Source organism: Halomonas sp. CnH100-B (genome assembly GCF_024124605.1).
Taxonomy (GTDB): domain Bacteria; phylum Pseudomonadota; class Gammaproteobacteria; order Pseudomonadales; family Halomonadaceae; genus Vreelandella.
This window is the reverse complement of sequence record NZ_JAMXRX010000001.1, coordinates 576,716-688,604: the sequence shown is the minus strand read 5'-3', so window position 1 is coordinate 688,604 and position 111,889 is coordinate 576,716. Positions and strand designations below refer to the sequence as shown.

General features: G+C 56.7%; 111 protein-coding genes and 5 tRNA genes (2 of these 116 cut by a window edge). 42 read left to right on the top strand and 74 right to left on the bottom strand.

Features of this window, described 5'->3' with window-relative positions; all coding sequences use genetic code 11:
* Window positions 1–1,210, bottom strand: partial view of an ABC transporter permease gene (locus tag NH398_RS03115; protein WP_253016408.1) — the start only. It extends 1,268 nt beyond the left edge of the window; 1,210 of the gene's 2,478 nt are visible here — the first part of the coding sequence; its start codon is at window positions 1,208–1,210; its stop codon lies off the left edge, out of view.
* The gene (locus NH398_RS03110) at window positions 1,207–1,872 is read right to left on the bottom strand and encodes an ABC transporter ATP-binding protein (protein ID WP_253016406.1); all 666 of its coding nucleotides are present in this window, start codon (window positions 1,870–1,872) and stop codon (window positions 1,207–1,209) included. The genes NH398_RS03115 and NH398_RS03110 overlap by 4 nt, the downstream gene beginning before the upstream one ends.
* 129 nt (window positions 1,873–2,001) lie before the next feature.
* Between NH398_RS03110 and NH398_RS03105 the strand changes: the two genes are divergently transcribed.
* The 4 genes from NH398_RS03105 to NH398_RS03090 all read left to right on the top strand — a co-directional run bounded on the left by NH398_RS03105 (window position 2,002) and on the right by NH398_RS03090 (window position 4,599).
* Window positions 2,002–2,187: a hypothetical protein gene (locus tag NH398_RS03105; protein WP_159342161.1), complete on the top strand. Its 186-nt coding sequence runs from the start codon at window positions 2,002–2,004 to the stop codon at window positions 2,185–2,187.
* A gap of 81 nt (window positions 2,188–2,268) precedes the next feature.
* Window positions 2,269–3,303 (top strand): hydrolase, encoded by a 1,035-nt coding sequence (locus NH398_RS03100; protein WP_253016404.1) that lies wholly within the window; start codon window positions 2,269–2,271, stop codon window positions 3,301–3,303.
* A gap of 20 nt (window positions 3,304–3,323) precedes the next feature.
* Window positions 3,324–4,325: an aldo/keto reductase gene (locus NH398_RS03095; RefSeq protein ID WP_253016402.1), complete on the top strand. Its 1,002-nt coding sequence runs from the start codon at window positions 3,324–3,326 to the stop codon at window positions 4,323–4,325.
* 103 nt (window positions 4,326–4,428) lie between these two features.
* Window positions 4,429–4,599: a hypothetical protein gene (locus NH398_RS03090; protein WP_167520877.1), complete on the top strand. Its 171-nt coding sequence runs from the start codon at window positions 4,429–4,431 to the stop codon at window positions 4,597–4,599.
* A gap of 90 nt (window positions 4,600–4,689) precedes the next feature.
* Here the strand turns inward: NH398_RS03090 and NH398_RS03085 are convergent, their stop codons facing one another.
* On the bottom strand, window positions 4,690–5,466 hold the full coding sequence (locus tag NH398_RS03085) for a dienelactone hydrolase family protein (protein ID WP_159342166.1): 777 nt from the start codon (window positions 5,464–5,466) through the stop codon (window positions 4,690–4,692).
* 159 nt (window positions 5,467–5,625) lie between these two features.
* Between NH398_RS03085 and NH398_RS03080 the strand changes: the two genes are divergently transcribed.
* From NH398_RS03080 to NH398_RS03060, 5 genes are all read left to right on the top strand, one after another.
* A complete protein-coding gene (locus NH398_RS03080) occupies window positions 5,626–6,306 on the top strand; it encodes a Bax inhibitor-1/YccA family protein (RefSeq protein WP_159342168.1) in 681 nt (226 codons plus the stop codon).
* Window positions 6,307–6,402: 96 nt separating this feature from the next.
* Window positions 6,403–6,792, top strand: coding sequence for a sulfurtransferase complex subunit TusD (gene tusD / locus NH398_RS03075; RefSeq protein WP_159342170.1), 390 nt, complete (start codon window positions 6,403–6,405; stop codon window positions 6,790–6,792).
* A gap of 12 nt (window positions 6,793–6,804) precedes the next feature.
* A complete protein-coding gene (locus tag NH398_RS03070; protein WP_253016401.1) occupies window positions 6,805–7,170 on the top strand; it encodes a DsrE family protein in 366 nt (121 codons plus the stop codon).
* A 12-nt stretch (window positions 7,171–7,182) separates the two neighbouring features.
* Window positions 7,183–7,473, top strand: a complete 291-nt coding sequence (gene tusB / locus NH398_RS03065; protein WP_159342172.1) for a sulfurtransferase complex subunit TusB — start codon at window positions 7,183–7,185, stop codon at window positions 7,471–7,473.
* Between the two features lie 3 nt (window positions 7,474–7,476).
* Window positions 7,477–7,827 (top strand): TusE/DsrC/DsvC family sulfur relay protein, encoded by a 351-nt coding sequence (locus NH398_RS03060; protein ID WP_253016399.1) that lies wholly within the window; start codon window positions 7,477–7,479, stop codon window positions 7,825–7,827.
* A gap of 15 nt (window positions 7,828–7,842) precedes the next feature.
* Here the strand turns inward: NH398_RS03060 and NH398_RS03055 are convergent, their stop codons facing one another.
* The gene (locus tag NH398_RS03055; protein ID WP_016913860.1) at window positions 7,843–8,475 is read right to left on the bottom strand and encodes an XRE family transcriptional regulator; all 633 of its coding nucleotides are present in this window, start codon (window positions 8,473–8,475) and stop codon (window positions 7,843–7,845) included.
* Between the two features lie 69 nt (window positions 8,476–8,544).
* Window positions 8,545–9,486 (bottom strand): histone deacetylase family protein, encoded by a 942-nt coding sequence (locus NH398_RS03050; protein WP_253016397.1) that lies wholly within the window; start codon window positions 9,484–9,486, stop codon window positions 8,545–8,547.
* 106 nt (window positions 9,487–9,592) lie between these two features.
* Here NH398_RS03050 and NH398_RS03045 point away from each other — a divergent pair, with 106 nt between their 5' ends.
* Window positions 9,593–12,340, top strand: coding sequence for a bifunctional acetate--CoA ligase family protein/GNAT family N-acetyltransferase (locus NH398_RS03045; protein WP_253016395.1), 2,748 nt, complete (start codon window positions 9,593–9,595; stop codon window positions 12,338–12,340).
* Between the two features lie 84 nt (window positions 12,341–12,424).
* Here NH398_RS03045 and pdxH read toward each other — a convergent pair whose 3' ends face one another.
* Window positions 12,425–13,069 (bottom strand): pyridoxamine 5'-phosphate oxidase, encoded by a 645-nt coding sequence (gene pdxH, locus NH398_RS03040; RefSeq protein ID WP_159342177.1) that lies wholly within the window; start codon window positions 13,067–13,069, stop codon window positions 12,425–12,427.
* Between the two features lie 196 nt (window positions 13,070–13,265).
* Between pdxH and NH398_RS03035 the strand changes: the two genes are divergently transcribed.
* Window positions 13,266–13,952 carry a cytochrome b/b6 domain-containing protein gene (locus NH398_RS03035; protein WP_159342178.1) on the top strand — a complete coding sequence of 229 codons (687 nt, stop codon included), beginning with the start codon at window positions 13,266–13,268 and terminating at the stop codon, window positions 13,950–13,952.
* 5 nt (window positions 13,953–13,957) lie between these two features.
* Here the strand turns inward: NH398_RS03035 and NH398_RS03030 are convergent, their stop codons facing one another.
* Genes NH398_RS03030 through NH398_RS03020 form a run of 3 tightly spaced genes read right to left on the bottom strand, consistent with a single transcriptional unit; the run spans window position 13,958 to window position 15,503 of the window.
* Window positions 13,958–14,353 carry a DUF2069 domain-containing protein gene (locus NH398_RS03030; RefSeq protein ID WP_159342179.1) on the bottom strand — a complete coding sequence of 132 codons (396 nt, stop codon included), beginning with the start codon at window positions 14,351–14,353 and terminating at the stop codon, window positions 13,958–13,960.
* Window positions 14,350–14,976, bottom strand: a complete 627-nt coding sequence (gene wrbA / locus NH398_RS03025) for an NAD(P)H:quinone oxidoreductase (RefSeq protein ID WP_159342180.1) — start codon at window positions 14,974–14,976, stop codon at window positions 14,350–14,352. The genes NH398_RS03030 and wrbA overlap by 4 nt, the downstream gene beginning before the upstream one ends.
* An 8-nt stretch (window positions 14,977–14,984) precedes the next feature.
* A complete protein-coding gene (locus tag NH398_RS03020; RefSeq protein ID WP_253016393.1) occupies window positions 14,985–15,503 on the bottom strand; it encodes a gamma-glutamylcyclotransferase family protein in 519 nt (172 codons plus the stop codon).
* A 135-nt stretch (window positions 15,504–15,638) separates the two neighbouring features.
* Here NH398_RS03020 and smrA point away from each other — a divergent pair, with 135 nt between their 5' ends.
* A complete protein-coding gene (gene smrA, locus NH398_RS03015; protein WP_253016391.1) occupies window positions 15,639–16,229 on the top strand; it encodes a DNA endonuclease SmrA in 591 nt (196 codons plus the stop codon).
* A 58-nt stretch (window positions 16,230–16,287) separates the two neighbouring features.
* On the opposite strand, the gene NH398_RS03010 is transcribed toward smrA, so the two are convergent.
* From NH398_RS03010 to metH, 4 genes are all read right to left on the bottom strand, one after another.
* On the bottom strand, window positions 16,288–16,830 hold the full coding sequence (locus tag NH398_RS03010) for a DUF934 domain-containing protein (RefSeq protein WP_253016389.1): 543 nt from the start codon (window positions 16,828–16,830) through the stop codon (window positions 16,288–16,290).
* Window positions 16,817–18,475: a nitrite/sulfite reductase gene (locus NH398_RS03005; RefSeq protein ID WP_159342184.1), complete on the bottom strand. Its 1,659-nt coding sequence runs from the start codon at window positions 18,473–18,475 to the stop codon at window positions 16,817–16,819. The genes NH398_RS03010 and NH398_RS03005 overlap by 14 nt, the downstream gene beginning before the upstream one ends.
* Before the next feature lie 133 nt (window positions 18,476–18,608).
* Complete coding sequence (locus NH398_RS03000) at window positions 18,609–19,931, bottom strand: MATE family efflux transporter (RefSeq protein ID WP_253016387.1); 1,323 nt, start codon at window positions 19,929–19,931, stop codon at window positions 18,609–18,611.
* 13 nt (window positions 19,932–19,944) lie between these two features.
* Window positions 19,945–23,640 carry a methionine synthase gene (gene metH / locus NH398_RS02995; protein ID WP_253016385.1) on the bottom strand — a complete coding sequence of 1,232 codons (3,696 nt, stop codon included), beginning with the start codon at window positions 23,638–23,640 and terminating at the stop codon, window positions 19,945–19,947.
* A gap of 272 nt (window positions 23,641–23,912) precedes the next feature.
* On the opposite strand from metH, the gene nfuA reads away from it, so the two are divergent.
* Together nfuA and NH398_RS02985 are read left to right on the top strand one after the other, a co-directional pair.
* Window positions 23,913–24,518 (top strand): Fe-S biogenesis protein NfuA, encoded by a 606-nt coding sequence (nfuA, locus tag NH398_RS02990; protein WP_159342187.1) that lies wholly within the window; start codon window positions 23,913–23,915, stop codon window positions 24,516–24,518.
* A gap of 242 nt (window positions 24,519–24,760) precedes the next feature.
* The gene (locus NH398_RS02985; protein WP_253016383.1) at window positions 24,761–26,395 is read left to right on the top strand and encodes a BCCT family transporter; all 1,635 of its coding nucleotides are present in this window, start codon (window positions 24,761–24,763) and stop codon (window positions 26,393–26,395) included.
* 54 nt (window positions 26,396–26,449) lie between these two features.
* Here NH398_RS02985 and NH398_RS02980 read toward each other — a convergent pair whose 3' ends face one another.
* The gene (locus NH398_RS02980; RefSeq protein WP_253016381.1) at window positions 26,450–27,493 is read right to left on the bottom strand and encodes a DNA-binding protein; all 1,044 of its coding nucleotides are present in this window, start codon (window positions 27,491–27,493) and stop codon (window positions 26,450–26,452) included.
* Window positions 27,494–27,700: 207 nt separating this feature from the next.
* Between NH398_RS02980 and NH398_RS02975 the strand changes: the two genes are divergently transcribed.
* Both NH398_RS02975 and NH398_RS02970 read left to right on the top strand, forming a co-directional pair.
* Window positions 27,701–28,897, top strand: coding sequence for a site-specific integrase (locus NH398_RS02975; RefSeq protein WP_253016379.1), 1,197 nt, complete (start codon window positions 27,701–27,703; stop codon window positions 28,895–28,897).
* A 38-nt stretch (window positions 28,898–28,935) separates the two neighbouring features.
* A complete protein-coding gene (locus tag NH398_RS02970) occupies window positions 28,936–29,352 on the top strand; it encodes a SufE family protein (protein ID WP_159342189.1) in 417 nt (138 codons plus the stop codon).
* A gap of 3 nt (window positions 29,353–29,355) precedes the next feature.
* On the opposite strand, the gene yidD is transcribed toward NH398_RS02970, so the two are convergent.
* The 6 genes from yidD to NH398_RS02940 are packed head-to-tail and all read right to left on the bottom strand — an operon-like array spanning window position 29,356 to window position 34,032.
* Complete coding sequence (yidD, locus tag NH398_RS02965) at window positions 29,356–29,631, bottom strand: membrane protein insertion efficiency factor YidD (protein WP_253016568.1); 276 nt, start codon at window positions 29,629–29,631, stop codon at window positions 29,356–29,358.
* A gap of 53 nt (window positions 29,632–29,684) precedes the next feature.
* On the bottom strand, window positions 29,685–30,158 hold the full coding sequence (gene hisI, locus NH398_RS02960) for a phosphoribosyl-AMP cyclohydrolase (protein WP_253016377.1): 474 nt from the start codon (window positions 30,156–30,158) through the stop codon (window positions 29,685–29,687).
* A complete protein-coding gene (locus NH398_RS02955) occupies window positions 30,158–30,607 on the bottom strand; it encodes a transcriptional repressor (RefSeq protein WP_159342192.1) in 450 nt (149 codons plus the stop codon). The genes hisI and NH398_RS02955 overlap by 1 nt, the downstream gene beginning before the upstream one ends.
* A gap of 31 nt (window positions 30,608–30,638) precedes the next feature.
* The gene (locus NH398_RS02950) at window positions 30,639–31,637 is read right to left on the bottom strand and encodes an alpha-L-glutamate ligase-like protein (protein WP_253016375.1); all 999 of its coding nucleotides are present in this window, start codon (window positions 31,635–31,637) and stop codon (window positions 30,639–30,641) included.
* Entirely contained in the window at window positions 31,634–33,157 is a 1,524-nt protein-coding gene (locus NH398_RS02945; RefSeq protein ID WP_159342194.1) for an inactive transglutaminase family protein, read from the bottom strand. The genes NH398_RS02950 and NH398_RS02945 overlap by 4 nt, the downstream gene beginning before the upstream one ends.
* Window positions 33,158–33,195: 38 nt before the next feature.
* On the bottom strand, window positions 33,196–34,032 hold the full coding sequence (locus tag NH398_RS02940; RefSeq protein WP_159342195.1) for an ATP-dependent zinc protease: 837 nt from the start codon (window positions 34,030–34,032) through the stop codon (window positions 33,196–33,198).
* Window positions 34,033–34,254: 222 nt separating this feature from the next.
* Between NH398_RS02940 and NH398_RS02935 the strand changes: the two genes are divergently transcribed.
* Window positions 34,255–34,803, top strand: coding sequence for a DUF3833 domain-containing protein (locus NH398_RS02935; protein ID WP_253016373.1), 549 nt, complete (start codon window positions 34,255–34,257; stop codon window positions 34,801–34,803).
* A 79-nt stretch (window positions 34,804–34,882) separates the two neighbouring features.
* Here the strand turns inward: NH398_RS02935 and NH398_RS02930 are convergent, their stop codons facing one another.
* The 4 genes from NH398_RS02930 to gorA form a co-directional block, all read right to left on the bottom strand.
* A complete protein-coding gene (locus NH398_RS02930; RefSeq protein ID WP_139527592.1) occupies window positions 34,883–35,275 on the bottom strand; it encodes an ectoine synthase in 393 nt (130 codons plus the stop codon).
* A gap of 90 nt (window positions 35,276–35,365) precedes the next feature.
* Window positions 35,366–36,634, bottom strand: a complete 1,269-nt coding sequence (gene ectB / locus NH398_RS02925) for a diaminobutyrate--2-oxoglutarate transaminase (protein WP_159342197.1) — start codon at window positions 36,632–36,634, stop codon at window positions 35,366–35,368.
* 87 nt (window positions 36,635–36,721) lie between these two features.
* Window positions 36,722–37,300 (bottom strand): diaminobutyrate acetyltransferase, encoded by a 579-nt coding sequence (gene ectA / locus NH398_RS02920; RefSeq protein WP_253016371.1) that lies wholly within the window; start codon window positions 37,298–37,300, stop codon window positions 36,722–36,724.
* A gap of 243 nt (window positions 37,301–37,543) precedes the next feature.
* On the bottom strand, window positions 37,544–38,926 hold the full coding sequence (gene gorA / locus NH398_RS02915) for a glutathione-disulfide reductase (protein ID WP_253016369.1): 1,383 nt from the start codon (window positions 38,924–38,926) through the stop codon (window positions 37,544–37,546).
* A 154-nt stretch (window positions 38,927–39,080) separates the two neighbouring features.
* On the opposite strand from gorA, the gene can reads away from it, so the two are divergent.
* The gene (can, locus tag NH398_RS02910) at window positions 39,081–39,728 is read left to right on the top strand and encodes a carbonate dehydratase (RefSeq protein ID WP_159342200.1); all 648 of its coding nucleotides are present in this window, start codon (window positions 39,081–39,083) and stop codon (window positions 39,726–39,728) included.
* A gap of 25 nt (window positions 39,729–39,753) precedes the next feature.
* On the opposite strand, the gene NH398_RS02905 is transcribed toward can, so the two are convergent.
* The 6 genes from NH398_RS02905 to NH398_RS02880 all read right to left on the bottom strand — a co-directional run bounded on the left by NH398_RS02905 (window position 39,754) and on the right by NH398_RS02880 (window position 49,092).
* Window positions 39,754–40,275, bottom strand: coding sequence for a cytochrome c (locus tag NH398_RS02905; protein ID WP_253016367.1), 522 nt, complete (start codon window positions 40,273–40,275; stop codon window positions 39,754–39,756).
* Window positions 40,276–40,287: 12 nt separating this feature from the next.
* Window positions 40,288–40,905, bottom strand: a complete 618-nt coding sequence (gene msrA / locus NH398_RS02900) for a peptide-methionine (S)-S-oxide reductase MsrA (RefSeq protein WP_159342202.1) — start codon at window positions 40,903–40,905, stop codon at window positions 40,288–40,290.
* 10 nt (window positions 40,906–40,915) lie between these two features.
* Window positions 40,916–45,028, bottom strand: a complete 4,113-nt coding sequence (locus NH398_RS02895; RefSeq protein ID WP_253016365.1) for a translocation/assembly module TamB domain-containing protein — start codon at window positions 45,026–45,028, stop codon at window positions 40,916–40,918.
* A gap of 9 nt (window positions 45,029–45,037) precedes the next feature.
* Window positions 45,038–46,891 carry an autotransporter assembly complex family protein gene (locus NH398_RS02890; protein ID WP_253016363.1) on the bottom strand — a complete coding sequence of 618 codons (1,854 nt, stop codon included), beginning with the start codon at window positions 46,889–46,891 and terminating at the stop codon, window positions 45,038–45,040.
* A gap of 65 nt (window positions 46,892–46,956) precedes the next feature.
* Window positions 46,957–47,790 (bottom strand): hypothetical protein, encoded by an 834-nt coding sequence (locus tag NH398_RS02885; RefSeq protein ID WP_253016362.1) that lies wholly within the window; start codon window positions 47,788–47,790, stop codon window positions 46,957–46,959.
* Window positions 47,791–47,799: 9 nt separating this feature from the next.
* Window positions 47,800–49,092, bottom strand: a complete 1,293-nt coding sequence (locus NH398_RS02880; RefSeq protein WP_159342206.1) for a nucleotide sugar dehydrogenase — start codon at window positions 49,090–49,092, stop codon at window positions 47,800–47,802.
* A gap of 196 nt (window positions 49,093–49,288) precedes the next feature.
* Here NH398_RS02880 and ubiG point away from each other — a divergent pair, with 196 nt between their 5' ends.
* Complete coding sequence (gene ubiG / locus NH398_RS02875) at window positions 49,289–50,032, top strand: bifunctional 2-polyprenyl-6-hydroxyphenol methylase/3-demethylubiquinol 3-O-methyltransferase UbiG (RefSeq protein WP_159342207.1); 744 nt, start codon at window positions 49,289–49,291, stop codon at window positions 50,030–50,032.
* Complete coding sequence (locus tag NH398_RS02870) at window positions 50,032–50,703, top strand: HAD-IA family hydrolase (protein ID WP_159342208.1); 672 nt, start codon at window positions 50,032–50,034, stop codon at window positions 50,701–50,703. The genes ubiG and NH398_RS02870 overlap by 1 nt, the downstream gene beginning before the upstream one ends.
* Before the next feature lie 22 nt (window positions 50,704–50,725).
* On the opposite strand, the gene NH398_RS02865 is transcribed toward NH398_RS02870, so the two are convergent.
* The 13 genes from NH398_RS02865 to NH398_RS02805 all read right to left on the bottom strand — a co-directional run bounded on the left by NH398_RS02865 (window position 50,726) and on the right by NH398_RS02805 (window position 61,536).
* A complete protein-coding gene (locus NH398_RS02865; protein WP_159342209.1) occupies window positions 50,726–51,487 on the bottom strand; it encodes a YciK family oxidoreductase in 762 nt (253 codons plus the stop codon).
* Window positions 51,488–51,520: 33 nt separating this feature from the next.
* Entirely contained in the window at window positions 51,521–52,330 is an 810-nt protein-coding gene (ybgF, locus tag NH398_RS02860; protein ID WP_159342210.1) for a tol-pal system protein YbgF, read from the bottom strand.
* A 47-nt stretch (window positions 52,331–52,377) separates the two neighbouring features.
* The gene (pal, locus tag NH398_RS02855; protein ID WP_253016360.1) at window positions 52,378–52,917 is read right to left on the bottom strand and encodes a peptidoglycan-associated lipoprotein Pal; all 540 of its coding nucleotides are present in this window, start codon (window positions 52,915–52,917) and stop codon (window positions 52,378–52,380) included.
* A 45-nt stretch (window positions 52,918–52,962) separates the two neighbouring features.
* On the bottom strand, window positions 52,963–54,249 hold the full coding sequence (gene tolB, locus NH398_RS02850; protein ID WP_159342212.1) for a Tol-Pal system beta propeller repeat protein TolB: 1,287 nt from the start codon (window positions 54,247–54,249) through the stop codon (window positions 52,963–52,965).
* Window positions 54,249–55,433: a cell envelope integrity protein TolA gene (tolA, locus tag NH398_RS02845; protein ID WP_253016358.1), complete on the bottom strand. Its 1,185-nt coding sequence runs from the start codon at window positions 55,431–55,433 to the stop codon at window positions 54,249–54,251. The genes tolB and tolA overlap by 1 nt, the downstream gene beginning before the upstream one ends.
* A gap of 13 nt (window positions 55,434–55,446) precedes the next feature.
* Window positions 55,447–55,884 carry a protein TolR gene (tolR, locus tag NH398_RS02840; protein ID WP_253016356.1) on the bottom strand — a complete coding sequence of 146 codons (438 nt, stop codon included), beginning with the start codon at window positions 55,882–55,884 and terminating at the stop codon, window positions 55,447–55,449.
* An 11-nt stretch (window positions 55,885–55,895) separates the two neighbouring features.
* Entirely contained in the window at window positions 55,896–56,591 is a 696-nt protein-coding gene (tolQ, locus tag NH398_RS02835) for a protein TolQ (RefSeq protein ID WP_159342214.1), read from the bottom strand.
* An 11-nt stretch (window positions 56,592–56,602) separates the two neighbouring features.
* Window positions 56,603–57,019, bottom strand: a complete 417-nt coding sequence (ybgC, locus tag NH398_RS02830) for a tol-pal system-associated acyl-CoA thioesterase (protein ID WP_159342215.1) — start codon at window positions 57,017–57,019, stop codon at window positions 56,603–56,605.
* Window positions 57,016–58,053: a Holliday junction branch migration DNA helicase RuvB gene (ruvB, locus tag NH398_RS02825; protein ID WP_159342216.1), complete on the bottom strand. Its 1,038-nt coding sequence runs from the start codon at window positions 58,051–58,053 to the stop codon at window positions 57,016–57,018. The genes ybgC and ruvB overlap by 4 nt, the downstream gene beginning before the upstream one ends.
* A gap of 51 nt (window positions 58,054–58,104) precedes the next feature.
* Window positions 58,105–58,713: a Holliday junction branch migration protein RuvA gene (ruvA, locus tag NH398_RS02820; protein WP_159342217.1), complete on the bottom strand. Its 609-nt coding sequence runs from the start codon at window positions 58,711–58,713 to the stop codon at window positions 58,105–58,107.
* A 68-nt stretch (window positions 58,714–58,781) separates the two neighbouring features.
* Complete coding sequence (gene ruvC / locus NH398_RS02815; RefSeq protein ID WP_253016354.1) at window positions 58,782–59,333, bottom strand: crossover junction endodeoxyribonuclease RuvC; 552 nt, start codon at window positions 59,331–59,333, stop codon at window positions 58,782–58,784.
* A gap of 82 nt (window positions 59,334–59,415) precedes the next feature.
* Entirely contained in the window at window positions 59,416–61,197 is a 1,782-nt protein-coding gene (aspS, locus tag NH398_RS02810) for an aspartate--tRNA ligase (RefSeq protein ID WP_253016352.1), read from the bottom strand.
* Between the two features lie 63 nt (window positions 61,198–61,260).
* Complete coding sequence (locus tag NH398_RS02805) at window positions 61,261–61,536, bottom strand: zinc ribbon domain-containing protein (RefSeq protein WP_159342220.1); 276 nt, start codon at window positions 61,534–61,536, stop codon at window positions 61,261–61,263.
* Window positions 61,537–61,736: 200 nt separating this feature from the next.
* On the opposite strand from NH398_RS02805, the gene NH398_RS02800 reads away from it, so the two are divergent.
* The gene (locus tag NH398_RS02800; protein WP_253016350.1) at window positions 61,737–62,687 is read left to right on the top strand and encodes a D-2-hydroxyacid dehydrogenase; all 951 of its coding nucleotides are present in this window, start codon (window positions 61,737–61,739) and stop codon (window positions 62,685–62,687) included.
* 29 nt (window positions 62,688–62,716) lie between these two features.
* On the opposite strand, the gene NH398_RS02795 is transcribed toward NH398_RS02800, so the two are convergent.
* Both NH398_RS02795 and NH398_RS02790 read right to left on the bottom strand, forming a co-directional pair.
* Window positions 62,717–62,992, bottom strand: a complete 276-nt coding sequence (locus NH398_RS02795) for an acylphosphatase (RefSeq protein ID WP_159342221.1) — start codon at window positions 62,990–62,992, stop codon at window positions 62,717–62,719.
* Window positions 62,993–63,009: 17 nt separating this feature from the next.
* Entirely contained in the window at window positions 63,010–63,909 is a 900-nt protein-coding gene (locus NH398_RS02790) for a YihY/virulence factor BrkB family protein (RefSeq protein ID WP_253016348.1), read from the bottom strand.
* Window positions 63,910–64,084: 175 nt separating this feature from the next.
* On the opposite strand from NH398_RS02790, the gene NH398_RS02785 reads away from it, so the two are divergent.
* Complete coding sequence (locus NH398_RS02785) at window positions 64,085–65,179, top strand: bifunctional nicotinamide-nucleotide adenylyltransferase/Nudix hydroxylase (RefSeq protein WP_253016346.1); 1,095 nt, start codon at window positions 64,085–64,087, stop codon at window positions 65,177–65,179.
* A gap of 8 nt (window positions 65,180–65,187) precedes the next feature.
* Here NH398_RS02785 and NH398_RS02780 read toward each other — a convergent pair whose 3' ends face one another.
* The 7 genes from NH398_RS02780 to NH398_RS02750 all read right to left on the bottom strand — a co-directional run bounded on the left by NH398_RS02780 (window position 65,188) and on the right by NH398_RS02750 (window position 72,857).
* The gene (locus NH398_RS02780; protein WP_159342224.1) at window positions 65,188–66,105 is read right to left on the bottom strand and encodes a LysR substrate-binding domain-containing protein; all 918 of its coding nucleotides are present in this window, start codon (window positions 66,103–66,105) and stop codon (window positions 65,188–65,190) included.
* 56 nt (window positions 66,106–66,161) lie between these two features.
* Window positions 66,162–67,580 carry a cardiolipin synthase gene (gene cls, locus NH398_RS02775; RefSeq protein ID WP_253016344.1) on the bottom strand — a complete coding sequence of 473 codons (1,419 nt, stop codon included), beginning with the start codon at window positions 67,578–67,580 and terminating at the stop codon, window positions 66,162–66,164.
* A 106-nt stretch (window positions 67,581–67,686) separates the two neighbouring features.
* Window positions 67,687–69,192, bottom strand: coding sequence for a fumarate hydratase (locus NH398_RS02770; protein WP_253016342.1), 1,506 nt, complete (start codon window positions 69,190–69,192; stop codon window positions 67,687–67,689).
* Between the two features lie 176 nt (window positions 69,193–69,368).
* Window positions 69,369–70,199, bottom strand: a complete 831-nt coding sequence (gene nei / locus NH398_RS02765; RefSeq protein WP_253016340.1) for an endonuclease VIII — start codon at window positions 70,197–70,199, stop codon at window positions 69,369–69,371.
* Window positions 70,200–70,202: 3 nt separating this feature from the next.
* Complete coding sequence (uvrB, locus tag NH398_RS02760) at window positions 70,203–72,227, bottom strand: excinuclease ABC subunit UvrB (RefSeq protein ID WP_253016338.1); 2,025 nt, start codon at window positions 72,225–72,227, stop codon at window positions 70,203–70,205.
* A gap of 24 nt (window positions 72,228–72,251) precedes the next feature.
* Window positions 72,252–72,659 carry an OsmC family protein gene (locus tag NH398_RS02755; protein ID WP_253016336.1) on the bottom strand — a complete coding sequence of 136 codons (408 nt, stop codon included), beginning with the start codon at window positions 72,657–72,659 and terminating at the stop codon, window positions 72,252–72,254.
* The gene (locus NH398_RS02750; RefSeq protein ID WP_159342230.1) at window positions 72,660–72,857 is read right to left on the bottom strand and encodes a hypothetical protein; all 198 of its coding nucleotides are present in this window, start codon (window positions 72,855–72,857) and stop codon (window positions 72,660–72,662) included.
* 230 nt (window positions 72,858–73,087) lie between these two features.
* On the opposite strand from NH398_RS02750, the gene NH398_RS02745 reads away from it, so the two are divergent.
* Window positions 73,088–74,044: a folate-binding protein gene (locus tag NH398_RS02745; protein WP_253016334.1), complete on the top strand. Its 957-nt coding sequence runs from the start codon at window positions 73,088–73,090 to the stop codon at window positions 74,042–74,044.
* Here NH398_RS02745 and NH398_RS02740 read toward each other — a convergent pair.
* From NH398_RS02740 to NH398_RS02725, 4 genes are all read right to left on the bottom strand, one after another.
* On the bottom strand, window positions 74,035–74,823 hold the full coding sequence (locus tag NH398_RS02740) for a TatD family hydrolase (RefSeq protein WP_253016332.1): 789 nt from the start codon (window positions 74,821–74,823) through the stop codon (window positions 74,035–74,037). The two genes, NH398_RS02745 and NH398_RS02740, sit on opposite strands and share 10 nt — an antisense overlap.
* A 19-nt stretch (window positions 74,824–74,842) precedes the next feature.
* Window positions 74,843–76,432, bottom strand: a complete 1,590-nt coding sequence (locus NH398_RS02735; RefSeq protein ID WP_159342233.1) for a peptide chain release factor 3 — start codon at window positions 76,430–76,432, stop codon at window positions 74,843–74,845.
* A gap of 226 nt (window positions 76,433–76,658) precedes the next feature.
* Window positions 76,659–76,868 carry a putative motility protein gene (locus NH398_RS02730; protein WP_159342234.1) on the bottom strand — a complete coding sequence of 70 codons (210 nt, stop codon included), beginning with the start codon at window positions 76,866–76,868 and terminating at the stop codon, window positions 76,659–76,661.
* Window positions 76,869–76,970: 102 nt separating this feature from the next.
* Window positions 76,971–78,212, bottom strand: a complete 1,242-nt coding sequence (locus NH398_RS02725) for an FAD-dependent oxidoreductase (protein ID WP_159342235.1) — start codon at window positions 78,210–78,212, stop codon at window positions 76,971–76,973.
* Window positions 78,213–78,547: 335 nt separating this feature from the next.
* Here NH398_RS02725 and amt point away from each other — a divergent pair, with 335 nt between their 5' ends.
* Window positions 78,548–81,925 (top strand): ammonium transporter, encoded by a 3,378-nt coding sequence (amt, locus tag NH398_RS02720; protein WP_253016330.1) that lies wholly within the window; start codon window positions 78,548–78,550, stop codon window positions 81,923–81,925.
* Window positions 81,926–82,009: 84 nt separating this feature from the next.
* Here the strand turns inward: amt and NH398_RS02715 are convergent.
* The 4 genes from NH398_RS02715 to NH398_RS02700 all read right to left on the bottom strand — a co-directional run bounded on the left by NH398_RS02715 (window position 82,010) and on the right by NH398_RS02700 (window position 82,490).
* Window positions 82,010–82,084: transfer RNA gene (locus tag NH398_RS02715), tRNA-His, on the bottom strand.
* A gap of 31 nt (window positions 82,085–82,115) precedes the next feature.
* Window positions 82,116–82,190 (bottom strand) — tRNA-His (locus NH398_RS02710).
* 60 nt (window positions 82,191–82,250) lie between these two features.
* Window positions 82,251–82,327, bottom strand: a tRNA-Arg gene (locus tag NH398_RS02705).
* A gap of 86 nt (window positions 82,328–82,413) precedes the next feature.
* Window positions 82,414–82,490: transfer RNA gene (locus NH398_RS02700), tRNA-Pro, on the bottom strand.
* A gap of 209 nt (window positions 82,491–82,699) precedes the next feature.
* Between NH398_RS02700 and folD the strand changes: the two genes are divergently transcribed.
* Together folD and mtnN are read left to right on the top strand one after the other, a co-directional pair.
* Window positions 82,700–83,560 carry a bifunctional methylenetetrahydrofolate dehydrogenase/methenyltetrahydrofolate cyclohydrolase FolD gene (folD, locus tag NH398_RS02695; protein WP_253016328.1) on the top strand — a complete coding sequence of 287 codons (861 nt, stop codon included), beginning with the start codon at window positions 82,700–82,702 and terminating at the stop codon, window positions 83,558–83,560.
* Between the two features lie 47 nt (window positions 83,561–83,607).
* Window positions 83,608–84,315, top strand: coding sequence for a 5'-methylthioadenosine/S-adenosylhomocysteine nucleosidase (gene mtnN / locus NH398_RS02690; RefSeq protein WP_253016326.1), 708 nt, complete (start codon window positions 83,608–83,610; stop codon window positions 84,313–84,315).
* A gap of 88 nt (window positions 84,316–84,403) precedes the next feature.
* Here the strand turns inward: mtnN and pyrC are convergent, their stop codons facing one another.
* On the bottom strand, window positions 84,404–85,441 hold the full coding sequence (pyrC, locus tag NH398_RS02685; protein WP_253016324.1) for a dihydroorotase: 1,038 nt from the start codon (window positions 85,439–85,441) through the stop codon (window positions 84,404–84,406).
* A 150-nt stretch (window positions 85,442–85,591) separates the two neighbouring features.
* On the opposite strand from pyrC, the gene NH398_RS02680 reads away from it, so the two are divergent.
* Genes NH398_RS02680 through NH398_RS02670 form a run of 3 tightly spaced genes read left to right on the top strand, consistent with a single transcriptional unit; the run spans window position 85,592 to window position 87,864 of the window.
* On the top strand, window positions 85,592–86,008 hold the full coding sequence (locus NH398_RS02680; protein ID WP_159342240.1) for a hypothetical protein: 417 nt from the start codon (window positions 85,592–85,594) through the stop codon (window positions 86,006–86,008).
* Window positions 86,009–86,016: 8 nt separating this feature from the next.
* Window positions 86,017–87,288, top strand: coding sequence for an ATP-binding protein (locus tag NH398_RS02675; protein WP_159342241.1), 1,272 nt, complete (start codon window positions 86,017–86,019; stop codon window positions 87,286–87,288).
* Window positions 87,289–87,324: 36 nt separating this feature from the next.
* Window positions 87,325–87,864, top strand: coding sequence for a response regulator transcription factor (locus NH398_RS02670; RefSeq protein WP_159342242.1), 540 nt, complete (start codon window positions 87,325–87,327; stop codon window positions 87,862–87,864).
* A gap of 43 nt (window positions 87,865–87,907) precedes the next feature.
* Here the strand turns inward: NH398_RS02670 and NH398_RS02665 are convergent, their stop codons facing one another.
* Both NH398_RS02665 and hybE read right to left on the bottom strand, forming a co-directional pair.
* Window positions 87,908–88,681: a 3-hydroxybutyrate dehydrogenase gene (locus NH398_RS02665; RefSeq protein WP_253016322.1), complete on the bottom strand. Its 774-nt coding sequence runs from the start codon at window positions 88,679–88,681 to the stop codon at window positions 87,908–87,910.
* A 77-nt stretch (window positions 88,682–88,758) separates the two neighbouring features.
* A complete protein-coding gene (gene hybE / locus NH398_RS02660) occupies window positions 88,759–89,205 on the bottom strand; it encodes a [NiFe]-hydrogenase assembly chaperone HybE (RefSeq protein ID WP_159342244.1) in 447 nt (148 codons plus the stop codon).
* 145 nt (window positions 89,206–89,350) lie between these two features.
* On the opposite strand from hybE, the gene NH398_RS02655 reads away from it, so the two are divergent.
* Both NH398_RS02655 and NH398_RS02650 read left to right on the top strand, forming a co-directional pair.
* A complete protein-coding gene (locus NH398_RS02655) occupies window positions 89,351–89,614 on the top strand; it encodes a GrxA family glutaredoxin (protein WP_159342245.1) in 264 nt (87 codons plus the stop codon).
* A gap of 114 nt (window positions 89,615–89,728) precedes the next feature.
* A complete protein-coding gene (locus NH398_RS02650) occupies window positions 89,729–90,496 on the top strand; it encodes a DUF1338 family protein (protein WP_159342246.1) in 768 nt (255 codons plus the stop codon).
* Between the two features lie 35 nt (window positions 90,497–90,531).
* Here NH398_RS02650 and NH398_RS02645 read toward each other — a convergent pair whose 3' ends face one another.
* On the bottom strand, window positions 90,532–91,194 hold the full coding sequence (locus NH398_RS02645) for a CoA transferase subunit B (RefSeq protein WP_253016320.1): 663 nt from the start codon (window positions 91,192–91,194) through the stop codon (window positions 90,532–90,534).
* Between the two features lie 49 nt (window positions 91,195–91,243).
* Window positions 91,244–91,942, bottom strand: coding sequence for a CoA transferase subunit A (locus tag NH398_RS02640; RefSeq protein ID WP_159342248.1), 699 nt, complete (start codon window positions 91,940–91,942; stop codon window positions 91,244–91,246).
* Window positions 91,943–92,111: 169 nt separating this feature from the next.
* Here NH398_RS02640 and NH398_RS02635 point away from each other — a divergent pair, with 169 nt between their 5' ends.
* Both NH398_RS02635 and NH398_RS02630 read left to right on the top strand, forming a co-directional pair.
* On the top strand, window positions 92,112–93,011 hold the full coding sequence (locus tag NH398_RS02635; RefSeq protein WP_253016319.1) for a LysR family transcriptional regulator: 900 nt from the start codon (window positions 92,112–92,114) through the stop codon (window positions 93,009–93,011).
* A gap of 111 nt (window positions 93,012–93,122) precedes the next feature.
* The gene (locus tag NH398_RS02630) at window positions 93,123–94,004 is read left to right on the top strand and encodes an acyltransferase (RefSeq protein ID WP_159342249.1); all 882 of its coding nucleotides are present in this window, start codon (window positions 93,123–93,125) and stop codon (window positions 94,002–94,004) included.
* Here the strand turns inward: NH398_RS02630 and NH398_RS16790 are convergent.
* A complete protein-coding gene (locus NH398_RS16790) occupies window positions 93,988–94,110 on the bottom strand; it encodes a hypothetical protein (protein ID WP_305947541.1) in 123 nt (40 codons plus the stop codon). The two genes, NH398_RS02630 and NH398_RS16790, sit on opposite strands and share 17 nt — an antisense overlap.
* On the opposite strand from NH398_RS16790, the gene NH398_RS02625 reads away from it, so the two are divergent.
* Window positions 94,082–94,918 carry a LysM peptidoglycan-binding domain-containing protein gene (locus tag NH398_RS02625; protein ID WP_253016557.1) on the top strand — a complete coding sequence of 279 codons (837 nt, stop codon included), beginning with the start codon at window positions 94,082–94,084 and terminating at the stop codon, window positions 94,916–94,918. The genes NH398_RS16790 and NH398_RS02625 overlap by 29 nt on opposite strands.
* A gap of 88 nt (window positions 94,919–95,006) precedes the next feature.
* On the opposite strand, the gene NH398_RS02620 is transcribed toward NH398_RS02625, so the two are convergent.
* Window positions 95,007–95,576, bottom strand: coding sequence for a POTRA domain-containing protein (locus NH398_RS02620; RefSeq protein WP_253016318.1), 570 nt, complete (start codon window positions 95,574–95,576; stop codon window positions 95,007–95,009).
* 252 nt (window positions 95,577–95,828) lie between these two features.
* On the opposite strand from NH398_RS02620, the gene NH398_RS02615 reads away from it, so the two are divergent.
* Window positions 95,829–96,851: an AraC family transcriptional regulator gene (locus tag NH398_RS02615; RefSeq protein WP_253016317.1), complete on the top strand. Its 1,023-nt coding sequence runs from the start codon at window positions 95,829–95,831 to the stop codon at window positions 96,849–96,851.
* A gap of 63 nt (window positions 96,852–96,914) precedes the next feature.
* Here NH398_RS02615 and gcvT read toward each other — a convergent pair whose 3' ends face one another.
* On the bottom strand, window positions 96,915–98,027 hold the full coding sequence (gcvT, locus tag NH398_RS02610) for a glycine cleavage system aminomethyltransferase GcvT (RefSeq protein ID WP_253016316.1): 1,113 nt from the start codon (window positions 98,025–98,027) through the stop codon (window positions 96,915–96,917).
* Window positions 98,028–98,117: 90 nt separating this feature from the next.
* Window positions 98,118–99,521, bottom strand: a complete 1,404-nt coding sequence (locus NH398_RS02605; protein ID WP_159342254.1) for a sodium:alanine symporter family protein — start codon at window positions 99,519–99,521, stop codon at window positions 98,118–98,120.
* Between the two features lie 404 nt (window positions 99,522–99,925).
* On the opposite strand from NH398_RS02605, the gene gcvH reads away from it, so the two are divergent.
* Complete coding sequence (gcvH, locus tag NH398_RS02600; protein WP_159342256.1) at window positions 99,926–100,315, top strand: glycine cleavage system protein GcvH; 390 nt, start codon at window positions 99,926–99,928, stop codon at window positions 100,313–100,315.
* Between the two features lie 85 nt (window positions 100,316–100,400).
* Window positions 100,401–103,295, top strand: coding sequence for an aminomethyl-transferring glycine dehydrogenase (gene gcvP, locus NH398_RS02595; RefSeq protein ID WP_253016315.1), 2,895 nt, complete (start codon window positions 100,401–100,403; stop codon window positions 103,293–103,295).
* Window positions 103,296–103,335: 40 nt separating this feature from the next.
* Here the strand turns inward: gcvP and NH398_RS02590 are convergent, their stop codons facing one another.
* Entirely contained in the window at window positions 103,336–104,238 is a 903-nt protein-coding gene (locus tag NH398_RS02590) for a LysR family transcriptional regulator (protein ID WP_253016314.1), read from the bottom strand.
* Window positions 104,239–104,451: 213 nt separating this feature from the next.
* On the opposite strand from NH398_RS02590, the gene ppnN reads away from it, so the two are divergent.
* From ppnN to NH398_RS02575, 3 genes are all read left to right on the top strand, one after another.
* Entirely contained in the window at window positions 104,452–105,834 is a 1,383-nt protein-coding gene (ppnN, locus tag NH398_RS02585) for a nucleotide 5'-monophosphate nucleosidase PpnN (RefSeq protein WP_290441368.1), read from the top strand.
* A 48-nt stretch (window positions 105,835–105,882) separates the two neighbouring features.
* A complete protein-coding gene (locus NH398_RS02580) occupies window positions 105,883–106,611 on the top strand; it encodes a sulfite exporter TauE/SafE family protein (protein ID WP_253016313.1) in 729 nt (242 codons plus the stop codon).
* Window positions 106,612–106,730: 119 nt separating this feature from the next.
* Window positions 106,731–106,931, top strand: coding sequence for a hypothetical protein (locus NH398_RS02575; RefSeq protein ID WP_159342261.1), 201 nt, complete (start codon window positions 106,731–106,733; stop codon window positions 106,929–106,931).
* A gap of 368 nt (window positions 106,932–107,299) precedes the next feature.
* Here NH398_RS02575 and NH398_RS02570 read toward each other — a convergent pair.
* The 4 genes from NH398_RS02570 to NH398_RS16705 form a co-directional block, all read right to left on the bottom strand.
* A tRNA-Pro gene (locus NH398_RS02570) sits at window positions 107,300–107,376 on the bottom strand.
* A gap of 114 nt (window positions 107,377–107,490) precedes the next feature.
* The gene (locus tag NH398_RS02565; RefSeq protein ID WP_253016312.1) at window positions 107,491–108,303 is read right to left on the bottom strand and encodes an inositol monophosphatase family protein; all 813 of its coding nucleotides are present in this window, start codon (window positions 108,301–108,303) and stop codon (window positions 107,491–107,493) included.
* 65 nt (window positions 108,304–108,368) lie between these two features.
* Complete coding sequence (locus NH398_RS02560) at window positions 108,369–108,821, bottom strand: anti-virulence regulator CigR family protein (RefSeq protein WP_253016311.1); 453 nt, start codon at window positions 108,819–108,821, stop codon at window positions 108,369–108,371.
* Between the two features lie 196 nt (window positions 108,822–109,017).
* Window positions 109,018–109,419 (bottom strand): prepilin-type N-terminal cleavage/methylation domain-containing protein, encoded by a 402-nt coding sequence (locus NH398_RS16705; RefSeq protein ID WP_290441367.1) that lies wholly within the window; start codon window positions 109,417–109,419, stop codon window positions 109,018–109,020.
* A gap of 232 nt (window positions 109,420–109,651) precedes the next feature.
* Between NH398_RS16705 and pilB the strand changes: the two genes are divergently transcribed.
* Both pilB and NH398_RS02545 read left to right on the top strand, forming a co-directional pair.
* Complete coding sequence (gene pilB / locus NH398_RS02550; protein ID WP_253016310.1) at window positions 109,652–111,409, top strand: type IV-A pilus assembly ATPase PilB; 1,758 nt, start codon at window positions 109,652–109,654, stop codon at window positions 111,407–111,409.
* Window positions 111,410–111,417: 8 nt separating this feature from the next.
* Window positions 111,418–111,889 carry the start of a type II secretion system F family protein gene (locus NH398_RS02545; RefSeq protein ID WP_253016309.1) on the top strand. It continues 758 nt past the right edge of the window, so the window shows 472 of its 1,230 coding nt (coding positions 1–472); it begins with the start codon at window positions 111,418–111,420; the stop codon falls past the right edge of the window.

The following is a 111,889-nucleotide window of genomic DNA, read 5'->3' as shown; positions in this document are numbered from 1 at the left end:
TCAGCATCAAACCACTGCCGGTGGGGAGCCTGCTAAGCCACAGTGCCAACCCAAGCGTCGATAGCGCCGCTACCCCGCCCGCGATTCGCATGCCACGTAGCTGGCGCTGATAGGCACTGCGCCAGGCATGGGCATGCCCTAACGCGAGGACGTCGAGAGTTGCGGCGCGCCATAGCGTGCCACTCGCGGCCAGCAATAACCCTCCTAACGTTATGGCAACGCTCCCCAGCCAGTAGTGCCACGGTAAGCTCAGCGCGTGTTGTACCTCGGCGCGATAGAGCGAACTGAGCGTGCTGGCAACGTCTGGTAGGAATTTGCTCGCCAGCCACAGCCCACTGACCACGCCGGCGGCAGCCCCTAAGCCACCCAATATCAATAGCTCTATCAACATGGCCAGGGTGAGGCTGGTGGCCGGTACGCCCAGGGCACGAAGCGTGCGCATGGTCGACAATCGCTGCTCCATGGCCAAGCCCAGGGCGGCCTGCACGATGAACAAGCCTACGACCAGCGAGAGAAACGCCAGTGCGGTGAGATTGAGGTGGAAACTGTCGGTCAACTGCTCGGGGGATGCCACACTGGCGGCCCGGGTCATCCGATAGCCGTTGGGCGGTCGCTCGATGGCATCGGGTTCGGTCACCAAGCGTAGCGTCGTTTGTTCCCCCATGAGCGCAGAGAGGGCGGCAATATCCATCACAAGCGTATCGGGCGGCAAGTCACTGCGCAGTTGAATCGGCGGCAGGGTGTAATCGCCAAGGGTGGGCCTCGTACCAGGGCCATCACCACGATTCAGCCCGAGGGAGGGCAACGTATCCGGGGCGAGCTGTGTTCGCCAAGGGGGTGTGATGAAGTCGATGAGCGAGCCGCTGCCTTCACCCGTGGGCAGCGTGAGGGGGTCGATACCCAGCAGCGTCAGCGATACTCCTTCATGGGATATCGTGGCTTCCAACAGTGGGGAGACGGGTAGCCCAGCCCGGCGCAGAGCCAGGTAGTCATCCATGCGTAGCGGCTGACCATCCAAGCGGTCGAGCTGGTCGGTATCGGCGCTGAAGAGAGCGTTAGCGCGGGCATAACTTTCCTTTGCCGTGGCGTTAATCGCTTGAACGCTGCTCCATAGGGCGCTGGCGACCCACAGCCCCACCAGCAGCATCGCCAGTTGCGCAGGGTGGCGCGTGTAGTGGCTGAGTAGCGTGAGGAGGGCGCGTCCGATCATGAATGGGGATCCTGTAACTGCCCCCGGTGCAGGCGTAAAGTACGGTCAAGCGGAGCGGCAACGCGGGCGCTGTGCGTCACCATGAGCAGCGCACAGCGGGTTTCTTTGACCAGAGAGAGCAGCAACGTCAGGACGCCATCGGCGGTTTGCTCGTCTAAATTTCCGGTCGGTTCATCCGCCAGCAGTAACGCTGGGCGAACGGCGAGGGCCCGTCCGATCGACAGCCGCTGCTGCTGGCCGCCGGAGAGCTGTTCGGGGAAGTGCGCTTCCCTACCGGTTAGCCCTAATCTATCGATCAGATGGTGGCTCCACGCGGGGTCCTCCCTGCCCGCCAGCCGTGCTTGCAGGCGTAGGTTATCGGCCACATTCAGGCTAGGCACCAGATGAAACTGCTGAAAGACTAATCCTAACTGCTGTCGCCGCACCCGGGCGCGCTCGGCTTCGTTGAGCTGGGAGAGAGGTTGGTCGTTGATGATGACTTGACCGGTATCCGGGGTATCCAATCCGGCGGCTAAATGCAGCAAGGTCGATTTGCCGCTACCGGATTCGCCCATCAATGCCAGGCTGCTGCCAGGAGTGAGAGTGACGCTCACGCCATCGAGTACCTGAAGTTTGCCCTGTGGCGTGTGAAAGGCTTTGCTAAGCTGGTGCAGGGCAAGCATTGGCGTCTCCTGAGCGTGGCTAGGCCTCACTATAGCAAAATCAACCAGCAGAGAGGCATCCCCACGCCTGACGGGGGCGATAACAGATGTGTTAACAACCTCCACCAAGCGGGCCAACGAGGAAAGCACATGGAAAGGATTTACGCGTGGGATCATCGACACGAGCAGGTGGTGTATCGCATTCCTGGGCATACTCACAAGGATGGTCGAGAAGATAGTGATCTCTCACCGGTCTGGTTGCCGGCATCGCCCGACGAGTTACCTGAGGGCGTAGCCATCGACGATTTGCGCAAGGTCGATGTGAAAGAGGAGTGAGAGGTGCAAGCGCCTCAGGCACTGCGTTTCGTTAAAAGTTTGCTAAGCTAGCCTGCGATTTTCTTGGCGGGTACTCTTGGCATGCGCTTTTCAGACGTCCCTTTTCGACCGACGCGTTGGTTGCCCGGTGGGCACTTGCAAACGCTCTTTAGCCCACTGTTTCGTGCGAAGCCCTCCCTTGAGCGTCAACGTGAGCGGCTGACGCTAGACGATGGCGACTTCATCGATGTGGATTGGTACGGCCCCAAGGGGGACACGACGCGTTGCGCCGTTTTACTGCATGGCCTGACGGGCAGTTCTAATTCACTCTACATCCTTGGCCAACAGCGGGCGCTGGCGGCGCAGGGGTGGCAGAGCGTGGCGGTCAACTGGCGGGGGTGTTCCGGCGAACCCAATCATCGGGCGCGGGGCTATCATTCCGGCGCCAGTGAAGACCTTGCAGATATTCTCAAGCAGCTTGCCTCGCGCTACCCGCACAAGCCCCTGGTGGCCGTGGGTTACTCCTTGGGTGGTAACGTACTGCTGAAATATCTCGGGGAGACGGGGCAACACAGCCCGCTGCAGGCAGCGGTCGCGGTGTCGGTGCCGTTTCGTTTGGATCACTGCGCCGACCGTATTAGTCAGGGGTTCTCGAAGGTGTATCAGGCGCGTTTTCTGCGTGACTTGCGCCACTATGTCGAATCCAAACAGCGCGCCTTTCAAGCACAGGGCCGTGCTGACGAGCTTGCGCGGCTGACGTCGCTGGAAACACTGGACGGTATGAAGTCGTTCTGGGATTTCGATGGGCGTGTCACGGCCCCTTTGCACGGCTTTGCCAATGCCGACGAGTATTACCAGCGCAGCAGTAGTGCTTTCTTCGTGCCCGCCATTCAGGTGCCAACGCTCATCGTCCATGCCAAGGACGACCCTTTTATTTACCCCCACAGCGTGCCAACAGCCGATGCGTTACCGGACTGCGTGACGCTGGAGCTTTGGGAAAGCGGCGGGCATGTCGGGTTTATCGAAGGCGCTCCCTGGCGGCCCCGCTATTATCTCGAGCATCGTTTGCCCGCTTGGCTGGGCGAGCAGGTGACCCCGACGGCGTTGGCGCACCCCGCGCAGGCGATAGCGTCGTAATCATGGTTGAGAGGTGTTGTATGTCAGGGTTCTATGAACGTTTGAAGGAAGTCGACTCGCCGCGTATCGGTCTCGGCTGTATGAATTTATCCCATGGCTACGGACACGTCGTGCCCGAAGATGCGGGTATACGCGCGCTAAACGATGCCTTCGAGATGGGCTATCGCCATTTCGATACGGCCACGCTGTACGGAGGGACGGCGAATGAACGCTTGCTGGGCAAGGCGCTCGCTTCCAAGCGCCAGGCATTTTTACTGGCCAGTAAGTGCGGCATGGCCATGGACCCAGAGAGCGGCAAACGCGTGATCGACGGGCGCCCTGAGACCCTCAAGCGCCAGTGCGAAGAGAGTCTTACGCGCCTGAAGACCGATCATCTGGATCTTTACTACCTGCACCGCATGGACCGTCAAGTTCCTATCCAGGAGAGCGTGGGAGCACTTGGGCGGCTGGTAGAGGAGGGCAAGGTGCGTGCCGTGGGCCTATCAGAAATTTCGGCCGATACCCTGCGTCAGGCGCATGCCGAGTACCCGATTGCGGCTGTGCAGTCGGAATACTCGCTATGGACGCGCAATCCCGAAATTGCCCTTAGTCAAGCATGCCAAGCGTTAGGAACGGCACTGGTCGCGTTTAGCCCGCTCGGGCGCGGCTTTCTGTCCGGTGCGATTCATGCCGCTACTGCGTTTGCAGAGGGGGACATGCGAGCGGGAATGCCGCGCTTCCAGAGTGAAAACCTTCGCCATAACCTGACGCTGCTGGCGCAGTTCCGGTCGGTGGCGCAGCGTTTGGAGATCACGCCAGCCCAACTGGCGCTGGCGTGGGTAAAGGCGCAGGGCAGCCATGTGATTCCGATTCCCGGGACACGCTCCGCCGCGCATATGCGTGAAAATCTCCAGGCCGAGCAGGTCGTACTGAGCGCGCCGGACGTAGCCCTGCTGAACGATATGATGCGTCCCCATGAGGTGGCCGGTGCCCGCTACAATGAGGCCCAGCAGGCGGATATCGACACTGAGGAGTTCGTCTAGCAGGACAGGCCGTTTATTTTGAGCGCTGCGTTGCTTTCTGGTAGCCCTGCGCTACTATTCGAGACATTCAGGCGAGCGTTTCGCCTGTCAAAGGAACGTGATCATGTTAAAAGGTTTAATCATCTGTTTTGCGGTGCTGTTTGCTCAGTTGACCGTGCTGAACATCATCGATGCCCGGCTCTACAATGCTCAGGATGCTCGCCAAGTCACCTCGACGGTCGCCACCCCGCACAAAGATGAGGATGAGGACGACACCGAAGCCCCGCCACTGTAAGCGCTACGTGTCATAAAGGATGTGCCTGTGGGCAACGAAAAAGGGTAGCGTCGGCTACCCTTTTCGATACAGGCTCCGTCTGCCGTGTGGTTACAACATCTCTTCGAGCCACTGATTGAAAGTGGCCCAGGATTGCTCATCGGCACGCTGGTGGTAACGGTCGCTGCCAAAGACACTGAACGCGTGCGGCGCACCCGAATAGATGCCGACTTCATAAGTCACTCCCGCCGCTTCCAGCTCTTCTGCCAACGTCGCCACAGCGTCTAGGCTGACGGCCTCATCGGCACCGCCGTGAGCAATGAAGATGGGAGGTGTATCGCTGGAGTAGGACTGGCCTTCGGGTGTGTCCAGCCCGCCATGGAAGCTCGTATAGGCGGCAACGTCGCTGGCTTCCCCAGAACGAGCGATCTCTAACGCGACCGTCCCGCCAAAACAGTAGCCCATGATGACCGTCTCGGTAGCGGCTCCCGATGCTCGGGCTTGCTCCAGCCCAGCCAGCGTGAGCGTACGCATGCGGTCGCGGTCCTGGTAAAGCGCTTGCGTAGCGGCTTGCTTGTCTTCGACGGCTTGTGGGCGATTGCCTGCACCAAACAGGTCGACAGCAAACGCATCGTACCCTTGCTCTGCCAGCATATCGGCGCGCTGGCGCTCGTAGTCATCCACGCCGTCCCAATCGTGGACGATGATGACGCTGCCTTTGGCATTGTCGCCCCCGGAGACGAAGTAACCCTCGAAGCGCTCGCCGTTCACTTCGTAGGAAATATCGTCACCGCTGGGTGTGAAACCGTAAGCCGCCGTTGAAAGGGCTAGTGTAGAGAAGGTAAAAATACTCACACGAGAGAGTAAGGTAGGGATCTTATGATGCATGGCTCTGTCCAAGTCGTTGTGGAAGTTAAAGCATAGTCAACTTGTCTGTAGGAGGAGCACAAACGCATCTGGGGAACGTGGAAGACTAACACTTGCGTCTGGAACTAGGTAACGGCATGCTTGTCCGTTGATAGTATGACCACTAGGGAGCATAGATACATGGCTTTTAACGATTCGAATACGGCTAGAACGCAAGCTCACAGTACGGTGAGCGGTGTCAGTGCCAACAAAGTGTTACGTAATACTTACGCACTACTGGCCATGACGCTGCTATTTTCTGCCGTCACGGCTGGTGCGTCCGTGGCCATGGGTATCCAACAGATGAACATCTTCGTGTTCTTCATTGGGGCCTACGGTTTGATGTTCCTGGTCCACAAAACCGCTAACTCTGCTGCGGGCCTATTGGCCACGTTTGCCTTCACGGGCTTCATGGGATTCACCTTAGGCCCGATCATCTCGGCTTACCTGACGCTGCCTAACGGCGGGGCGCTGATTATGAACGCGCTGGCCATGACGGGTCTGACGTTCATCGGTCTGTCCGCAGTCGCGTTGACCACCAAGAAAGATTTCAGCTTCTTGAGCAACTTCTTGATGGCCGGTGCCATCGTACTGATTCTGGCTATGGTGGCGGGCATCTTCTTCAATATTCCCGCGCTGTCGCTGATGGTGTCGGCAGGCTTCGTGCTGTTTGCGTCTGCTGCGATTCTCTATCAAACGAGCGAAATCGTGCACCGTGCTGGCGAGACCAACTATATTCTTGCAACGGTGACGCTGTACGTTTCCATCTACAACCTGTTCGTCAGCCTGCTGTCTATCCTGGGCATCATGAGCAACGACTGATCGACATAAATCAGGTGGTCACTTGACGTGACATCCATGACAGACCCTACTTGGTAGGGTCTGTTTTTTTTCGCGGATTCAGCACGAGACGACGCTATGGAGTACGGCTTATTGGTGATGGGCGCACCTTATGCAAGTGCGGCCCCACACTCTGCGCTTCGTTTTGCCAAAGCGGTCATTAGCAGCGGCCACCAAGTGGCGGGGGTCTTCTTTTATCGAGAGGGCATCCATAATGCCTCTCAGTTAATGACGCCTCCTCAAGACGAGCTCAACATGCGAGAGGCCTGGGTCGCTCTGCACCAAGAGCATGGTGTGGCGCTGGATGTGTGCATTGCCGCGGCGCTGCGCCGTGGCGTGATGAGCGAGACCGAGGCCAAGCGCCATGGTCAAACGCACTTCAACCTGCAAGCGCCCTTCGAATTGACCGGCTTGGGGCAACTGCTGACACTTCAGCAGCGGTGCGACCGTTTGATCACGTTTGCTTAGGGAGCAATGCAGATGAGTCATGAACACGAGCGGCTGGTGATCATTCGTCATGCGCCGTATAGCTCCAATGCACTGCGAGAAGGGCTAGACGTTGCCCTGGTGGCTGCCGCGTTTGGCCAAGCGGTCAGTCTACTGTTTCTTGGTCAGGGCGTGCTGGCGCTGGTCAAAGAGCAAGCCGTTGGAGCGCCAGGGCAGAAAGCAACGCTACCGACCATCGATATGCTGGACATGTATGACATCGACCAGTTGCTAGTGCCGCAAAGTGCGCTGGAGACGTTGCATTTGCAGTTAGACCAGCTAGTGGATGGGGTAACGGTGATGGCCGACGAACGATTGCCCGAACTGATCCAACGCCACTCTTATGTCATGAATTTTTAAACGGGCAGCGACATGTTACATATTCTGAACAAGCCCCCACACAGCGAAGCGGCTGCGCAAATGCTCTCTACGGTAACGGAGGGCGATAGCATTCTGCTGATTGAAGATGGCGTTCAGGCGTTATTGTACGTCGATTGGCCAGGCTGGAATGCTAAGGCTGATGTGAACGTATGTGTGCTAAAAGAGGATGCCGTGGCGCGCGGCCTGAGCGAGGTGGTCTTCCGTCATCACGCAACGCTGGTGGATATGAAAGGCTTTGTCGAACTGACCGAGCAGCATACTAAGATCCTGTCGTGGTACTGATCAATGAGTGATGAAAGTTTATACCGTTATCTTGATTATGATGAAAAAATTAAACTCGATCCCGAAGGCTATCTAGTAAAGCAGGAGGACTGGAACAAGCACGTAGCCGATTTGTTAGCTAAGGATGAGGAGCTAACACTGACAGAGGAGCATTGGGAACTCATTCGCGTGGTGCGTGATTTTTATGCGCGTTATGAAATGGCACCCGCGATGCGGCCGCTCGTCAAAGCCACCAAACAGGCACTGGGCGAGGAAAAAGGGCGATCGGTCTACTTGATGCGCCTTTTCCCCGGCAGCCCGCCGAAGCGTTTAGCGAGGATTGCCGGGTTACCGAAACCGACGAACTGTTTATAGTCGGCCTCCGTCGCGTTAAACCAAATCCCCTCGGGTACACACCGAAAGCACGACAGCATCGTCTTGGCTGGTAGAGACTAGGGCGTGACCCATGTCACTATCGAAGTAGATGCTGTCGCCTTCGGCCAGTACCAGCGGCGCATAGAACTCTGTATAGAGCATGATGTCGCCGTGCAGCACCATCAAAAACTCTTCGCCATCGTGACGCACCCACTGATGATACTCATCAAAACTGCGTGCCCGCACGATGGTTTTGAACGGGATCATGCGTTTTTGAGCGAGCTGATGGCCCAGTAGCTCGTGTTCGTAGGTAGGGGTCGGGTGTAGCTGGCCTTTTCCTTTACGCGTGAGATCGCGGCGACCCATGGTGTAGCGTTCACGTTTGGGGGGTGTAAAGAGCTGGGGGAGGTCGATGTTGAGCCCGCTGATCAGTTTTTGCACCACGCTAAACGTCGGCGATACCTGGTCGTTCTCGATTTTAGAAAGCGTTGAGCGAGCAATGCCAGTACGCTGGCTGACATCTTCCAGCGTCCATTGGTTAGCCAAGCGAATTTGTTTGAGCCGCTCGCCCAAGCGTAACGGTTCGACAAAGGGTTTACGCCCTGACGCGATGCGCAGCGCTGCGTGCTCTTCAGAAGTAGCGGTCATAACGGTCACGTAAAATGGAGGGCAACATGGTGGCTGAATAGTACCACAGCTCCCTCCCTACCAGGGCCGCTAAGGCGCATTGGTGAAGGGCAGCCCCAAGAGGGCTTTCAGATGGGCCTCGGCACTGCTAGCCAGTGACGTTGGGTTGTAACCGCCTTCTAACACCGACACGACGCGGTTATCGGCGTAGAGTGCCGCAATTTCCATGGCAAGATGCGTCACCCAGTAGAAGTCTTCGTCTTCCAGGCAAATATCACCCATCGGATCGTCTTTGTGGGCGTCAAAGCCTGCTGACAGCATCACGAGATCAGGCTTGAAGGCGTGTAGCGCTGGCAGCCAGTGGCGCTCGATGATGCGTCGATACTCTTCACTGCCGGTACCGACCTCCAGCGGTGTATTCACTACGTTTTGCCACTCGCTGCGTAAGTACCGCCAGGGGTAAAACGGGTATTGAAAACTGGTGCAAATCAGCACGTCTGGATCGTTTTTGAAAATGTCGATGGTGCCATTGCATTGATGAACGTCGAAATCGAGAATGGCGATGCGCTTAGCGCCATATGTGGCTCTGGCGTGGGCGGCCCCCACGGCAATGTTGTTGTAAAAGCAGAAGCCCATGGCATCGGATGCTTCGGCATGATGGCCAGGGGGGCGCACTGCACAGAAAACATTGTCTGCCTGACGTTTGAATACCTGATCCACACCGCGAACGACGGCACCGGCAGCCACGCGGGCAGCCTTTAGGCTGTCGGGGTTCATCATGGTGTCGCTGTCTAGCGTTACGATCCCTTCGCTGGGTAAGCACTTTTCCAGTGCGTGGAGATGGCGCAGCGGATGGACTCTTGCCAGCGCTTCATCACACGCCTCTTTGGCATCCCCCTGCATGGTTTGTTGCAACAGCCCAGACAGTGACAGCCGCGCGCGAATGGCCTCCAGGCGCAGAGGGCTTTCGGGGTGCTCTGGCCCCATGTGGTGCAATGCGCAGTCGGGGTGGGTAAGGTAGGCAGTGATCATTCAAGCGCTCCGGTAACGTTAGAGCCACCTTAATCGCCCCGGGGGCTTGCGCGACAGTGTCAATAAGTCGTACACAGTAGTCATTCATGTCAGGGGAGACGCATCCGTGAGCACACGTTTTTTGCATCATTTTTTCGAACCTCGCTCGGTTGCAGTGTTCGGTGCCTCTGAAAAACCGGCGTCTCTAGGTGGCTTGGTCTTGAGCAATCTCCAAGAAGGCGGCTTTCGAGGCAAACTCTGGGCCGTGAACTTGAAGGGATACGTATCGGTATTCGGTGTGGACTGCGTGCGCACCGTAGACGAATTACCCGACATACCCGATCTCGCGGTGGTGTGTTCACCCATCGAAGGCGTCCCCAAGCTCATCAAAAAGCTCGGTAGGTATGGTGTGAAGGCCGCCTTGGTGCTCTCCGGAGGTGCCTACCTGGACCGAGAGGAGGGTAACAAAGGGTCGATTCGTCAGCGTATGCTCCAGGCCGCTCGTGAATCGGGGATTCGCGTGCTTGGGCCGGAGTGTATGGGGCTGATCGTGCCGGGTAAAAAGCTCAATGCCTCGTATGCGAGTCAGCCGGTCAAGGCGGGTCGCGTCGCGTATTTAGGCCAGTCGGGGATGCTGGCCAACGCGATGATCGACTGGGCTGCAGGCCGAGATGTGGGCTTCTCCCATTTGATTACCGTCGGGGACAGTGTGGATGTGCTGCTCCCTGATTTGATCGACTACGTGAATCAGTTTTCCCCTGCCCAAGCCATCTTGTTGCACTTAGAGCGAGTCACGGACGCCCAGCACTTCATGACGTCCGTACGGGATGCCTCCCGCAATCGCTTGGTCGTAGCGATCAAAAGCGGCCGCACGCCGCAGTCGGATATCTCCGGCATGCCCCCAACGCCAGGCATCGCTAACCGCGATGTCGTTTTCGATGCGGCCTTCGCCCGGGCGGGTGTCGTGCGGGTCAACGATTCAGATGAAATGCTCGATGCGCTGGAAACGCTATCCCGCATGAAGCCGCTGCGCGGCGACCGCTTGGCGATCGTTTCCAACGGCCTTGGGCCTGCCATGCTGGCTATCGATAAGTTGGTGAGCGCAGGAGGCAAACTAGCGGAATTTAGCCCGGAGACCCAGGCGGCGCTGCATAAAAGTCAGGTGGATATGAGTAAGCCGGGTGAGAACCCTGTGGACTTAGGCGGAAACGCAACGCCAGAGCGCTTTGTAGAGGCGCTGCAAATCGTCACCGCCGATCCTAACGTCGATGCCGTACTGGTCGTGCACGCCCCCACACGACTGGCGCCTTCCCAAGTCACGGCTCAGGCACTCATCGATCACCGCAAAACCTTCAAACGCAATTTACTCACCAGCTGGATGGGGTTGAAAGAGGCGCTCAATGCCCGCCATGTCTGCAACTTGGCCGGGATTCCCACCTACACCTCGCCCGAAAAAGCAGTGAAGGCGTTTATGCACATGGTGGATTACCAGCGCGTTCAGGCGCTGCTACACGAAATTCCGCCCAGCCTGCCGTTTTCTACCAGCCCGGACATTCGCGCTGAGTGTCGCGCGCTGATCAAACAGGCAAAAGAGCAGGGCAGGCAGACGCTGACGCACTCTGAAACGGCCCGAGTGCTGGAGGCCTACGGTATTCCCACTGCCACCAGTGCCTACGTGCACTCGCCCGAAGAAGCCTTGGTGGTCGCCGAACGCTTTCCTGGGCCAAAGGCGCTGAAAGTCGTTCACGAGGGAAACTGCCGGCCGTATCGCTACCGCAAGCATCCGCATAAGATTTCCGCTGGGCTGCTGCAAGACTTGGAAACACCGGAGCAAGTCGCTGAGGGCGTTCGGCGGTTGGGCGATAAAGTGCAGGAGAAGTTTCCCGAACATGCCATTCGTGAGTACTGCCTCCAGCCCATGCAGCGTGGCAAACACTCGATGCAAATTTGTGCAGGCATCACACGGGACCCCGTGTTTGGGCCGCTGATCGTGTTCGGTATTGGGGGCTACAAGGTCAACGTACTGGCAGACCGCCAGGTGGCGCTGCCGCCACTCAACATGAGCCTCGCCTCGGATGTGGTAGGCCGCACCCACGCGGCGTCGTTGATCCGCGAGCACTCGGCCGACCCCGAACGTGATATCCAGCATCTGTGCCAGTTATTGGTCAAACTTTCCCAGATGGCCTCGGATTTAACCGACCTTCGCGGCCTGGAGCTCAATCCCTTGCTGCTAAATCGCGATGGCATGTTGGCCGTGGATTTTGCCATGGACTTAGGACACCCCGCGCGTTTTGCGATCATGCCGTACCCAGAAGAGCTTCGACAGTGGGTGACGTTGAAAAATGGCTGGCAGGTAGAAGTGCGGCCCATTCGCGCAGAGGATGCGCCACTGATCACGACCTTTCACCGGCAGCTCTCAGAGGAGAGCATTCGGTTTCGCTACTTCCATAACAAGTCGAACCTTACCCAGCGCGACCTATCGATTCTGTCGCACATCAACTATGACCGTCAGATGGCCTTTATTGCCGAGCATCAGCACGATGATGGCAGTAAGGAAATGCTTGGCGTCGTGCGGGTGTGGAATGACCCTGACAATATCCGTACCGAGTTCTCGATCATCATTCGCGATGATTTGCAGGGCCTGGGGATCGGTAGCCTGCTGATGAAGAAGATGATCGATTACTGCACCAGCATCGGCACGCTCGAAATGATCGGCAAAATCATGGTGGATAACCACCCGATGCGGGCACTGATGAAGCATCTTGGCTTCCGATGCCGTTACAACATGGAAGAGCAGGTGATTGATGCCGTGCTACGGCTAAACGAACCCGACAGCGAGTGGCAGCGGCACCGCTTGGAGAGTCAGCCGGATTAACCCTGTTCAACACCATGTCCAATAAAATGGCCTGCTGGTCAACACCGGCAGGCCACTTGCTAGGTGCCGTCTTGCGCGGGATGATTAAGGCGCTAAACGGAAGCGGCTCCACTCACCGCCATCACGTCGCTCATAGCGCAAGCGGTCGTGCAAGCGGCTGGGTTGCCCTTGCCAAAACTCGATCATTTCTGGATGGACACGGTAGCCGCCCCAATGGATGGGGCGCGGAATATCCTGACCCTCATAGGCTTGTTCAAAACGTTTTTGACGCTCTTCGATCCAGTTGCGGTCAGGAATCACCACGCTCTGGGTCGCAATCCAAGCCCCCAGTTGGCTACCACGCGGGCGGCTGGCAAAGTACTCGTCCGACTCCTCGGCAGATACTTGCTCCACCGCGCCTTCGATACGTACTTGGCGGGATAGGGAGGGCCACCAGAACGTGAGGGCGGCGAAGGGGACGTTGTTCAGTTCGCTGCCTTTATGGCTGTGGTAGTTGGTGAAAAATACCATGCCGCGCTCATCGAACCCTTTGAGCAGCACCACGCGGGCATGGGGACGGCCTTGGCTATCCACGGTGGCAAGTGTCATGGCATTGCCATCTTTACCTTCGCTTTCGAGCGCCAGGCTGAACCACTCATCGAACATCACGAACGGATCGTCAGGAGTGTGCGTTTCATCCAAACGCCCACCCTCGTAGTCACGCCTGACGTCGGCAATATTACGTGTCATCGGTGAAGCTCCCTTGCGGTGATAAGTTGCATTAGTGTCATGTTCGCTGGTCTACCGATAAAGCTCAAGTGTTGTTCGGTGGATGACCCAAAACGGTTGGTGCAGTGACACAGCGTTGGTGAGTGGGTGGAATCCTCCTAGGAGAACCCGTCAATAAATGAGAAACTCTACCAGTACGAGGATTGAGGATCGTCAGATGCAGAGCCGCACGACACGCATAGCCGTATGGGATACGTTCATTCGTTTGTTTCATTGGTCCCTGTTGGCAGCCGTGGTGATTTCGTTCTACACCACCAAAACGTCGGGCCAGCCGTTTCTATTTCCGCTGGAAGTGCATGCCCAGTCGGGCTATTTGATCATTGGGTTATTGGTGTTTCGCGTGATCTGGGGCCTGGTGGGCACGCCGTATGCCCGCTTTGGCACGTTCTTGTACGGGCCAACTGTCACCGCACGTTATACCAAAGCGCTGATGACACGACGCGCACCACACTACGCTAGCCATAATCCGCTTGGCGGCTGGATGGTCGTATTGCTACTGGCGTCGTTGGGGTTTCAAGCGCTCAGTGGCTTGTTCTTGAGCGATGATATTTTCTTTCAAGCGCCGCTGTATGGGCTGTTAGGGGCAGGGGTAGGCGATTTATTGGGCCAACTGCATGCACTGAATAGCGACCTACTGTTGGTATTGATCGGTGTGCACGTTCTGGGGCTGATGTGGCATGCGCTTCAAGGCGAGCGCTTAGTCACTGCCATGCTTACGGGCGTCAAAAAATTTGACCGCCCCCCCGCGGATGCCACTCCTGCCGCGTCTCGTGCGCAAACCCACTATGCCATAGGTGCACTGCTGATCGCGGCAGGTGTGAGTGGCTGGTTGTGGTTCTACTGATACACTCAGCCTTTGAGGCGCTGTTGGCGGCTGCGAAAACGGGCATACCCCATGCAGCCTGTAAATAGCGCCAGCGATACCAGCGCTTCCAACACTCCGCGCATGCCCTGGCCGGGCAGCGTCGCCAGCATGACGCCTTGTGTGAAGTAGAGCAAGCTGACGAAGGCAAGCCATGCGTGCCCACGGGCACGTTGGCCAATGATCGATGGCAAGAACAGCACCAGGGGTAGGACGAACGCGACGACGGGGCGCCAATTGAACGTCTCGCCTTGCACGAAGAATCCACGATAAATTACCAACAGCAGCAGCACGCCAAAGCTAACGAGCACCAGCAGGCGTGCTTGTCGCGTCAACGTATCGAGCCCGTGTTTCTCTTCCAGCGTCTCTAACCACTGTCTCATGAAGACACCTCCTGGCGCATTTTATGTAATGCCAGCGCGAGTTTGGCGAGCCGCCTGCCTTGTGCTTTGCATAACGCTCGTTCGTGCTCGTCCACCGGGCGGTCGCTGCGCGCGCCAGCCACGTGGCTGGCCCCGTAAGGCGTGCCGCCATGCTGCGTGCTCAATAACGCGGGCTCGCTGTAGGGGATGCCCGCATAGACCATACCGTGATGCAGCAAGGGCACTAGCATGGTCAATAAGGTGCTCTCTTGGCCGCCATGCAAGCTAGAGGTCGAGGTGAACGCGCAAGCGGGCTTATCGATGAGCGCGCCATTCATCCAAAGGCTGCTGGTCGTGTCGAGAAAATACTTGAGCGGCGCAGCCATATTGCCAAAGCGCGTTGGGCTACCCAACGCCAGCCCGCTGCAGTGACGCAAATCGTCCAGATTGGCGTACACCGCTCCTTCGGCGGGAATCTCGGGGTCGACGGCTTCACAGGTGGGGGAGACCGCAGGCACCGTGCGCAGTCGCGCTTCGATACCGGGAAGGCTCTCGACACCCGCTGCTAATTGGCGGGCCATGTCTGCCGTGGCTCCTGAGCGGGAGTAGTACAGTATCAAGACAAAGGGCGTGGCTTCACTCATGGCGTATCCTAAGTGGTGGGCAGGGCGACCAAGCGTTGAGCGGTCACTGGCAACGTGTCATATGGTACCAGAGCTATCCCCTGGGCAGGAGCGCTATCGAGCAGGCTGACCTCTGGAAGCCGAACGTAGACCCAGGCAGTGCTGCCATCGGCCAGCGTCTGCGTCACGCGCTCATAGCGAACGCCAAGCCGTTCATAACGATCGAGGCGCGCCAGCGCACGGGGCGAAACGGTTAGCAGGAGCCCATCGACGTGGCTATCCGCACGGGCCACAAGATCCAACCCCTGACGCTCGAATCCTTCTAGTCGCGCAGGCTCAGGGGAACCTGACGTCCCCATGACGATCCAGCGGATAGGCCAGTAGCGCAGCGTGCCGTACACGAACACTTGGTGGGTGCGCTGTTCGATGTCGGGTAGTTCTTCGGGGCGCTCATAGAACCAAGGGCTGAGCATGGTCAGCCAGAGCCAAGCGGCAACGCCCATCAATCCAGCCAACAGTGACCATACCAATCGCTTTGCCCAAATCATGCGTCATTCCTAGGTAACGTGTGGCTGTGTAGAGTGAAGAACGTCATGCCACAAGACAAGTCTTAAGCAGTGTCGGTGATTTTGCTACGATACGTAGCGTTGTCTAGGCCTTAGACCCTATCGGAGGAGCCTGTTATGAGCCAGTCACTTCGTGATGATATGGACTTCCGCGCGTTAGTGGGCGATGTGAAGCCATTGCCCAAGCGCAACCGCGCGGATACAGGTCCCCACCGTCAACGGCCATCAGAAGCCCAATTGGCCCGGCGTGAAAGCGCAGAAGAGCGTTTGGATGAGCGTAACTTTCTCTCGGACGATTTCGTCGATTTACTGCCCCCCTTCGACCCTATCGAGTTCCGCCGTGAAGGCATTCAACAAGGCGTGGTCGATAAGTTGAAGCATGGCGGATACAGCGTGCAAGCACAGCTCCATTTGTTACGGCGCCCGTTAGTGGAGTGTCGGCGTATGCTGTTCCCCTTCATCCAAGAAGCCTATGCCCATGACTTACGCTCGGTGCTGATCGTTCATGGACGTGGGCGGGAGCTGGATAGCCCGGCCAACGTGTTGCGCTCTTATATCGCCAAGTGGCTCACCCAGTTCGATGAGGTGCAGGCCTACGTCTCCGCACAACCTTCAGAGGGCGGACTGGGTGCGACCTGGGTGATGTTGCGCAAAAGCGACCGCGCCAAAGCCAATAACCGCGAGCGTCAGCAGAAACGGCGCGGTTAAACGCAAAAAACGCCGACAAGGGCAAATCCTTGTCGGCGTTGTCGATATGCTAGCGGGGTTACTGGCTAGCAGCTAGGCGCTTTTCGAACAGAGCTTGGCGCTCTTCCACGTCGGTCTGATAACGGACGCTGAACGCATTGAGGGCGCGCAGTGCATCCTCAGGGTGCTGATCGTCTCGTAACGCCATGGTCGAGAAGCCGCAGCGACGCATGTAATCCAACTGATCGACCAGCACGTCGCCGACCGCACGAATCTCTCCCGTGAACCCATAACGCTCTCTCAGCAAACGCGCAATGGTGTAACCACGCCCGTCGGTAAAGGCCGGGAAATCTACGGCGACGGCAGGGGCCATCTTGAGTTCGCTGGCCAGTTCGGCGTTGAGTTCGGTGTCGCTCGCCAGCAGCGGTGCCAGCTCTGCATCATCCTGATGGCTTTGCCACAGTGCGAGTGGCACGAACGCAGGGCGCTGCTCGGGCAGTGTTTGCGCATCGTAGGAGACGCACCAAGCATTTTCAGCAGCCAGCTCACCGTTGTCGATCAAGTGATCGACATGAACCGGCGTCTGTTCTACGGCCTCGGTTTGGGTATCATTGCTGGGCATAAACACGCTCCTTAAAGGGTTTTAGGCCAATACGGCGATACGTATCCAGGAAGCGCTCATCTTCGTGACGTTCAGCCACATACACTTCGAGTACCTTCTCGACCACGCCCGGCACGTCTTCGCGGAAGAAAGAGGGGCCTAGAATTTTACCCAGCGAGGCGTCGTCCGTTGAATTACCGCCAATCGAGACTTGGTAATACTCCTCGCCTTTTTTATCGACGCCAAGGATGCCGATATGGCCGACGTGGTGGTGGCCGCAGGCATTCATGCAGCCTGAAATATTCAGGTCGAGCGGACCCAAATCGTATAGGAAATCCAGGTCTTCGAAGCGCTCTTGCAACGCCTGGGCAATGGGAATGGAGACCGCATTGGCAAGGCTGCAGTAATCGCCACCGGGGCAGCAGATGATATCGTTCAGTGTGCCAACGGTGGGGTTGGCCATTCCCAGCGCATCCAGTTCTTTCCAAAGCGCTTCGAGCTCGTCGACCGGCACGTCTGACAGCACCAAGTTCTGCTCGTGAGTCACCCGCACTTCGCCAAAGCTGTAGCGATCCGCCAGATCGGCCACGGCTTCCATTTGGTCGGCAGTGACGTCTCCCGGAGCATGCTCGCGGCGCTTCAATGACAGCGTGACCGCTTTGTAACCCGGCACTTTGTGGTCGGTCACGTTATTGGTGACGAAACGCGCGAAGCTGCGGTTTTCGCTACGCAGTTGGTCGAACGCTGCCACCGCGTTGTCGGCCACCGGGCGGCGCTCCGGCTCGGGGAAGTGCGCTTTGGCAGCATCGACGGCGGCTTGATTCAACGTCTGAGGTCCATCTTTCAGATGCGCCCACTCTTCGTCGACTCGGCGGCGGAACTCGTCGATACCTAGCGCCTTCACCAAAATCTTGATGCGCGCCTTGAACTTGTTATCACGGCGACCGAACTGGTTATACACCCGCACGCACGCTTCGAGATAGGTCAGCAGGTGCTGCCAGGGCAGGTCTTCGCGTACTACGTCGCCAATCATCGGCGTGCGGCCCAAACCGCCACCTGCCAACACCTTGACGCGCAGCTCACCGTCAGCATTGCGCCACAGGCGCAGGCCAATGTCGTGAACCTGAATCGCAGCGCGGTCTTGGGCGGCCCCGCTTACCGCAATTTTGAATTTGCGCGGCAGGTAAGCAAACTCCGGGTGCAAGGTAGACCACTGACGAATGAGCTCGCACCAAGGGCGCGGGTCTTCGACTTCGTCATTGGCAATGCCAGCAAACTGGTCACTAGTGGTGTTACGGATGCAGTTACCGCTGGTTTGGATTGCGTGCATCTGTACCTTGGCCAACTCGGCCAAGATATCCGGCACGTCTTCGAGTGCAGGCCAGTTGAGCTGCAGGTTTTGGCGCGTCGTGAAGTGGCCATAGCCGCGGTCGTAGCGGCGCGTAATCTCGGCCAGGGCACGCAATTGCTGGCCTGCCAGCATGCCGTAAGGAATGGCGATGCGCAGCATAGGCGCGTGTTTCTGGATATACAGGCCGTTTTGCAGCCGCAGGGGGCGGAACTCTTCCTCTCCCAAGCGTCCGGCTTGGTAGCGCTCCATCTGATCGCGGAACTGAGCTACGCGCTCGTCAACCAGCGTTTGGTCGTGAATATCATAACGGTACATGTGGCACGATCCTGCTAAAAGCGAAATGGTCACGTCGAGACGGACGGTAATGTGCCGTCACCTTAACGCGGGCGTCATATTCTACAAAAGAATATATAATTATCTTTTTATCGTTAAATGCTATTTCAAACGACTATCGAAACCCGTGGGCGAGCCAGCGTCGCCGCTGCCATACCCACAAAAAGCCAGTAGAGTTGAGCAGTCGGTAAAAGAGCTGTGTCAACCAGACCCCGACCAACCCGTAACCCAGCCAAATACCCACCCACCAAGCCAGTGGTAAAAAGAGTAGCCACTGCATCCCTAAGGTGAGCAGCATGACGGTGCGCTGCGCACCAGCGCCCATCAGGGCCTGTGCCAATACCAGCGCAGCGGCGTCGAGCACGATCATCAGGCCGGTAATTTGCAGGGGCAGTCTCCCTAACTGCACCAGCGCCTCATCGGTAAAGAAAATGCCCAAAATCGGCTCGGGGATGACGAGCATGGGTAACGCTAGAACAGTCAGCAGCATACCGGCAACGCTCAGAGCGTCAATGCCCCAGCGGTGGGCGGCCTGTTGGTCGTCGCGGCCCAAGGCTTCTCCGACAAGGCTCATGGCAGCGACTCCCACACCGACGCCCGGCAAAATCAGTAGCAAGGAAAGATTCACCAAGACGTGACCGACCGCCACGCTCGACGTGCCGAGTTGACCCAGCAGCCAAAAAAGCACCACGTAACCGGCGGCAAACCAAAGCTGTTGCAGCGAATGCGGACACGCAAGCGTCAGCGTCGATCTGACGTCTTCCCAGGAAAGCATTGAGGAAGTGCTGGGATGACACTGCCGCCAAGTGATGCTTCCCCAGATCCCCAGCCCCAGTAGAAGTGACAGCGTGGTGCCGATCGCAGCGCCGTTTACTCCCAACGCAGGCAACCCCGCGACCCCGTAGATGAGTGCCGCACTGAGCGCCACGTTAGCCGCATGGACCACGACGATGATACGTAGATAGAGATGCGTTTGCTGCCGTCCGTTCCAGTAGCCACGTAAGCAAAGGGTCAGCGCGATGGCGGTTAGCGCGATGACGCGCCAGCGGAAGTAATCGATGGCAAGCTGTGTGACGTCGTCTGCGGGGGATATCAGATGGATCAGCGCCGGGGCTTGCCACCATGCCATACAAGAGAGCGGCAACCCTACGGCCAAACCAATGACCATGCCTGCGCGCAGGGGCTGGGTAGGGCACATGTGGTTAGCGCCCGTTGCATGGGCGGTTTGCGACTGCACGCTGGAGGATAGGCCAAACACCAGCGCCGTCATCATGAACATGGCATATCCACCCATACCCACGGCGGCCAGTGCCTCCTGGCCTAAATGGCCTATCAAGGCAGCGTCGATCAAATTGAGCACGCTCTGCGAGAGCATGCCCAGCATGATAGGAAAGGCCAAACGCATGACCTTACCTTGGCGGCGAACCACTGGCGACATTCGTTCGGACGAATCAGCTAGGGTCGTAGGAGAGCACCGGCGAGAGCCAACGCTCCATCTCGGCAAGCGACATCTGCTTTCGCTCGGCCAGTACCTCGACCTGATCACGAGTGATTTTGCCCGTGGAGAAGTACTTCGACTGCGGGTGGGCAAAGTACCAGCCCGACACGGCTGCCGCTGGCCACATGGCGAAGTTCTCCGTCAGCGTCAGGCCGGTATTCTCTGGGGCGTTCAGCAAACGGAACAGCGTGGCTTTTTCAGTGTGATCCGGGCAGGCCGGATAGCCTGGGGCAGGGCGAATGCCCTGATACTTTTCGGCAATCAGCGCGTCGTTGTCTAGCGTTTCTTCAGGCACGTAGCCCCAAAACTCTTTGCGCACCCGCTCATGCATGCGCTCGGCAAACGCTTCGGCCAAGCGGTCGGTCAGCGCCTGCACCATGATGGCGTTATAGTCGTCACCGGCAGCTTCGTAGGCTTTGGAGAGCTCGTCCACACCGTGCCCCGTGGTCACCGCAAAGCCGCCGATCCAGTCGGGTTTGCCGCTCTCTTTAGGGGCGATGAAGTCAGCGAGGCTGTAGCAGATACCGTCACGGCCTTTGGTGGTTTGCTGGCGAATATGGTGTAGACGCTCGACCACCTCGGTGCGGCTCTCGTCGGCGTAGACTTCGATCACGTCATCATCCACGCTATTCGCAGGCCACAGGCCAATCACGCCGCGCGCTGTCACGTGCTTTTCATCGATCAACTTGCGCAGCATCACTTGCGCGTCAGCAAACAGGCTCTGGGCGGCTTCACCCACGACCTCGTCGTTGAGAATCTTCGGGTACTTGCCAGCGAGCTGCCAGCTCATAAAGAAGGGGGTCCAGTCGATCCGCTCGACGAGTTCTTCCAAGTCGTAATCGTCGAAGGTCATCAATCCCAGCGTGTTTGGTTTGGCAGGGGTATGAGTCGCCCAATCGGTGCGAAAGCGCCGCTTACGCGCCTGGGTGTAATCCAGGTCGGCGGCTTTGGGGCGGCGCTTGGCATTACGCTCGCGCACTTTTTCGTACTCTTCGCGAATCTCGGCCACGTAAGCCGGTTTCAAGTTGGGGGCCAGCAGCTTGCCAGCCACGCCGACCGCACGGGAAGCATCCGTCACGTAAATAACGGGGTGCTCGTACTGCGGTTCGATTTTAACTGCCGTGTGCGCTTTGGAGGTGGTGGCACCGCCAATCAGCAGCGGCAGGTCCATGCCGCGGCGCTGCATCTCTTTGGCCACGTGTACCATCTCGTCCAGCGACGGGGTAATCAGGCCAGAGAGGCCGATGATATCGGCGTTGTGGTCAATAGCGGCCTGGAGAATTTTCTCGGTGGGCACCATGACGCCAAGATCGATCACTTCGTAGTTATTACACTGCAGCACGACCCCCACGATATTTTTGCCGATGTCGTGGACATCCCCCTTGACCGTGGCCATCACGATTTTGCCCTTGGCCTGGGTATCCTCACTTTTTTCCGCTTCGATGAAGGGAATCAGGTACGCAACCGCCTGCTTCATGACGCGGGCGGACTTGACCACCTGGGGCAAAAACATCTTACCTGCCCCAAATAGGTCACCGACCACGTTCATGCCATCCATCAGCGGGCCTTCGATCACCTCGATGGGGCGGGCAGCTTGTGCACGGGCTTCTTCCGTATCGTCTTCGATATACGCTGTAACGCCTTTCACCAGCGCATGCTCGATACGCTTGTTGACCGGCCAGCTGCGCCACTCGAGATCCTCTTTCTTCGCGGCACCGCTGCCGTCACCCTTGTACTGATCGGCAATGTCCAAGAGACGTTCGGTGCCGTCGCTGCGGCGGTTGAGCACGACGTCTTCTACGGCTTCTCGCAGCTCGGCGGGCAGATCATCGTAGACAGCCAGCTGCCCAGCGTTGACGATACCCATGGTGAGGCCCGCACGAATGGCGTGGTAAAGAAATACCGAGTGGATCGCTTCACGTACCGGGTTGTTGCCTCGGAACGAGAACGACACGTTAGACACGCCGCCGGAGATCATGGCGTGGGGCAAGTGTTCACGAATCCATTGGGTGGCTTCGATGAAATCCACGGCGTAGTTATTGTGCTCTTCGATGCCTGTAGCGATGGCGAAGATGTTCGGGTCGAAAATGATGTCTTCGGGCGGGAAGCCGATCTCATCCACGAGCAGCCGGTAAGCGCGCTCGCAGATTTCGGTTTTGCGCGCAAAGGTATCGGCCTGGCCCTCTTCGTCGAACGCCATGACGACAATGGCGGCACCAAAGCGACGGCACTTGGTGGCCTGTTCGCGGAAGGCGGCTTCACCCTCTTTCAGCGAGATCGAGTTGACCACTGCCTTGCCCTGAACGCACTTCAGGCCCGCTTCGATGATGTCCCACTTCGAGGAGTCGATCATGATGGGCACGCGGGCAATGTCCGGCTCGCCAGCAATTAGGTTCAGAAAGCGCACCATGGCTTCCTTCGATTCCAACATGCCTTCGTCCATGTTGATATCGATGATCTGCGCGCCGTTTTCGACCTGCTCTAAAGCCACTTCCAGCGCCGTGGTGTAATCTTCTTCTACGATCAGGCGCTTGAAACGGGCCGAGCCGGTGACATTGGTACGCTCGCCCACGTTGACGAATAAAGAGTCGGCTTCGATGTTGTAGGGTTCGAGGCCAGACAGACGGCACGCTCTGCTGCGCTCGGGCACTTGTCGAGGCGCCATGGGGCGCACGGCCTCGGCAATGGCGCGGATGTGCTCTGGCGTCGAGCCGCAGCAGCCGCCAATGATGTTGACCAAGCCGCTTTGGGCAAACTCGCCGACGATCGCGGCCATCTCTTCTGGAGTTTGGTCGTATTCACCAAATTCATTCGGCAAACCCGCGTTGGGGTGGGCAGAAACGAACGTATCGGCTTTAACGGAGAGCTCTTCCAGATAGGGGCGAAGCTCTTCGGCTCCCAAGGCACAGTTCAAGCCTACCGAAAGCGGATTCGCATGACGGATGGAGTTCCAAAAAGCTTCCGTGGTTTGCCCGGATAACGTACGTCCTGAGGCATCGGTAATCGTGCCGGAAATCATGACCGGCAAACGACGGCCGAGATCATCGAACAGCTCTTCCAACGCATAAATAGCGGCTTTGGCGTTGAGCGTATCGAAGATCGTCTCGATCATGATCAGGTCTGCGCCGCCGTCGATCAGGGCACTGGCCGCTTCGTAATAGTTTTCTCGCAGTTCGTCGAAAGTGACGTTGCGTTTGGCGGGATCGTTCACGTCGGGTGAGAGAGATGCCGTGCGTGACGTTGGCCCGAGAACCCCAGCCACATAACGCGGCACATCGGTTTCCGCAGCGACGGCGTCGCACACCTCACGCGCCAAGCGTGCCGATTCGCGGTTGAGCTCAGGCACCAGATCTTCCATACCGTAGTCGGCCTGGGACAACCGGGTGCTGTTGAACGTGTTAGTTTCCAATATGTCCGCGCCAGCTTCCAGATAATCGCGGTGGATACGGGCGACGACGTCCGGACAGGTTAGCGCCAGTAGATCATTGTTGCCTTTCAAATCCGACGGCCAGTCGCGGAAGCGCTCTCCGCGGAAGTCATCCTCGCTGAGTTGAGCATTCTGCAGCATGGTGCCCATGCCGCCATCCAGAATCAGAATGCGTTGGGCAAGGCGTTGGGTAAGGGAAGCAGTCAAATCGCTAGCAGCCATGGCAGGGGAAAATCTCCAGCGTCTCAGTCGGAAAGGGTATTTTTATCGTCGTCGTCAGTCATTGAGCGGCGGCTATCATACCAAAGGGCACACCATAGGGCAGCAAGCCTGGTCGTGAAGTTATTGCAGCATCTTTATTAGACGTGCTCATGAAGCGTGGGCAATAGCCGACTAAAACACTCGGGATTGTGTCGGCTCGCGGTTTTGCTTACCATAGGCACAAATGACATGTGAAGTGGCCGTGCCACTACCACGGGAGGATAACATCCCTTATGACCACGACTATCGAAGCGCCTGGTATTGATATTACCGACAGTGCACAAACCTACCTTGCCGAGCTGCTGGAAAAGCAGAACGTCGAGGGGATTGCCGTACGCATTTTCATCACTCAGCCCGGCACACCTTATGCAGAAACCTGTCTGGCCTATTGCCGCCCTGGGGAAGAAGAGCCGACGGACGTCAAACTCGAACTCGAGAAGATCAATGTCTTTCTCGACAAGAACAGCCTCGCATTCTTGGAAGAAGCGGTGGTCGACTTCAATGCTGACCGCATGGGTGGCCAGCTGACCATCAAGGCGCCCAACGCTAAGATGCCGAAGGTCAATGCCGATAGTCCGCTCGAAGATCGCATCAATTACACGCTCTATAGCGAAATCAACCCTGGTCTGGCGGCCCACGGTGGTGAGATCAAGCTCGTCGAGCTGACCGAAGACAAAGTCGCGATCCTGGCCTTTGGCGGTGGTTGTCAAGGGTGCGCCGCGGTGGATCTCACGCTCAAAGACGGTGTCGAGAAAACGTTGATGGACCGTATTCCCGAGCTTGCCGGTATCCGCGACGTGACCGACCACACGGATACCACGAACGCCTATTATCGCTAAGCCTATGGCTGCCCATTGGCTTGGTAGACACTGAGCTAAAGGCAGCAGAGCGTCGGTACAAAGCCCAGCAGAGCACTGCTGGGCTTTTTTATCGTTAGCGTTTCATCATTCGAGCCACTAAAGCGCCGTCTAGCGATCAACGATGATTCCATGTAAAACTATTGTAAAGCTATTCCCTGGGCGATGATGCCTAGCGGGTTCCTACAAAGTGCCATGGAGAGACGGCCATTAAACGCTCATCTGTGTTTTCTAATATTCATAAACCTATCTTTTTCGGATCGCTAGGCCTGCTGCTGGCGGTGACGCTGCCTCTCATTCTGTTTCCAGAGATGGGGCGGGTGTGGGTGATGGCGGCGCAAAGCTTCGTGACCACCAACTTCGGCGTGCTCTATCTCGCCATGGGCGTCGCATCGCTGGGCTTCATGTTCTACATCGTGTTTAGCGACATAGGACAGATCAAGTTAGGCGATGTCGATGCCGAACCAGAGTTTTCGCTGCTATCGTGGGGCGCGATGCTGTTTGCTGCAGGCATTGGTGGGGCGGTCGTCTTCTGGGGCATGGTGGAGTGGATGTATTACCTGCAAAACCCGCCTTTCCATGTCGCGCCTTTTTCCGAAGAGGCAACCGCCTGGGCGGCTACGTATGGCATGTTCCACTGGGGGCCGATTGCATGGTCGATCTATCTCGTGCCGGCATTGCCCATGGCGTACTTTCTTCACGTGCGTAAACACAAAGTGCTGCGTATCAGTGAAGCCATTCGCCCCGTGCTGGGTGAAAAGCTGGCTCGAAGCTGGTTGGGTAACATTATCGATATTCTGTTTATTTTCGGCATGCTGGGTGGCGGCGCGACGTCGCTGGGTATTTTGGTGCCTCTCATCAATGAAGGGCTTGGCAATCTATTCGCTTTCACGCCCAATGCCAGCAGCCAAATTGCCGTGCTAGTGGGCACGACAGCCATCTTTGCCGTGAGTGCCTGGCGTGGCCTGAAGGGCGGCATCGAAATGCTGTCGGACATCAATATGTGGCTGGGCCTCGCCGTACTGCTGTTCGTACTGGTAATGGGACCAACGGTGTTCATCCTGGATACGGGCCTGAATTCTATCGGCTTAATGCTCAGCAACCTGATCGAAATGGCGACATGGACCGAGCCGTTTGGCGCGTTGGGTGGATTCGAGGACACTGGTTTCCACCAGTCATGGACGATTTTCTACTGGGCGTGGTGGCTGGTGTTCGCGCCGACCGTGGGGCTGTTCATTGCGCGTATTTCGAAAGGGCGCCGTATCAAGACCATGGTGGCGGGATCGATTTTCTTTGGCTCGCTGGGTTGTGCGCTATTTTTTATCATCCTCGGCAACTACGGCCTTTATCTGCAGCTATCCGGCACGCTGGACGTCATTCAAGTTATGAACGAACAGTCGGCGAATGCAGCCTTCTATGCCGTGCTTAGCCAGTTGCCGCTGTCTTGGCTCGTCACGCTCGCGGTGGTGATACTGCTGTCGATTTTTACCGCCACCACGTTCGATTCCATTGCCTACATTCTTTCGTCCGCGGCCGAGAAGAAACTCGATAAAGAGCCTGCGCGCTGGCATCGTCTGTTTTGGGCCTTTACGCTATCGCTACTGCCGATGTCACTGCTGTTCTTGGGCGGACTGCAAACGCTGCAGACCGCCAGTATCGTTAGCGGCGTACCGCTACTGTTGATTGCCGTGCTGTTGATGATCTCCATGGTGCGCGCAGCGCATTACGATCTGCGTTATCAGCCCGATTACGATGACCCCGAGATCAACATCGAAGAGTTTCCAGAAAACGACCCCTGGACGGAGAAGGGGACGTGGGAACTACCTGAGGAACAGAGCGGCGAGCCGAGCCAGTCTTAACACGGATACGGACCCTCGTCGCTCCCATCCTCGAGTCATGCTTGGCCATCCCGCTTATCGGGATGGCTTTTTTGTGTCTGGCGTATCATCGCTGCTACTGATCAGCGTGTTAGGCAGATCCGCTAGCTGTGCTTGCAGTGACGCCATGCGCTGCCATAACTGCTCTTGCCAATGGTCACTGTCTCGCGCCTGTTGCTGATGTGTTTCCAGCGCCTGCGTGGCTTTGTCCAGGCTCGCCTGCAGCTCGTTGCGCTGTGTTAGTAGCTCTGCATTGTGGCGTTCCAGCTCTGTCAGGCGCTGCTGATAAGCGCTGTTTTCTTGCTGGTAGTGATGAATCGCATCGTTTTTTTGCTGCAACTCCTTGGTGAGTGCCTCTGCACGCTGCTCCCATTGCTGTAAGCGCTTTTGTAGCGCTTTCTCTTCTTGAGCGCGCTCTTGTCGCAGCGTGTCCAACAGCGCCATCAATTTACCTTCCGACGCTTCGTTGCGCTGCTCCTCTTGGGCCAGACGCTGCTCCCAAGCCGTTTGCTGCGCGGCCTGTTGCTCACTAAAGCGTTGTTGATCCGTTTTGAGCGCGCGCTGTGCTTGATCGAGCTGCTCGCGGTAGTGGATGACTTCCTGAGCCACTTTTTCTGCCTGCTGCTGCCAATGACGCTCATGGGTCTGGCTCTCGCCAAGCTCGCGGTGCAGCGCCTCTAGGCGCTGTTCGGTGTGGCGAAGGTGCTCGGCCAGGGCGCTTTCACGCTGTTCGGCATTGGCGGCCTGTTGAAGCGCTTCGGCGGCTTCTTGCTGTGCGCTCTCCACCTGACGATTGGCATCTTCTCGGTAGTGCGCGAGTGCTTGGTTAGCTACTTCTTGCGCTTCGCGCCATAGCTCGCTGGCTACATTGACCACGACTTCCGGCACGCCTTTGGGTGGCGGTACGTCGCGATTCTGCTCGCGCTCAGTTCGCCATAGCCGGAAGTGTTCGCTGATGGTCGTAAAACTGCCGGTGCCGAGCACCTCCCGAATACGCTGCACGCTGGGGTTATCCCCACGGGCCAGTAGCGTATCGATAGCTTGTTGAACATCACTGTACTGAATTCCGCTGCGCGCCATGGCGTGATCCTTATGCGTTGAGTGACATTGCTTGAACGGCATTGTCCTGACTTTACGAGCAAAACACAATTATTACATATTACATAAAACGTAATGTTATTTATTTAACGGCAGTGAAATTCAAGATTATTGTCATTATCTTGAATTTATAGAATAGTAGCGTCACACTTAACGCATTGAATGGATGACGACTAAAAGGGCGCTGAGATGCCACCAGAAACGACAAAGAATGGGCACAGCCTCGATCTCTCCTCTGCAATGCCAGTGAGGGAGGAGGGGCACTGGCTGACAAGCCAATCTGTCTCAGCGCCTACCCAGCCCCCACGTATCGAGGCAGAAAACGACCATCAGGCCGTGTTGCTGTGGCTTACGGAGTATCGTGACAGCCCGCAAACGCTCAAAAGCTATCGGCGAGAGGCCGAGCGACTGCTGCTTTGGCTAGCCAGCCAAGGTAAAGGGTTGCGTGATATGAACCGTGAGGCGCTGCGCCAGTTCGAAGCTTTTCTAGAAGACCCTCAGCCACGGGCAGCGTGGGTAGGGCCGTCAAAACCTCGTGAGCATCCTGAATGGCGCCCCTTCAGAAGCGGTCTGTCGCCCGCGAGTCGTCGGCAAAGCCTGATCATTCTGCAGGGCTTGTTTAGCTGGCTGGTGGAGGCTGGCTGGGTAGGGCACAACCCTTTCGTGCTGATGCGTGACAAAGCGCGGCGCATGAACAATCAGTCGCAGGGCATAGAGCGCTACCTGGAGCAACCGCTGTGGGCCTGGTTTTGGCAGTGGCTGAACGAGCCTCCGCAGAGCGATGACGCGCGGCTCGTTTACGAGAGTTCACGAAGACGCTTCATCTTTAGCTTTGCCTATCTTTTGGCACCACGCATTAGCGAGATGGCCAACGCCCGCATGGATGACTTTCATCGGATAGAAGGGCGCTGGTGGTGGAGGGTAGTCGGCAAGGGCAGTAAGCAGGCCCGCATACCCGTGCCTGCGGACATGCTGGAGAGCCTGCAAGCATGGCGAGTGGCGCTAGGGCTCAAGGCAGAGCCAGGCTACGACGAGCCAACCCCGGTGATTCGTGCGCTGGATAAGCGCAGAGGCATTAGCGATAACCAGCTCTATCGATTGATGAAAGACACCTTTGCCAACGCCGCGGATGCGCTCGAAATGCAGGATGGCCAGCCTGCCTATATCGAAGCACTTCGACGGGCAACGCCTCACTGGCTGAGACATACAGCGATCACTCATCAGGCCCAGTCCGGCGTTAGCCTACGCTACTTAGCGGAAAGTGCTCGCCATGCCAAGCTAGATACCACCAGCCGCTACTTACATACCGAAGCCGATGAGTGGCATCGAGAGCAGCAGCGCCACCGCTTGAAAACGCCGCCAAAAACAGGGGCTGAAACGTTATAATAGCCCCGACTGTGATTCATTAACCCAAAGGATACGTCATGGCAACTTCAGGCGCAGAGCTAGCCCAACAGGAGCTAGTCGAAGAGTTTGAGATGTTTGATAACTGGATGGATCGTTATCAATACATTATTGATATGGGCAAGCAGCTGCCTGACTTTCCGGAAGAGCGTCGTACCGACGAGTTTAAAATCCAAGGCTGCCAATCCAACGTGTGGATGTGCCATGAACAGGCAGGCGACAAGCTGGTGTTCAAGGCTACGTCGGATGCGGCTATCGTATCAGGGTTGATTGCCGTGCTGCTGCGTATCTACAGTGAGCGCACAGCCGAAGAGATCAATCAGACCGAACCGCACTTCTTGAAAGATCTCGGGCTGGACAAACACCTATCGCCTACGCGCAGTAATGGCCTGCATGCGATGTTAGAGCGTATTTATCAGGTGGCTAAGCAGGGGTAAGCATTAGTGGCGGCAGGAGGACGAACCGCAGCGGTTCGCAGGGCAGTCGTCATCATCTTGGCATAGCGTTTCGCTGCGCCCGCCAGGCACCGGGTCCATGCCCCCCGGATGGCCGGGGTGGCATTTCACGATGCGTTTGACGGCCATCCAGCCGCCTTTGAGAGGGCCATGCACTTGGATGGCTTCGATGGTATAGGAAGAGCAGCTTGGCCAGAAACGACAGCGCGGACCCAACAAGGGGCTAATGGTGTATTGATAGACGCGAATGCAGCCCACCATCAGTGCGGTCAGCAGCCTGCGACCGCCTCGCTGCAGGGCCTGCCACCCGTTTTTCACGACGTTTTTGGACCATATAGCGTTGCCGGGTCGATCATCGGCTCACTGGTGATTTCTGCGCTATCTACCCCTAGTGCGACATAGAAACAGCTGCGGCGGCCGGTGTGGCAGGCAGGCCCTGTTTGATCGACCTGCACGAGCAGAGTATCGCCATCACAATCCAGCGCGGCGCTCACCAGGTGCTGCTGCTGACCGGACGTTTCCCCTTTACGCCAGAGCGTTTGACGAGAGCGGGAGAAGTAGCACACCCGCTGGGTGGATAGCGTCTCTTCCAGGGCTTCTCGATTCATCCACGCCATCATCAATACCTCACCGGTATCGTGCTGTTGGGCGATGGCGGGAATCAGGCCGTCGTCATTGAAACGTACGGCATTCAAGAGCACGCCCATTGAGGGCAGGGTGTCTTGGGGGGAAGCAGACTCCAGCGCTTTGAAAAGCTGCTGAGGCGCCAGTTGGTCAAAGTGAGACATTAGGCATTACTCGTGGGTCGGCACGCTTGGCACAAGCCCTGAAGCTCGATGGTTTGGCGCTCGACATTGAAACCTTGACGTTTCGCAAGCGCGGCCAGCTGATCGCTAATTTCATCCAAGTGCAATTCTTCGACGTAGCCACACTGGCGACAGATGAGCAGTTGGAAGCCATGGGTGTGCTCCGGGCACGCGCAGGCCACGTAGGCATTCTGCGACTCGATACGGTGCACCAGCCCCTGCTCGATGAGAAACTCTAGCGCACGGTAAACGGTGGGCGGACGAGCAGCGGCGTGCTCTGTAGAGAGCTGATCCAGCAAGTCGTATGCTTTGAGCCCTCCGCCATTTTCTGCGATAAGCTCGAGTACCCGGCGGCGTATCGGAGTAAACCGAACGCCGCGCGTGTGGCACTGAGATTCTGCTTGCTGCAATAGCGTATTGGCTTCAGTCATTAGATAACTCGTTGAACGTCACGGGTGTAGTCTACGCCGTTGCCGAAGGTGTGTCAGGGGTCTCGACCAGCTCACTCTTGCGCGCAAAGTGGTGTTGAGCAAAAGCAACACGCTTCGCTACTGGTACGTTATCAGGCTGACGCTCAATCAAGTCCAACCGACGCCGTAAGCCTTCGCCGTTGGTCATCTGAATCGCCAAACCGGGGCGGGCGTTGAGCTCCAGTAGCATTGGCCCGTGTTTACGGTCCAACACCATGTCGGTACCCAGGTAGCCAAGTCCGGTCATCTCGTAGCAACCCGCCGCCAGGTGCAGCAGCGTTTCCCACTGGGGCACGACCAGACTAGCCAAGTCGTGCCCCGTGTCGGGGTGACTGTAGCAGGGGCGGTCAAACTGCACGCCACGCAGCGCTGCACCGGTGGCAATGTTCAACCCCACTCCAACGGCTCCTTGGTGAAGGTTCGCCTTGCCATCGGAGGCCGCCGTAGAGAGGCGCATCATCGCCATGACCGGATACCCTTTGAAGACGATGACGCGAATATCGGGCACGCCTTCGTAGGTGTACTCAAGCAGGCTCTCATCAAAATTGATCAGCGTTTCGATCACGGCCACGTCGGGGGAGCCACCGAGGGAGTAGAGCCCCGAGAGGAGGTTGGAAACGTGGCGTTCTATATCGCTGATCGTCAGGCTAGCACCGCTGGGCTTGTAGAAAAGGCCATTCTCTACCTTTTCAATGACCAAAATCCCTTTACCCCCGCTGCCTTTGGCGGGTTTGATCACGAATCCCGCATGGCCTTCCAGCATGTCGCTGATATGTTGAACGCCAAACTGTGTCGTGACCGTGCCAATCAGTTCAGGGGTGGTGATGCCGTACTGCTGAGCCAGTAGCTTCGTCTTTAGTTTGTCGTCCACGAGCGGATAGAGCCGACGCGCGTTATACCGCCCGATGTAGCGAATGTTGCGCCGGTTCATACCCACGATGCCTTTATCCCGAAGACGGGTAGGCCACGTCCAATTTTTCAGCCAACTCATGACGGCTTCTCATCTTCGGTGATGGGTTTGAAACGACGCAGCTCCAGCAAGCGGTAGCCCGTGTAGTTCCCCAGGAGCAGGATGAACGCCATCAAAATGAGCTGCACACCCAAGAAGTTGAACGTGATATGGCGTACCCACGGGTTATTCATCGCCAGAAACGCCAGTACGGCGGTCAACAGGCTGCCGCCCCCTTGGATGAGTACCTGTTTCGGGCCTTCCTCTTCCCACAGGATCGACATCCGTTCGATGGTCCACGCCAAGATGATCATTGGGAAGAACGTGACCGTCAATCCGGCGCTCAAGCCCATACGGTAGGCCAGCACGGTAAAGATGGAGATGATGGCGATGACCGTAATGATGACCGCCGACACCCTCGCCACCAACAGCAAATTCAAATAAGAGAGGTAGTTACGAATGATCAAGCCGACAGCAACGATCAGCAGGAAGCCAATCAAACCGGTCAACAGGGTGGTTTGGATGAAGGCCAGTGCAATCAATACCGGCATGAACGTCCCTGATGTCTTCACACCCACTAGCACACGTAGGAACACCACGACCAGCGCGCCAATCGGAATCAAGAGAATCGTTTGGAACAGTGCTTGCTCTTCTAGTGGCAGGCTGTGAATCGAGAAGTTCAGCAGCGTGTCGTCCGAGTAGTGGTTACGGACCGCCGCTGACGCCGGCTGGTAATGGGTTAGCATCGAGAACGAGACGCGAGAGTTGGTGCCGCCTTGCACTTCGAGTACCGCGCGGCCGCCGGTTTCCCATAGCAGCAGGTTATCGGGCTGACCCTGCTCGCCCGTGGCGGGGTTGAACAGCGTCCATTCTTCAGCGTCTTGGTCGAATACTTGGATCCAGCTGCTCAACGTTTGACGACGGCGACCGTCCTCGAGCAGCAGGCCGCTGACTTCTCTAGCTTGCACGCCTGCCTGGTTCAATAGGCGAACGATCAATGCGGAAGGCTGCATTTGCGTCAGTAACAAGCGTGCGTTTTCACCTTGCCGCTCGCCGTTGATATCGAGGATCAGCTCTCGAGCGAAGGTAGCGTTATTAGCGCTGCGATCCCAGGCGCGGTCGATCAACTGGGTTGCCGCCGTATCATAGGGGCTTTCCCAAGGAGTCACCGACGGAATACCCGGCGGTGTTTGCACTGGCGAACGAGAATCAGGTGATACCAGCATTTGGACCGAGTAGTAAAGCTGCTGGCTGCCCGCAGCGTCACGAATGGTCCACTGGGCTTGGCGGCCAAGCTCATCGGCTTGATAAGCCAGCCCGTAGCCAGAGGACGCCGTATTTTCGGTTAACACACGGAACCCTGCCTGGTGAGAGGGCAAGGCTAAATCGACTTGCACCGGGCCATTTTGGGCGTTGAAGTTAATGACGGCTTCGATTTCCCATACTTGGCGCTGCTCGCCTGGAAACCAGGGGATCTCAAACTGCAAATGGCGATGCACGCTGGCAACGATGCCGACCAGCAGCAGCAACCCAACGATAAAATAAAATGGCAACCGTGACATGGTGATTCCTTTCAGCGTAAAGCGGCAGGGGAGTGATATTACTCTTCGGTATCGTCTTGATCGGCCGCTTCATCGTCAGCCGCGTCTTCAGAGGGCGCGCCACCCGGGAATTCAGGGCGGTCATGCAGGTACGTCTCAGCCACATCGATGGTGGCAATGTCCATCATGAAGCGACGTCCTAGCAGCACGGGATAATCCAAGTGCGTGCGATCGTTTAGGGTGAATTCGACGTTTTCACGAATGGGGCCCAGCGTCATCAGTAATGAAATGACCGGACGTGACTCTTCGCCAGAGGCCTGGACGATTTTGACACGGCGCTCGATAGGGGCTTCGATCCACTCGTCGCGCACTTGCTCGACGACGATATCGTCGTCATTGAGCGCCAATTTGAAGCGCACCCAGTCCTCACCATCACGCTCGAAACGAGTGATCTCGGCAGCAGAGAGAGACGAGGTGTTGGCGCCAGAGTCCACCCGCGCCTTTAAATAGGTGCCAATGCTGGGTAATCCCACCCATTCGCTACGGCCCAGCAACGTCTTGTTATCTTCCGGCTCCTCGACACGGCACTCTTCACGAATGATGACCGGCTCTTCGCCACGCGCTTCCAGGCTAGCCATGTCTTGACGCAGTTGGCGCAGCAGACTGCCGACTTCACGAACATCTGCTGTCAGCACTTGCTGCTGGTTGAGCTGCTGCTCGTTCATGCTAGTAGAGGCCTCGCATCGTTGGGCAAGGGAGGACTCTAGTTCAAGGATACGGGTATTGAATGAAGCCTCGCTTAGCGGCGGCGGCTCATTTGACTCTGGCTGTGTCACCGCGCAGCCTGCAAACGACATCGACAAACCGGCCATTAGCCATAAAACACCTGAGCGCATAACGAGGGATATCCTTGGACAATAAGAGCACGAATGATAAGGAGAAGGGAGACCGCTTGTCCAACATGGTAGCGGTTTTTCATCGGACCCGTTTACCTGATTTAACATAATATATATTATGCGAACTAAAGGGCTGGTTATTTTTGAGCCATGGCTACTGAAACAGTCACACTTCTCCTACAATAGCTATACGGCTTATCTGAATGATAAAGGAATGACTCAATGAATACCCTTCGCAAGCGTCTCTTGGCCCTATCGCTCGTTTCGAGCTTTTTCTTGCTCGCTGGCTGTGCCAGCGTCAAGGTCGAGGAGTATGCCAATACCACGCCCCGCTTGGATATTGCAGAGTATTTCACTGGCCAAACTCGCGCCTGGGGAATGGTGCAGGACTACTCGGGTGAAGTACAGCGACGTTTTACGGTAGATATTACAGGCACATTCGAGGGCGATACGTTGACGCTGGATGAGTCGTTCGTGCTTGCCGATGGTGAAACCGACCAGCGCGTTTGGGAGTTCGAGCGTGTCGACGAACACCACTGGGTTGGCACAGCCAATGACGTCGACGGCCAAGTCGATGCTCGGCAATATGGCCACGCGTTTCACATGCGCTATCCCCTCGACATCGATGTGGGCGGACGCACGTTAAGCTTTACCATGGACGACTGGATGTACCTTCAGCCGGACGGTCGGCTCATTAACCGCACCGCCATGCGGAAATTTGGCCTGACGCTGGGTGAAATAACGCTGGTATTCGAACAAGTTGGCCGCTAGGCAGCCCGTCTCGCTATCAAAAAAGCAGCCTAGCGACGATGCTAGGCTGCTTTTATCCGCACTCAGTTAGCGCAAGCGCTTATTCATCGGCCGGTGCGTAAGAACCATCTTCACGGTGAACTTCGTTGCCAGTGATCGGCGGCGTGAAGACACACGCAAGGTGCATCGTTTTATGGGCGCGCAGCAGATGCTCATCGTGCTGGTCTAAGATATAGATATCGCCTGGTTTGATGGGCCAAATTTTGCCATCTGCCAGGGTTTCAACCTCACCTTCCCCTTCAATGCAGTAAACGGACTCATAGTGGTGCTTGTAGTGGATATGCGTCTCGGTGCCTTCAAAGATGCGCGTAATGTGGAACGAGAAGTTGCCACCATCGTTGGCCAACACCAAGCGAGTGCTGTCCCAATTGCCATTTTCAGCGGTAACGAGACGGTCAGTTTGACGAGCTTCTTCAATATTACGAACGATCATATAACGTGCTCCGTTGCATGGCAGCCACACACTGGCTGCCTGTTCCTGTGAGGGACGTAATGGCGCTAGGCCACTTAGACTAACGCTAAACTACTCGTTTATAACAGACTTAACTGACGCTTCCAGAATATCCAGCGCTTCCAGCAGATCCGCATCCGGAATGGTCAGAGGGCACAAACATTTCACCACTTCCCCGTCCTGACCGCTGGTTTCGATTATAAGGCCATGCTCGAAGGCCGTGCTGGTGATTTTATCGGCAATATCACCAGATACGACGTCGATACCGCGCATCAAACCACGACCGCGCTCCGTTGCTGGCATGCCATGTTCGGTGAGCAGTGCAGCCAACTTCTGAAAACGCTCTTCGACGATTCGCGCCTTGCGCTGCACGTCGCGAGCAAAGGTGTCGTTCGACCAATACTTTTTCAGGGCTGCCGTCGCTGTGACCATGGCTAAGTTAAAGCCGCGGAACGTGCCGTTGTACTGACCGGGCTTCCACTTATCCAACTCCGGGCGCATCAATACATGAGCAAATGGCAGCCCAAAGCCTGACAGCGATTTCGAGTTTGTGACGATGTCCGGTGTGATGCCCGCATGCTCAAAGCTAAAGAATTTCCCCGTACGGCCACAGCCTGCCTGGATATCATCGACGATCAACAGGATGTCATGGGCGCGGCAAATGCTTTCTAAGCGCTTGAGCCACTCCAGTCCTGCGACGTTGATACCGCCCTCGCCTTGCACGGTTTCGACGATCACGCCTGCGGGAATGTCCAAACCGCCTGACTTGTCATTCAGCAGTTTTTCAAAGTAGTCCAGCGTGTCTGCGTGCTCACCCATGTAACCGTCGAACGGCAGGAAGCTGGCACCTTGCGTGGGAATCCCCCCGGTGGCTTCACGGAACTTGCGGTTGCCCGTGGTAGCCAGTGCGCCCATGGTCACTCCGTGGAAGCCGTTGGTGAAGGTCACAATATTATGGCGACCTTTAGCAACACGCGCCAAACGGATGGCTGCCTCGACGGCGTTCGTTCCCGTCGGACCCGGCAGATGCACTTTGTAATCGAGCCCACGGGGCTTGAGGATGACATTTTCCAGTGTTTCTAAATAGTCACGTTTGGCACTGGTCCACATATCCAGGCCGTGAACGACACCGTCGCTAGACAGGTAGTCAATCATGGCGTCCTTCAAGTGCGGATTGTTGTGGCCGTAGTTCAGCGTGCCGGCACCGGCGAGAAAATCGATGTACTCACGACCATTCTCATCGGTCAAACGTGCGTTCTGTGCCTTCGTAAAGACAACAGGGAACGAACGTGAATAGGTACGAACATTGGATTCCATGCGTTCGAGTGTCTGGGTCTGCATTTGCGACCTCCTTATCAGTGTTATGAGCCAAGCAAGAAAAGCAGCTAGGTCAACACGAGCGGGAAAACGCTCGCTCAAGACGCCCCGTTAGAGATGGTTCGTCTGAAACGGCCCGATGCGGACGAGGTTTTCCGGGTCGTGCTCTCCCCCTAACTGCTCGGTAGAGAAGTATTCCCGGCTATTGAGGGGTGCCTGCCAGCGTGCAGCCAAGCGGCGGAACAATCCCCAGGAAGCCTGGTTATCGGGTGTGATGGTGGTTTCGAGGTGGTGGACGTCGTTCAGTTCGGGACGCGACATGATCGCCTCTACCAAGCGGCGCGCAAGGCCCGTTCCCCGGGCTTTTTCACCTACGGCGACCTGCCATAAAAAATAGGTATCCGGTGCGTTGTCTTTGACATAACCCGAGACGAATCCAACGACCTCTCCTTCTTCATTAGTGGCGACGGCGCAGGTATCGCGGAACTGGGTCGCCAATAATAAATAGGCGTAAGCGGAATTTACGTCTAGCGGCGGGCACGCTTTGATCAGCTCGTAGATGCCCCAGCCATCGTCGGCATTGGGCTTACGAATGAACAGTGGCGTTTCGGCGTGGCCTACTACGGCATCGGCGACGGTAGGACGTGCCAGCTCGGCAGAGGGTGTAAACGGCTTGATCGGCGTACTCATGGTTATGCTTCGCTGTAGCGAATTTGAGTTTCATTATAACAGCTGATTATGAGCAATTCAAAAGCCATATTATTCATCTCCCTGTTTTCCATAAATTCTAGTTATAAAATCGGATCATCAACGAGCCGAGGCCCCCGCTGGGCTGGCGTTTCATGACGTCACTCACTGAGTTTAGATCAGGCTGCCCGCTGCGCGAGACAAAAAAGGCGAGCCGAAGCTCGCCTTGAATATTGATAGAATTTCTTAGTAGCGTGATGGGGTTCTCATGGTCACGAACTCTTCCGCTCCGGTTGGGTGAATGCCCACGGTGCGATCGAAATCTTCTTTCGTCAGCCCCGCGCGCACCGCGATAGCGATGCCCTGAATCAGTTCACCAGCCTCTTCGCCCACCATATGAGCGCCCACCACCACATCGCTGGCATCATCGACGATGAGTTTCATCAACATGCGCTCTTGGCTCCCAGAAAGCGTATGTTTCATGGCCCTGAAGTCGGTCCGGTAGACCCGTATGCGATCGAATTTCTCTCTCGCAGCCTCTTCCGACAGCCCGACCGTGCCAATGTTAGGGTGGCAAAAAACAGCCGTAGGAATGGTGTCGTAATCTAGCGGTCTTGGCGTTTTTTGGTGGAAGTGAATGTCCACCAGCTGCATGGCTTCTGCCAGAGCCACCGGGGTTAACTCAGGCCCTTCGATCAGATCTCCCAAGGCTAAAATCGACGGCACAGCGGTTTCATAACGGTCATTAATCGGCACTTTGCCGTCGCTGTTCAACGTGATGCCTAAGGAGTCTACGCCAAGCCCGCTGACGTTGGCTCGACGGCCGGTGGCCGCCAAGACGGCATCGACGTCGAGTGTCTCGCCTGTGGTGAGCTCTACCTGGAGCGCGTCGCCCACCTGTTCGATGCGGGCGATGTTGGCAGAGAAATGTAAATGGACACCTTTTTTAGCCATCTCATCTCGAGTGAACTCACGCACCTCCTGATCGAAGCCTTTCAAAAATAGATCCCCACGGTAGATGAGATGGGTCTCACTGCCTAAACCGTTGAAGATGCTGGCAAACTCGACCGCTATATAGCCACCGCCCAACACTAGGAAGCGTTTGGGGAACGTTTCCAAGTCAAACACTTGGTTCGAGGTCAAGGCAAGGTCGCAACCGGGGAATTCAGGCACCCAGGGCCAACCGCCCGAGGCCAGCAGGATTTTATCGGCACTCACGCTCACCTCGCCTTCGGCATTGGCCAAGGCGACGGTGTGTGGATCAGTCACGCGGGCGCGTGCATTGAAAAGCGTGACGCCTGCGCCTTCTAGCATGCGCTGGTAGATACCGTTGAGCCGTTTGATCTCGCTGGTTTTGTTATCCCTCAACGTCGGCCAATCAAAAAGTGCTGGCGACGCCAATTGCCAGCCAAAACCAGCCGCATCATCGAAGCTGTCATGAAAATGTGCCGCATACGAATAGAGTTTTTTGGGCACACAGCCCACGTTGACGCAGGTGCCGCCCAGGTAGCGATCTTCTGCGATCGCTACCCGAGCACCGGCGGCGGCGGCCATACGTGCAGCGCGCACGCCACCGGAACCGGCGCCAATGACGAATAAATCGAAGTCATATGCAGCTTCTGCTGACATGGTTATCTCCTATCCAGTGCCGTACTTACCTCGGCTGGGTAAGCGCTAAGATTGACCTTCTAAGCAAGGGAGGTTAAAAACGCCTACCTTGTGTTTAAAACGCTATTGCGCGCCCTTGAGCAAGCCCCACCTCAATGTACTCTCTGGAGACTCGATGTCTGACCAAATTGCAACGCTGCTAGATAACAATCGCGCATGGGCAGAACGTATGTGTGAAGAGGATCCGGACTTTTTCAAGCGCTTGGCGAATCAACAATCTCCAGACTATTTATGGATCGGTTGCTCAGACAGTCGCGTCCCGGCTAACCAAATCATTGCTCTTCCCCCAGGCGAAGTGTTCGTTCACCGTAACGTCGCCAACCTGCTCCACCATACCGATATGAACGCGCTTTCGGTGGTGCAGTACGCGGTGGATGTGCTCAACGTGAGTCATATCATGATCGTGGGACACTACGGCTGTGGTGGCATCAAAGCAGCCGTGACCGGTGGTGAGTGTGGCGTGGTGGACTATTGGCTCCACTCAGTACGCGAGCAGTACAACCGCCATCGCGACACATTGGAACACCTGCCACTGGCAGATCAAATTGACCGCATGTGTGAGCTGAACGTCAAAGCCCAGGTCAATAGTCTTTGCCGCACGAAGATCCTGCAGCGTGCTTGGCAGCGTGGCCAATCGATCTCGGTGCATGGCTGGGTCTATGGGTTAAGCGATGGCCGCGTGAAAGATTTAAACTGTACCATCCGCGGCCTTGATCAGGTAGAAACGCTTTATCGCATCGACCGCGTGCAGCCTAGCGATTGATCTTTTAACCGCCTATCGCTGCCCATTAATCGTAGCGGTAGGCACGATGACAACTGCGGCAGCTGAGCCCCACGTCAGAAAATGCGCGCGTGGCTGCCCGATAATCCTCTTGCTCCGCCGCTTCGATCAGGATGCTCACCTTCTCCTCCAAGTCGGTGAACCCCGCTGCAAACTCATCCCACTCTTCCCAAATGTCGGGCTTGGCATCGGAGCCACGTCCATGCGTACCTGCAATGAAGGCAGGAAGAAAGTGGGCCTGGGTCGCCTTCTCTTGTAACTCCGCCAAACGCGGTGCGGCGCCTCGCGCATCCTGGTTGTTGACCAGGTCGAAACGTAGTTGGCGTAGCAGCCTCTCTAGATCTTTCAGCTCGTCCTGACGCCAAATGACGGCCTCACGGTCACTCGCAAACGGTGTGTCGGCCGCACTTTGCGGCATGGCCGGTGTCGTTGGTTGCTCTGCATTCACGCCAGTGCTGAAGAGCCCCAACAGCGCCACTGAGAGAGCCCAATGAGGGGCTCGACGCCCCTTTGAAGATGGTTGTTGCATCCTGTTCGTCCTTCAGCCAATGGCGCAGGTCACGCCGGTGCCTTTCAATCCGCAGTATCCGCCCGGGTTCTTATCGAGATACTGCTGGTGGTACGCCTCGGCATAGTAGAAAACGTCCAGCGGTTTGATTTCGGTCGTGATGCGTCCTTTGCCCGCCTGGGTGAGCGCCTGCTGAAAGGCCTCGGCACTTTTCTGAGCGGCGGCAAGCTGTGCGTCCGTCGTGGTGAAAATCGCCGAGCGGTACTGGCTGCCGATATCGTTGCCCTGGCGATTTCCCTGCGTGGGATCATGCTGCTCCCAGAAAATTTGCAGCAGCGTCTCTAATGTGACCTGGTTCGGGTCGAAGACAACGCGCACCACTTCGGTGTGCCCCGTCAGGCCGGTGCAGGTCTCTTTGTACGTTGGGTTGGGCGTTGTGCCACCCGCATAGCCAGCCGCAGTGACATACACACCGGGCTGTTGCCAGAAAAGGCGCTCTACTCCCCAAAAACATCCCATACCCAGCACGATTTCTTCATACCCCTCTGGAAATGGGGGGTGAATGGAGTGCCCGGTGATGGTGTGAAGGTCGCTGGTCTCGATGGGTGTATCGCGCCCTTCTGGTGCTGTCGTTTTCGTAAATAGCGTCATAACACCCTCTCTATTGCTGGGGGTAAATGTAAGGATCGCCTGAGCGAGTGAATCGATAAATTAAATCCACTGCCTGGTTAGCACCAGACACTGCCTGAACATACAGGTTCCGCCACAGCGTGTAGCGTAGCGTGAGTTCTGCAATGGGCGAAAAAATACCCACACCGTAACTGATTCGCAGATCGTCGGTGAGCTGACCACTCACCGCAACCTGACTGTCGTCACCGGCACCGGTGGTATCCAACGTGAGATCATTGATCCCGAATGCTTCGCCGATGGAGCCCACGGCACCGCCGGTCCGGCCCAGCGACATACCGATGAGCGCCGTCGTCAGCGCACTGTCGACACCGCCTCCTGACGCATCTGGCGCACGGCCTCGCAGCAAGTACGACAGCGAACGGGTTTCGTCCATCGCAGGCTCCGAGAAGATCATCACATTGGGCTGCTCGGCGTTGCCGGTGACACGCAGACCGGCAATCACGTCATCTTCGGTCACTTCTGGGTTACGAATGGCCTCAAAATCCAAGACCGGCAAGCTGGGAGGGCCGCTGAAAATGAGTTGCCCACGACGAATCAACAAATCTTGCCCAAAGGCTTGAAAACGCCCATTGACGAGATTGACGTCGCCAAAGAGCTGCAGCGCCCCGCTGTCCTGTCGAATTTCAAGGCTGCCCCCTAACCCAGATTCCAACCCATAGGCAGAAATTTGCATATCTCGCCCAAGATTGAGGGTGATCAACACATCGAGCGCCATGCCAGTGGATGCCAGCTCGTCAGCGGCACTCGGGTCATCGCCCGCCTCTGCGGCCAGGCGCGCTTGACGCTCGGCCTCTCGGTCATCGCGCTCGGTGATGATGATCTCATCCGGGCTAGGTGACGTTGCTGACGCGGGCAGATCGCCCACTTCCAATCGCGCCCAAGGAAGGTCAACGTCACCCCGCACCTGTAGGCGCTCGGGCGTAACACGAATACGAATGTCCGGCGCGGCTTCCAAGCGACCGAACTGCGGTAAAACGACCAGCAAAGGCTCTTGGGTGGCGTCGATATCCACGCCAATGCGCCAAGCGTCACCGGTGGGCCAGTAGGCATTACCGCTGATGTTCAGCCGTCCGCGTTCGGCAGCGACGAACCCCTCGATGTCACCCTCTTCACCATCGAAGGCGACGGCCAGCTCACCATCCACGATCGTTATCGGGATATCGGGACCACTCACCCGTAAGCGACGCAATGCCAGCTCACCCTGCAGGTCAGGCTGACTAGTCGAGCCGCCAATGGTGACGGTGCCGTTCAACCCCCCTTCTAGCTCCTCCATACCCACCACCATGGGGCGATATGGCGCCAGAGTGATGTTATTGGCGCGTAATTGGCCCTCCAAAGAGCCCTGTCCAAGAGGATCATTGACCGCTAGATCGAGCGTCAGCTCACCTGCTTCGGACAGGGACAGCGACACGTCGGCCTCCGCTTGCGCTTGATTAGCGTCGATTTGAGCATCCAAGTTGATTCTGGGAAGCTCGACCGGTTGACCGTAATCATTCACCGCCGTAATAGCCAGTTCACTCAACAATTGAAGATTGGCCTGCCACTGAGCGCCGCCTTGACGCCAGCTAGCGACTAAATCAGCCGTGGTATCCCCTTCAAAGCTCCACTCTTCGGGTAGAAATGGCTCCAGCATCTCCATTGGAACCTCGCGCACGCTGAGTACGGCGCGACCTTGATCGGCCGAGGCCGTTATGGACTCTTCCGAGCAGACCAGTCCGCCTTGCAGGCGGCGTAGACAGAACGGGGTCAGATTCGCCTGTCCGTTGGCAAGGTTGTAGGTAATATCCAGTGGCTCTTCTAAACGAATATCTCCCGCCTCGGAGTCGACTTCCAGCGGCGTCAATCGGGCCTGATACCGCTGAGCCTGCTGATTCAAGCGTCCGCTGAGGGCTAAGTTCGCACGGCTGAGCACATTGCCGGCGTCGCCAGTGACGCTGAGCTGCAAGGCATGGTCGGAAAGCCGTCCGGTCAGATCCAACGCCACCGAGGCCAGCGACTGCCCTCCCGCGTTCACTCCCTCGGCATCCAGATCGATGCGAAGGTCAGGATCCTCCAGGCCTTCCACGCTGCCCGATAGCGAAAGCGATGCCAGCCGATTCTCGGCAAAACGCAAGCTGCGCCCATTGAGATTCGTCACGATCTCAGGTTGCGAGAAGCTGCCTTGGGCCTCAAGGGTACCGGTCAGCTCTCCGGCTAGATCAGGATGGAGGCTTTGCAGTTGGGTGAGAGCGATATTGGCATTCAACGACATCGCTTCTTGGCTCACCTGGCCTGCTGCGGTCAAGCGGTTGTTGCCTTGCGTAAAGAGCAGCTCTTGAATATCGATTTCTAGATCGCTGTTCGCATCGAGCGCGGCTTGAAGCGTTAATGGATACTCCTGCAGCTGACCCTGGATGTCGAGTTCCGGCAAACGAATGTCCCACCGTTCGCCTCGCTGGCGCACGCTCGCGACGATATCTCCACTGAGGTTGCCCTCCAGTTGAGGTACAAATAGGGACGGGGCCAGCGCATCTAAGCGTACTTGCGCGTCAACGGCGATGGCCTCAGACCAGTTCACTTCTCCCTCACTGCTCACAACGCTCTCGTCGATAGTGAGTGAAAGAGGGGACCAGCGGAAAGAAGACAAATCACCGTCGCCCTCTAACCGAATGGCGGTTGCTGGCACCTGCGGGCCTTGGGCACGAGTGGCCAGGGTGACCTGATACGCCTCCAAACTGCCGTTAATGGTCAGCGCGAGATCGTCGAGCACGTAGGGCGCCGTGGATGTTTCTTCGGCTTCACTAACGTCTTGTGCCTGGGGCTCGACGGCTGAACGGTCTGAGGCATCGCTCTCAGCGGCAGTCGTGGTGTCGTTGGAGGCCGTTGGGCGCTCAGAGCCGTCACGCTGCTCCAACGGCCACAGCAGACGCTCGCTCTCAAGCCGAGCCTCGAATGGCAAGGTGGGCGCGAGCACATCGGCCTGGGCGGTGAGTGAAACCTCCACCGGCCCTGACGTGTTCAGGCTCGCCGTCAAATCCGCCAGACTGCCTGAGAGATCCAAAGCGATCCGTTCTCCACTCAGGGCAGGCAGTATCTCAGGCAGCCATAGCTCTGCGCGAAGCGCCGCGTTGAGGGGATAGTCGCCTTTTAGGCTGACGTTGGCGGTTAAACTGGCGTCTGCTTCTGGGGTGTCAAGCTCCAACGTGCTGAGCGTGACGTCGCTGCCCGATGCCGTCGCTTCCAGCAGCAGCCGTTCCACGCTGTACTCAAAGGCACCGCTCACGTTTACGTCCGTCACCCGTAATGATTCCAGGGCAACGTCGATGGGCATCTCGATCTCGGGTAGCGACAGTCGCTCCCGGTCGCTCAGTGGAAGTGTGGACGCTTCATCGTCCGGCTCGACGGGTTGATCGGCTTGGATAGCAGCGTCAATGGCAGTAGCGCTCAACGGCGTACTCGTCTCTTGCGTCAGCCGTACGCCTGGGGATGGTGGCAAGTAGATCGACGGTGATTCGAGCGTCGTGGGCGCAATGGTGACTTGCTGCTGTTCAGCGGCTATCGAGGTGGCAAATGCGGCCCATTCAATACGAGTACCGTCACCCAGGGTGAGCCGCACGTCATTCAGTGCGATGTCGCGCAATTCAATGGGAAACGGCAGTGTGAGGCTAAAAGGGCCCTGCTCTTCTTGAGGCGGTTCTTCTGTTTCCGACCCGCTGGAGAGACGAATGTCGGCCTCTTCTATGCGCAGCTCGGCCAGACAAAGCTTACCGGAGAGCACGCAATCGTCTGACCACGCAAGCGCTACATCACCAATATCGACGCGCGTGCCCGCGATGGCCATTTGAAACCCTTGAAGGCGAAAGCGGTCCAGCAGCGCGCCCTCCTGGTGCTCATAGGTAAAAAAACCGCGCTGCTCACCCTGAGAAAATAGCTGTTCCGTTCCCCATGGCGACAAAGCCACGCCTAATACGACAGCCACCACGCCGAACAGCCAGAGCGGCAACACGACGACGAGTCGTAGCAGACTCCATAGCGCTAACCAGAGACGGCGTTTGGCGGAGAGCTGCTGACGATGTTTGGATGCTTTTTTATCAACCTGAGCCAAAGCGCTCTCCTAGAATTCCGGACCGATAGAGAAGTGCACGCGGAAAGCGTCGTCAATATCAAAGGGATGGGCAATATCGAAACGAATGGGGCCCACCGGGGATATCCAACGCACCCCCACGCCGGCACCGGTTTTTAGCCCATTGGGGCCCCAGTTATCGAAGGCATCACCGGTATCGATGAACGTCGCTCCCCACCAATCGCCGGTCACGCGGCGTTGATACTCCAGCGTGGATGTCAGCATTTGCTGGCCGCCACGTAAAAGGCCTTCTTGATTGCGGGGGGACAAGCTTTCGTAGGAGTAGCCTCGCACGCTGCGATCGCCCCCCGCAAAAAAACGTAGCGAAGGTGGTAATTGATCGAAGTCATCGGTTTCGATCGCGCCAATGCTCAGTCGCGCTGAGAAGCGATTATCGTTACCAACCGTACGAATCCACTCGGTGTCTCCCGTGAGTCGCGTAAACCGAGCATCGGATCCCCACGCCCGGTCGGAGTACTCGATCGAGAGCTGCTGCCGATCTCCCCATAAAGGGAAGCGCTGAGGTCGCGTGCGGGTTCTCGACCACTGAATACCGGGGTAGAACAACCACACTTCGTCAGACTGCCCACCCTGGGTAAAGTCTTCGTAAGTCGTTCTGAAATAGAGTGTTTGCACCCAGCGATTGTCGAATTCCCAGCGCCGCGCGATTTCCACCGTGCCCTCTAGCGACTGTGTGTCGCTATCGTCGATGTTGCGGACACCGTATTGCAGACGGTAGTTATCCCGAAGCGGATCTTCGAGCGGAATGTTATATACGCCGGTAAAGCGCTGCTCGGGGGCCGAGAGATAAAGGTCATGATCTAGACTGTGACCAAAGCGATTAATCCACGGCTGCTGCCACCCAAAGCGAAGGCGCGGGCCGACATCGGTGGCAAAACCTACGCCCACTTCAAACTGGTGCCGATCGGCGGGCTCGACGTTGATATCGATGGGAAGCCGAGTGTCGTCTCGGCTATGAATGCTGAGCGCACTGGCCAACGCCGCACTGCTCAACCGCGGACGCTCCGGCTGTGAGGCCGTCGCTTCATTCCACCAAGGATCGCCACTACGGGGAGGCGCAATGGTCAGCTCTTGCGCCGTCTCCAAGCGTGGCCGCACCGAGACAGAACTGAACCAGCCGGTTTCTGCCAGCCGCTGGTTATAGCGAGCCAGCGACTCGGCTAGATAGGGGTCACCCGCTTCGAAGGTTTGCATTTCGCGCAGCCGCTCGGGTTCGATATGGCTGCCGGTGATGAGGGTGTCACCGAATCGATAGCGCGGTCCGCTATCGAAGGTCATGTACAGGCGGGCGCTTTCAAGATACGGGCGCACTTCCATCCGGCGGTCGGAAAACCCCCAGTCAAAATAGCCGCGTTCAATAGCAAGACCGGCAAATTGCGAGCGCAGGCTGTCCCAAGGAGCGTGACGTAAAGGGTCGCCTTCTTTTAGCGGAAAGTCGTCTAACGCGTCTTGAAACGGGGGATCGTTACTGGCATCTCCATTGAGAGCGATGTCGAGGACTTCGATCGTCACTTGAGGGCCCGGCTCAATCTGCACGTTGATCGGCGATGTGTTCAACTCCACCGTCACATCCGGCTCATAGTAGCCATACACACGCATGGCTTCTTGAGTGCGCTGACGAACTTCGCCCTCTAAACGCGACTCGGTATATTGATCCGCGTCGATGTTTTCCAAGTAGGCATCGATATTCGCTGCAACTTGCTCGCTGACGCCGCTAATGGCCGCTTCGAGCGCCCAGGCGTAGGTACTGGCTGCTGATACAAGTGGTAATGCCAATACACAGGCCACTTGTTTGGCCGTCGGCCATCGCCGTTGTCTTCCCATACCGTGATATCCCTAACCCCATGACCGGCTTAGTGGCTACGACACTTGACCGCATAAATGGATGCTTAATTTCTCAGCATCTCCATCTGCGCGCTAAAGGCAAGCTGCGCTTGACGAACCTGTCTGATGTCGCTTTCCAGTGTGCTCAAACGTTGAGACCACTGCGTTTCCAGTGCAGAAAGTTCCGCCTGAGTGGCGGGCTCCTCGGCGGTCGCAACGGCCGCCACGTCGGCAGATAGCTGTGTGAGCTGTTGCTCGACCTCTGCCTGCCAATTTTGAAACTGTGCTTCCAGCGATTCTCGGTCACTGGATACTTGGCGCTCCATGGTGGAAAGACGCTGCCCCAAAACGTTCTCCAGGTGCGTGACCTCTTCGACCAGATTTTGCCGCCCTGACGTACCTGCCTGCTCCAACGCATCCAAGGATGTGCGGATCGACGCTAGCTGGCGGTCGCGCAGCTCGGCTTGCTCTTGCACTTGCGCCAACTGTTGAGCGAGTGGCTCCAGCGCTTCATCGGAGATGAGCTCCTCGTTGTCGGTCAACAGCCCATAGAGCTCTTCACGGGTATTGGTGAGTGCAACGGAGAGCTGTTCCTGCTCTTGAAACAGCGTTGTCATCTGAGCTTGTACAAAGGTTATCGCATCCTGCGTGTCAGTGTCACCCGAGTCCAGCCTGGCATGTAGGTTGGAGACTTCGCCGCTGACACGATGCACTTCGCCAAGCAAACGCTCTCTTTCATACCATAAGCCAGCCGTCGCAGCCCCCAGGAGAAGGAGGATCAACACTAAAACGAACCAAATGGGCCAAAGCGTTGGGCCACGGCGATGGCGTAGATGATGCGCCGTTAGGCTCTGATCCACGTCGGGAACGATGCGCTGGGATGAAGTCGCGTCAGACATGATGTTTCCTTAAAGCGTCGTTGGATCGGCGCGTCGCCCAATCCCTCGGTAATGCAAGCCACAGCTCGCCACGAAAGCAGGGTCGTAAATGTTTCGGCCATCCAAGACCAGTCGTGCGTTGATCAGGGTAGCCAGACGGTGCCAGTCGGGGTTCCAGTAGGCTTTCCATTCGGTTACCAACATCAACGCATCCGCATCTTGGCATGCCAAGTAAGGGTCTTCTTCGAAGGTCAGCAGGTCCTTTCGCTGCCCAACCGCCGCATGCAGCGCCGGAATGGCAGCAGGATCGTGGAGCTTGACCGTCACGCCCTGGGCCCATAACGCTTCAAGCAGCGTCAAGACTGGCGCATGATCGATACGAGCAGTCCCCGGCTTGAACGCAGCCCCCCATACCGCCACGGTTTTACCGGCTAAATCGCCCTCGAAAAATGCCCAGAGTTTCCTGAATAGCGTCTCTTTTTTCTGCTCATTGATGTCCATGACTTGCTCGAGCAGCGCAGAGTAGCGCCCGCTAGCCGACTGCACGTCGGCTAACCGCATTAGATCCCTTGAAAAATTGGGACCGCCAAAACCACAGCCGGGATAGAGATATTCAAAACCGATTCGCGTATCGGCCCCCATTCCTTGGCGGACATGCTCGACATCCACGCCCAGCGTATCGGCCAACCCGGCAATCTCATTCATGTAACTAATGCGAGTCGCCAACATACCATTGATCGCCAGCTTGGTCAGTTCGGCCGCTCGGCTAGGCATGCATTGAAATACTTCGCTTCGCCGATTGAAGGCGCGGAGCAGCTCTCGGGCCATCTGTTCGCCTTTGGCATCGTCGCAGCCCAACAACCAGCGGACAGGCCGTGTAAACGATAGCCACGCCCGCCCTTCTTCCAATGTGTCTGGCAGCGCCACGCGGCTGTGCTGATGCCCCATTAGAGAGTGCAAACGCTCCGTCTCTCCGACTGGGAATGTCGAGTTATTGACCAATACCGCACCACTGTAAGCATCGAACATAGGGTGCTGTAGCAGGGAACTGGCCGCTTGCCGCTGGCTTGGGGAGAGCCCTAGCCACACGATATCGGGTGTTTCGCACGCCTCGGGGCTATCGATCACCCGTAAGTTGCCAGTGGCCATGGCCTGCTCGATGTGCGTCATGAGTGAGGGTTCGCGTCGCAGCCAGTCCGCATTGACCAGCGTGGGCCATGGAACGCTATCGTGGAGCAGCCAGTCCACTCGATGCCCCACCCATGCCAACGCCGCCGCTGCCGTCGCGGCGCTAAGTTCACTTCCATGCAGCAGCACACGCATCAGAGACTCTCCCTATCCGATAAGCGCCGATAAAATAAAGTGTTAGGCGTCATGAAGCGTTCCTTTCCATGCGTTTGGCGTCAGGAGTGGTTAGAATAACCATAATACTCAACGTTAGAGTGGATGCCACCTTGCCACGCACACTGCTGTCGGGCGCACGGACCACTCATCACCCACTGCTAATGGGGGCTACACCATGCCAGAGACACTTCAGGATAGCACTTCTAAGCGCTACCAAGACAACGTCGATGCGGCAGAAGTTGCGAAATTTGAAGCACTTGCCAGCCGCTGGTGGGATCCGAACAGTGAGTTCAAGCCGCTGCACGACATCAACCCGCTGCGCCTTGACTTCATCGATGCACGGGCGGGGCTGGCCGGGAAAAAGGTCCTGGACGTTGGCTGCGGTGGCGGCATTCTGAGTGAATCGATGGCCCATCGCGGCGCCCATGTAACAGGCATCGACCTGGGGGAAGCACCGCTTGGGGTTGCTCGCTTGCACGCCGACGAGAGCGGTGTCGAGATCGATTACCGCCATATCAGCGTCGAAGGCTTAGCAGCCGAGCAGCCGGGCCATTACGATGTGGTGACTTGCATGGAGATGCTGGAACACGTACCCGACCCTGCCTCGGTCATTCGTGCCTGCAGCGCCTTGGTGCGCCCTGGCGGCTATGTATTTTTTTCTACGCTGAACCGTACGCCGAAATCCTATGCATTTGCCATATTGGGCGCAGAGTACGTGCTCAAGCTTCTCCCTCGCGGCACCCACGACTACGCAAAATTCATTCGCCCTTCAGAAATGGCTCACTGGGCGCGCTCATCGGCGCTTGAGGTACGTGAGCAGACCGGCTTAACGTACAACCCCGTGACACGCCATTATCGTCTAGTGGCTCATGATGTATCCGTCAATTACATGATGTACTGCCGTAGAGAGAGCGAGTGATGCGGATGCCCTCTCCCCAAGCGATTCTATTTGATCTAGATGGCACGCTGGTCGACACCGCACCTGACCTGGCGGCAGCCACGAACGCGCTACGAGCGCACCACGGGTTGGCCCCGCTGCCCTTTCAAAAGATACGCGGGCAAGTCTCGAATGGCGGCAGCGCCCTCGTTACACTGGCATTAGGGTTGGAATCGGGTAGCGACGCGCACGATAAAGCCCGGCAGTTTTTGCTGGATGCTTACGAGCAGGCCGTGGCCGTCCATAGCCAACTGTTCGCACCGCTGGATGAGTGGCTGCTCGCGTGGCAGGGGGAAGCGCGATTGTGGGGCATCGTCACCAATAAACCACGGCGCTATACGGAACCGCTGATCGAAGCGTTGGCGCTGACCCCGGGCGCCCTACTGTGTGCTGACGATTTGAGTGTCAAGAAGCCAGCCCCTGAACCGCTTTGGGAAGCGGCAAAACGCCTCGGCGTTTCGCCCGAAGCGTGTTGGTACATCGGCGATCATGTAAGAGACATGGAGGCAGCCAAAGCCGCAGGAATGACGGCCGTGGCGGTGGGCTATGGCTATATCAGCGAAGAAGACGACTATCAGCAGTGGCCAGCCGACCTATGGTTTGCGACCTGCGCTGAGCTGGTGGCCGCTTTGCACGACCACCGAACGGCTTAAAAGAGATAAAAGAGAGAAACGATCAAGCGCGAGGCGGCTGGGCATCAAACTTCTGGCCGCTGACGCCTTTGCTATCGGGCCCCATGAGCCATAGGTATGTCGGCATGATCTCTTCGGGTGTTCGCAGCGTGAAGGGGTCTTCCCCAGGGTAAGCGGTACGGCGCATTTGTGTCCGCGTTGCCCCTGGGTTCAGCGTATTGACCCGCACGTTGGGCTGATTGTCCAATTCGTCGGCCAGCACTTCCACAAAGCCTTCCGTTGCAAACTTCGACACCGAATAGGCTCCCCAGTAAGCGCGCCCTTTACGCCCTACGCTGGATGACGTGAACACCACCGAAGCATCGTCGGAGGCTTGCAGGAGCGGCAGCAGTGCCTGGGTCATCCAGATGGGGCCATTGATATTGACCTGCATCACCTGCTCCCACAGCTCCGGATTGTATTGATCGAAAGGTGTGATTCGGCCTAGTAATCCTGCGTTATGCAACAAGCCGTCTAAACGACCGAACTCTTTGTCCAGCGTTTCTGCCATATCGTGAAAATCTTTGAGCGTCGCCCCTTCGAAATTGAGCGGAAAAATGGCGGGCTGTGGGCCGCCCGCTGCCTCAATCTCATCGTAAACGCGTTCAAGCTTGGCAATCGTGCGCCCTAATAGCACTACGGTAGCCCCATGGCGGGCATAGGTTAATGCCGCCGCGCGACCAATCCCATCTCCCGCACCGGTTACCAACACGACGCGGTTTTCCAACAGATTGGGCGTTGGTTGATAGTCGATTTTACAGCTCATGAGGTTTCCTTGAGGCGTTTCTAGTCAATCTATTTAACCTGCCGACTGGCGCAAAAAGTCATTCGCCAACCCTGCGGCACTGCTCTGCGGATAGTCGTCGCGTACCTGCTCTAGAAGCTCACGGCTACGCTCCGCTTCTCCTTTGCGCGCTTTCACCAAGCCCAGCTTGTAGAGCGCATCGGGAACTTTCGAACTACCGCTGTACTCTTCGATGACGCGAGTAAAGGCTTGATCTGCGGCGTCCAGCTCACCTTCGGCGGCGTAAAGTTCGCCTAGCCAGTAGTGGCCGTTTGCCGTCAGGCTGCTATCAGGATGGTCGGCCACGAAAGCTTCGAACGCGGCAATCGCATCACCAAATTGCCGGGCCTGCACATGGGCAAAGGCCGCTTGGTAATCTGCCTGAGCATCCTCACTGACGTTACGCGTGGAGGGGGCTTTAACGACCTGCTCTGCCGCTTCAGGCTCTACCGCCGGAGTTGCCTGCTCGATTTGGCTAGGCGCGCTGCTCATCAAGCGATCTTCGATGTCTAGATACTGCTGCTGTGTTTGGTTGCGCAGCTGCTCCAACTGATGACGCAGCTCTTCGATTTGACCACGCAACTGCTGGATTTCCTGCTGATGCTCTTGCACTTGGTTGAACAGCACCAAGTTGCCACCTGACGACTCTTGCCGCTGAGTCTGCTGGTAAAAGCCGCTGGATGAACTGGAAGAGAGATCTTGTACCAGGGGTTGCTGCGCCAAGGCGGCACTGGACAAAAGTGATAAGGGCAATACGGACAGCGGGAGCACTAAGGCTCCCGCACCGCACAGCCTCTCAAAATAGCGTTTGAGACTGTGATTCATGATAGCTCCGAATGATGCGAATGGCGTGCTTGCGCACGCCAATGCTATCAGTAGTTAAAGACGACGCGACGGTTTTGCGAGTAGGCATTTTCGTTTTGGCCACTCGCTGCCGGACGCTCTTCACCGTAGCTAACCACGCTCATTTGTGACGGAGAAACGCCCTGAATGTTCAGAAAACGCTGTACGGCTCCGGCACGACGCTCACCCAGCGCCATGTTGTATTCGCGGGTGCCGCGCTCATCGGTATGGCCGTGCAAAACCACACGGGCATTCGGGTTGGCACGCAGGTAGCGCGCATGAGCCATGACGACCGACTCATAGTCGCTCTTGATGGTGTCACGATCATAATCGAAGTAGATCGTACGCACTTCGGGAATACGTGAGTCAGCCTGCTGGCCAGCGCCCGAACCGGACGTTGAACCATACTGGCCACTAGTGCCCACACCCGACGTGTTAGCATCCATACTGCTGCCATCCTGGCTTCCGTACGAGTCACCGTCTTGGGTTCCGCCGGTGCTGGAACAGCCAGCGATAACTACGATAGATAACGCGACTGCCAATGAGCGAGCCAACGGCTTAAGTTGCATAATCAGACTCCTTGCCTGAAAACAGAAATTAGTGCTGTTCATCTATTAATTTAAGAAAGGTGACCACGCGGGGTCACGTACATCACCTTGTGCTGCGGGCAACCTAAATGACGAGCGGCCATCGGCTGAAACGGCACTTAGTACTCCGCTATTACCCTGTTGGGTAGCGAAGATTACCATGGTCCCGTTCGGTGCAACACTAGGAGATTCATCTCTGGTGGATTCGCTCAACACGACTAAGCGTCCGCCATCAAGATCCTGCTTCGCCACTTGGAAACCGCGGCTCGAACGGTGAATCAAAAAGATCTCTTCACCGTCTGGCGAGAAACGTGCACGGGCGTTGTAGTTGCCTGTAAAGGTCAGTCGGTTGGCCTCTCCACCGCCTAACGAAGTTTGATAAATCTGCGGGCCGCCGCTGCGATCCGACGTAAAAATCAAGCTGCGACCATCCGGAGACCACGCGGGTTCGGTATCGATACTGTTGCTGTTAGTAATACGGTCCAGCGAACGGTTGGCTACGTCCAGCACGTAAATTTCCGGCTGACCGTCCTTGGAGAGTGACATGGCGATGCGGCGGCCATCGGGTGACCACGTCGGGGCACCATTGATGCCATCGAACGACGTAGCTTGAACGCGCTGTCCCGTATTGACGTCTTGGATGTAAATGGACGCTTTGCCCGTCTCGAAAGAGACGTAGGCCAATTTACGGCCATCCGGCGACCAGGCGGGCGACATGATCGGCTGATCGGACGTCAGTACCTGTTGGCTGCGACGTCCATCGGCATCGGCTACGTACAGGCCAAACTGCATGTTGTCACCCAACCCCTGTGCCGTTACGTACGCGATGCGGGTCGAGAAGGCACCGCGAATATCGGTGATGGCTTCGAAGATTTGATCACTGATGTAGTGTGCTGCGCCTCGCAGATCGTTGCTGCTGGCCGTCACCGTCTCACTGATCATGGGACGCTGACCGCTGATGTCGACCAAATCGAACTGCAGCTCATATCCGCTGCCCGTCTGCTGGGCACGCCCTACCACTAGATAGCGCACATCCAACGAACGCCAGGTGCCGAACTCGACATCCGCCGCTTGGCTTGGACGGTCGAACATGGCGCTGCGCTCTAACGGCGCGAAAAATCCGCTGCGTTCGAGGTCATCCTGCACGATTTGCGCAACGTCCTCAGGCAGGCCCTCGTTACCTGCGAACGGAACGACACCGATGGGCAGCGCCTGATCGCTGCCACGGGTGATTTCAATGGTTAGATTAGCGCTTGCTACGCTGCTGATCAGTAGCAGTACGCAAAAAAGCCACACTTTGCTTAACGTTTGCATCAGCGAACATCCCCCGGGGTAAATCGCAGATTAAATTGACGTAAAGTACGCTGCTGTTCCGCTGGCAAGTCACGTAACTCGCTGAACGGAGCCGCATGTTCAACCGCTTGCATGGCTGAACGATCAAAAGCACTGTCGCCGCTTGAAGAGGCCACGGACGTCGCTAATAGCTCACCCGATGGTCCAAGCCGTACCTGTATCGTAGCACTCATCGAGTCACTCGCTGCTGGCGGGATCAGCCAGGCCTGCTCAACGGCACGGCGCACGATATTGATGAAGCTATTGGCTGCTTGCTGTGCCTGTTGAGCATTGGCGGCCGCTTCTGCTTCTCCCGCGAGCTGGCGTTGCATGGCGGCTTCCGCCGCCTCTGCTGCGCGACGCTCTTCGGCTTCCCGTTGACGCTGGGCTTCCGCTTCACGAGCGCGCTGCTCCTCTGCTTCTCGTTGGCGACGAGCCTCCTCTTCGCGCTGACGCTCCGCCTCAGCCTCCCGCGCACGTTGCGCTTCGGCTTCTTCACGTGCTCGCTGCTCTTCGGCTTCGCGCTGACGTCTAGCCTCCTCTTCGCGAGCACGCTGCTCTTCCGCTTCGCGCTGACGTTGAGCTTCTTCCTCGCGTTGGCGCTGCTCCTCAGCTTCACGCTGGCGCTGGGCTTCCGCTTCTGCTAGGGCACGCTCTGCTTCGGCTTCACGCTGGCGCTGAGCCTCAGCCTCTTCCCGAGCGCGCTGCTCCTCGGCTTCACGGGCTTGGGCTTCGGCTGCCTGCTGTTCGGCTAACCGCTCCGCTTCTTCAGCGCGGCGCTGAGCCTCAGCTTCCGCCTCTGCTTGCGCCTGCTCGAGTGCACGGGCTTGTTCAGCCGCTTCGGCCTCCGCTTCGCGTTGCGCCGCTGCGGCGGCTGCCTGATCCTCTGCGGAAGGCTCGTCGCTGGGCGGTTCTGGGTCGGGCGTTTCCGGCTCAGGGGCATTGTTCATGGCCGCCTGCTGCTCGGTGACTTGCTGGGCCTGATCAGTGAACGTTTCCGTGCTCACAAACGTGGCCTGCACGATCGAGGAGGAGTCAGGCTCGGCCGTCATGCTGGGTAGCTTGACCAAGCTAAACACAATGACCAGCAGGTGCACGGCAACGGCCAACACCGTTGGCCACGTATAGCCAACGTCTTGAGGGTCACGCGGTGGTTTCACAGCCATGTGCGACTCGCCCTTAACCATCTTGCGGCGGCTCGGAGAGCAGCCCCACGTTGGCGACACCCGAGCGCTGTAGCGTGCTCATCAGCAGGACGATCTGCCCATAGGGAACGTTGCGATCTCCCCGCACCATGACCGGTGTCCCCGGTCGGCGCTGTAGGATGGCCACGACCCGTTCCGACATCTCTTCGAGCGTCACGGAGGTCGAGTCCTCACCCAAAGTAATGAAGTAGCCGCCTTCGCGGTCTACCGAAATAATGATGGGGTCATTGTCTTCCGGTGTTTCGATAGGCTCAGAGGTGACTTGAGGCAGGTCGACCTGTACCCCTTGCGTCAGCATGGGGGCGGTGATCATGAAGATGACCAGCAGAACCAGCATGACATCGATGAAGGGAACGACGTTGATCTCCCCCATCGGCTTGCTCTTGCCGCTACGATTAAACGGACCTTGCATGGCAGACTCCCTTAACCGGCGCTAGGTTTGCCGTCACGCCCTTGCAGATTACGATGCAAAATCGCGTGAAACTCTTCAGCAAAGTCTTCGTATTTGCCCAACAGGCGGGATGCGTTATTGGATAAGCGGTTATAAAAAATAACGGCGGGAATCGCAGCGAAGAGCCCCATGGCGGTCGCAATCAGTGCCTCGGCAATCCAGGGGGCTACCGTGGCCAGCGTCGCCTGCTGCGTCATAGAAAGTGACTGGAACGATCCCATGATGCCCCAAACCGTGCCAAATAAGCCGATGTAGGGGCTGGCTGAGGCGACCGTTGCCAAAAATACGAGATGCTGGGTCAAACGATCCTCTTCGCGCGACCATGCCACGCGCATGCTGCGTTGAACGCCTTCCAGCACCGTATCTGCGCTGCGGGTCTTGGGCATGAGCCGATTGAATTCACGAAAACCTGCCTGAAAAATATGCTCTGCGCCGTGCCGTGGATCGTCCGCCGGAATTTCGCGATATAGTTCGTTCAGATCGACGCCCGACCAAAACGACTCTTCGAACTGGTTGTACTCTTGCTTGGCTCGGCGAAGCGCAATGCTGCGCTGAAAGATCACCACCCATGAGAGGATCGACCCCACCACTAGCAGCAACATGACCAGCTGGACGACCGTGCTGGCACTCATTATTAAGTGGGGAATGGACATGGTGTTATCGTTCACAGTTGCCCTCTTCAATCAATTGATGTCGTTATCGACGAAGGTGTGGTGTTAAGCGATGATGGCCACGCTTTCGGACGCAGAGTGGCTGCGTTTAGGCAGGCTATCTCGACTGTTGCGGAACACAAGAGTTCCTCGTCACGGCGCACTTGCTGCTCGAACGTCATGCGACAGCGCCCTTGTTGCGTAATTTTTGCCGTCACCGTGAGCGCCTCATCCAGCCGAGCGGGTTTGGCGTAGTGACAGGCCATGCGGTATACCACTAGCTGTGTACCTTCGTCTAGCAGCGTTTGCTGATCAAGCCCTAAATCACGTAACCATTCGCTGCGCGCCCGTTCCATAAACTTCAGGTAGTTAACGTAGTAGACAATTCCTCCCGCGTCAGTATCTTCCATATAAACCCGGACGGGGAGGCGAAACTCGTCGTTCATGGCCGACGCTCTCCTTCGACATCGATCGATTGTTCGTGGGGCGTCCGGTCGAAGTGTAGCCAAGCTTGACGGGTGACCACGCGCCCCCTGGGGGTACGCATCATTAGGCCTTGCTGAATCAAGTAGGGTTCGATGACGTCTTCGATGGTATCTCGCTCTTCGCCAATGGCAGCGGAGAGAGAGTCGACCCCTACCGGCCCGCCATCGAATTTATCGATCATGGCCAGCAGTAAGCGGCGGTCCATGTGATCCAGTCCGTGATGATCGACATTCAGCATGTTGAGCGCGGCATCGGCCAACGAGACATCGACCACGCCGTTCCCTTTGATCTCGGCGTAGTCACGCACCCTGCGCAGCAGACGATTGGCAATACGAGGCGTTCCACGAGAGCGCCGGGCGACTTCGATGGCTCCTTCACGGCTGGTTTCCACGCCAAGCAAGCGGGCGGAACGCGCGACGATTTCCGTCAGCTCTTCGAGGTTGTAAAATTCGAGGCGCTGCACGATGCCAAAGCGATCACGCAGCGGCGACGTAAGCAACCCCGCCCTTGTCGTGGCCCCTACCAGAGTAAAACGAGGAAGATCCAGCTTGATGGAGCGTGCCGCTGGCCCCTCACCGATCATGATATCGAGCTGAAAATCCTCCATCGCTGGATACAGCACTTCTTCCACCACTGGAGAGAGGCGGTGGATTTCATCGATGAACAGCACATCGCCGGGTTCAAGGTTCGTGAGCATCGCAGCAAGGTCACCAGCGCGCTCCAGCACCGGGCCGGATGTCGATTTCAACCCGACGCCCATTTCGGTGGCGATGATATTCGCCAGCGTCGTTTTACCTAAACCTGGCGGGCCGAACACTAGCGTGTGGTCCAGGCTCTCTTCGCGGAGCCGCGCCGCGCCAATGAAAATCTCTAGCTGCTCGCGAACCCGCGGTTGCCCAATATAGTCTTTGAGGTGTTTGGGACGAATCGCATGGTCGATGCGTACTTCGCCCTGTTCTGGCTCAGCGGCAATTAATCGGTCGTGTTCTAACATAGTGGCTCTTTTAAAGTGCTTGCCAATGCAGACTCATGATGTCCCCACAGATCAACCGGACATTCGCTTGGTCAATGCGGCTTTGATGAGCGCTTCGGTGCTCTGATTCGGATCAACATCAGCGAGCATTTTGGCCGCTTCGGTCAGCTTATACCCCAGGCTGACGAGGGCGGCCTCTGCGTCTGCCAACTGGTCTCTGGGCGGGGCGTGCCCACTCGTGGCTTCCATCGCCAACGGCGCGTCGCCGCCCTGCTCCCATTCGGGGAAACGATCACGCATTTCGATAATCAAGCGTTCCGCCGTTTTTTTGCCCACCCCCGGAAGCTTGGTCAGCGCTTTGCTGTCATCGTCTCGCACACAGCGCATGAAGGCGTCTTCATCCATGCCGGACAGAATCGCCAAGGCGAGCTTCGGACCAACACCGTTGACTTTGATCAACGCGCGAAACAGCGCCCGCTCATGGTCTCGCCCAAAGCCATAGAGCAGGTGTGCATCGTCCCGGATGGTGAGATGGGTATAAAGCGTTACTTGCTCGCCAGGGGCAGGTAGCGCCACGAACGTGTTCATCGACGCTTCGAGTTCGTAGCCCACTCCGTGAACGTCCACCACCATCCACGGCGGCTGTTTTTCCAGCAATAGGCCCGTTAACCGTCCAATCATGTGATGCCTCCCAGCCAATCAAAACAGCCGCCACTATAAAGCCACTCTGTACAGATGACCAGTAAGGCCTAGAGCCGCCAGCGTCCCGTGGAACGCCGTTTGCTGCGTGATGGGGTTGCCGCGACAAGCGCGCTCCCTGCGAAGGCGTGTGTGAGCGCAATGGCCAATGCATCAGCGGCATCCGCCTGGGGCGTTGCCGACAGGCCAAGCAGCGTCGTGACCATGTGCTGTACCTGGCTTTTATCGGCACCTCCCTGCCCGGTCACCGCTTGTTTAATCTGTCGTGCCGCGTATTCGGCAATACTCAGCCCATGGTTCGCCAGACAGACCAACGCCGCCCCGCGCGCTTGACCGAGTTTTAGCGCAGAATCTGCATTCTGCGCCATGAACACGCGCTCGACGGCAACGGCATCCGGCCGGTGCAGTCCGACCACCTCGCTAATGCCTGCGTAAATTTGTGCAAGACGCTGCTCCAACGCACCCTCCGCCGTGCGAATACAGCCACTGGCCACGTAGCGTGGCTTTATTCCCACCAAGTCAATCACCCCATACCCTGTGATACGTGATCCCGGGTCGATCCCCAAAATCCTGATCGTAGTGGGCGGCTGTCTCTCATCCATGGACGCTTCTCTTGGTAATGCCTCAAACAAAAACACCGACGCTAGGCGTCGGTGTTTGACTCGTCAAAGCGTCACAGCGGTCTTATTCGCCCGCCGTATCTGCCTTGGCTTTTTGACGTAAACGGATGTTCAGCTCTTTTAGCTGATCGGCACTGACCTCACCCGGTGCATCAGTCATCAAGCAAGCCGCACTTTGCGTTTTCGGGAATGCAATGACTTCACGAATGGTTTTTGCACCCGCCATGAGCATGACCAAGCGGTCCAAACCAAAGGCAAGGCCACCGTGGGGCGGCGCGCCGTACTGCAGCGCATCCAGCAAGAAGCCGAACTTCTCTTGCGCTTCTTCTTGGCCAATGCCCAAAATTTCGAACACGGTGCTTTGCATAGTTTGATCGTGAATACGAATAGAACCACCGCCAAGCTCCGTGCCGTTGAGCACCATGTCGTAAGCGCGGGAGAGCGCTTTGGCCGGGTCGGCCTTCAACTCTTCCGGCGAACAAGACGGTGCCGTGAACGGGTGGTGGAGCGGGCTTAGGCGCCCATTGTCATCGGCTTCGAACATGGGGAAGTCAACGACCCACAATGGCGCCCAGGCTTGGGTGTAGAGGTCGAGATCGGCCCCCAGCTTGACGCGTAATGCGCCAATGGCTTCGTTGACGATACGCGCTTTGTCGGCACCAAAGAAGATGATGTCGCCATCCTCGGCACCCACACGGTCCAACAGCTCTTCGACAACGTTCTCCATGAACTTGACGATCGGCGACTGTAGACCATCCAACCCTTTGGCACGCTCGTTGACTTTGATCCAAGCCAGGCCTTTCGCGCCGTAGATGCCTACGAACTTGGTGTATTCGTCGATCTCTTTACGGGAGAGCTTGGCACCGCCCGGCACTTTGAGCGCCGCCACACGACCGTCGTCTGCGCTGGCAGGACCGGAGAAGACCTTGAAATCCACCTGCTGCATGAGGTCATCGACATCCGTCAGCTCCAGCGGAATACGCAGGTCGGGCTTGTCGGAGCCGAAGCGATCCATGGCTTCTTGCCAGGTCATGCGGGGGAACTCAGGAAGTTCGACGCTCAACACTTCTTGGAACAACTGACGAATCATGGCTTCGGTAATGCCCATGATGTCATTCTCTTCCACGAAAGAGGCTTCGATATCGATCTGTGTGAACTCAGGCTGACGGTCAGCGCGCAGGTCCTCGTCACGGAAGCACTTGGCGATTTGGTAGTAGCGGTCAAAACCCGCCACCATCAACAGCTGCTTGAACAGCTGGGGAGACTGCGGCAGTGCAAAGAAACTGCCCGCATGGGTGCGGCTAGGTACCAAGTAGTCCCGTGCGCCTTCGGGTGTGGCGCGAGTCAGTACCGGCGTTTCGATGTCCAGGAAACCCTGGTTTTCCAGGTAGGCACGAACGCTGTGCGAAATGCGTGAGCGCAGACGCAGTTTCTCGATCATGTCGGGCCGACGCAAATCGATATAGCGATGCTTCAAACGCACTTCTTCACCGACTTTGCCATGCTCATCCAGTTGGAAAGGCGGCGTTGCGGCGGTATTGAGCACCTCGACTTCTTTTGCCAGCACTTCGATCATGCCGGTAGGCATGTTGGGGTTTTGCGTGCCTTCGGGGCGCAGCCGAACACGGCCAGTAATACGCAGAACATACTCGCTGCGTGCACGGTCGGCATTAGCAAACGCCTCGGCGGTATCGGGGTCTACGACGAACTGGGCGATACCATCACGGTCGCGCATGTCGAGAAAGATAACCCCACCGTGGTCACGGCGGCGGTGAACCCAGCCGCAAACGGTGACCGTTTGATCCACCAATGTTTCGTTAAGCTGGCCGCAATAATGGCTGCGCATGTCACATCCTGTTCTGTTTCGTGGCAATTAAGTTGTCTTGGGCCATGGCCCTGACAGCCGCGGCTACGCCGCGGCGCCTTTGTTCGTTGACGTACTGCTGGTATCGCTTTTCGCACTACCGGCAGCTTGTCCATCGGCAGCAAGGTTCTTTTTGCTGCCTGTTTTGAAATCAGTTTCGTACCAACCGCCACCCGCTAAGCGGAACCCGGCTGCAGAGACCAAGCGCTCCAGATCATCTTGCTGACATGCAGGGCAGCTTTTTAACGGATCTGCGCTAATTTTCTGAAGTTTTTCCATGCGATGGCCGCAGGCCTTGCACTCGTACTCATAGATGGGCATGTTGATGGCTCCTGAAAAAGCTCAACTCCAACAGGTTTCGTCTTGTCAGTATCGTGGTTAACCCAACGTTACCAGGCTGACAATATGTGGCCTGTCAGGATAAATTCCAAGACTGCGGTCGATAGAGCGCTCATTATACCCTTTTGTGCCCCCTGCCGAGCAAGGCCAAGCGGCTTTCGGCAGTTAATGGAGAGAATAATATGTCCCAAGCGGTCATACTGGATGCCCAAAGCCTTGGCCCCGATATCGATTTGACGGCGATTCGCAATGCCGTCACGCACTTAGAGATCCATCAACAAAGCACCACGGCGCAGGCCTGTGAACGTTTGGCCAAGGCCGATATCGCCATCGTCAATAAGGTAAAGCTCGACGCCGAAACGCTCGCCCAGCTACCCTCGTTGCGACTCATCTGTGTGCTGGCTACTGGGCTGAACAACATCGATTTAGAGGCCGCCAAAGCGCATGGCATCGTCGTCAAGAACGTCTCGGCTTACGGCACGGCCAGCGTCTCGCAACATACGCTCATGCTCATGCTGTCACTGGCCAACCGCCTACCCCGCTACCAAGCGGACATTGCCGATGGAAAATGGCAGAACAGCGACTTTTTCTGCTTGCAGGATCATCCCACGCTGCAGCTGTCCGGCAAGCAACTGGTGATGGTGGGCCAAGGGGAGCTGGGGTCTGAAGTGGCGCGTCTAGCCGAAGCCTTTGGCATGCAGGTCACGTTTGCCGCCCGCCCAGGCAACGAGCAGAACGATCAGCGCCCATCCTTGGACGAACTGCTACCTACCGCCGACGTCATCAGCCTTCACTGTCCGCTGAACGAAGCAACGAAACACCTTCTCGACAAAGCGCGTCTCGCAAAGGCCAAATCGTCGCTCTTGATCGTCAACTGTGCCCGTGGCGGGATCATCGACGAAGTGGCGGCGTTGGAAGCTCTGCGCAACGGAGACATTGGCGGGCTCGCAGTCGATGTACTGCCTGCCGAGCCACCAAGAGATGGACACCCGCTACTGGATGCCCTGGCGAACGCAGAACCCCTCAATCTCATCGTGACGCCGCACAACGCATGGATAACCCCCGAAGCACGTCAAAATATCGTCGCTTTAACCGCTGACAACATTCGTGCATGGCAAACGGAAAACCATTGATTCGATGTCTAGGCACACCCGGCGTGTGCCTAGTACGTCGAAAAATGGTCAGGGGCGTGATGGTCAGCCAGCGTTTCAAGCGTAACGTGCGTAGCCTGCGCCCCTTCAGGACCTTGCCATAGCCATTGAGCAAGCTCAGATACCATCGCTGACTGTCCGCACATGAGCACTTCGACTCTGCCATCGGGCAAGTTCTTAGCGTATCCGGTAATCCCCCTCAACAGCGCTTGCTCCTGCGTGGCGCGCCGATACCACACACCCTGCACTTTCCCAGTGACGAAAGCGCGTACGCAGCATTGTGACATGGCTGACTCCTCTATCTTCAAAGCAGCTCTCGCTTGACCAGCACAGCGCTATTGCGTGGCACCAACGGGCGACCTCGTCGTAGTAATAACGAGCGCGTGAACGCTGCACCAAACAGCAGGATGAGAGAACTGTAGTAAACCCAGAGCAGAATCATGACCACGGACCCCGCAGCCCCATACGTCGAAGCCGTTGCGGTATAGGCCAGATAGATCGCGATCACGCTCCGCCCAATCGTAAACAGCACCGCCGTGACTACGGCGCCAATCAAGACATCCTGCCAGCGTAGCACGACATCCGGCAGTACTTTGAAGATCGTGGCAAATAGCAGAGCCACCATGGCCAAAGAGATCAACGACTCGGCCGTTGTCGTCAGCAGACTCGCAAAAGGGAGTAGATCGTTGGCGGCATGCAGCATCCCTCTCAACATGACACCAAGCACTAATGACACGAGCAGAATAAAGCCAATCGAAAGAACCACGGTCAAAGAGAGCAGGCGATTTTTAACGAAAATGAGTGCGCTATTGCTGTTAGGTTTAGCGGTCACTCCCCAAATCGTATTGAGTGAAAACTGCATTTGAGCAAACACGGTCGTGGCCCCGATAAGCAACGCGATAAAGCCAAGGAGCGTGGGTAACACCCCCGACTCTTCGATACGCGACTGTGCGACCGCCTCTTCAATGGCAAGCGCCGCATCCGCCCCCAAGGTACCCTGCAGCTGTGCGACGATCTGCCCCTGGGCGGCCTCTTCTCCCAACACGACACCAATGACGGTGACCGCAATGATGACGGTCGGCGCCAATGAAAACAGCGTGTAGAAGGCCAGCGAACCGGCGTAGCTGAACGCATTGCGTTCGAGCCATAGTGACGTTGCATCTTGAACCACGTTCCACCAAAACGTGAGCGTTTTTTTCATCATGATGTTTCCCTTTCACGCAGTGCACAGCGTCCTTTTGCAACGCTTATATGATGACTCATGAATAAGCATACCCAATCAAAGCGTTGAGCGCAGGCACGATAGCATTGCAGGGATGTATGACGCCCACCATAATGGCGACGCTTCGCCCACTCGTTTCAGCTTTCAAGGACACCCAATGAACTCAGATGCCGCTCGAGCTATGACGTCGTACGACTTCGATTGCCTGGTGTTCATTGGTCGTTTTCAGCCACCCCATCTGGGACATTTGGCCATTATTCGTGAGGCTCTCAAACAAGCGCGACAAGTCATCGTCATGGTCGGCTCCTCCTGGCAAGCACGCTCATTGCGCAACCCTTGGCATTTCGATGAGCGTCAGGCGATGATTCGATCAGGGTTTGACGATGTAGACAATCAGCGGCTTGAAATTACGCCCCTGTTGGATGCGCTGTATAACGACGATGTCTGGGTGAGAGATGTACAGCGAAAAGTACGCGACTTAGCCGCCCCGGCCAATGCACGGCTACCGCGTATTGGGCTGATTGGCGCAAGCCGTGGGCAATCTAGCTACTATTTATCGCTTTTCCCCCAGTGGGAATCGGTCAGCGTGCCCTTGGTCGAGGGGATTTCAGCCAGCCAAATACGAGAGCGATTATTTCGCTCCCCTGGCGCTACCGATGACTACTTGAGCACCGGTGCCTACCACGACCTGCCCCCCGGCGTCGTAAAGAGCGTTGGCGATTTTTGTAAAGGCACTGCCTACCATCGGCTTTTAGAAGAGCAGCAGCTCTTAGATCAGTATCGACAAGCATGGGCACAAGCCCCCTACCCGCCCATCTTTGTCACGGTGAACGCCGTGGTCGTCCAGTCGGGCCATGTACTACTGGTCAAGCGCACAGCAGCGCCCGGCAAGGGGTTGTTTGCTCTCCCAGGTGGGTTCATCAATCCCCATGAGCGTCTGCTAGACGCTTGTCTGAGAGAGCTGCGGGAACGACTGCGTCTGAAAGTTCCCGAGCCGGTATTGAAAGGCTCCCTGAAGGGCCAGCGCTTGTTCGATGAACCGCACCGAAGCTGGCGAGGCCGTACACTGGCCGAAGCGTTCTATTTTGCCCTGCGGCCCGATCAACAGTTGCCTCGCCTGAAACCCGTCAAGGGCGGCGACCATGCGCGCTGGGTTGCGCTGGCCGACCTAGAACCAGAAAGTTTGTTCGAAGATCACTTCTTCATTATTCAAAACTTTCTCGGACTACCGGCCGATTTCGGCTCTCTTTAGCGCTGCGCTCAGGCTTGCAAAAAGTCTCGCGGCAGTTTCATCATCTGCCTCCACAGCCTCTCTACCCCTGGTTTATGAACCAGCGAACAGCGATAAAGGCGAATTTCCAGTGGAATGTCCCAACTCTCATCGCCTGCCCGCACGAGTCTGCCCGTCTTTAGCTCCTCGCGAATGCAGAAGTCCGGAATCCACGCAACGCCCACGCCCTGCAGCACCATGCCCTTCAAACCTTCGGCCATCGCCGTTTCATAGACGGTTCTCAGCTTCATACGGAGCGGATCGTTTTTTAGCAGCATCCTTACACTGCGGCCTAGGAAGGCGCCTTGGGTGTAGGCGAGATAAGGTATCGAGCTATCACGCTGTAGAGAGAACTGTGGTTGGCCATGCTCGTCGGGTAGCGAGACCGGCAACATTTTGACTTTGCCGATGGAAAATGAAGGAAACACTTCTGCATCCAACTGCATGGTGGCGAAGGGATCGTAGTACGCCAGCATCAGGTCGCAGTTACCCTCGCGGAGTACATGAATGGCCTCGCCGACGTTCATGGCGACCAAGCGCGTCGGCAACTCCCCCAGACCTTTTTGCAGTCTAGAGATCCACGGGGGATAGAAACTCAGCGCGAGCGAGTGCGCCGCGACGATATCCAGCGCTTCATTGGCAATCGACAAACCGCGCAAGTGGCTGAGTGACTCGTTCAGTTGCTCGACTAAGTTGCGGGCAGTCACTAAAAAAAGCTGCCCTTCTGAGGTCAACCCAATAGGGGTAGTGGATCGGTCGACCAGGGTGACGCCAACGGCCTGCTCCAAGGCCCGAATACGCCGACTGAAAGCGGGCTGGGTGACATGGCGCTGGCGAGCAGAGGCAGAAAAACTTCGTGTGTTAGCAAGAGCAACGAAGTCTTCAAGCCATTTTGTTTCTAGATTCACCCATGACTCCTATTGTTTGAACGCCTGGGGTTAGGTTATTTGGCTGGGAGAGACGTTTACTGTACGGGTGCCATTAAATAAGCAGCACGGGACACGACCTTTTTCCACATAGGGCGCTGGCTGACTTCATCGAGGGTCACTCGCCGACATTGCGCAAAATCGTTTTCCAGCATGGTAGCGACGTCGCGGGCAAAGTCTGCGCTGGGAATGAAGGCCGTGATTTCAAAGTTCAGTCGAAACGATCGGTTATCCAGGTTCACTGTGCCCACCGTGGCAGACGAGTTATCAATGAGCATGACTTTTTGGTGTAAAAAACCAGGTTGATAACGGTATATTTTAACGCCTGCTTTGAGCATGTCCGGCAAAAAGGAGAACGCCGAGAGAAACACCAGCAAATGATCAGGCCGCTCAGGAATCATGACGCGTACATCGACACCGCGCATGGCGGCTAACCGCAGAGAGTCCTGCACTCCCTGATCAGGTACGAAATAAGGGCTGGTGACCCAAAAGCGCTGGTTGGCACTATGGATCAATTGCTGGACGAGCAAACCTGCGGTGTCCTGCTTATCGGCAGGTCCGGAGGGAACAATGACCACCTGCTGATTTTGCTGTGGATGGCTTTCAGCATGCCAGTTCAGCGTGATTACGTCCCCCGTAGCCCAGTGCCAATCCTCCCAAAAGGCTTCTTGCAGCCCTAAGACGCAGGGGCCTTGAACGTATAGATGGGTATCTCGCCAAGGACCATGCTTGGCACTTTTGCCAAGGTACTCATTACCGACGTTAAGGCCGCCAACCCACCCCTGCTTACCGTCCACCACCGCAATTTTGCGATGATTCCGGAAATTGAGCTGGAAGCGGTGTTTGAGTCCGCGTGACGAGCGGAACGGGGTTACTTCGACACCACGCTCACTCAGCTCGTTCAAATAGCCGTCATTGAGTTTGCGACTACCAATTTCGTCATAAAGAAAGTAGACGCGCACGCCACGCTCGACGGCCGCGATCAAATATCGATGAAGCTGCCTACCTAGCTCGTCGTCACGTACGATGAAAAACTGAATGAGCAGATAATCCTGCGCTTGCTCGATACCGGCGAACAAACTGTCGAAAGTCGCCTGTCCATCGACCAGCAGCTCGGAGCTATTGCCTTTCGTCAGCGGCATCATGGCTAACTGCTCGACGGCTTGAATATCGGTGTTCTCCGAATAGGCCACGTGAGGTTTCACGTTATGGCGATAGCGGACGAGCACCCGACGCAGCACTGAGTCTCTAGCGCCTCTAGCGGTGACGTAGCCATAAAAACGCGGCCGACCGAAGAGCCAGTACGCAGGCACTGCCGCATAAGGAAAGGTCAGCAGGGAAATGATCCAGGCTACCGCTCCTTGCGACGTTCGACTCGACATCAATGCCATCACGGCCGAGATCAATCCCAGCACGTGAATCAACATAATCCCTGTCCCTAACAACCAAGAGGTCATTCGCTATTCCTCGCCCACCCTTCGGAGTGACTTCTTATGTCTCATACACAGGAGCCCCGCTAGAACGGGGCTCCTGTCGTCATACCACGCCTATTTCACCAGCGTATCACGCTTTTTCGGCAATGATTTCTTTCCACTTGGCCGGGCCGGTTTGGTGAACCGACGTGCCTTGGCTATCGACTGCAACGGTGACAGGCATGTCTTCCACTTCGAATTCGTAGATGGCTTCCATCCCGAGATCCTCGAACCCTACGACCCGCGACTTCTTGATGGCCTGAGCAACCAGGTAAGCCGAGCCACCTACCGCCATGAGATACACGGCTTGATTATCACGAATCGCTTCAATAGCGGCTTGGCCACGCTCAGCTTTACCGACCATACCCAATAGCCCCGTCTCTTCCAACATCGTACGGGTGAACTTGTCCATGCGGGTCGCTGTCGTGGGCCCCGCCGGACCTACCACTTCGTTGCCAACCGGATCGACCGGCCCCACGTAATAAATGAATCGCCCTTTCATGTCGACCGGCAACGGCTCCCCTTTGGCGATCATATCCACCATGCGTTTGTGGGCAGCATCGCGTCCGGTCAGCAGTTTGCCGTTTAGCAACAGGGTATCGCCTGGCTGCCAGGTTTTCACCTCTTCCGGCGTGACGGTATCCAAGTTGACGCGTTTGACGTTATCACCCGTTTCTCGGGTGATTTCTGGCCAATCTTCCAGCTTCGGCGCTGGCAGGGCCACAGGGCCCGACCCATCCAGCGTAAAATGCGCGTGGCGGGTAGCAGCACAGTTAGGAATGATCGCAACGGGTTTGTTCGCTGCGTGCGTCGGATAATCTTTGACCTTGATATCCAGGACGGTGGTCAAGCCGCCCAGCCCCTGTGCGCCAATGCCGCTTTTGTTGACCTTGTCGAACAGCTCGAGACGCAGCTCTTCGGCACGGTTACTGGCACCACGGGCTTGCAGTTCCTGAATATCGATGGGATCGAGCAGTGCTTCTTTGGCAATCTCCATTGCCTTTTCAGCGGTACCGCCAATACCAATCCCCAGCATGCCCGGTGGGCACCAGCCCGCGCCCATTTTGGGGAGCTGTTCCATCACCCAATCGACCACACTATCGGAGGGGTTGAGCATGGCGAACTTCGATTTTGCTTCGCTACCGCCTCCCTTCGCTGCCACATGGATATCGACTTTATCGCCCGGCACGATTTTATGGTGGATGATGGCGGGTGTGTTGTCTTTGGTGTTCTGACGTTTGCCGTCAGGATCGGCCAGAACCGAGGCCCGCAATACGTTATCCGGCAACTGATACGCACGACGCACGCCTTCGTTGACCATGTCGTCGAGGCTCATTTCGGCGTCCCACGTGACGTTCATACCCACATGCACGAAGACCGTCACGATGCCGGTGTCTTGGCAAATCGGGCGGTGCCCCGTAGCGCACATGCGCGAATTGATCAAAATCTGCGCAATGGCGTCTTTGGCTGCCGGGTTCTCTTCCCGCTCGTAGGCCGCAGCCATGGCGTCAATGAAATCTTTGGGATGGTAGTAAGAGATGTACTGCAGAGCATCGGCAACGCTTTGAATCACGTCGTCCTGGCGAATCACGGTCATGGATTAACAGCTCCTCGGTTAACGTCTAGGCTGCAGCCTTAACGGCCGTCTAAGTGTGCGAGAAGTATACCGTATCGAGGCCCAAGGCGGCAGCCAATCCAGTGGCCTACCCGCTTGACTTGCTTAACTCTTTGGTCGGAACATGGCGTAAAACAGACAAGATAACGGTATAAACTTTATGACGAAGGAGATTGCTGACACCGAGGGCACCAATAGAGTCGGCGGGACCCTACCGTCATGCGCTCGATCACACTGCCACAGCGATGGCACGATAATCCAGCGCGCTCGAACACGCTGAACCGCCATTGGCGGCGAGGCTCACCAGAGGCAATGGCTTGTTCGATCCACGCGTCCTGGTTGGTGACGCCTGCTGTCCGGTAAGCCGTACGGGTAATATCGATGATATGGGAGGACAACACCGATAGCTGCTCACTCGTGAGGTCACTCGGACGCTGCTTGGGATGCAACTGGGAAAAGAACAGAATTTCGGAACGTAAGTAGTTTCCTAGGCCGGCAACCAGCCCTTGGTCGAGCAGCAGTGCCCCTAGACTCCTGCGCCTAAACGCCGGTAATAAAAGACGTTGCTGTACGTCGGCAGCACTGACCTGCTGGCTCAGCAAGTCAGGTCCTAAACGGGATAAAAACGGATGATGCGCCAACCTCTCCTCTTCCCACAGCGACACATCAGACGCGCTGTACAGACTGGCGGCACGCCCATCTGCTACCAAACGAACCCGTAAGGAGCGCGACGTGTTAGGAGGCTTGTCGGCGGCGTGCAGCTTCCACACGCCATAAAGCTGGTTATGGGAATAAAGCACCCGATGATCCGCAAAACGAATCAGCATGGCCTTGCCCCACGTATCCACCGCCGAGACGTTGACACCGATCAGCGAGCTGGCTTGGCTAGCAAGCTCGGGAAAGGCAAACCAGACATCCTCGAGAATTTTTCCACCAATCTGCTTTTCAATGCGATCCGCCGCTCGGCGGATCTCAGGACCTTCAGGCATCGGTTATCCTAGCGCCAGCTGTTTTTCTTTCATTTGATGAAGCTGGTCACGTAACCGTGCGGCTTCTTCAAATTCCAGGTTTTGCGCCGCTTCGAACATGGCATCTTCGAGTTTGCTGATGGCAGCCAGAAGATCTTGCTGGCCCATGTACGCCACATCGTATCCGCCCTCTGGCTCGGCCACTTTTCGCTCACTTCCCTTACGGCGATTGCCTTTCTTACCCGGCGTTTGGGCCGCTTCGAGAATGTCCGCCACGGAGCGTGTGACCGTCGTGGGCGTAATACCATGCTTTTCATTATGCGCCATCTGCTTGGCACGACGGCGCTCGGTTTCGTCGATCGCTTTGCGCATGGAATCGGTGATTCGATCACCGTATAGAATCGCCTTACCGTTGGCATTACGCGCGGCACGACCAATGGTTTGGATCAACGAGCGTTCGGCGCGCAGGAACCCTTCTTTGTCTGCATCCAAAATGGCAACCAGCGACACTTCGGGAATATCCAATCCTTCCCGCAACAGGTTGATTCCCACCAGCACATCGAACTTACCCAGCCGCAGGTCTCGGATGATCTCGACGCGCTCGACCGTATCAATGTCGGAGTGCAGGTAGCGCACTCGAATATCATGCTCATCGAGGTAGTCGGTCAGATCTTCTGCCATCCGCTTGGTCAGGGTCGTCACCAGCACCCGTTCACCCACCGCCGTGCGCAATCCAATCTCTGACAATAGATCGTCTACCTGCGAACTGGCCGGTCGTACTTCGATCTGCGGATCCAAGAGCCCCGTTGGCCGCACCACCTGCTCGACGATTTGGCCAGCGTGCTCGGCCTCGTAAGGTCCTGGCGTCGCAGACACGAAAATCGTTTGAGGTGAGATCGCTTCCCACTCCTCGAACTTCATCGGCCGGTTATCCAATGCGGACGGCAAACGAAACCCATACTCTACTAGCGTCTCTTTGCGCGAACGGTCGCCTTTGTACATCCCACCTACTTGGGGCACGCTCACGTGTGACTCGTCGATGAACAGCAGCGCATCATCCGGCAGGTAGTCGAAAAACGTGGGCGGCGGCTCGCCAGGAGCACGGCCAGAGAGATAGCGCGAGTAGTTTTCGATACCGTTGCAGTACCCCAACTCGAGCATCATTTCGATATCGTAAAGCGTCCGCTGCTCGAGCCGCTGAGCCTCTACCAACCGCTCGTGCTTACGCAGCCACTCCAAGCGCTCTTTGAGCTCTGCTTTGATGGCGTCGATGGCTTCTAAAATGGTGTCACGGGGCGTCACGTAGTGAGACTTCGGGTAAATCGTCATGCGCGGTACTTGCCCACGTACGTCGCCGGTCAGCGGGTCGAACAAGCGAATGGAGTCGATTTCGTCGTCGAACAGCTCGACGCGCACCGCCTCTTCATCCGAATCCGCAGGGAAAATATCGATGACGTCGCCCCGCACGCGATAAGTCCCCCGACGGAAGTCCATATCGTTACGGGTATACTGAAGCTCGGCCAACCGGCGCAGAAACGCGCGCTGGTCGATCATTTCTCCACGTGTGAAGTGAAGACGCATCTTGAGGTATTGGTCAGGGTCACCTAAACCATAGATCGCCGACACAGAGACGACGATCAGCGCATCACGGCGTTCCAACAGCGCTTTGGTGGCGGAAAGACGCATCTGCTCGATATGGTCATTGATCGAGGCATCTTTCTCGATGAACGTATCCGACGAGGGAACGTAGGCCTCAGGCTGGTAGTAGTCGTAATAGGAAACGAAGTACTCGACCGCGTTATCCGGAAAAAACGATTTGAATTCACCATACAGCTGCGCCGCCAGGGTTTTGTTGGGCGCCATGACGATGGTAGGCCGTTGCAGTTGCTGTACCACGTTGGCCATGGTGAAGGTTTTACCCGAACCAGTGACCCCAAGCAGCGTCTGATGGGCAAGACCTGATTCCAAACCGCTGATCAACCCGCGAATGGCTGCAGGCTGGTCGCCCGCAGGCTGAAATTTTGACTGCAGACGAAATTCCTTGCTCATCGTTGCTCCTATTGGCAGGTGGGCCTACACGGTATGGGTGGCTATCTCGATCGTAGCCTGAGTCATCAGGCGTTGGATCGGGCAGCGATGGCTGATCTCTTCCAGCTTAGCGCGCTGCTCTGGATCGCTGATGCCATGAAGCTCTAACGTCACGTCCAGCTTGTAGAGGCCTTGGCGTTCGCCGCTGTCATCGCGCTGCACTTTGACGGTGATTCCTTCCAACGGCCACTGCTTGCGCTTGGCGTACATTTGGACCGTGATCGCCTTGCAGGTTCCCAGCGCAATATCAAAATAGTCATGGGGGTCTGGAGCGCTTTCGTCTCCTCCTACCACCGTGGGTATATCCGCGAAGAGGTCATCCATGCCGTTGACCTCGACGCGCTGACGAAAGGCGCTATTTCGTTCACTGATCACCACGATAGGCGGATGCATTTACGATACCTTGATGCGCAGGTTGAGTTTTTCAATGGCCTTGATCAGGACGTCACGTTTCGCGCGCCCCTCCACTTCCGCGCCGTAGCGACCTACTTCAGCACTATCGACGCCATCCAGCATCATTAGGGCGGTAGTGATTTTGTTGACTTGTTCGGCGGTGGTAACACCCTGAAAACTCAATGATTGAACTGCCATGAACCATCCTTACGAAGAAAAGGGTTTGCCTACATAGCGTCGCGGCAACCGACAACGACCATTACCTATGCAAACCTGATACAAAATGAAGAGTCTAGCATGCTGTCAAGGCCTTGCAATCCAGCGAGTCTGCCCGCACTTTTACTGAACGAATGAATGAGCTGTTTTACTGACCACTCTCATCGACGACTCTTATCTACGATGCTTACCCACAATGCTCAGGAGCGACCATGACCATGGAGAAGACGCCGCCCTCCAGCGCCGTACGTTTGAATCAGTATGCTGCGCTGGATATTAAAGGGGCCGATGCGGAGACATTCTTGCAAGGTCAAACCAGTGCGCAAGTGGGATTGGCGAACGGTACGTTTGCGCCACTCACCTGTTTTTGTACTCCCAAAGGCCGCATGTTGGCCAATGGACAGCTATATCGGTTCGCGACGGATCATTTTCGACTGGTTCTTCATGCCTCGCTGGCCAACGATCTGGTTCAACATCTGAAAAAATTCGCCGCTTTCTACAAAGCAGAATTAACAGTCGCTGAACACGTCGTTTTCGCAGGCGCCAACGAGCCATCCGACGACCTGGCCCATCATCTGAACGTGACGCTGCCCGAGCAGCCATACACCCACGCCACTAGCGCGTCAGGCACGGCCTTACGCCTCCCTGGGTCTCCCCGTTGGCTATTCATGTTCGAAGACGAGCCTCAAGACGTGGTGATAGACAGCGAGGCATTGCTCAACGCCTGGAAGCTGGCAGATATTCGTAGCGGACTAGCTTGGCTCACGGCCGCCCAGCAGGATCAGTTCCTGCCCCAAATGCTGAATTGGGAAGCCCTGGGCGGAATTAGTTTCAAAAAAGGGTGCTACACCGGCCAAGAGGTCGTAGCTCGCGCCCATTTCCGCGGGCAAGTCAAGAAGCGCCTGGTCCATGCCCGCGCCAACACCGCCTCGTTGCCTGAGCTGGGTGCCTCACTAGTGGACGAGAGCGGTAAATCGTTAGGCGAAGTCGTCAGCAGCGCATCCAGCGACGATCAGCACATCGAGCTTCTGGCCGTGATGAACACCAAGGTGATGGAAGAAGCACTGACCGTATATTGGCAGGAAACGCCTCTTACCCTGCAGACGCTTCCTTATCCTATCGAGCGCTTGGACCCAGAGCAGTTAGCCGCTCAGCTTGCTCAGGAGTGATCGTTTAGCCCAAATACCCGGGCGGCGTTGTCACGGCTCGATGCCGCCACGGTCGATAAGCACTGCCCTCTCAGTTCGGCCACTACCTTGGCCACTTGCGCCACGCGTGAAGGTTCGTTGCGCTGTCCTTGATAGCCACATAGCGGCATATCGGGGCTGTCGGTTTCCAGTACGAACCCATCATCAGGCAAGGCTGCTACCACACGGCGCAACTTCTGAGCGCGCTCATAGGTCACCGCACCACCTAGTCCCAATACATAGCCCGCATCCAAAAACTTGGCGGCCTGTTCGTAAGAGCCAGCAAAGGCATGAACGAGTCCCGCCCGAGGCAACGCTTGCTGGTGTAACCGCTGGCTGACTTTGTCGTTGACTTTGACGCAGTGAACCACAACGGGCAAACGACAGCGCTTGGCGATGGAGAGCTGGGCATCGAAATAGTGCCACTGAGCGTCAAGACTGTCCGTGAAACGACCATCGATACCGCATTCACCAATCGCCACTGGACGGGTCTGAGGCGCGTCATAAAGCCGCTGATTGATCAGCGTTTCGAGAGCCGTCAAGTCATCCAAGTGATGCTGCTCAATGAAATAGGGGTGAAGCCCTAGACAGATACGAACATCGTCGCGCTCGCCAAGCGCCAGCACATGCGGCCAACGCTTACGTACCGTCGCTGGCACGATGAAACGGGAGACGCCCACCGCCTTGGCTGCATCGATGACGGCGTCACGATCCGTTTCGAATGCCACAGCGTCTAGATGGCAATGGGCGTCTATCAGCATCTAATCCCCCTTGCGGGTATTAATGCTCGCGCGTTGGCTGGAAGCGAATGTCTGGCCAACGCTCTTGGGTCATTTGCAGGTTGACCCGCGTCGGCGCGATGTAGGTCAAGTAGCCACCACCATCGATAGCCAGGTTGGCACTTGCCTTCCGCTTGAACTCTTCGAGCATTTTTGCATCGTCGCAGTACACCCAGCGGGCAGTCTGCACGTTGACGCCTTCATAGAGGCAGTCGACTTTATACTCTTCCTTCAAACGGTGAGCGACTACGTCAAACTGCAGTGTACCTACGGCCCCCAAAATCAGGTCGTTGTTATCCATCGGCATGAAGACCTGCGTGGCACCCTCCTCCGAAAGCTGCTGCAGGCCTTTTTGCAGCGCTTTCATTTTGAGCGGATCTTTCAAGCGCACTCGTTTGAAGAGTTCAGGGGCAAAGTGAGGAATGCCGGTAAAGCGCATATCTTCACCCACGGTAAACGTATCGCCAATCTGAATCGTGCCATGGTTATGCAGGCCGATGATATCACCCGGCCAAGCCTCCTCCACTTGTGAGCGGTCCGAGGCCATGAACGTCAGGGCATCGGCAATCTTGACGTCTTTGCCGATGCGTACGTGGCGCATTTTCATGTTCTTTTCGTACTTGCCCGAACAGACACGTAGAAAAGCGATTCGGTCCCGGTGATTCGGATCCATGTTCGCCTGGATTTTGAAAACGAAACCGGTAAAGCGCTCATCCTTCGCAGTGACTTCACGAGTATCGGTCTCACGAGGCTGCGGGGCGGGCGCATGCTCGACGAATCCATCCAGCATTTCACGCACGCCGAAGTTACCCATCGCAGTCCCAAAATAGACTGGCGTCAGCTCGCCACGGCGATAGGCCTCTAGGTCGAATTCATGAGACGCGCCGCGCACCAGGTCGACCTCCATACGAAGCTCTTCCGCCTGCTCCTCGCCCAGGATGGCATCCACTTCCGGGTTATCCAGCCCCTCGATGCGCTTGTCATCCGGTATCCGGCTACCTTGACCTTGGGTATATAGATGGATCACGTCGTTGTAGAGGTGATACACCCCTTTGAAGTGGCGCCCCATCCCGATTGGCCAGGTCATCGGTGCGCACTGGATATTGAGGACCGTCTCGACTTCATCCATGACTTCGATCGGATCGCGGATGTCGCGATCCATCTTGTTGATGAACGTCAGAATGGGCGTGGTACGTAAACGACACACTTCCATTAGCTTGATGGTGCGATCTTCGACGCCTTTCGCGCCATCGATGACCATCAGCGCAGAATCCACAGCCGTCAGGGTGCGATACGTATCCTCGGAGAAGTCCTCGTGACCTGGCGTATCCAGCAGGTTGACGATCCGACCGCCGTAGGGGAACTGCATGACGGAGGTTGTGACCGAGATGCCCCGCTCCTGCTCCATCTTCATCCAGTCAGACGTAGCATGGCGATCATTACGTTTGCTTTTCACCGACCCCGCCAACTGGATGGCATTTCCGAACAACAGCATCTTTTCCGTGATCGTGGTCTTACCGGCGTCAGGGTGCGAAATAATCGCAAAAGTACGGCGCAGCTCGGCTTCGCGCGCTATTTGGGCGTCAGACATGGAGTTCTCTAAGATGGTACAACGTGGTGACTTAAAACGTAGCGCCAAACCCTCGGCGTCGTATGCCTATGGTAACGCAACTCGGCTGCGACGGCATACCACCGCGTGCATGCCGCTGCGTTGTCAGGCCAGTGCTACGCAATCATCCATTGGCTTATTCCGCGCATAAAAAAACGCCGACAGTGTCGGCGTTTGAGGGCGACTCAATACAAGCCAAGAACGAGCCTCAGGCGTAGGTGTTGACCTGCGTGCCGACGCTGCCCTCTTGTGCCAGGCTTGGCTGAGCGCCGGTGTCAGCAGATGCCAATACTTCGGTGATTTGCTCGGCTTGAACGTCCAGCGCTTCGCGGAACATTTGCATCTGCGCTTGCTCAGCGGTTTGCGCCTGATTCATATACAGCGCCGTACTGACTGCATTGCTTGCAGCTACATCCATACTGCACCTCAGTCTATTGAATGACACTCTTAGCGTAGCAAACCCACACCACTGGGGCCACGTTTGTCGCTTGTCATTGTGTTACGGAATGAGACAAGCCGTCTAAAATCGATCTGCACGGAACGGCGTCATGTCGATGGCGGTTGGCTTCTGTTCCATCATGTCGGCAAGCAGCTGACCGGTCGCAGGGCCTAGTGTAAAACCCTGGTGACCGTGGCCGAACGCGAGCCATAGGCCGGGATGACGCGGCGCTGGGCCAATCACCGGCTTCATGTCTGGCAAACACGGGCGTGCGCCTTTCCAGGCGGCACTGTCCTTGCGCTCACCTAATGGAAAAATCGTCCGCGCAACGTTTTCAGCGGCACCCAGCTGCTCTTCATCGGCCGGCGATTCTAAGCGATCCAATTCAGCCCCGGTGGTCAGCCGTACGCCTGCATTCATGGGTGCCAGCAAATAGCCAATCTCGGCATCCATCAGCCAATAATTCAATGTCGCCCCTGGCTGGGTCGCGTAGTGCATGTGATAGCCGCGCTTCACAAACGTCGGGAAGTGATAACCCAGCGGCTTCATCCATTGCCCCGCCCAAGGCCCGAGCGCCATGACCACTTCATCGGCTTCGAACGTCGATTCCTGGGTCGTCACGCGCCAGCGCTCATCGATTTGAGTGACGCCCGTAATATCCGCCTGCACTAAGTTTCCGCCCATGGCCTCAAAAGAGGCGGCATAGGCGGCCACCAATCCACCCGGATCGGCGACCGTCCATGGGTCGAGCCAATGAATAGCACCAATGATCTTATCGCCCAGTTGGGGCTCCTTTTCACTCAACGCAGCGCGATCGAGCACGCTGAATTCGACGCCATAAAGCTCGCGCGCTTCCTCGGCCTCCTTGACGCGTTTGGCAAGCTTATCCTGGGTACGATAGATCTCCAGCCAACCCTCTTTGCGCACCAAATGCTCTGCCCCCGATGCTTCGATCATGGGTCCATGCGCCTCTAAACAGAGCTGAATCAACGAGGCGTACTCAGGCACGATTTTTTTATACAGCCGTGATGAGGAGTGGTGCCAATAGCTCAATAGCGGTGACGCCGCATTGACCATTCCAGCGGGACGATAACGGATATCGACACGGCGGTTTGGCAGTACGCTCAAGATAGTCTTCATATCACGAGGAAAGGGGTAAGGCCTCACCGCTTCACGCTGAATGATACCGGCGTTGCCAAACGAGGTTTCTCGTCCAGGCTGACGGCGGTCCACCAGCGTTACTTGATAGCCACGTTTTTGTAGCTGCCAAGCAACACTGACACCCACCATACCTGCCCCCAACACCACCGTTTGACGCGCCATTTTGATGCACTCCTATCGCTCTAAAAATCAATTCGCCTCATGCCGCCAGCAGCACGGATAACGTATTGAAAAATATCACCAATCAAAGCGCTTTTGCATAGTCACAAACACTGTTTTAACTCATTTTTTTAGTTTTTTATCTCGCATAAAGCGTAATAAAGGATGACTTTGCTAGCCACGGCATAACATTTGCTTAATGATCATTAGGCCCGTTTTGTTAGATCCAACGTTTCGCTGCGCAGCAGGCCGAACGCTGCATTTACAGGCAGCATCTCGCGATTCCCTGCACCAATTAAGTGCCTGCATTGCACCCAATCAACACAAGGAACACACCCATGATCGATAGCTTTGACACCACTCTGATCGACACGCTTTGGGTGCTTTGGGCGGCCGCGTTGGTATTCGTGATGCAAGCCGGGTTTCTCTGCCTGGAGGCAGGCACCACACGAACGAAAAACGCCATCAACGTCGCTATGAAAAACCTAGCGGATTTTGCCATTGCCGTCAGCGTTTTCTGGCTAGCCGGCTTTGGCATGATGTTTGGCGCCTCTCAAGCGGGATGGTTGGGCAGCTCGCTGTTTGGTTGGCAGCTCGAATCGACCGACACCTGGCTAATGACCGTTTTCATCTTCCAAGCGATGTTTTGTGCCACCGCCGCGACCATCGTGGCCGGCGCCGTCGCTGAACGAATGCCGTTCCTCGGCTATTTATGGACCGCGTTTTGGATTGCGCTCTTGATTTACCCCGTTTTTGGCCACTGGGCCTGGGGCGGCTTGTTAGGAGGCGCGCCGGGATGGCTGGCGTCGCTTGGATTCATCGATTTTGCCGGTGCGACCGTGGTTCACAGCGTTGGCGGCTGGGTGGCACTCGCGGCGGTACTGGTCATCGGCCCCCGCCGGGGACGTTTTCAAGTCGATAAGCCACCCACTGCATTTCCAGCAGGTAATTTGCCACTGGCAATGCTTGGGGCGCTGTTCATGGTACTTGGCTGGTTTGGCTTCAATGGTGGAAGCACGCTCGCTCTGGATGGCTCGGTGCCTGGAATTATTGCCAATACCGTGCTGGGCGCCGTGGGGGGCATTTTATCGGCCATGCTAGTGGGCTGGCGGGTTCGGCGCTATGCCGATGTGATGTACGCTATCAATGGCGCAATTGCTGGCTTGGTGGCAGTCACGGCAGGTGCCCATGTGCTCTCATTGGCCACGGCATTTCTCATGGGCGGCGTGAGCGGTGTGCTCATGGTGCTGGCCAACGAATGGCTGTTGAAGAAGCAGATCGATGACGCGGTGGGCGCGATTCCTGCGCATTTGGTCAGCGGCATCTGGGGCACGCTTGCCCTACCATGGCTGGCTGACCTCTCTCTCCTCGATCACCCCCTCGGTCGCGCCGATCAGTTCGGTATTCAGCTATTGGGTGTGGCGGCCTGCGGTGTGTGGAGTTTTGGGATTGCATGGCTGCTGTTTAGCATCACTCGCCGCTTCCTGCCTTTGCGTGTCTCGAAAAACGCGGAAAAAATGGGGCTCAACCTTGCAGAGCATGGCGCCAAAAACGAGCTGCATCAGCTGCTCGAGCACATGCGTCAACATGAACGGCAGGGGGACATGCACCAGCGCATCGAGGCAGACCCGTTCACCGAGGTAGGTGAAATCGCCGCTAGTTATAATCGCGTCTCGGCAGCGCTGGAACGTGCAGTCGGACACACCCAGGTCATGCTGCGTAACCTTCGTGATGGCGTCGTTACCTGGCAAGCCGACGGCACGCTGACGGGACTGAACCCAGGCGCAGAAGCACTGTTTGGCGTGGAGGCGAAGCAGTGGGTCGGGCGTCCTGTCAACACGCTACTGCCCAATAAGCTGCTCACGCCTGGCGCAAAGCATGAAATCAAACTGCGTCTGCATGACCAGCAAGTCCGCTATTTAGAGATCCAAGTAAGTGAAGGCGCTGCGGGCTCTGTTTCTGAGTGCTCGGGCATGGTCCGGGACATCACCGAGCGTAAACAGCTTCAAGAACAGTTGAACCGGGAGCGAGATTTGGCACGCACCACGCTAGCGTCTATAGGCGATGGTGTCATCACGTGCGATGCCAGCGGCAGTGTGACGTTTCTTAATGCCGAGGCAGAACGGCTCACGGGGTGGACGCTTGCTGACGCCACCAACAAACCGATTCAGACAATCTACTCACTTCGTGATGAGCTAAGCGACGAGCCCATCAGCAATCCGGCGCGGCAGGTACTCACCCAGCATCGGGCCGTGCACTTCAGTGAACACTGCCAGCTGCTGCACCGCAACGGCAAACGTTTTCCCATACAGCATAGCGCCGCGCCCATTCGTTCTCGAGGCGGCATCACGCTGGGCGCAGTAGTGGTGTTTCAAGACGTCAGTGTGACACGGCAACTCTCGGAGCAGCTCAATTATCAAGCAACCCACGACAACCTCACGGGGCTAATGAACCGGCGAGCCTTTGAGGCACTGCTGACCAAATTGCTCGCCCAGGAAGATGAGTACCATCATGTGCTCTGCTACTTAGACCTGGACCAATTCAAGATCGTCAACGACACCTGCGGCCATTTGGCAGGCGATGAACTACTTCGTCAGGTCTCCATGAAGCTGAAAGCCCACGTGCGCCACAGTGATACCGTGGCTCGATTGGGCGGGGATGAATTTGCCCTGGTGTTGCCCCACTGCCCACTGGACAAAGCCAAGATCATTGGTGAGGCGGTCCGCCGAGATATCGAGCACTTTCGCTTTGCATGGCAAGGACATACCTTCGGTATTGGCGTGAGCATCGGCTTGGTCACGATCACCTCGGAAAATCCCATGCGCTTGTCGGACACGCTGCACGCAGCAGACGCCGCCTGCTATACCGCCAAAGAGGCGGGCCGAAACCGCCTTCACTGCTATCAACCCGACGACCATGCACTATTAGAGCGCCATGGCGAACTGCAGTGGGTTCAACGTCTGCAAAATGCCCTGGATAACGACACGTTTCGGCTATTCGCACAACCCATCAGCGCGGTATGCGGCCAAGGCCCAGGTTATCGAGAGATTCTGCTACGCCTGGAGGAAAGCGGTACTCTCATTGCTCCCGGCAGTTTCCTGCCGGCGGCAGAGCGCTACCATTTCATGCCGCGTATCGATCGCTGGGTGATTCGCAATACGCTTGCCTGGCTCGGCGATCGTCATCGCTGCGCAGATGGCCAAAGCGTGGGCCACTGGGGAATCAACGTATCGGGAGACTCTCTATCGGACAGCGATTTTTGCCAAGAGCTGATTCAGCAAGTGCGCCGGGCCAATCTTCCTGATGGCACGCTGTGTTTTGAGATTACCGAAAGCGCTGCGATTGCGCAGCTCTCGAAAGTAAGCGAATTAATTCAGTCACTGAAATCGTTGGGCTGCCGTTTTGCCCTCGATGACTTCGGCACCGGGCTATCATCGTTTAGCTACTTGAAGCAGCTTTCCGTCGACTATCTCAAAATCGATGGCAACTTCATTCGTAACATTCACCATGATCCCATCGACCGCGCGATGGTAGAAGCGATTCATGCCGTCGGCAAAGCCCTGCATATCGATACGGTCGCCGAATACGTCGAGAATCCATCGACGTTAGACATGTTGCACTCGCTGGGGATCGATTATGCGCAAGGATACTTATTGGGAAAACCAGAGCCCATCACCGATGCCGCCAATGGACGTATTAAAGTCATGCCACGATAAGAAAAAGGGGCAAGAGATAATAAGAAAATAAAACTACTTAGGGAGGGATTAAACAAAAAAAGAAGAAAAGAGAAGTCAGGTTAATGGGGTGGATGATGGGGATCGAACCCACGACCACCGGAGCCACAATCCGGGGCTCTACCACTGAGCTACATCCACCACAACCTGTAAACCGTTCGCTAATTGCCAATGGGGTGGATGATGGGGATCGAACCCACGACCACCGGAGCCACAATCCGGGGCTCTACCACTGAGCTACATCCACCACTGACAAAAGCAAGCTTGAAAATATCCAACTGGAAACAAACACAGAGATGTATTTGATTGGCACGCCCAGCAGGACTCGAACCCGCAACCTACGGCTTAGAAGGCCGTTGCTCTATCCGGTTGAGCTATGGGCGCACATGATGTATCCAGAGAATACGGATGAGCACTTGACCACAACCAAAGTTTGGAGAAGCAGATTAACACCTTCCGTGCCAGGTATATGGTCGGGATGGAGGGATTCGAACCCCCGACATCCTGCTCCCAAAGCAGGCGCGCTACCAGACTGCGCTACATCCCGATTACTTACCTTAGACGTTGCTGCGTGTCCCGTCTCAAGCGAGGCATATATTACTATTTCTAATTTTAAAGTCAACACTTAAAGTGATTGATTCGATAGGCGCTTTGCCTTGTCGCCCTACCATGCGAAAATTACTCCCACTTTAAAGCGCGTCCTGTGACTGCGCGTGTCGTTTGCTTCGCTTTCCAACCTCATAGGGATTTCACTACATGACCGCCCAACTCATCGATGGTAAAGCCATCGCCGCTAATGTCCGTCAACGCGTGGCCGAGAAAATTGCGGCACGCCAGCAAGCCGGCGCTCGCGCCCCCGGACTAGCCGTTGTTGTGGTCGGTGAAGACCCCGCCTCACATGTGTATGTCAACAACAAGCATCGTGCTTGCGAACAGGCGGGTATCCTCTCTTTTCAACACGCTCTTCCTGCCGATACGACGCAAGAGGCATTAGAAGCGCTGGTTGATCAGCTCAATGCAGACGCCACGGTAGATGGCATTCTGGTACAGCTCCCCTTGCCAGACCATTTGGATGCTCGCCCCATTCTCGAGCGTATCCGTCCGGATAAAGACGTCGATGGTTTTCATCCCTATAACTTGGGCAGGCTGGCGCAGCGCCTTCCTTCTCTGCGCCCCTGCACGCCCAAGGGCATCATGACCATGCTGGCGCAAAGTGGCATCGCCGTGCGCGGCATGGATGCCACCATCGTAGGCGCTTCAAACATCGTCGGGCGGCCAATGGCGTTGGAACTGATGCTAGCGGGCTGCACTACGACAGTATGCCACCGCTTTACCCAAGACTTGGCCAGCCATGTCAGTCGCGCCGACTTGGTCGTGGTGGCGGTGGGCAAACCGGGGATCGTCAAGGGTGAATGGATCAAACCCGGCGCAGTAGTCATCGATGTAGGTATCAATCGTCAGGAAGATGGCACACTGGTGGGTGATGTCGATTTTACGGCGGCGGCCGAGCGCGCCAGCCACATTACGCCGGTGCCGGGAGGCGTTGGCCCGATGACGGTCGCCACCCTGCTTGAGAATACGCTGGAAGCCGCCGAGCGTCACGATCAGGCGTCTTGAAGAACGCCCCTCAACGAATACTCATTCGCACCACGATGGAGAAGCCCGTGCAACGCATTGGAATTATTGGCGCTATGGCGCAAGAAGTGAAGCTTCTAGCGGGACAGCTCGAGAACGCAGAACGCTACGAACATGCCGGGTTCGTCTTTCATACCGGCACGCGACATGGCCTCGACATCGTCATTCTGCAGTCGGGTATCGGCAAAGTGAACGCCGCCGTCGGCACGGCGATTCTGTTGGAGCGTCATCAACCGGACGCCATCATCAACACCGGCTCGGCAGGCGGTTTTGCCACCGACCTAGCCATTGGCGATGTCATCATTTCCGATGAAGTCCGCCATCACGATGTGGATGCAGTGGTCTTTGGCTACGAAATTGGCCAGGTGCCGGGCATGCCACCGGCGTACCATGCCGACAAGCGCCTGCGTGAAATCGCTCGTGGTGCCATTGCCGCCCTGGGAGAAGTCAACGTGCGCGAGGGCATGATTGCGACGGGCGATGCGTTTATGGCCGACCCTGAGCGGGTGGCCGCCACGCGCGCGCAGTTCCCTACCATGCTCGCCGTCGAAATGGAGGGCGCCGCCATTGCCCAGACGTGCTATCTCTACGACTGCCCGTTCGTGGTCATTCGCGCCCTTTCCGACATTCCCGGAAGCGGCGATAACCACCTCTCTTTCGAGCAGTTCCTCGATATGGCCGCCGACCACTCTTCCCGCATGGTAGATCACATGTTGCTGGCATTAGGCGGTCAGTAAATCCTACGCGCTCGTGGAGTCACCGCCACGATCAAAAAAACGGAGCCTCATTGGCTCCGTTTTTTATGACGAACTCACACGCTTATGGCTACTTTTTCATCGCCCAGGCAAGTGTTTCACCTGCCAGTAACGGCACGATGGTTTGACCAGACGCATAGGGATAGCTCGCCGGCAGCGTCCACTCGCGCCGCTCAAGCGTAATGGCGTCTGCGTTCGGCGAAAGGCCATAAAAACGCGGGCCGTTAAGACTCGCAAAGGCCTCCAGCTTATCCAGCGCCTGCATCTCCTCGAAGGCCGTCGCATATAGCTCGATGGCGGCAGGCGACGTATAAGCACCGGCACAGCCACAGCTCGACTCTTTGTCACCCTTTGCATGGGGAGCACTATCGGTGCCCAGGAAGAATTTGGGGCTACCGCTGGTGGCGGCTTTCAACAAAGCCTGTCGATGCTGTTCGCGCTTGAGGATGGGAAGGCAGTAATAGTGAGGGCGAATACCGCCTGCCAGCATTTTATTGCGATTGAAGAGCAGGTGGTGGGCAGTAATCGTGGCGGCTACGTTGTCAGACGCGCTGGCGACGAACTCCGCGGCCTGCTGCGTGGTGATGTGCTCGAACACCACTTTCAGTTCGGGGTGTCGCGCCAGCAACGGCTTCATAACACGCTCGATGAACACCGCTTCCCGATCGAAGATATCGATTTCGTGGTCGGTGACCTCGCCATGTACCAGCAGCGGCATGCCCAGCTTTGCCATCATGGCAATGGTGGCATCGCAATGGGCAATGTCCGTCACTCCCGAGGCAGAGTTGGTCGTGGCCCCTGCCGGATAAAGCTTCACGGCTTTGACGATGCCACTCTCGACGGCACGCTCTATCTCCTCGGGCGGTGTCGTATCCGTGAGGTAGAGCACCATCAGCGGCTCAAAAGTACTGCCTTCGGGTAGCGCGGCCAAGATGCGTTCGCGGTAAGCTACTGCCTGCTCTGTCGTGGTCACCGGTGGCTTTAGGTTCGGCATGATGATCGCACGACCCATTTGCGCAGCGGTATGTCCCACCACGGCATTGAGCGCCTCGTCATCACGTAAATGCAGGTGCCAGTCATCAGGGCGGGTCAGGGTAATAGCGTCCACGGCAAATCCTATTGGTCTTGGGTGAAGGGGGCTGCGAGCTGCCACAGTATACCCAATACGCCGATCGGATAAATCCGTGCGTGACCCCCACAGGTCCGCGCAAGTGTCGTATCATGGCGGCACGCTGTAAGATCAAGGATTCGGTTGTTTATGCAGAACGTACGTCGCTATGCGGATTTCATCGCCAGCTTGGAAGGTTTGGCGTGGCTGGGACTCGCATGGTCCATCTCCTTTTCGATGCATCGACAAAGCACCGAGCCAACGCTTGCGGTGCTGTTCATCGTGGCTACGCTGGTACTCTTTAGCTGGGCACATCGCCCGATGCGCTACTTGCTGCGACGCTATCACATTCGCAAGCGCCGAACCGATATGTGGATCCACACGCTCGCTCTGCCGCTTTTGCTGGCCATGTTTTTTCATATCATGCTGGAGGCGCTACTAGGTTCGGCTTGGCTGCCTCCCAAAATGCTGCTGTTCAATCTATTAGCGTCTGCCGGCTGGATGACCTTTGTCATGACCCTCTTCATCAAATTCGTCATTCATAGTGTCAAAACATCGAGCAAATAAGCCAACCCATGCCCACTGCCCTACCCTTACCGCTCTCTACACCCAATCGAAACCTGGTTCGGCTCACCATCGTTAGGGGAATTACCTGGACGGGTTTTTTGATGGCGATCATTGTCGGCATCGAGCTACTCGCTTTCGACCTTCCCGTCACCGCCGTTGTGAGCGTCGTGATCGCAATGGGGCTGCTGAACATTGCCACATGGTGGCGTTTGGGGCGCCCCAAAGCCGTTGGCCACGGTGAGTACTTGTCTCACTTGCTGGCCGATATTGCCGGGCTCACCCTGCTGTTTTACTTTTCGGGCGGTTCTACGAATCCGTTCATTACGTACTACTTGGTGCCCGTGACCATTGCAGCCGCAACGCTGCCCTGGCGCCACGCCTGGATCATTGCGGCCTGCGCCATGGGTGGTTACAGCTTCTTGATGTTTGACTACCACCCCATTCCACAGCTGGGTCATATCAGTAGCGAAGGTCCGCTCAGCCTGCACATCCTGGGCATGTGGCTCAACTTCGGGCTGTCGGCTGGGCTTGTCACGTTCTTTATCTATAAAATGGCTCACGCGCTGCGCAGCCGCGATAAAGCCCTCTCCCGCACGCGGGAAGCCGCTCTGCGTAACGAACAAGTGCTGGCCGTTGCCACACAAGCGGCGGGCACGGCCCACGAACTTGGCACCCCGCTGTCGACGATGGCGGTGCTGCTCAAAGAGATGCAGGCCGACGCAGCAAAAGGCAGCGCGCTGGAGGAGGATATCGCGCTCTTGCGACAGCAGGTCGATATCTGCAAATCGCGTTTGCAGCACCTTGTCACCAATGCCGATCGTCGCCGCATGGCCGAACCAGAAGTGCTGGATGCCGAAGTGTGGCTTGCTGGGGTGGTGCAGCGTTGGCTGGTGATTCGACCCGACGTGAGCCATCGCTTCGATGTGGCCGAACGGCGCGGCCGCCCCTGGCTCGCCGTGGATGCGACGCTCGACCAAGCGCTAACCAATTTATTGAACAATGCTGCAGACGCCAATCCAGAACACATCGCCATACGCTTGGATTGGCAAGATGAGAGCGTCATTATCGATATCCGTGACCACGGCCCAGGGGTGGCCATGTCGATTGCGGACCAGCTAGGCGACACGTTCGTCTCGACCAAAAGTAAAGGAATGGGCATCGGCCTGTTCCTCACGCACGCCACGATCAACCGCTTCGGCGGAGGCGTGAGCCTCTATAACCATCCCGAGGGTGGAACGTTGACCGAGGTCACCCTGCCGCGCTGCTCAGCACCCAGTTAAGCTGAGACAGCAGCGATTCAGACTAACGAGGGTAGTATGCAGAACCAAGAGCAGCGTCTGCTAATCGTCGATGACGATGAAATGTTTTGTCACGTATTGAGCCGTGCCCTGGCCCGGCGAGGCTTTGACGTCAAGGTGGCACACGATGCCGATCAAGCGCTGAGCATCGCGTCGCACTTCATGCCCACCATGGCCACACTGGATTTGAAGCTGGAACATAGCTCTGGACTCAAGCTGTTACCCGACCTCCTCTCCACTGTGCCTGGCTGTCGTATCGTGGTGCTGACCGGCTACTCAAGCATTGCCACGGCGGTCGAAGCCATCAAGCTGGGCGCCATCAATTATCTGTGCAAACCAGCGGATGCGGATGATGTGATGGCGGCCTTCGAACACCCCGACGCCGACCCCAACGTCGAGCTGGCAGATAATCCACCCTCCATCAACCGAATCACCTGGGAGCATATTCAAAAAGTGCTGCAGGAACACGATGGCAATATCTCGGCCACCGCCCGCGCGCTGGGCATGCACCGACGCACCCTTCAGAGAAAGCTACAAAAACGACCGGTACGTCGCTAAGCAACATCGCCTGCCACTTTAGGTGGCAGGCGAGTCGGCTGGCTCAGTGAGCGGTCCAACCAAGATCGATGTTCCAGCTCGCACCGGTGACCGCGCCCGCCGCATCGGACGTGAGGTAAGCCACTAGTTGAGCCACTTCGGAAGGTTCGATTAGCCGCTTGACCGCCGCATTCTTGAGCATGATCTTCTCGATGACTTCTTGCTCGTCCATTCCATGCAGCTTGGCCTGATCGGCAATTTGGTTGTCGACCAAGGGTGTTTTCACGTAAGCGGGACAAATGGCATTGGCCGTAATACCCTGCTCGCCCCCCTCCAGTGCGGCTGTCTTGGTCAAGCCAATCATGCCGTGCTTCGCGCTGATGTACGCCGCCTTGCCCGGTGACGCCACTTGGGCATGGATCGAGGCAATGTTGACCACGCGACCCCAGCCTTTCTCGCGCATGTAGGGCCACGCCGCTTGGGTGAGCAGGAAAGGGGCCGTCAGCATCAAATCGATGATTTGACGCCACTTCTCTTCAGGGAAGGTCTCGATGGACGCGACATGCTGAATACCGGCGTTGTTGACGAGAATGTCCACGCCGCCAAACCGCTTGACCGCATCGGCAATCGCGCCTCGGCACGCGTCAGGATCGGTGAGATCCGCTTGATAAAACGCGGCGCCAGCTGCTTCTGCAATCTCTTTACCAGCGGGGTTGAAGTCGACGGCCAGTACTTGATGCCCCTGCTCACAAAAATGTCGAACGACGGCCTCACCAATACCGCTGCTCGTCCCTGTCACCACGGCAACCCGCGGTGTTGAAGCTGTTGAAGATGACATTCAGGCTTCCTTTTTTGACGTACATGGGAATGAAGAAATAAACGTTCATGAGTATAGGAGCAGCCAACCGCTTCTGCCTACTCGGCCAATGAGGTCGCGTCCGGCTCCGCCAACAACTGCTGCATCATACGCTGCGCAAGTCGCGCCGTTTCCTGCAAGGAGTCTAGGTCGCTCAAGTCATCCAATATCTTTCTCTTGTATAGCTCGATCCCGGACGTCAAGCGTTCTAGTTCCAAGGCATAGCGGCCGGATGGCAGCACCAACACGCCTTCTGAGGGCAGCGGCGCCTGCAGCGTGGCCTGTTCAGGCAATGCGACCAACCACAGCTCGCAGGGGGTGATCAGAGCTCCCGCCATGACACTGGCGCCGCTGATGCGCGTCTCCAAATGCTGGAAGCAGAGCGCATCCACCCCCAACCTCGGGTTGAAATGGGACTGCTGTCTTAGTGATGTCCAGTGTTCGTCACGATAGCACTGGGCCAGCTCGGCTAAATAACCGTACTCATGCGGCGCCAACGTCTGCATGGATTCTCCTTGATGGATGGCTCATTGTGACGCTTTATGGCACGCGTAGCGTGGTGCTATTGGCGAAAGCCTGCGCCCTACGCCACAATGTGCGCTGATTGCTCACTCAACTACCAATTCGCCCCTATCGTAAAGGAGCCACCTTATGTTCGTGGTCATTTTTGGGCGCATGTCGTGCCCTTTTTGCGTTCGCGCCAAGCATCTCGCCGAACACTTGGAAAACAGTGGGAAGATCGAGGGTTACCGCTATGTCGACATGCCCTCCGAGGGCGTCACCAAAGAGGATATCGCTAAAACAGCGGGTAAACCGATCCACACCGTGCCACAAATCTTCGTCGACCAGCAGCACGTGGGCGGCTTTACCGAATTCGATCAATTTGTTCGCGACAAACAGTTGCTGGCCTCTTAGCGGGCGTTAAATTCGCCGTTAAAGCCCGTTGAACCTACGAACTCCTTGCTTGCCTATACTGACCACTCAGTTAACCGTTGACTCACGGACGTCTTTAGGCGGCGAGGAACCCCCATGCAACGCGAGGAGTTTGTACAACAGCTATGGCTGGACTATGTCCATACCCACCCCGACATCGGCGGCCTGCGGCTATGGCCACTCCACACCGCAGCGGAATATCTGACGCTGGTCACCCTAAATTACGGCCCGTTCGCAATGCATGCCTTGAGCCTGCCGCTATCACGCATGGGGTATCGTTCGGTCGGGCACTATGCCATGGCAGACAAAGGCTTGCTGATCCACTTGATGGCACCAAGTGACGACAGCAGCTGGCTGGTGCTCGCCGAGCTACAAATCGGTACGCTGTCAAAAGTGCCTCGCGAAGCGTTAACCTCGCTCGTGCATCAAAGCCACCCCGCCGACTGCAAAGGTCACAACCTGCTTTGCCGTGGCCGCCCTTGGCCGATGCCTTCTTGGGAGCTCTATCAGCAGTTACAAAACGCGCACCCACTGGCCGCCTGGCTTGCCGTCATGGGCCCTCGCTTGCATCATGCGGGTTTCGATTGTTACCGGATGCACGCGTCGATCGACACACTGAGCGAGCAGTTGGAAAACGCCGGTATGCCGCCGCTCAGCGGTCAGCAAAATGGCGTTTTCTCTGTGTCCAATTTACTCGAGCACCGTTTTTACCCGGCAACGCCACAGAAAATGGTCTTCCGCGATGGAGACGAACACCGCTTGTGCCTGGGTGGATTAGCCCTGACCCAAAAACAGGTCAACGATGCCCATGAGCGGGTGGCGGAGATCTTGCTGCCCTTTCACACTCGCTGCGAAATGGCGTGAGCCACCAGCTCACGCCCTCCGCCTAACGGTCGTGCTTATTCATCGAAAGTCATTTCGGGGACGTGGTCCGGCACGATGAGTTTGCCTGCGGTTTTCTCGACAATCTCTTCGACGCTCACCCCTGGCGCACGCTCTTTAAGGATGAACGCGCCATCCTTGATCTCCAGGTAAGCCATATCGGTCAAGACCCGATTGATACAACCCGCTCCTGTCAGCGGCAGGTTGCACTTCTCGAGCAGCTTGGATTCGCCATGTTTGGAAGCGTGGGTCATGGTGCAAATGATGTTGTCGGCCCCGGCGACGAGATCCATCGCGCCCCCCATGCCTTTGATCAATTTGCCAGGGATCATCCAAGAGGCAATGTTACCTTCTTGGTCGACTTCGAACGCACCCAGCACGGTCAAATCCACATGACCACCGCGAATCATGGCAAACGACTCAGCGGAGGAAAAAATCGCCGCGCCAGGGCGAGCGGTAACGGTCTGTTTACCGGCATTGATCATATCCGGGTCGACTTCCTCCTCGGTAGGAAACCGCCCCATACCCAGCAGCCCATTTTCGGACTGCAACATCACATCCATGCCATCAGGAATGTAGTTGGCAACCAGAGTGGGAATACCGATACCCAAGTTGACGTAGAAGCCGTCCTGCAGTTCACGCGCGACGCGTTGGGCCATTTGTTCACGAGTTAAAGCCATGGTGCCACCTCTTGTCTTAGTAAGGAGTTGATTGTGGACGTCGATACGCTCAGCTACGGACGGTGCGCTTCTCGATACGCTTTTCGAACGTGCCTTGAATGATGCGATCGACATAGATACCCGGCGTATGAATCTGGCTTGGCTCCAGCTCTCCGGGTTCCACAATCTCCTCTACTTCGACAACGGTAATTTTGCCTGCCGTCGCCGCCATGGGATTAAAGTTCTGCGCAGTATGACGATACATGACGTTGCCATAGCGGTCGGCCTTCCAACCTTTGACGATCGCGAAATCGCCTTTGATGGCCTCTTCCAAAATGTAGTGACGACCATCGAATACGCGCACTTCCTTGCCTTCACCAATGGGCGTGCCGTAACCAGTCGCGGTATAAAACGCGGGAATACCTGCACCGCCTGCGCGCATTTTCTCTGCGAGCGTTCCTTGAGGCGTCAATACCACTTCGATTTCGTTGTTCAGCATCTGCTGTTCAAACATCGCGTTTTCGCCCACGTAAGAGGCGATGATCTTGCTGATTTGGCGATCTTCCAGCAGTACACCCAAACCAAACCCATCTACACCACAGTTATTGGAAACCACAGTAAGGTCCTTGACTCCGCGACGCTTGATCTCCGCGATCAGGTTTTCAGGAATCCCACACAGACCAAAGCCACCGGCAATCACGGTCATACCGCTTTCGATGCCTTCCATTGCTTCCTCGTAAGAAGCCACACGCTTATCGAATCCTGCCATTGTTATGCCTCACGTTGTTGTTGAGAACGTATCGGTGTTGGACGCTCGTTAAAGTAGTGTAAGCAGCGTTTGCTGGCGTGTCGCGCTATCGCCAGTGTTGTCCTAGATGATATATTTGTTAAGTTTGTTTTTCTTATCAATTCATTTTAATAACTTATAAAGAGATACCATGACCGTCAAACAGCTTCGCGCTTTTTTGGCCGTGGCACAAACGCTGAGTTTTACCCAGGCCTGCGAGCGCCTGCATCTTTCACAACCCGCGCTGAGCCTTGCCATCAAAGGCTTGGAGGACTCCCTAGGCGGCAAGTTGCTCATCCGCAGCACACGGAGCGTACGATTGACCCCGGAGGGTGAGTCGCTTCTACCACTGGCCAAGCACTTGCTGGCGCAATGGGACAATACCGAAGAGCGCCTGCGCCAACGCTTTACGCTCCAGCTTGGGCGGCTCAGTGTAGCGGCCATGCCCTCCTTCGCCAGTAATTTGCTTCCTAGCGCGCTCGTCAAATTTCGTGAGCAGTACCCCAAGATCAATGTCACCGTCCATGATGTCATCAATGAAGACGTCATGGAGATGGTGCGCTCTCGCCAGGTGGAAATTGGTATCGCTTTCTCGCCGGAGGGGGTCGGCAGTTTGAACTTCACCCCTCTTTTTGAAGATCGATTCGTGGCCGTGGTACCTCGTCACTCGCCGTTGGCCGAGTGCGACACGCTCTCTTGGGAGCAGCTGCTAGCGTACGATTTCATGACGCTGCAACGACCCTCCATGGTCAGACGGCTTTTAGAACAAGCACTCGGCAAACGCCAGATGGCGCTTCCAGTCGCCTTCGAGAGCCACCAGCTCTCTACCGTCGGTCGCATGGTCGCCGAAGGATTAGGCGTCAGCGCGGTACCGTCGATGTGTATTCGACAAATGCAGGAGCTGGGCGCTCGCTGCGTGCCGCTGGTGGCGCCCAGCATCGCGTGTCGAGTGGGAATCCTCACTCAGGAAGAACTCTCCGTCGCCGCCCATGCGTTGCGCAGCGTTTTGCTGGATAACGTCAAAGCACCCTCGCTCTTTGCGCCCTTCTAACGTATTGATACGGTTATGCTGGGCAGCGTGACGCGGATCTATTAGCATTTGTCGTCAAGCGCGTGCGTAGCGACGCTAAACACGCTGTCAGATAGCTGTGAGGATCGTGGTATGCCAATCATTAAAGGGGGCGTTAGCATCGTGCTGCTAACGTTGAACACGCTGTTTTGGGGTGTTCCCCTGATTCTGTTGACGCTGCTGAAGGTCATCGTCCCTGGGCGGCGGCAAAAGGAGTGGCTCCTGAAAGGCCTCTGCGCCGTGGCGCTCAATTGGATCGGCGTTAACTTGTGGTGGATGCGGCGCTGGCTGAAACCTAACGTGTCGATCAAGGTACCGGACACCTTGAGCCCAGAGCAGTGGTGGTTAGTGATCTCCAACCACCGAAGCTGGACGGACATTTTCATTCTGTTCATGGCATTGCACCGTCGGATCCCCATGCCCCGCTTCTTCCTCAAGCATCAGCTCATTTGGATTCCTATCGTGGGGCTCGCCTTTTGGGCACTCGAGTTTCCTTTCATGCGTCGGTTTAGCCGAGAACAGATCGCGCGAAACCCCAAGCTCGCCACCGTCGACCGCGCCTCCACCGAACGGATGTGTCGTCAGGCGCGACATGCGCCCATTGCGATCTTCAATTTTGTTGAGGGCACCCGCTTCACCGTTGCCAAACGCGAAGCCCAACAGAGCCCTTTTCAGCACTTGCTGCGCCCTAAAGCCGGTGGCATTGCCCAAGTGCTGAGCCTGTTGGGGGATCAATTGGATGGTATTTTGGATGTCACCATCAGCTATACCCACCCTTCGCCCACTTTCATGGGCTTTTTATGCGGTAAAGAAGCCCCCATTACGCTTGAAGCTCGGCAGCTCGCCATTCCTGAGTGGATGCAGACTGCTAACTACCATGACGAACCGCAGCACAAGGAACGCTTCCACGCATGGATCAATTCACTCTGGCAGGAAAAAGATACCTTGCTAGACCGACTCAGCGACCACGACTAAGCCACTGGCTGACGATGTGCGTACTGGCAAGCATGTTGGCTGGCTGCGCCAGCTCCACACCCACGTCTAGCCAACGCGTGCCCGCGGCCAGCACGGCGAGTGCCATAGGCGGCAACTGGGTCGCCGTTAGGCGAGGCGATACGTTAGGTCAGCTAGCGGCACGAGCCAACGTGCCACTCGAAAGGCTCGAGCGCTTCAACCCTGGCGTCGACCCACGGCGTTTGGCCGTGGGCCAGCGTCTGCTGATTCCTACCCAACAAGAGCGCGCGCCCTCCGGTGGCCCTTACCGCTATCAAATTCGCCCTGGCGACACTTTTTCAGGCGTCGCTCGCCATTTTGGCACCACCTCCGGGCGCATCCAAAGTGCCAATCAGGGCACCTCGCCGACGGCGCTGCGAGTGGGTCAAATCATCAGCGTCCCGCTCAGCAGCACGGCTAGGCCCCCGTCTAGCAGCTCTAGTAGCCCTACACGGAACACTCGTTCTTCGAGCGCTTCCACGTCGACTTCTGCGCCAACCCCCAGCGCTAGTCTGCCGGCCTCTGCGCGCCGCTGGCCTTGGCCGCTAGAGGATTATCGCGTCGTGCGTCGCTTTGGCGCTGATAGCCGAGGCACTCTACAACCGATGCTACTCGCCACACAGGCAGGCGCACGTGCGAAAGCCGTGGCTCCAGGCGAAGTGCGTTTCGCAGACAGCATGCGCCAGTTGGGCGATGTCGTCATCGTGCATCACGCGGATAATTTGCAGACCGTCTACGCGCTTTGCGAGCAAATTCTGGTGCGTGTTGGCGACCAAGTGAGTACGGGTGACGAGCTCTGCGAGGTGGGGCAAAGTAACGCGACACAGCGTTATGACCTGCTGTTCGATTTGCGCCAGGGAGGCAAACCCATCGATCCACGCCAAGTATTGCGCTAACTCAGTATTGCGCTGCCAGGCGCGTCAGCGATACCTATTTATGACTTTCCTAGCGGCTACTTCTAAGCGAGCCGCTGGGAAAGTCTCGCTACTTGAGGGGCGTATTCGGATACGAAGAATCGTCACTATCGAGGACGGCCAGTTGCTGTCGGCCACGGCCCCCTTCGATGATACGTAGCCGTAGTGTGCCGCTATACAAGTCCTGTTTGACCAAACGGGTCCGTGCGCGCCAGCCACGGCTACGATATACCCCATCCAGTGTTTTAGCGGCGGCATGTATCTGTTCGAGCCCCAACGGCTGGTTTAACCAAGACGCCAGATGATGGGTCAGCTCTCCGGGTGAAATGAGACTCGCTCCTTCGATTTCGATGCGCTGAAAGACGGTTTGGAGGTCTCCGCCCTGAAGGAAGGCCTGAGGAGAGGCATCCAGCGACAAAACCGTCAACGAGACCTCCTCCTGTACAATGCGGTACAGGTCACCGCTATCTGTGGCACTTTGCGCTTGCGCCGAAAGTGTATACACGATGCCGCTCAGCACGAGCGCCGCCATCCACCCCAAACCGTACTGACTGACGTTTCTGAATAGTGGGGAAGGTCGACTTGGGTGTTCATCTGCAGCAAACACCGTATCGATATAAGAAGTGTCTTCGTGAGCCATGAGACCGTTAACCATTCGTTAGTGGAGATGAACGAGAAACTTCACGTGACGCTAGGGCAGGCAACTGATGGTGAATAGTCGGTAAGTGTCTAGCGCGTAAGCGAATTGTTGGTTCATCTCTCCACTGCTCGCAACCGCTTTTGTTACCATTGAGACACACTGCTTACAAATTGAGACGTTTTGCACAAAACGCTGGGATTCGCTGATAATCAATCCACGACATCGCCATCTGAGAGCGATAGGGGAATCTTAGTGACCATCTCTGAACGTATCGTGCGCACCACCTCCCAACAATTATTGCCGGGCATGACTTGTTTGGATGAGTGGCAACTTCGCATGCAAGCCACCCTCAACTTCGCGACCTGCTTCTCCAAAGAGCAGGTCGCGCGCTTAGCTTGGGACGTGACGACGCACCATTTTGCTGGTTTGATCGGGGTCGTCATGCACTTGTCGCCCCAGCGTATTCTTCGTCAGGCAGCGAGCTTGAGTCAGGGGGATATGGACTATCTGATGGTCGATCTAGTGCTGAACGGAGAGCTACTCTGCGTCACGCCGTTCGGCGAAGTCACCGCCTGCTCTGGCGACATTCTGTTACTCGACCTACTGCAAGAGAGCTCTGTGTGCATCGAGCGGCCCGCCTCGATTCTCTCCTGGATTTTGCCCCGGGCAGCCTGGCTCGAAGAACCTTCGGCCCTGCACGGCCAAGTCATCGATCATCGCCAGCCCGCTGCTCGATTACTCGGCGTGCATCTCAAGGAACTCATCGCGTGCAGTGACACGTTACATGCCAACGATGTGGTGTTCTACGGCGAGGAGAGTACGCATCTCTTAGTACGCGCCCTCTCCCAAACCCTTGGCAGCGGGACACAGCATGAAAAGGAACACCCGCTACTGGGCCGGCTGTGTCTCTATATCGAGCGTCATCTGCACGATCGCTCCCTCTCACCACTTGCCTTGTCACAACGCTTTGGGCTGGCGCGCGCCTCTCTATATCGGTTATTCGAGCCAATGGGTGGGGTGGCTGGCTACATTCGCAAGCGACGCCTCATCAGAGCACGTCGCTATCTATTGGAACCGCGCTATCGCCATTTACGGATCTCCCAGGTCGCCGATCAGTGTGGCCTGGAGGCCGCGAGCTTTAGTCGGCTTTTCGTGCAAGCGTTCGGCTTGCCCCCTCGCCAAGTGCGTGAACTATGCCTGTCAGCGAAGACGCTGCCTTTCGAAGAGGAAGCCGACATACAGAGAGCCCATTTAGGCTGGTTTCGGCAGCTGTAAGACCTGTGATGGTATGAACATAAAAAAAGCCCTTGCGTGGCAAGGGCTTCTTTCCAATATGACTTAACCTCGATAGTAGCCAGGCGTCACAAACGGGATGGGCGCGACACTCATGGGGAGTTGCTTGCCACGCACCAGTGCATAGACGGTCGTGCCCGGAGCTTCCCACTCCCGAGACACGTACCCCATGGCCACGGGCTTGCCGACGCTAGGCCCGAAACCACCGGACGTTACCACGCCGATCTCTGTCCCAGCTTCGTCGACCAGCAAGCTCCCTTCACGTACCGGCGCTCGCCCTTCCCCTAGCAAGCCAACCCGCTTGCGTGAGTGATCTTTAGCTTCCACTTGGTGCAAAATCACATCGGCGCCAGGGAAGCCCGCTGACCGCTCTCCGCCTCGCCGACGGGGTTTACCAATAGCCCAGATCAAACTGGCTTCGACGGGCGTGGTATGCGGGTCCATATCGTGACCATACAAACATAGGCCTGCCTCCAGGCGCAGTGAATCTCGAGCGCCCAAACCAATGGCCTCCACTTCTGGCTCAGCCAATAGTGCCTCTGCTAACGCCTGACTCTCCTCCGCCGCGACCGACACCTCGAAGCCATCTTCGCCGGTGTATCCACTGCGGCTGATCCACACCTCACAACCCGCCAGCGTGTAACGGCCATGTTGCATGAACGTCAATTCGCAGGCTTGCGGGCAGAGGCGCTGCATCACGTCACGCGCTTGGGGTCCTTGAAGCGCCAGCAACCCCCGGTCCAGTACGTCGATCTGATGGGTGCTACCCAAATTGGCGCGTAAATGGGCGATATCCTGCTCTTTACACGCCGCGTTCACTACCAAGTAGAAGTGATCCCCCGCGTTGACGGCCATCAGGTCGTCGAGAATACCGCCGTCAGTACTGGTAAAGAGACCATAGCGCTGCTGCCCTTTTTCCAATCCCACCAAATCTGCGGGAATCAGGCTTTCCAGCGCTTCGGCGACCTGCTCACCGGACACCAAAATCTGCCCCATGTGCGACACATCAAAGAGTCCGCAGCGTTGACGGGTGTGCTCGTGCTCTTTTTTCACACCTAACGGATACTGCACCGGCATTTCGTATCCAGCGAACGGCACCATCTTGGCACCGAGCTGAATGTGCAGCGCATGAAGTGGCGTTCGGTTCAGATCAGTCATGGCATGTCCTCTATCAAGAAAGAGAAACGGGAAGCCTGACAAGGCTTCCCGGCTCTAATACATCGTGCATCGCCTGCTAATGAGCAGGCCTTATTTATCATGATCCAGGGCTTCGCCCGGCAGCACGTCCTTACCTGCAAAATAATCCCGAGTCAGCTTAAAGACAACGGGGGACAGCAGTGCCAAGGCAATGAGGTTGGGAATCGCCATCATGGCATTGAAGGTGTCCGCCATCAGCCAGATAAAGCCCAGCTGTGCAATGGCACCTAGCGGAATGGCCAGCACGAACAACACGCGGTAAAGCATGATGGAGCGAGTGCCAAACAGGAACTGGCAACACTTCTCACCGTAGAACGACCAGCCAAGAATCGTGGTGAACGCAAAGATCGCCAGCGCAATGGCCACGATTTGATTACCAAAACCAGGCAGTGCCGCATCAAAGGAGAGCGCAGTGAGCGAAGCGCCCGCTTCACCTTCCATCCAGACCGTCGAGGTCAGAATGACCAGCGCGGTGATGGTGCAGACGATGATAGTGTCGATGAATGTCCCCAGCATGGCAATCAAGCCCTGGCGGACCGGATTCTTCGTCTGAGCCGCTGCGTGAGCAATAGGCGCACTCCCCAGACCGGCCTCGTTGGAGAAGATACCGCGCGCTACACCGAAGCGAATGGCGGCCATCACAGCGGCACCTGCAAAACCACCGGCTGCGGCCATGGGATTGAAGGCGTAGTAGAAGATCAGTCCAAAGGCATCACCAATTTGGCCCGCATTGACGATCAGCACCAGCAGGCCGGCAATGACGTACGCGATGCCCATTACCGGCACTAGTTTACCAGCCACCTTGGCAATACGTTTGATGCCGCCCAGAATTACCGCCCCAGCGAGCACCATGATGATGACACCGGTCAACCAGTGCGGAACACCGAAGGTGGCATCCATGGCGTCCGCCACGGAGTTGGACTGTACGGTATTACCAATCCCGAAGGCCGCCACTGCGCCAAAGAACGAGAACAGCCCGCCTAGCCACAGCCACTTACGGCCCAAGCCATTCTTGATGTAGAACATCGGCCCGCCCACGTGATAGCCGGTACTGTCGGTTTCCCGATAGCGTACCGCCAGCACGGCTTCAGCGAACTTGGTCGCCATACCCACCAGCGCGGTGATCCACATCCAGAACACGGCTCCAGGACCACCAAGCGCGATGGCGGTCGCCACACCGGCGATATTACCGGTACCAATCGTCGCAGACAGCGCCGTCATCAGCGCGTTAAAGGGAGAGATTTCCCCCTCATCGCTTGGCTGAGCCGGGGTTTTATCGGACGGCTTGGCATCTCGGCCTTGCCACATTAGCTTGAAACCCATGCCGAGTTTGCGGATCGGCATCAGTTTCAAGCCAATTTGCAGGTAAATACCGACCCCCAATAGCAGGATCAGCATTAACGGGCCCCAAACGATCCCGTTAATGGCCCCTAATAGGCTGGTTAATGTTTCCACGCGACTCTCCTTACCCAATTGATTCATGCATTTGTTATGAAGGTTAGGTTGTTCATCCACTCACCGGCAGATGAAATCACCAAGCGTCTCTACCATAGCGCTTAATTCACGCTGGAAAAACGCATGATGGGTATGTTTTACACCATTTTATAAGAGCGCTTCCACGCCAATGTCGCTTGATGGCAGAGAAAGCTCCCCTTTATGAAACTCACCAGACGCCTGAAACCCAGGAAAAAGAAGCGCCCTTCTTCGCCTTTGGGCGACAATGAAGAAACTTGTTTCCAATAAGAAACACGGTACCATAGGCGCATTCACGCGCGCTGTCGCGCGGGCCGCAGTCGCCAAGGCGAACGACAAACGCTAGTATGCCGTTGTTCTGTCCACTGACTTGAAAAGGAATCACCATGAGCAATCTTCCTGCCAATCTTCGTTACGCCGCCAGCCACGAGTGGGTGCTGGACAACCAAGACGGCACCGTGACCGTTGGAATCACCGACCACGCGCAAGAAGCGCTGGGGGACGTGGTGTTCGTCGAGCTGCCCGAAGTGGGTCAAGCTTTGACGAAAGGTAAAGAGTTCGGTGTCATCGAGTCCGTGAAAGCCGCTTCTGACCTTTATGCCCCCGTCGACGGTGAAGTGGTGGAAGTCAACGAAGCTCTCGAAGACGCTCCTGAAACGGTCAACGAAGCCCCTTATGAAGGCGGCTGGATCATGAAGGTTCGCGTTAACGACCAAGCCTTCGAAGGTTTATTAGACGCCGATGCGTATCAAGCGACGCTGAGCGCCGACGACTAAACGACGTCGTTGAAGCGCCTGCCCTGTTGGCAGGCGCTTCTTGATCGCCTCTGCACGGTTTTTTCATCACGTCCGGAATCTCCCCATGCCTTTTGAATCACGCCGTTTGGCCGAACTGGCCGACCACGATGCTTTTATCAAACGTCATAACGGGCCTAGCCCCGACGATGTCGCCACCATGTTAAAAGCGCTCAACATGCAGCGCATGGAAGACCTGATTGAGCAAACCGTGCCAAGCGACATTCGCCTTGGCCGTGAACTTGACCTCGACGACCCACGCAGTGAAGCGGAAGCGTTGGAGTACCTGAGCCAACTCGCCCGTCAAAATCGTGTCACTAAAAGCTATATTGGTCAGGGTTATTACAATACCCATATGCCTGCGGTGATTCAGCGCAACGTGCTAGAAAATCCCGGCTGGTATACCGCTTATACACCTTATCAACCCGAAATCTCTCAGGGTCGTTTGGAAGGCCTTTTGAATTTTCAACAGGTCATCATGGACCTGACCGGCATGGAGCTTGCTAATGCTTCTCTGCTGGATGAAGCCACCGCCGCCGCAGAAGCCATGGCGCTATGTAAGCGTGGCAATAAAAAGAGCAAGTCAAACGCTTTCTTCGTAGCAGACGACCTTTTTCCGCAAACGCTGGACGTCGTCAAGACCCGCGCCGAGTTCTTTGGTTTCGAGCTGATTACCGGCCCCGCCGAGCGTCTTGCCGAGCACGATGTGTTTGGTGCCTTAGTGCAGTACCCGTCTGCCAGCGGCCGCATTACCGACCTCTCGCCGATGCTCAAGGCGGCCCAAGAGCGCGGCATCATGACGTGTGTAGCGACCGATCTGCTCAGCCTGGTATTGCTGAAAGAGCCTGGCGCGATGGGAGCCGATATCGTCGTAGGTAACTCCCAGCGTTTTGGCGTGCCCATGGGCTTTGGTGGGCCCCATGCCGCTTTCTTTGCCACCTCCGACAAACTCAAGCGGTCGATTCCCGGGCGAATCATCGGCGTCTCCAAAGACAGCCGAGGCAAAACGGCACTGCGCATGGCTATGCAGACCCGCGAGCAGCACATTCGCCGTGAGAAAGCGACCTCGAACATTTGTACCGCGCAAGCGCTGCTGGCCAATATCGCCGGCTTCTACGCCACGTATCATGGCGCTGAAGGGCTACGCAAGATCGCGGGTCGCGTTCACCGCCTGACCACCGTGCTGGCTACCGGCCTGCAGCAGGCCGGCGTTCAACTCGCCAACGAGACTTGGTTCGATACGCTACGCCTCACCCAGGTAGACGCCGGCAAAATTCATGGCCGCGCCATGACCCACGACATCAACCTGCACTACTTCGCCAATGGTGATGTGGGTATTAGCCTGGATGAAACGACCACTGCCCACGATGTCGCCGCGCTATTCGATGTGCTGCTGGGCGATGAGCATGGCTTGGCAGTGGCCGTGCTGGACGAGCAGGTCATTGCCGGCCGACTAAGCGGCATTCCAGCGGCTTACCAGCGGAACAGTGACTTCCTCACTCATCCCACGTTCAAGCGCTACCGCAGTGAAACGGAGATGCTGCGCTACTTGAAGCGCCTGGAAAACAAAGATCTGTCGCTGGCCCATGCCATGATCCCGCTGGGTTCGTGCACCATGAAGCTCAACGCGACTAGCGAGATGATTCCTGTCTCCTGGCCTGCGTTTGCCAACCTGCACCCGTTTGCGCCTCGCGACCAAGTAGCGGGCTACCATCAGATGATTGATGAGCTGGCAGCTTTCCTGGTCGAAGTGACCGGTTATGACCATATCTCTATGCAGCCCAACTCGGGTGCCCAAGGGGAATACGCGGGTCTGCTGGCGATTCGCCGCTATCAGGCTGCACAAGGTGAAGCTCATCGCGACGTGTGCTTGATTCCTAGCTCCGCTCACGGCACGAACCCAGCCTCCGCCGCCATGCTGAGCATGGACGTGGTCGTCGTCGAGTGTGACGCGAACGGTAACATCGACTTGGACGACTTGACCCGCAAAGCCGAGCAGCACAGCGAGCGGCTGTCAGCGGTAATGATTACCTACCCGTCGACCCATGGCGTATTCGAGTCGCACGTTCGGAAAGTGTGTGAAGTGGTTCACCAACACGGTGGTCAAGTGTACGTCGATGGCGCGAACATGAATGCTCAAGTCGGCCTCACTCGCCCTGGCGACTTCGGCGGCGACGTGTCTCACCTAAACCTGCATAAAACGTTCTGCATTCCCCACGGCGGCGGCGGCCCCGGCATGGGCCCGATCGGCGTAAAGGCCCACTTGGCGCCGTTCGTTTCCAATCATGTGGTGACCCCCATCAACGGCGTCAACCCGGAGAGCGGTGCCGTGTCGGCAGCAGCCTTTGGCAGCGCCTCCATCCTGCCGATCTCGTGGGCGTACATCAAAATGATGGGAGCCCGTGGCCTGCGCGAAGCCACCGAGCTGGCCATTCTGAACGCCAACTATATTGCTAAGCGTTTAGAAGCGTCCTATCCGATTCTCTATCGCGGTCAGAACGGTACGGTTGCCCATGAGTGCATCATCGATATCCGCCCGCTAAAGAGCGCATCTGGCATCAGCGAAGAGGATATCGCTAAACGCTTGATGGATTACGCCTTCCACGCGCCGACCATGTCGTTCCCGGTGCCGGGTACGCTGATGATCGAGCCGACGGAGTCTGAATCGCTCTACGAAATCGATCGTTTCTGCGATGCCATGATTGCCATTCGGGAAGAGATTGCGCGGGTAGAGAGCGGTGAATGGCCGCTGAATAATAACCCGCTGGTCAATGCGCCCCACACCCAAGCCGATCTGATGGATAGCGCCTGGGAGCGTCCTTATGATCGTCAGCTAGGCGCTTTCCCCACTGAGGCGGTGATGGCCTCTAAATACTGGCCTTCGGTCAACCGGGTCGATAACGTTTTTGGTGATCGCCAGTTGATCTGCTCCTGCCCCAGTATCGATGAGTATCGCCATTAATCGATGACGTTAGCGCTGTAAATAACGCCTCTGGTCTCTCTCATTCGGGGACCAGGGGCGTTTTTTCTTGCAAGCGCTGATCATGAAAACCGTTGAGCAGCTTCTCATAGCGCTTGGGCAAGACGGAGTCTTGGCGGCGAAGAAGATAGAGCACTTCGTTGATCGCTTGCGGAAGCGCCAACGCCTTTACCTGCCGCTGCCAGGGTGACGTTTCGAGCACTAAGCGCGAGACCACCGTAAAGCCCAGCCCCCTCGCCACGGCATCCAACACCATGCTGACTTCGTTGGTGAACCCCTGGTGGCGAAAGTGCGTCATGGAGCGAAACTCATCGGGATAGTTGGCTCGCAACAGCGCATTGGCGTGATTGATGCCATCGTAGTAATTGATGAAGCCAATGCCCATCAGCTCCGACAGCGTGCTGCCTGCAAAATCGGCAGGCACGACCAAGCAGAGTGGCTCTTTATGCCACACCGTACAGGTGAGTTCCGGGTGGTTGACCTGCTCGGTCACGATACCGATATCGTAGCGGCCTTCAAGCAGGTCGTTGACGATCTCATGGTTGAACGCAAAGCTATAGTTGACCGTGAGATTAGGGTGCATTTGCTGCTGCCCCAAAATGTAGGGGTAGAACATCAGCCCGACGCTACCGGGAGAGGCGATTCGGCACTCGCCGCTGTCCAGGGAATCGTCATCTAAGCCATGGCGAAACTGCTCATGTTCGGCGAATAGCTTCAACGCGTAATCGTAAGCACGGCGCCCAGATTCGGTTAGCGTAAAACTTCTGCCACGGCGCTCTAACAGCGTTTTGCCAAGATAGCTTTCCAACTTACGAATATGCTGGCTAACCCCAGGCTGCGTCATCTCTAGACGACGCGCCGTTCGTGTGAAACTGCCGGTTTCCACTAACGTTATAAACGTCCGAAAATATTGGGCATTAAACATAGGGTTTGAGCAACATCCTCATTATCCATCATCGTAAGACGCTGATATGGGTCGCTAACGTCACCATCCCGACCCGCCTACCGTGCGCACTTGCAGGGCCCTAGAGTAGCACAAACGCTACCAAGACGGTCGCTTAGCCCCATTGCTGAACCGCACCCAGCAGCGTGCTAGTATGCAGTTTCGTTACGAACACTCTTAGGGATAGCCAGACTAATGACGCAGACCCCAGCGCCTCGTGCCACGATTTCCAGCATTATTTCTCCTGAAGGCAGCCTCGAAGTTCTTTCACAGCATGAGGTCAACCGGCTCAAGAGCACGTCCAAAAGTGGTTTGCACGATTTATTGCGCCGATGCGCGCTTGCCGTCCTCAATTGCGGCAGCCCTACCGATGACAGCTTGGCCATCCTGGAAGCCTACAAAGATTTTGACATCGAGGTACTGCAACAAGATCGCGGCATTCGGCTGAAACTCACCAATGCGCCCGCAGAGGCCTTCGTAGACGGACGCATGATTCGCGGCATTCGTGAACATCTCTCGTCGATCATTCGCGATATCGTGTATGTCTATAACGAGATTCAACACCACAACCGTTTCGACCTGACTACGGGCGAAGGCACGACCAACGCGGTGTTTCACATTTTACGCAAGGCAGGCACCCTCAAACCGGGCCGCGACCCAAGTCTCGTGGTGTGCTGGGGCGGTCACTCCATTTCCCGTGAAGAGTACGAATATACCAAGGATGTGGGTTACCACCTGGGCTTGCGCGATCTGGACATTTGCACTGGCTGCGGCCCTGGAGCCATGAAAGGACCCATGAAGGGCGCCAACGTGGCGCATGCCAAACAGCGGCGCAAAGATGGCCGCTACTTGGGTATTTCAGAGCCTGGCATCATCGCCGCCGAAGCGCCCAACCCTATCGTCAACGAACTCGTAGTCATGCCGGATATCGAGAAGCGTCTGGAAGCGTTCGTCCGCCTGGGCCACGGCATCATCGTCTTCCCTGGCGGCGTGGGTACCGCCGAAGAGATCCTCTACCTACTAGGTATTCTGTTGCACCCCAGCAACCGAGAGATTCCCTTCCCTCTCATCTTCACCGGTCCAGCGAGCGCATCCGCCTACTTCCAGAAAATCGATGAATTTCTGGTGTACACCCTGGGCGAAGAGATTCGCCGCTACTACACCATCATTACCGGCGACCCAGTGGCCGTGGCCCGCAAAATGCGCGACGGTATCGACCAAATCGCCGACTTCCGCCGCCAGCATCAGGATGCCTTTTACTACAACTGGCGCTTGACCATTGCCCGCGAATTTCAGGCCCCCTTCGAGCCTACCCACGAAGCAATGCGCGGTCTAGCGCTGCACCGTCAGCAACCCACGCATGAACTAGCGGCCAATTTGCGCCGCGCCTTCTCGGGCATCGTGGCGGGTAACGTCAAGGAACCCGGCATCCGCGCCATCGAAGCGCATGGCCCCTTCGAGCTCACTGCCGAGCCGGAGCTCATGCAGCGGCTGGATGCTCTGCTGAGTTCGTTTGTTGCCCAAGGCCGCATGAAGCTGGATGGCGAGCCCTATACGCCCTGCTACGTTCTGAAATAGCCTTAACCACCTGGCAGGCACTTCGGTGCCTGCCTGAGAGTCCATGCCGTGATCATTGCACTGCTTACGCTTGTCATTGCGGGCATCATCAAAGGCGCGATTGGTTCCGGCGTGCCGGTGGTGGTCGTGCCAGTGTTGACCATGCTTTACGACGTCAAACTGGCCATTGCAGTCTTGGTCGCCCCTAATCTGTTCAGCAATGCCCTTCAGGTATGGCAATACCGCACCCATCTGTTGCCTTGGCGTTTCTTGATGGCATTTGCCATGGCCGGTGGCGCTGGCATCGTTTTGGGCACGTGGGGCCTTGTCGTCCTGGCTCCGGAGTACCTGTCGCTGGGGGTCGCAGGCGCCATTGTGCTGTACCTAGCCGTCAAGCTCTCGCGACGAGTGACCGTATTGCCTTTATCCATGGCCGAGCGCATCGTCCTACCCGTCGGGGTGTTAGCCGGTGTTTTACAAGGCGCTGCTGGCATGTCGGCCCCGGCATCGGTCACGTTCTTGAACGCCATGCAGCTGGAGCGCCGCGTCTTCATCGGCTCCATTTCGGTGTTTTTCGTCGCGATAACGCTGGTACAAATTCCCGCTCTTCTCAGCGCAGGCATCCTCACAGCTGAGCGCTTCGTCTACAGCTTGGGGGCGCTACTGGTGATTCTTGTCGGTATGCCTTTAGGCGCTCGCTTAGGACAGCGCCTGCCGCACCGCTGGTTCGACAATATGATCATGTGCTTGTTAGCCAGCATTGCCGTGAAAATCATCGTCGACGCATGGCTGGCATGATCAACGACCGGGCCTCTGCACGATGGCTCATTAACCGCTACACTGAACCGACACATCGCGCCGCAGACATTGGCGTGCAGACGATGCGTATCACGTATTGACAAGGAAAGGAGCACGACATGGAAATGATCGACCAACTGCAAGATGGCAAAACCAAAGCTTTCGCCAAGCACTGTTTCGAGCGCTACTCTCCCGAGGAACTCAACAGCGCGGCAGAAGGCGCGCCAGATCAAGCGGAAATGGAGCACTGGGGCATCACTGCCGGACAGTGGGAAGAAGCCGTTGCAGCAGCGCTCGCCGATCATAAAGCGCAAGGGTAACATCGCATGCGGTTACGCTTGGCTGATGAAGGAACATCAAGCAAGCGGGTCAGTCAAAAATACACATTCGGCGCAATGGAACTAGGAGGTTCATATGAGAAAATGGATAGTGATGGCCCTCTTCAACTGGCTTCGCAAGCCAGCTAATCGTCAAAAGGCCAAAGCTGCCTGGAACGACTTACGCGGACAACAAAAGCGCCCTTCGGGTGCGTCGTCGCCGTCTTCAAGCCGCAATGCCTCACGACACCCCCATTCTTCCCGCGACCACCGCCGGTAACTAATATAAGTCTGGCCTTGAGAAAGGCCAGTTTTTATCCGTGACACGACACAAAAAAGCCGCTTCGATGAACGAAGCGGCTTTTCAGTATTGGTCGGAGTGACAGGATTCGAACCTGCGACCTTTGCAACCCCATTGCAACGCGCTACCAAGCTGCGCCACACTCCGATGCCTTCTTGGCATTTGCCTCAAGACGGTGCGTATACTAGCGCTTTATTAGCCAAATGAAAAGCCCTTTTTGCGCTTTCTTTTCAAATGCTTGCTGATACCCGCTGGAAACCGTTAACGATCCGCCTGTTTCAACAGCGTGGCCATCGCCTCGTACACGTTAGGCGTGGTGATCAGTAGCTGTTCGGGGAAAAGGTCCGCCGGGACATTTTCCGGCACGGCCACCAAATGCCCCACGCGCGCGCCCGCCTCCCGTGCGATGACCCATCCAGCAACGAAATCCCAGGGCGAGACAGTTTCATAGTACGCATCGAGTCGCCCACAGGCGACATCGCAAATGTCCAGGGCTGCTGAGCCATTGCGGCGCACGTCCTGGCAGTGGGTTAATGCTGCCTCCAAACGGGGTAACAGCGCTTTACGGGCGGTTTTATCGTAAGGGAAGCCAGTACCCACCAGCGTACTGTCGAGAGACGCTGCATGGCTCGGCGAGATAGGCTGTTGATTGCAAAAGGCACCGAGCCCCTGGGCGGCACTGAACGTTTCGCTCAGAAACGGCGCATGCACTACCCCTACCTTACCGATTCCCTGCTCGATCCAACCAATCGATACGGCAACGTGGCGAAGTCCTTGGGCAAAATTTACCGTGCCATCGATGGGATCCACCACCCATAGCTGCTCGGCGGGGTTATGTAGCGCTTCTTCTGGGCTTAGCTCTTCGCTTAAACGCGCCTCACCGGGGAAGTGCTCTTCCAAGCGCTGGCTAATCAGCTTATCAACGGCAACATCCACATCGGTCACGAGTTCAATGCCCGCTTTTAAACGCTGGCTGAACGTTTGCTGTTCGCGGGCATCACGAATCATCTGCCCCGCTTCTTCCGCGATGGAGGTGGCTATCGCCAAGCGCTCTTCCAGAGTGACATTCGCCATAGGTGCTCCGCTTTGTTGAGTTAACGTCATCGTTCACCCAGCATAAACGCTGCCCTAATAAGGCGCTAGCGCAGAGCATCTACCAGCACATCGACCACCACTCGGGTCGCAGCTTCGATCAAGACCACGTCTGCGCCCACGCGCTCCCATTCGTAACCGGGATAACGCGGCAATTGGTTAGCAATCGGGCCATCAAAGCGCTTGGCGATGCCAGGAGGCAGCGGTTTACCGCGCTCTAATTGGCGCTGAATACCCGGCGGCAATGGCTCGGCGCGAGGGGCATCGTACTGGCGCAGTAAATTGAGTAGGTCGCGCTCGTTAATACGCGGCAGATCTACCGAGCGATAATCACGCTGATGATGACGACGCGACTCTTCATGGCGAGGCTGGCGCTCCTGCTGTGAGTAGTCCTGGTGGTTATTTCGAGCACCGTGGGCAGGTGCATGGGCAGGCTGAGCTATTGCCGATGTTTGCCAAAGTAGCGCAGCGACTACAACGCCGAGGGTGATGGGTTTCATAGCGAGCTCCGTTGGGGCATTCAGTCTAGCTAGGAGCTTTGAGTGTAAACGGCAAATACGCAGGGAGTGTGGAAGAAAGGAGTTTAGAAATGTTGGCAATAGGTAATAATGCGAAAAACAGTTCGTCAAGGCGTAATGAAATACAGGGTAAATAGAGGCCACCTTAGTAGGTGGCCTATCATAAATAAAAATTATTTTATGAATCAGTACTTGCAGTTAATGAACCATCCTCTTGGATTGTTACAGTTACGTTAGCCCGACCAGTGCCAACAACTTGCGAAGTGGTGTTACTTGTAAATGCTGTTTGCACTTGTGCCTGCGTTGCCTCACCTTCACCACCACCTCCTACTTCACAAGCATTCCAGCCAAAGCTTACAACAGGGTTGCCACCAGCTTGCGTTTCGGCTAGATAAGCAGTGCGAAATGCACTTAACTCACCACGGCAAGCGTTTGCACTAGCACGGTCAAGGTAATTATTATACTGCGGCACACCCACTGCCGCCAAGATACCGATAATCGCCACAACGATCAGCAGTTCGATCAGGGTAAAGCCCTGCTGCTTGAAGCGGCGGGGTTGGTTGGGTTGGGTTGTTTGCATTGCGAGGTTCCCTTGCGATGTAGGAGTCATAATATAGACCAAAGGTAAGTGAACCAAGGCCTAACATACGGCTTACAGTAGCTTACCGCCCTAGGGTTGGCAACTAGGTTTCTCAACCGTTCAAAGACGTTTTTTCAGCCTATTTCGGTGCTTTGGAAGCGCTGTATCAGTACCTCGCATCAGGCAAATATGGTACAACTCTCAGCACAATTATCCAGCTTTCGAGAACGCCATGAGCCAAACCGCCCCGGAGTCTACGCTAAGCCATGCGGCCCTCAACGGAGGGTTACGCGGCATTGCTAAACGACTGGTCAAGCATGGCCTGTTAACCGATGCGCAAGCGACTGTGGCAGAGAGTACGGCGGCCGAACTCGAGATATCTCTCCTACAGCATGTCATCGATAGCGGGCTTGTCGAAGCGGATGCTGCGGCCGTGGCGGCTGCGTGGGAGTACGGCCTGCCGGTGGTGGATCTCGAGGCCATTCGCGTCAGCGCCCTACCGCCTGCCAGCGACTATCCCGTTAAAATACTCGAGCGACTGGATATCTTACCCCTGGCTCGCCATGGCCACCGTTTGACCGTGGCTGTGCCCTACCCGGCCACGCTGACTCAGCTCGATGAACTTCAGTTCGCGACCGGACTTAGTGTCGATGGTGTACTGGCACCGGCTGACCAGTTGCGGAATACGCTAGTCCAGTACTTAGCTCAAAACGAGCGCAGCATGCTCGATGAGCTAGACAATATCGACGATGCCGTCAGTGCGCTCAACATCGTCCAACACGCTGATGGAGATGAGGTCGAGCTCGACAAAGCCTCCCAGAATAGTGACGATGCTCCCGTCGTTAAATTCGTCAACAAGATTCTGCTCGATGCCATCAGCCGAGGCGCATCGGACATTCACTTCGAGCCCTATGAAACCCAGTACCGGGTACGTTTCCGTATCGATGGAATGCTGGTCGAAATCGCGCGGCCACCCTTTGCGCTGCGTCACCGCATCGCAGCGCGCTTGAAGATCATGTCCCGTCTGGATATTTCAGAGCGTCGCTTGCCACAAGATGGCGCTCTGAAGCTGCAGCTTTCACGTACCCGCTCCATCGATTTCCGGGTCAATTCCCTCCCCACGGTATGGGGGGAGAAAGTGGTACTGCGGATATTGGACCCCACGTCCGCCCAGCTTGGAATCGATCAGCTCGGCTTTAGCCCTGAACAGCAGGCCGCTTACGAGTACGCGTTGAAAAAACCCCAAGGAATGATTTTGGTGACCGGGCCAACGGGCAGCGGTAAGACGGTGACACTTTACACCGGCATCAACATCCTGAACCAAGTGCAGCGCAATATCTGCACCGCTGAAGATCCGGTCGAGATCAAGGTATCGGGTATCAACCAAGTCAACGTGCTGCCTAAAATTGGGCTTAACTTTGCTAGTGCGTTACGGGCGTTTCTTCGCCAAGACCCCGATGTGGTCATGGTGGGTGAAATTCGTGATTTGGAGACGGCGGAAATTGCGGTCAAAGCGGCGCAAACGGGTCACTTGGTGCTCTCCACCGTCCATACCAATTCGGCGGCAGAAACGCTCACCCGTCTCGCGAACATGGGGGTGGCGACTTATAACATTGCCAGTTCGGTGAGCCTGATCATTGCACAGCGATTAGCACGCAAATTATGCAATCAGTGTAAAACACCGGCCGACATTCCGGCTGAGGCGCTGCGTAAAGCCGGTTTCAACCAGCAGGATATTCGCAACGCGACGATCTATAAAGCTGTGGGGTGTAAGCAGTGCACCCAGGGGTATAAAGGGCGGTTAGGCGTGTACGAGGTAGTGCCGATTACCGATGACATGCGTCAACTGATCATGCGCGACGGCAACGCCATCGAGATCGACCAGCAAGCGCGTCGCGAGGGCTACCCTAGCCTTTACCAAAGCTGCCTCAGCCGGGTCTTGGATGGCAGCACCAGCCTGGAAGAAGTCAACCGAATCAGTAAGGAGTAACGCCGCCCATGGCCAAAGCCAAGGCTCGCCGCGCCAAGCCCGCCCCGCTGCACCGCTGGAAATGGGCGGGCAAAGGTCCTCAGGATCGCCCCATGCGAGGCGAGCTGATTGGCCGCACCAAAGCCGATATCGTCGAGCAGCTTGCGAAGCAGCGCATCGTTGCCAGTAAGATTCAAAAACGCAGCAGTTTCAGCGGCCGCGGTAAAGTGACCAATGTCGATATCATGGTGTTCGCACGCCAGATGGCGACCATGGTGCGTGCAGGCATCCCTATTTTGCAGGCACTTCAAGCCGTGTCGGAAAGCTTGAAGAAACCCGCCATGGTCGCGCTGACCCAGCAAATCATGGAAGACGTGTCGTCCGGCGATAGCCTTTCCAGTGCCATGGCAAAACATCCTCGTCAGTTCGATCGTTTATTCGTCAACTTGGTGGATGCAGGAGAACAAGCCGGCGCGCTCGATCAAATGCTCGAACGTATTG

What these genes read in the sequence shown, in the direction of transcription:
- ruvC (WP_253016354.1), bottom strand. Translation starts at nt 59,333, where the DNA reads ATGGATGAGAGACAGCCGCCCACTACGATCAGGATTTTGGGGATCGAC.
- NH398_RS03000 (WP_253016387.1), bottom strand. Translation starts at nt 19,931, where the DNA reads ATGTCGCCAGTGGTTCGCCGCCAAGGTAAGGTCATGCGTTTGGCCTTT.
- NH398_RS02735 (WP_159342233.1), bottom strand. Translation starts at nt 76,432, where the DNA reads ATGTCTGACGCCCAAATAGCGCGCGAAGCCGAGCTGCGCCGTACTTTT.
- NH398_RS03030 (WP_159342179.1), bottom strand. Translation starts at nt 14,353, where the DNA reads ATGAGACAGTGGTTAGAGACGCTGGAAGAGAAACACGGGCTCGATACG.
- smrA (WP_253016391.1), top strand. Translation starts at nt 15,639, where the DNA reads ATGAGCCAGTCACTTCGTGATGATATGGACTTCCGCGCGTTAGTGGGC.
- nfuA (WP_159342187.1), top strand. Translation starts at nt 23,913, where the DNA reads ATGACCACGACTATCGAAGCGCCTGGTATTGATATTACCGACAGTGCA.
- NH398_RS03005 (WP_159342184.1), bottom strand. Translation starts at nt 18,475, where the DNA reads ATGTACCGTTATGATATTCACGACCAAACGCTGGTTGACGAGCGCGTA.
- NH398_RS02790 (WP_253016348.1), bottom strand. Translation starts at nt 63,909, where the DNA reads ATGATGAAAAAAACGCTCACGTTTTGGTGGAACGTGGTTCAAGATGCA.
- NH398_RS02880 (WP_159342206.1), bottom strand. Translation starts at nt 49,092, where the DNA reads ATGCGTGTGCTGCTGCATGGAAGTGAACTTAGCGCCGCGACGGCAGCG.
- NH398_RS02890 (WP_253016363.1), bottom strand. Translation starts at nt 46,891, where the DNA reads ATGGGAAGACAACGGCGATGGCCGACGGCCAAACAAGTGGCCTGTGTA.
- NH398_RS02970 (WP_159342189.1), top strand. Translation starts at nt 28,936, where the DNA reads ATGGCAACTTCAGGCGCAGAGCTAGCCCAACAGGAGCTAGTCGAAGAG.
- NH398_RS03090 (WP_167520877.1), top strand. Translation starts at nt 4,429, where the DNA reads ATGTTAAAAGGTTTAATCATCTGTTTTGCGGTGCTGTTTGCTCAGTTG.
- ppnN (WP_290441368.1), top strand. Translation starts at nt 104,452, where the DNA reads ATGACGCAGACCCCAGCGCCTCGTGCCACGATTTCCAGCATTATTTCT.
- NH398_RS02885 (WP_253016362.1), bottom strand. Translation starts at nt 47,790, where the DNA reads ATGTCTGACGCGACTTCATCCCAGCGCATCGTTCCCGACGTGGATCAG.
- NH398_RS02795 (WP_159342221.1), bottom strand. Translation starts at nt 62,992, where the DNA reads ATGTCACAATGCTGCGTACGCGCTTTCGTCACTGGGAAAGTGCAGGGT.
- NH398_RS02755 (WP_253016336.1), bottom strand. Translation starts at nt 72,659, where the DNA reads ATGCATCCGCCTATCGTGGTGATCAGTGAACGAAATAGCGCCTTTCGT.
- yidD (WP_253016568.1), bottom strand. Translation starts at nt 29,631, where the DNA reads ATGGTGGGCTGCATTCGCGTCTATCAATACACCATTAGCCCCTTGTTG.
- NH398_RS02905 (WP_253016367.1), bottom strand. Translation starts at nt 40,275, where the DNA reads ATGCAACAACCATCTTCAAAGGGGCGTCGAGCCCCTCATTGGGCTCTC.
- NH398_RS03050 (WP_253016397.1), bottom strand. Translation starts at nt 9,486, where the DNA reads ATGATCACTGCCTACCTTACCCACCCCGACTGCGCATTGCACCACATG.
- ectA (WP_253016371.1), bottom strand. Translation starts at nt 37,300, where the DNA reads ATGAGTACGCCGATCAAGCCGTTTACACCCTCTGCCGAGCTGGCACGT.
- tolA (WP_253016358.1), bottom strand. Translation starts at nt 55,433, where the DNA reads ATGGCTGTGAAACCACCGCGTGACCCTCAAGACGTTGGCTATACGTGG.
- pilB (WP_253016310.1), top strand. Translation starts at nt 109,652, where the DNA reads ATGAGCCAAACCGCCCCGGAGTCTACGCTAAGCCATGCGGCCCTCAAC.
- NH398_RS02560 (WP_253016311.1), bottom strand. Translation starts at nt 108,821, where the DNA reads ATGAAACCCATCACCCTCGGCGTTGTAGTCGCTGCGCTACTTTGGCAA.
- cls (WP_253016344.1), bottom strand. Translation starts at nt 67,580, where the DNA reads ATGACCTCTTGGTTGTTAGGGACAGGGATTATGTTGATTCACGTGCTG.
- NH398_RS02745 (WP_253016334.1), top strand. Translation starts at nt 73,088, where the DNA reads ATGACCATGGAGAAGACGCCGCCCTCCAGCGCCGTACGTTTGAATCAG.
- NH398_RS02655 (WP_159342245.1), top strand. Translation starts at nt 89,351, where the DNA reads ATGTTCGTGGTCATTTTTGGGCGCATGTCGTGCCCTTTTTGCGTTCGC.
- ubiG (WP_159342207.1), top strand. Translation starts at nt 49,289, where the DNA reads ATGCCAGAGACACTTCAGGATAGCACTTCTAAGCGCTACCAAGACAAC.
- metH (WP_253016385.1), bottom strand. Translation starts at nt 23,640, where the DNA reads ATGGCTGCTAGCGATTTGACTGCTTCCCTTACCCAACGCCTTGCCCAA.
- aspS (WP_253016352.1), bottom strand. Translation starts at nt 61,197, where the DNA reads ATGCGCAGCCATTATTGCGGCCAGCTTAACGAAACATTGGTGGATCAA.
- msrA (WP_159342202.1), bottom strand. Translation starts at nt 40,905, where the DNA reads ATGACGCTATTTACGAAAACGACAGCACCAGAAGGGCGCGATACACCC.
- NH398_RS02770 (WP_253016342.1), bottom strand. Translation starts at nt 69,192, where the DNA reads ATGACCGTGATTCGCCAGGACGACGTGATTCAAAGCGTTGCCGATGCT.
- folD (WP_253016328.1), top strand. Translation starts at nt 82,700, where the DNA reads ATGACCGCCCAACTCATCGATGGTAAAGCCATCGCCGCTAATGTCCGT.
- NH398_RS02665 (WP_253016322.1), bottom strand. Translation starts at nt 88,681, where the DNA reads ATGTCATCTTCAACAGCTTCAACACCGCGGGTTGCCGTGGTGACAGGG.
- NH398_RS02565 (WP_253016312.1), bottom strand. Translation starts at nt 108,303, where the DNA reads ATGGCGAATGTCACTCTGGAAGAGCGCTTGGCGATAGCCACCTCCATC.
- NH398_RS03085 (WP_159342166.1), bottom strand. Translation starts at nt 5,466, where the DNA reads ATGCATCATAAGATCCCTACCTTACTCTCTCGTGTGAGTATTTTTACC.
- ruvA (WP_159342217.1), bottom strand. Translation starts at nt 58,713, where the DNA reads ATGATTGGACGGTTAACGGGCCTATTGCTGGAAAAACAGCCGCCGTGG.
- ruvB (WP_159342216.1), bottom strand. Translation starts at nt 58,053, where the DNA reads ATGTTAGAACACGACCGATTAATTGCCGCTGAGCCAGAACAGGGCGAA.
- NH398_RS02940 (WP_159342195.1), bottom strand. Translation starts at nt 34,032, where the DNA reads ATGCGCTCAGGTGTTTTATGGCTAATGGCCGGTTTGTCGATGTCGTTT.
- NH398_RS02785 (WP_253016346.1), top strand. Translation starts at nt 64,085, where the DNA reads ATGAACTCAGATGCCGCTCGAGCTATGACGTCGTACGACTTCGATTGC.
- NH398_RS02805 (WP_159342220.1), bottom strand. Translation starts at nt 61,536, where the DNA reads ATGCCCATCTATGAGTACGAGTGCAAGGCCTGCGGCCATCGCATGGAA.
- NH398_RS03070 (WP_253016401.1), top strand. Translation starts at nt 6,805, where the DNA reads ATGAGTCATGAACACGAGCGGCTGGTGATCATTCGTCATGCGCCGTAT.
- NH398_RS03110 (WP_253016406.1), bottom strand. Translation starts at nt 1,872, where the DNA reads ATGCTTGCCCTGCACCAGCTTAGCAAAGCCTTTCACACGCCACAGGGC.
- NH398_RS03095 (WP_253016402.1), top strand. Translation starts at nt 3,324, where the DNA reads ATGTCAGGGTTCTATGAACGTTTGAAGGAAGTCGACTCGCCGCGTATC.
- wrbA (WP_159342180.1), bottom strand. Translation starts at nt 14,976, where the DNA reads ATGAGTGAAGCCACGCCCTTTGTCTTGATACTGTACTACTCCCGCTCA.
- NH398_RS02680 (WP_159342240.1), top strand. Translation starts at nt 85,592, where the DNA reads ATGCAGAACGTACGTCGCTATGCGGATTTCATCGCCAGCTTGGAAGGT.
- NH398_RS02635 (WP_253016319.1), top strand. Translation starts at nt 92,112, where the DNA reads ATGACCGTCAAACAGCTTCGCGCTTTTTTGGCCGTGGCACAAACGCTG.
- NH398_RS02730 (WP_159342234.1), bottom strand. Translation starts at nt 76,868, where the DNA reads ATGGATGTAGCTGCAAGCAATGCAGTCAGTACGGCGCTGTATATGAAT.
- gcvT (WP_253016316.1), bottom strand. Translation starts at nt 98,027, where the DNA reads ATGACTGATCTGAACCGAACGCCACTTCATGCGCTGCACATTCAGCTC.
- NH398_RS02640 (WP_159342248.1), bottom strand. Translation starts at nt 91,942, where the DNA reads ATGGCAGGATTCGATAAGCGTGTGGCTTCTTACGAGGAAGCAATGGAA.
- NH398_RS16705 (WP_290441367.1), bottom strand. Translation starts at nt 109,419, where the DNA reads ATGCAAACAACCCAACCCAACCAACCCCGCCGCTTCAAGCAGCAGGGC.
- NH398_RS02740 (WP_253016332.1), bottom strand. Translation starts at nt 74,823, where the DNA reads ATGCTGATAGACGCCCATTGCCATCTAGACGCTGTGGCATTCGAAACG.
- NH398_RS02620 (WP_253016318.1), bottom strand. Translation starts at nt 95,576, where the DNA reads ATGGCTCACGAAGACACTTCTTATATCGATACGGTGTTTGCTGCAGAT.
- NH398_RS02975 (WP_253016379.1), top strand. Translation starts at nt 27,701, where the DNA reads ATGCCACCAGAAACGACAAAGAATGGGCACAGCCTCGATCTCTCCTCT.
- NH398_RS02590 (WP_253016314.1), bottom strand. Translation starts at nt 104,238, where the DNA reads ATGTTTAATGCCCAATATTTTCGGACGTTTATAACGTTAGTGGAAACC.
- NH398_RS02575 (WP_159342261.1), top strand. Translation starts at nt 106,731, where the DNA reads ATGGAAATGATCGACCAACTGCAAGATGGCAAAACCAAAGCTTTCGCC.
- NH398_RS02645 (WP_253016320.1), bottom strand. Translation starts at nt 91,194, where the DNA reads ATGGCTTTAACTCGTGAACAAATGGCCCAACGCGTCGCGCGTGAACTG.
- can (WP_159342200.1), top strand. Translation starts at nt 39,081, where the DNA reads ATGTCTGACCAAATTGCAACGCTGCTAGATAACAATCGCGCATGGGCA.
- NH398_RS03080 (WP_159342168.1), top strand. Translation starts at nt 5,626, where the DNA reads ATGGCTTTTAACGATTCGAATACGGCTAGAACGCAAGCTCACAGTACG.
- tolR (WP_253016356.1), bottom strand. Translation starts at nt 55,884, where the DNA reads ATGCAAGGTCCGTTTAATCGTAGCGGCAAGAGCAAGCCGATGGGGGAG.
- tolB (WP_159342212.1), bottom strand. Translation starts at nt 54,249, where the DNA reads ATGCAAACGTTAAGCAAAGTGTGGCTTTTTTGCGTACTGCTACTGATC.
- NH398_RS16790 (WP_305947541.1), bottom strand. Translation starts at nt 94,110, where the DNA reads ATGGCACTCGCCGTGCTGGCCGCGGGCACGCGTTGGCTAGACGTGGGT.
- gcvP (WP_253016315.1), top strand. Translation starts at nt 100,401, where the DNA reads ATGCCTTTTGAATCACGCCGTTTGGCCGAACTGGCCGACCACGATGCT.
- NH398_RS02980 (WP_253016381.1), bottom strand. Translation starts at nt 27,493, where the DNA reads ATGGCGCGCAGCGGAATTCAGTACAGTGATGTTCAACAAGCTATCGAT.
- NH398_RS02675 (WP_159342241.1), top strand. Translation starts at nt 86,017, where the DNA reads ATGCCCACTGCCCTACCCTTACCGCTCTCTACACCCAATCGAAACCTG.
- NH398_RS02865 (WP_159342209.1), bottom strand. Translation starts at nt 51,487, where the DNA reads ATGAGCTGTAAAATCGACTATCAACCAACGCCCAATCTGTTGGAAAAC.
- ectB (WP_159342197.1), bottom strand. Translation starts at nt 36,634, where the DNA reads ATGCAGACCCAGACACTCGAACGCATGGAATCCAATGTTCGTACCTAT.
- NH398_RS03055 (WP_016913860.1), bottom strand. Translation starts at nt 8,475, where the DNA reads ATGACCGCTACTTCTGAAGAGCACGCAGCGCTGCGCATCGCGTCAGGG.
- NH398_RS03010 (WP_253016389.1), bottom strand. Translation starts at nt 16,830, where the DNA reads ATGCCCAGCAATGATACCCAAACCGAGGCCGTAGAACAGACGCCGGTT.
- pal (WP_253016360.1), bottom strand. Translation starts at nt 52,917, where the DNA reads ATGCAACTTAAGCCGTTGGCTCGCTCATTGGCAGTCGCGTTATCTATC.
- hybE (WP_159342244.1), bottom strand. Translation starts at nt 89,205, where the DNA reads ATGCAGACGTTGGCGCCGCATGAGTACGGTTATTTAGCCGAGCTGGCC.
- NH398_RS02935 (WP_253016373.1), top strand. Translation starts at nt 34,255, where the DNA reads ATGAATACCCTTCGCAAGCGTCTCTTGGCCCTATCGCTCGTTTCGAGC.
- NH398_RS02930 (WP_139527592.1), bottom strand. Translation starts at nt 35,275, where the DNA reads ATGATCGTTCGTAATATTGAAGAAGCTCGTCAAACTGACCGTCTCGTT.
- NH398_RS02955 (WP_159342192.1), bottom strand. Translation starts at nt 30,607, where the DNA reads ATGACTGAAGCCAATACGCTATTGCAGCAAGCAGAATCTCAGTGCCAC.
- ybgC (WP_159342215.1), bottom strand. Translation starts at nt 57,019, where the DNA reads ATGAACGACGAGTTTCGCCTCCCCGTCCGGGTTTATATGGAAGATACT.
- NH398_RS02750 (WP_159342230.1), bottom strand. Translation starts at nt 72,857, where the DNA reads ATGGCAGTTCAATCATTGAGTTTTCAGGGTGTTACCACCGCCGAACAA.
- ybgF (WP_159342210.1), bottom strand. Translation starts at nt 52,330, where the DNA reads ATGAATCACAGTCTCAAACGCTATTTTGAGAGGCTGTGCGGTGCGGGA.
- hisI (WP_253016377.1), bottom strand. Translation starts at nt 30,158, where the DNA reads ATGTCTCACTTTGACCAACTGGCGCCTCAGCAGCTTTTCAAAGCGCTG.
- gorA (WP_253016369.1), bottom strand. Translation starts at nt 38,926, where the DNA reads ATGTCAGCAGAAGCTGCATATGACTTCGATTTATTCGTCATTGGCGCC.
- NH398_RS02630 (WP_159342249.1), top strand. Translation starts at nt 93,123, where the DNA reads ATGCCAATCATTAAAGGGGGCGTTAGCATCGTGCTGCTAACGTTGAAC.
- NH398_RS03100 (WP_253016404.1), top strand. Translation starts at nt 2,269, where the DNA reads ATGCGCTTTTCAGACGTCCCTTTTCGACCGACGCGTTGGTTGCCCGGT.
- tusB (WP_159342172.1), top strand. Translation starts at nt 7,183, where the DNA reads ATGTTACATATTCTGAACAAGCCCCCACACAGCGAAGCGGCTGCGCAA.
- nei (WP_253016340.1), bottom strand. Translation starts at nt 70,199, where the DNA reads ATGCCTGAAGGTCCTGAGATCCGCCGAGCGGCGGATCGCATTGAAAAG.
- NH398_RS02650 (WP_159342246.1), top strand. Translation starts at nt 89,729, where the DNA reads ATGCAACGCGAGGAGTTTGTACAACAGCTATGGCTGGACTATGTCCAT.
- NH398_RS02800 (WP_253016350.1), top strand. Translation starts at nt 61,737, where the DNA reads ATGTCCCAAGCGGTCATACTGGATGCCCAAAGCCTTGGCCCCGATATC.
- uvrB (WP_253016338.1), bottom strand. Translation starts at nt 72,227, where the DNA reads ATGAGCAAGGAATTTCGTCTGCAGTCAAAATTTCAGCCTGCGGGCGAC.
- NH398_RS03060 (WP_253016399.1), top strand. Translation starts at nt 7,477, where the DNA reads ATGAGTGATGAAAGTTTATACCGTTATCTTGATTATGATGAAAAAATT.
- NH398_RS02945 (WP_159342194.1), bottom strand. Translation starts at nt 33,157, where the DNA reads ATGTCACGGTTGCCATTTTATTTTATCGTTGGGTTGCTGCTGCTGGTC.
- NH398_RS02950 (WP_253016375.1), bottom strand. Translation starts at nt 31,637, where the DNA reads ATGAGTTGGCTGAAAAATTGGACGTGGCCTACCCGTCTTCGGGATAAA.
- tusD (WP_159342170.1), top strand. Translation starts at nt 6,403, where the DNA reads ATGGAGTACGGCTTATTGGTGATGGGCGCACCTTATGCAAGTGCGGCC.
- NH398_RS02725 (WP_159342235.1), bottom strand. Translation starts at nt 78,212, where the DNA reads ATGGCGCGTCAAACGGTGGTGTTGGGGGCAGGTATGGTGGGTGTCAGT.
- NH398_RS03020 (WP_253016393.1), bottom strand. Translation starts at nt 15,503, where the DNA reads ATGATTTGGGCAAAGCGATTGGTATGGTCACTGTTGGCTGGATTGATG.
- gcvH (WP_159342256.1), top strand. Translation starts at nt 99,926, where the DNA reads ATGAGCAATCTTCCTGCCAATCTTCGTTACGCCGCCAGCCACGAGTGG.
- NH398_RS03105 (WP_159342161.1), top strand. Translation starts at nt 2,002, where the DNA reads ATGGAAAGGATTTACGCGTGGGATCATCGACACGAGCAGGTGGTGTAT.
- NH398_RS02670 (WP_159342242.1), top strand. Translation starts at nt 87,325, where the DNA reads ATGCAGAACCAAGAGCAGCGTCTGCTAATCGTCGATGACGATGAAATG.
- NH398_RS02870 (WP_159342208.1), top strand. Translation starts at nt 50,032, where the DNA reads ATGCGGATGCCCTCTCCCCAAGCGATTCTATTTGATCTAGATGGCACG.
- amt (WP_253016330.1), top strand. Translation starts at nt 78,548, where the DNA reads ATGATCGATAGCTTTGACACCACTCTGATCGACACGCTTTGGGTGCTT.
- pdxH (WP_159342177.1), bottom strand. Translation starts at nt 13,069, where the DNA reads ATGACACGTAATATTGCCGACGTCAGGCGTGACTACGAGGGTGGGCGT.
- NH398_RS03035 (WP_159342178.1), top strand. Translation starts at nt 13,266, where the DNA reads ATGCAGAGCCGCACGACACGCATAGCCGTATGGGATACGTTCATTCGT.